The following is a 99,032-nucleotide window of genomic DNA, read 5'->3' on the forward strand; positions in this document are numbered from 1 at the left end:
CCAGTCGCCGCCGTTGAGCCTGATCCAGGGCTTGCCCTGATACATCACCACCACCGCACCGTCGTTTTCCGACACCACCGGCGTCTGCGGCAGCTTGTCGGTCAATACCGACATATTGACATTCGGCGCGTTAAATACCTGCCCATCCACCACCCGCGACACAATTTCTGAGATTGCCAGCAGGCTGGTCGGCGCATCAATATTGAGAGGCTGACCCTGATGCGGGGCTTTCATGCCGACAAATTTAATCCCCACCGGCACATGCGTAATGGCAGGGCTGGGAATATCCCGCAGGCCTGACATCTGCATCTTATCGCCCTGCAGTGCGGCACCATGCTCCGGCACTACCAGCACCATCACCCGGCGGCCCGACTTCTCCAGCTGAGTGAGGAAGGCGTCGATTTGATCAAACAGCAGCTGAGCGCGTGGCTTCCACGGGGCGGTCTGGGTGCTGCCCAGCTCACGGGTGCCGTCGTGCAGCGGGATCAGGTTGTAGAAGGTGGCGCTGCGGGCATCGCTGCTCTTGCTGCGATCGTCGAGCCAGCGCTGCATTAACTGAGCATCGTTAAGTACCGGCGAGCCGTCGAATGAGTTCAGCTCCGGGGCAATGCCCGCCTGCGACATCAGCGGTGCCTGAATATCGCCACCCTCGCGCAGTTCCTTGAGATAGTTACCGAACACGCCGCTGTGATCCATCATCAGCTGCTCTTTAAAGCCCAGCTTCGCCAGATTATCGAACAGGTAACAGCGTGAATCGGTGGGTTTGTAGAGTTCGCTGTGCGAAGTCTGACCGCAGCTGGCACGCAGCAGACGAATCCCCGCCGGTCCGCTGTAGCTGGTGGCGGAGTTATAGTTGGTCAGCATGATGTCGACGTGCTGCCACAGCGGATGATTACGCAGCTGGGCGGCATCCATGTCGGACCAGGCGAGTGAACAGATGTTGATCACCAGGATGTCGAAGGGCTGCGAATCGGCCGGCAGGCTGTCAGGGAAATGGGTGACGCGCTTGCGCTCACTCTCATAAAAACGGCTGAGCCAGGCGGTCAGGCTGGCGCTGGTGGGCGCGGCAGACTGATCGAGCCCATCCGGCACGGCAGCGGCCTGGCTGGCAGCAGCCGGTGTCTGATTCAGCACCACCTGCGGGGTCGTCGCGCGGGTCGGCAGCAGCGACATCGCCGGACCCGCAATGGTCAGCACGTTGAGCCAGATTAGCATCAGCGAAACCAGCACGGTGATGCGAACCCACTGCGAAATAAACAGATAGAGCACCAGCAGAACAAACAGAGCACCCACCATTTGCCAGTTGATAAAACGCTCAGCCAGATCGAGCAGGTAAGCACCCGAGAAGCCCGCCAGCTGATCGCCCTGGCTGAGAATGCTGCTGAGTCCCGGTAGCCAGGTGTCATGCCAGAACAGCGCGAAGCCAACAGGAATCGAGACCCAGTGGCGCAGGCGATGCAGGCGAACCGACGGCAGCGGGAAAAGCAGCCAGGCAAGAAACACTAAATTACTCAGGGCGTGAAAGTTGAGGTAGCCGTACCACAGCAGGGCGAATTTGACTAAAAAGTAGAAGTTCCAGCCGCCCAGTCCGCGCCAGCAGGACCACAAACGGGAAGAGTGGGCCGCAGCGGGTTGATCATTTTTCATTAATTTTTGCATCCGTTTTTGGAGATTGACGCTGCCAGTGGCCTTCAGACTTCAGCGCGCGAGCAGGCAAAAGACGATTCAGTAGGCCGTTCCAGCGACGCGGCAGCCACTGATGCCAGACCGGCTTTAAAATCAGCAAAATAACAACGACCAGCAGCGCAATCTGTACCCAATCCATCAGGTTCATCGGGATTCATTCTCCGGCAATAAAGTGATGGGCAGGGGGGCTGAGCGTTCCTGTGCTTCATGCCGGCGCTCAACGGCGACACGTATTGTCTCTGATACCGGCGTCAGATCCTGAACCGACATGGGCGTCAGTTTCTTAATATTGCTGACTTCCGCAAGGATCTGATTATCCTCGAACCAGACCATTCGATTTGCAAACAGCTCGTCGTGGGGCAATGAAAATATATATTTCAATGCCTTATCAAGATCGTTATAGCGGCAGGAGGAGAGAAACAGAATGACGCGATCTTCCAGAACCGTGACCAGGTCGCCAAAGCGGCGCGGCTTACAAAGTGTCAGGATCTGCTGCGGTTTAAGCTGTGGCACCGGCCGCAACGCCACCAGCAGACCCTTATCATTTTCCGGCAGTAAAGTATTACTGATCAACTGGCTGACTGACTGGCAGAAGGCGTCAAGCCGCAGGTAGCCTTTTTCATGCAGAGGCTGCAACGACGCGGTTAACGCCTCAAGACTGGCGGGAACACGGCGGTTGAACACCTGTCCCTGAACGCCTTCCAGCGTGGTCAGAAACCGCGACATTGGCGCGTTGGTCGGCACAATAACGTTTACCCCGCAGGCCAGCAGCAGACGTTCGTCGCTGTAACGCAGGCTGGCACCCATTTCGCGCACCACAATTTTCAGGCCGTTGCCGCGTCCGCGTCGCAGGCTGTGTACAAACTTCGCCAGTTCGTTGATAAGGTCGCTTCGGGTCAGGCTGAAAATAACCGTTGCGGCATTGGCCTGTTGAGCCCGTAACCAGACCTGCTCATTATCATCAAAGAGTTGCCACTGGCGTGAAAGTGGCGGTGCACCCTCAAGCACTCTTTTGTCTGCAAGATAATGCTGCTCGTCATTAAGGCTCAGCGGTTCCTGGTTTTCATTTAACGTTAAGAAACGATCCTCTTCACAGCCCAGGCGTATTGCGCGATCGGCCAGCAGGCGTTCAGCGGCATACCACCAGTTAATTCGATACTGCCAGCTATCCTGCTGAAAGCCCAAATGCGCCACGCCATCCAGCTGACGAAAATAACGCTGAAGATTATTACTCAGGTTTATTATGGTGGAGCCGGACGTCACGATTAACAGTGTGAGTTTTCTTTTATGCAGCGTGTGGCGCATACCCTTTATCCACCGCGTTAATTCGGCGTCATTGAGCTTATCCCATTGCGCTGCGCTGCTGTTAAATATCACCAGGCCATTTTTACTGCCGAGCGTGCGCAGAAAATCACTTTCAAGTTGCAACAGACTCCGTTTGCTTTTGGGAAGAGAAAACAGCGGGATACGGTCAGGACCGCCGACCGGGTCGGGCGTCAGTAAATCACGCGGCGGCTGATCAGCGCTGATCAGCGTGGCGGCCTGCTGATGTGAAATCACCTGTCGAATAAAAGTGCGGGCGTCATCCTGCCGTGCACAAGTGACCCAATAACAGCCAGGGGTTTGCAATGCCGTTAATTCAGGCTGAACATGCAACAGCCCTAGCGAAAAAGAATTTTTCATATTGAATTCGTTATTTTTCCAGTCCAGGCTAGCTTATTATAGACAGGCCAGGATGTAACCTGAGAAATTTAAACATTGCTGATGACAGGCTGGCTCACAATGTTCTGCAAATGCCGCGTTTCAGGGAATTTTTTCAACACCCTTTTTACGCGCACGCGTTCATTCTGAGTCTGACATTGTTTTATTTTTGGCGAAATGTAATGAAAAACCAGAATCTTTATACCCCTGTCGCCACTGCTGGCGATCGTCAGGATGATATTAGCGCTTTGCGTGACGCCTTTTCTTTGCACGCTTTTCGCTATGTCGACATTGCACGTGAAGAGCGCCTGAAAGAGATCGTGTCGCGCTGGCCGCTATTAGCGGAAACGCTCCCCAGCCAGCCTGAGCAACCGGACTGATGCCGCTGATAGCGCTTCAGGGCGTGCGGGGCGGCGTTGGCACAACCTCTCTTTGTGCCGGACTCGGCTGGGCACTCACGGCCCTCGGCGAGCGGGTGTTACTGATCGACGGCTCGCCGGTCAGTCAGCTCGGCGTGCATTTTAATCTGCCCGCTCAGCAGGAGAGTGGCTGGATGCAGGCGCTATGCGATGATGAGGCGTGGCAGCATGCCGCGCTTCGCTATCCCAATGGCCCTGATTTGCTTCCACATGGTGTGCTTTCTCATCAGCATGCGTTGACTATTGCCCACCAGAATGAGACGGTGGCCGCGCCGCTGCTCCAGGCATTGCCGGACCTGCAGGCGCGCTATCAGTGGATTATTTTCGATCTGCCCGCTGATCCCCTGCCATGGCACGACCTGCTCTATCCGGAACTGGACGGTGTACTGTGCGTCACTCAGCCAGACGCGAATTGTCATTTACGTCTGAACCAGCGCCATTTTCCGGCGCGTACACGCTTTATAATCAATCAGTTCAATGCCAACAGTCGTCTGCAGCAGGACCTCCATCAGCTCTGGATGGCTTCGCTGACAGAGCTGATACCGCTGCTGATCCACCGCGATGAGGCGCTGGCTGAATCGCTGATGATGAAGCAACCGGTTGGTGAATATCGGCCACATGCGTTAGTCAGCGAAGAGATCATCACGCTGGCAAATTGGTTGCTGCTCAATCTGGATGGGGTGAGGCCGTGAATCCGTTGCGCTGGCTGTTGACTGCCCCCGCCTGGCAATCGCTGCACAGCGGTTATACCACCGCACGTGGCAACGGCGCTTCCCGCTTCGCCAGTGCACTCCACCTGTTCTGGTCTGTTCTGGGGCTGATGTTGCTCCGTTTCGAAAGCCCGGCCTGGCAGCGTGTTATTCAGCAGCGTCGCCAACTTTATCCGCATATCTCACCAGAGCGTCCGCGTCCGCTGGATATTTTGCGTTATCTGATTCAGACGCTCTGGCTGATTGTGATCCGGCTACCGGTTGCGGGCGGGCGCGGCGGTGTTAATCGCCTGAGCGTGCTGACTGGCTGGCGGCACCATGGCTATCGCTGGCTGGATAATCTTGTCGCCCGCTCGCAAACCCAGCGCATTGATACGCGTCTTGAACAGCGGCTGAAGCGTCTGTCGCCACTGATGCGACGCAGCCTTTTCGTCGTCGTTGCCCTCTTTGCCACACTGCTGGCGCTGCTCTGTATCAGTCAGCCCTTTGGTCTGATGACCCAGTTTATATTTGTCGTACTGCTCTGGGGTCTGGCCATGCTGGTACGGCGCATACCGGGGCGTTTCCCCACGATGATGCTGATCGTGCTGTCGCTGACCGTGTCGTGCCGCTACCTCTGGTGGCGCTATACCTCGACGCTGAACTGGGACGATCCATTGAGCCTGATCTTTGGTCTGCTGCTGATTGCAGCAGAGACCTACGCCTGGGTGGTGCTGGTGCTGGGCTATTTCCAGACGCTCTGGCCGCTTAACCGCCAGCCGGTTTCTATGCCGGCTGACCGTACGCAGTGGCCATCGGTGGACCTGCTGGTGCCGACCTATAACGAACCGCTCAGCGTTGTCAGACCAACGCTCTATGCTGCGCTGGGCATCGACTGGCCGAAAGATCGCCTGACTATCTATCTGCTCGACGACGGCAACCGACCGGAATTCCGCGAGTTTGCCACCAGCATTGGCATTAACTATGTGGTGCGTCCCTCTAACGAACATGCCAAGGCGGGCAACATCAACCACGCGCTGAAAAAGTACTGCCGCAGCGACTTCGTCTCGATCTTTGACTGCGACCATGTGCCAACTCGCTCATTTTTACAGATGGCCATGGGCTGGTTTATCAAGGATCCCCGGCTGGCGATGCTGCAGACGCCGCATCACTTTTTTTCGCCCGATCCGTTTGAACGCAATCTCGGGCGGTTTCGCCGTACGCCGAATGAGGGCTCGCTGTTTTACGGGCTGGTGCAGGACGGTAATGATACCTGGGACGCCACCTTCTTCTGCGGCTCCTGCGCCATTCTGCGCCGTACCGCGCTGGAAGAGATTGGCGGTATTGCCGTAGAAACCGTGACTGAAGATGCTCATACCTCGCTGCGTCTGCATCGGCGTGGCTACACCTCAGCCTACATCCGCATTCCTCAGGCGGCCGGACTGGCCACCGAAAGCCTGTCAGCGCATATCGGACAGCGTATACGCTGGGCACGCGGCATGGTGCAGATTTTCCGCCTGGATAATCCGCTGTTTGGCAAAGGGCTGAAGTGGGTGCAGCGGCTCTGTTATGCCAACGCCATGCTGCACTTTCTGTCCGGCATTCCACGGCTGGTCTTCCTGCTGGCACCGCTGGCATTTTTACTCTGCCATGCCTACATCATCTACGCGCCTGCGCTGGCGATCGCGATTTACGTTTTACCTCACATGCTGCATACCAGCCTCACCAACTCGCGTATCCAGGGGCGCTGGCGTCACTCTTTCTGGAGCGAAGTCTACGAGACGGTGCTGGCCTGGTATATCGCCCGCCCGACCACTGTAGCGCTGTTCAATCCCCACAAAGGCAAGTTTAACGTTACCGCCAAAGGCGGACTGGTCGAGGAGCAGCACCTGGACTGGGTGATCACCAAGCCCTATATGCTGCTGGTGCTGCTCAATCTGGCGGGTGTGCTGATGGCGTTCTGGCGCATACAGCATGGTCCGGCAAACGAGATACTGACGGTATGCGTAAGCCTGATTTGGGTGATCTACAACATGATTATTCTCGGTGGCGCGGTAGCGGTGTCGGTTGAAGCACGACAGATCCGCGAGGCGCATCGGGTAGAGATTGCCATGCCCGCTGCCATCGCACGCGAGGATGGTCATATGCTGCCCTGTACGCTGCGTGACTACTCCGACGGCGGTGTAGGTCTGGAGATGCGCGAACCGGATGCACTGCGGGAAAATGAAAAAGTCTGGCTGCTGCTGCGTCGTGGACAGCAGGAGTTCAGTTTTCCGTGCCAGGTCCAGCGTGTTTTTGGCCGTCGGGCGGGTGTCCGTCTGCATCAGCTGACCACCCAGCAACATATTGATTTTATCCAGTGTACCTTCGCCCGTGCCGATACCTGGGCACTGTGGCAGGACGGTTTTCCGGAGGATAAGCCGGTGCAGAGTCTGGCCGACATCATGATCCTCGGCTTCAAAGGTTATCTGCGCCTGGCGGAATATGGCCCGCCGCAGTTACGTCGGTTGTTTAACCTGCTTACCGCTGGGGTAAGCTGGCTGGCTTCGCTGTTGCCGCAAGGCATTGGACGCGTGCCCGCTTCAAAAAATCTGCATTGAGTTGATGATATGACAACAACAGGAATAAACAGGTGGGTCGCTGCACTGCTGCTGGGCTCGGCAACGCTAAGCTGCGCTGTGGCGCAGGAGAGTGCGCCGATCATGGCCACTGGAGAAACGGCGGTGCAATCGTTGCCCCAGCAGCCTGCCGCGCCGCTGCGTAGCAGTCAGCTGAGCTTCGTTAAGCTGGCACCGCCGCCGGGCAGCATGACGCTGAGCGGAACCCGCCCCAGCGGGCAGATCGAGTTCGGGGTGCGCAGTGATGAGGTGGTGACACGTGCGCTGCTTAATCTCAGCTACCGGCCTTCGCCTGCGCTGCTGCCCACGCTGTCGCAGCTGAAAGTCTATCTCAACGATGAGCTGGTGAGCCTGATCACCCTGACGCCGGAACAGCCTGGCAAACAGAATCAGATGCAGCTGGCAATCGATCCCCGTTTTATCACCGACTTCAACCGCGTGCGCTTTGAGCTGGTCGGACACTACGCCAACATCTGTGAAAATCCGGCCAACAGCACCATCTGGCTCGATATCGGCAAAGAGAGCGGTCTGGATCTGACGCTACAAAAACTGCCGCTGAAAAACGACCTGTCTCATTTCCCGGAGCCCTTTCTTGATACGCGCGACACGCGGCCGCTGACCCTGCCGATGGTGTTTGCTGCCCGGCCAGACGTTAACCAGCAGCGTGCCGCTGCGATCCTGGCCTCCTGGTTCGGCAGCAAAGCCGCCTGGCGCGGACAGCATTTTCCTGTGCTCTACAATCAGCTGCCGCAACAGCAGCATGCGGTAGTGTTTGCCACCAACGATGCACGCCCGGATTTCCTGAAAAATTTGCCGCCGGTGATGAAGCCGACCGTGACGATGGTAAGCCAGCCTGACAGCCCCTATGAAAAAATGCTGCTAATCCTGGGACGCAACGACGACGATCTGCTGACGGCGGTGCAGGGGATTGCGCAGGGCGAGCTGCTGTTACGCGGCGACAGCGCGACCATCGACCGCGTCACACTGCTGGCACCGCGTCAGCCCTATGATGCGCCAAACTGGGTGCGGACCGATCGCCGCACCACTTTTGCAGAGCTGACGCAGTATGAAAACCAGTTACAGTCTGACGGACTGCAGCCCAACCCGATCAGTCTGACGCTGAACCTGCCGCCCGATCTCTTCCTGGTGCGCGCGCGCGGTATCGATATGGATCTGAGCTATCGCTACACCTCGCCTGTTCACCCGGATGGCTCACGACTGGCCGTTAACCTGAATAATCAGTTTATTCAGGACTACCCGCTGGTGCCGAAAAACACTGCCGGGCAGCAACTGCTGCATATTCCGCTGATTCAGGGAATGATGGACAAGAATCATGAGCTGCTGATCCCGGCGCTGCGGCTGGGCGTGGTTAACCAGCTGCGCTTTGATTTTGACTATGCCAATACTTTTATGGGGGGCACCGCCGACGGGCGTTGTGAAACCGTGACGCCGGTAGGACATCATGTGGTGGTGGACGACAATTCCAGCATCGACTTCTCTGGCTATCGCCACTACATCGAAATGCCCTCATTGCAGAGCTGGGCGAATGCGGGCTTCCCGTTCAGTCGCTACGCCGATCTGGCCCAGACGCTGGTGCTGGTCCAGCCGAACCCTGATGCACAGCAGGTGAGTACACTGCTGAATGCGCTGGGCAATATGGGCGCGCAAACCGGCTATCCGGCGCTGCGCGTACAGCTTACCAATGACTGGGGTACGGCGAAAAAGCAGGATGCGGATCTGCTGATGATCGGCGATATTCCTAAAGATCTTCAGGATGACCGTCGGATCACGGCGCTGGTCGACGCCACCGCCAGCTGGCTGAAAACCCCGGCGCGCAAGGTTTCTCAGCCTGTTCAGCCGCTGAGTGAGGCTGAAAGAGCAGCGGAAAGTACCACAGCCATTGGTTCACGCGGCCCGCTGGCGACCGTGATCGGTTTCCAGTCGCCGTTTTACGATCAGCGCAGTGTAGTGGCACTGCTCGCCGATGGCAGTCCGCGTAGCTGGCAGTTGCTTGATGAGGCGCTGGCTGACAGCGGCAAACGCCAGGCGATCTCAGGCTCCACGGCGATTATCCGTGAGTCGGGCGTCAACAGCCTGCGCGTTGGAGAGACCTACTTTGTCGGCCATCTGCCGTGGTGGGAACGTCTCTGGTCACTGCTCTCTTCACATCCCTTCTGGCTGGCACTCTGTGCGTTCTTAGTGGTGGTGCTGTTCGCGCTGATGACATGGCGTCTGATGCGAATTATTACCCGTCGTCGTTTACTGGATGAAGATGAATAACGCTCAGTTATTGCGGACAGGCATGCTGCTCGGCGCGCTAAGTGCGCTGCCGGGAATGGCCGCGTCCGCTGACCGATCGGAAGTCTCGCCGGTCGACTGGCTGCTGACCCAGGTCCGTACCGGCGAGTCGACCAACACATACGATTTGGTACAGCAATCGCTTTATCGGCTGGAGAAAATCGATCCTGATAATCCCCAGGTGCTGGCGGCACGTCTGCGGCTGGCGCTGCATCAGGGCGATATCGCCAGCGCGCAATTGCTGCTGGATCAACTGAAAAAGGTTGCACCTGATTCGGCAGAAACGCGCGAATCCGCTGTCGGCCTGGCGCTGACCTCATCCGATGGACGACAGCAACTGCAGCAGGCACGTCTGCTTGCCACCTCGGGACGACTGACCGAGGCGAAAAGCGCTTATGATGCGCTGTTTAATGGCGTCTTCCCCGATCCCAATACCGCCCTGGAGTACTGGCGGCTGCTGGCGCGCCTTCCCGGTCAGGAGGGGATGGCTTATCAGCAGCTTCAGGCACTGGAACAGCGCTATCCGGGCAATATCGGGGTTGAGCTACAAATTGCGCGTATGGCGTTTAATCAGCAGCAGCCAGAAAAGGCGATAGCGCAGCTGAAAAAGCTGGCAAACAGCAATGGCGGGCGTGCCGCTGCTGCCGACCTCTGGCTGCAGCAGATCACCGATCAGCCGATCAGCGACAGCAGCGTGGCACAGCTTAAAGCTTATCTGGCCGTTTTCACTGAGGGCGATGCGCACCAGCAGGGCGCAGAGGCGCTCGCGAAGCAGCAGACGACGCTGGCCGATCCCGCTTATCGGGAACGGATGAGGGCGCTGGCGCTGGTTGACGCAGGCGACGTGAATAACGCGATGACGACCCTTAACCGGGCGCTGAAAGCGAATCCCGACGATGCCGAATTAATGGGCGCAATGGGACAAACTCAGGCCCGCGCAGGTCATCGTGATGCCGCCACTCTCTGGCTGGAACGCGCCATTAAAGCGGGTCAGCAGAGCACGCTGATCGGCAAATGGCAGTCACTATTGCAGAGCAATCGCTACTGGCTGGCGATTGAGCAGGGCGATAAAGCGCTGGCACAGCACGATATCGACGCTGCCGAAAAGCACTATCGCGCGGCGCAAACGTATGACAGCAGCGACAGCTATGCCCTGATTGGCCTGGGTGATGTGGCGATGGCGCGCAAAGAGACGGCGGCGGCTGAACAGTTCTGGCAGCGCGCGCGACGGCTGGATGGCACCAATATTACCGCAGTGCGTCGGCTGGCGGGGCTGTATCAGACGGTGTCGCCCGCTCGCGAAATGGAATTTATTAATACCTTGCCCGCTGCACAGCAGCGCGCACTGGCCGATACAATCCGGACGCTGCGCAGCGACAGCCTGCGTGCGGAAGCGGATGCCCTGGCGCAGCAGGCGCGCTGGTCGCAGGCCGCAGAGAAATATCGCCAGGCGCGCGAGCTGTCACCGGATGACGTCTGGCTCAGTTACCGGCTGGCGGGGGCACTGCGTAACAGCGGAACCGGACAGCAGGCGGATGCGGTAATGCGCGCACTGCCGCAGCAGCATCCTCAGGACGCCACCGCGCTGTATGCGACCGCACTCTGGTTCTCAGGCAATGATAACAACAGCGAGGCGATGGCCACGCTGCATCGGCTGCCCGACGCGCAGTGGAGCAGCGATATGCGCGAGCTGGCTGACCGCCTGAAGCAGGATCAGATCTTTGCCCAGGCTGAGGCGCTGCGCGCCGCCGGGCAGGAGCAGGCAGCGGTGACGCTGCTTCGGCAGCAGCCGGTTTCTACCCGGCGCGACCTGATGCTGGCCGACTGGGCGCTGGAACGCGGTGAAGCGCAGCAGGCGCTGGCGGATTATCAGCTTGTGCTGTCGCGCCAGCCGGATAACGGCGATGCGGCGCTGGGACGGATCGAAGCGCTGGTTGCCCTGCAGCGCACCCGCGAAGCTCGCCAGGCCCTGATGCTACAGCCGCCGGTGCAGGCCAGTGTCAATGCGGATCGCCGTGCTGCGCTGGCGTGGCAGGCGGTGGGTGAAACCACGCGGGCTGCCGCGCAGTTTACCGATCTGAAACAGCGCGCTGCCGTGCTGCCGCCTTCGCAGGACAAGGCGCTGGTGTTTCGTGATGCGGCACGGCTGGAGGGGGCGCAGCAGCAGCCTGAACAGGCGCTGGCAGACTATCGTCAGGCGATGACGGCCAGCGGTATCGATAGCCGTGGCAATATCAGCCGGGCAACCCGCAACAATCCCCAGGATGACTGGCTGAAGCGCAGCCTGCGCAGCGACACGGCCGATCTTTACCGTCAGCAGCAGACCACGCTGACGGTGCAGCAGGACTATTCACGCAACAGCGGTACTGGCGGAATCTCCGATTTTACGGCGCACACCACCATGCTGCAGGCGGAACATCCGTTTGCCGATGGCCGGGGCTTTGTCCGTCTTGATCGGGTGGATGTCTCCGCAGGCACCTTTTCCACCCAAAACGGCAGCATCGACGCCCTGTTTGGCAGCTGTGACGACGCCAGTTCGGGCGGCTGCAGTCGCCAGACCCGCCAGCGCGATGAGGGCACGGCGCTGGCCGCGGGCTGGCATAACGCGACCTGGTCGGCTGACCTCGGTACCACGCCGCTGGGTTTTGAAGTCACTAACTGGACCGGCGGCCTGAGCTGGAAAACCGATGTGAAACAGCTCGGCGTCACACTCACTGCCTCACGCAGGCCGATAGCCAGTTCGCTGCTCTCCTATGCCGGGACGCGCGATCCTGCAGCCAACGGGGGCAAAAGCTGGGGTGGCGTGGTGGCCACGGGCGGCAGCATCGGGCTGAGTTACGATCAGGGCGGCGCGCATGGCGTCTGGGGCGACATCAGCGCACATCAGATCACCGGTAAAAATGTCGCCGATAACAGCCGTGAACGACTGATGGGCGGCTATTACTATAAGCTCATCAACAGCGACAACCGCCGTGCGACCGTCGGGCTTAACAGCATGCTCTGGCACTATCAGAAGGATCTCAGCGATTACACCTTCGGCCAGGGCGGTTACTACAGTCCGCAGCAGTATCTCTCCTTTTCTGTGCCGGTGACCTGGCGGCAGCGGACAGAGAACTGGTCGTTTGATCTGGGCGGCTCCGTCTCCTGGTCACATTCGAAAACCAGTGCGCAGCAGCGCTATCCGGTTAATCCGGGCTATACCCTTGCCAGTAATCCGTCTTCTGCCAGCAGTTCCGGCGGCGGTACGGGCTATACGCTGCAGGCAGTGATTGAGCGACGGCTGACGTCGAGCTGGTTTATTGGGGCGGGTGTCGATATTCAGCAGGCGAAGGATTACACCCCGAGTCATGGTTTGCTCTATGTGCGCTATGCTGCCGGCGGCTGGGAAGGCGATCTCGATATGCCGCCACAGCCGCTGATCCCTTACGCAGATTTTAAATAACACGGAACGGGAAAAAGCAGGACTTTTCAGACGGTAAAAAAGTCAGTTTATGGGATATACTGGCGGGCATTGTCCTGTCTGCTATCTGGGCTTTTTTCATCGTCGGGAGAGAATTTTTTGCGCGTAAGCCGATCACTTACGATAAAGCAGATGGCGACAGTTTCGCTGGTTGCGGTTATCACCATCAGTATCTTTATCGTCATCCAACTGTTTCATTTTGTGCAGCAGCGCAGGATTGACTACGCCCAGCAGATGGAAAATATCGCGCACACCGTCCGCCAGCCGCTGTCGGAAGCAGTGCTGCGCGCCGATATTTCTCAGGCCGAACGCATTCTTCATTCACTGAAGCCTGCCGGTATTTTATCGCGCGCCGACGTGGTGCTGCCTAATGCGTTCCAGGCCCTGCACGCCGATTTCGAGACGGAAAAACCGGTGCCGCTTCTGGTGGCCCGTCTGTTTGAGCTGCCGGTGCAGATTACCCTGCCGCTCTATTCGGTCGAAAATACCGGGATGCCGAAGCCGCTGGCCTATCTGGTGTTGCAGGCTAACTCGACGCGCGTCTACCAGTTTATCCTCAGTACCCTCTCAACCATGATCATCACCTATCTGCTGCTGGCGCTGATCCTCTCCGTGGCGATCAGCTGGTGCATCAACCGGCTGGTGGTGCATCCGCTGCGCAATCTCTCACGCGAGCTGCAGGAGCTGCCACCGCAGTCGATTCTGACGCATAAACTGACCCTGCCGCAGAGCCACCGCGATGACGAAATCGGCATGCTGATCCGCAGCTATAACCGTAATCAGCAGGTGCTGGAGTCGATTCATGACGAGATGAGCCGGCTGACGACCCATTTTGCCGTCACCGATCTGCCTAACCGTACGCTGTTTCTGGCGCTGGTCGAACAGTTCATGTGCAACCCTGAACAGTCATTGGGTCTGATGGTGATCCGCATTGAAACGCTGCAGGAAGCCAATGGCGTCCTGAGCGATGAGCAGCGCGATACGCTGATGCTGACGCTGGTGGAGAAAATCCGGCATACGCTGGATGACCATACCCTGCTGGCGCAGACCGGTGTCAGCGACTTCGTGCTGTTAATGAAGCGTGCCAGTAATCCGTTCCGTGCGCTGCGCCTGGCGCGTAACCTGATGATTCGCCTGAATCAGCCGGTCAACCTGCATCAGCTGCAGCTGCGTCCTAACGTCAGTATCGGTCTGGCGCTGCGCGACGATAAGCCGCTGAACGCGAATGAGCTGCTTGACCGCGCGACCTCGGCGATGATGTCGGCTCGCCATCAGGGCAAAAACCAGATCCTGTTCTTTGACGCCGCGCTGACCGAGCGCGCCCAGAAGCGTCTGACACAGGAGCATGACATTCTGCAGGGGCTGCACGATGAGCAGTTCGCCCTCTACCTGCAACCCCAGGTGGATATGCGCACCGGTAGGTTAACGGGTGCAGAAGCGCTGCTGCGTATGCGCCAGCCTGATGGCAGTTACGGTCTGACCGAAGAGTTTATTGCCAGTGCCGAAGAGATTGGCGTGATTAGCGCGATTGGCCGCTGGGTGTTTGAAGAGGCGTGCCGCATTCTGGCTGGCTGGCAGCGACAGGGCATGATGCTGCCGCTGAGTGTGAATATTTCCGCTGTGCAACTGCGGGATACCGGCGTGGTTTCTCATCTGCAATCTTTGCTGGCGCGCCACCGCATTGCGCCAGGCACCCTGGTGCTGGAAGTGACAGAAACGGCTCAGCTTGACGATGCGGAACAGGCGATGTCGATGCTGCGACTGTTGCAGCAGACCGGCGTGGCGGTGGCGCTGGATGATTTCGGCATGGGCTATTCCAACCTGAACTATCTCCATCAGCTGAAAGCGTTGCCGGTTAACAAACTGAAGATGGATCGCAGCTTTGTGGCGGCACTGCCGCATGACGACACCATGGTCCGCATCGTGGCGGCCATCGCCGAGATTATCCATCTGGAGGTGATTGCCGAAGGGGTGGAAACGGCGGAGCAGCGCGACTGGCTGCTGGCACGCGGTATCGCTATCGGTCAGGGCTATCTCTATGCGGAAGCGCTGCCGGTGAGCCGCTTCAACCAGACCTGGATCGAAAACTCCTCACTGCCGCAATAATTGCCTGATTCATTGATTTTGCGAGAATTTTAGTTACAAAACCCCTTGCTGAAGCGTTTCAGTTCAGAATTACGATCCCAGGGTTTCCTGGGCGTTTGTCACCCTGTATTAATCACGTAAACAGAGTGTTATTTTCGGGTTACTGTCAGGCGTCACCTCTGTTGCCCGCCAGTCACAATAACGAATCCGACAACATCACCTCACGGCGTTAGTGGACACCTGTTTATGAAAACCTCACTTTTTAAAAGCCTTTATTTCCAGGTGCTGATGGCGATTGGCATCGGCGTTTTGTTAGGCCATTTTTACCCAGAAATAGGGACCCAGATGAAGCCGCTGGGAGATGGCTTTGTTAAGTTAATCAAGATGATTATCGCCCCGGTGATTTTTTGTACCGTGGTGACCGGCATTGCAGGCATGGAAAGCATGAAAGCGGTGGGACGGACCGGCGCAGTTGCCCTGCTCTATTTTGAAATTGTCAGCACCATCGCGCTGATTATCGGCCTGATCGTGGTGAACGTCGTGCAGCCAGGTGCCGGGATGAACGTTGATCCTGCCACGCTGGATGCTAAAGCCGTGGCGATGTACGCCCAGCAGGCAGAACAGCAGGGCATCGTTCCCTTCCTGCTGGATATTATTCCTAACAGCGTGATTGGCGCTTTTGCCAGCGGCAATATTCTGCAGGTATTGCTGTTCGCCATTCTGTTTGGTTTTGCTCTGCATCGTCTGGGTAACACCGGCACGCTGATTTTCAACGTGATTGAAAATTTCTCAAAAGTCATTTTCGGCATCATCAACATGATCATGCGTCTGGCACCGATAGGAGCATTTGGTGCAATGGCGTTCACTATCGGTAAATATGGCGTGGGATCACTGGTGCAGCTCGGCCAGTTGATCATCTGCTTCTACATCACCTGTATTCTGTTTGTGGTGATCGTGCTGGGGCTGATTGCGCGTCTGTTTGCCGGATTCAGCATCTTTAAGTTTATTGCCTACATCAAAGAAGAGCTGCTGATTGTGCTGGGTACATCCTCTTCCGAGTCTGCACTGCCACGCATGCTGGATAAGATGGAGAAACTGGGCTGTAAGAAATCAGTGGTCGGGCTGGTGATCCCCACCGGTTACTCCTTTAACCTCGACGGCACCTCGATTTACCTGACCATGGCGGCGGTGTTTATCGCTCAGGCGACCAATGCGCACATGGATATCGTCCATCAGATTACGCTGCTGGTGGTGCTGCTGCTCTCCTCGAAAGGCGCAGCGGGGGTAACCGGAAGCGGATTTATCGTACTGGCGGCGACGCTCTCTGCGGTAGGCCATCTGCCAGTGGCAGGTCTGGCGCTGATACTCGGTATTGACCGCTTTATGTCCGAAGCGCGTGCGCTGACTAACCTGATCGGTAACGGTGTGGCGACCGTGGTGGTGGCGAAGTGGGTCGATCAGCTGGATCGTAAGCAGTTGAACGACACGCTGGCAGGCCGTAATAAGGAGAATAAAGCGTCTGAATCTTCAATTTAATCATTGAATTTCACTTAAATCCCCACAAATGCCCGCTGTCGCTTGCCCTGACAGCGGGCATTTGCATAATGAACCCCACTTGTTTTTTTTGACGTTTTTCACTTCGTTGCGCGACATCCTGAGCTTCCTGTGGTCAAACACTCTGTTGTTGGATAACAGCGCGATTCGGCGTCAGCCGATTCGTTAATAACAGCGGCAATATGCGCCAGTGATAACGATATTTGAATTATTTGAGTAGGGGTTCACATGCAGGGCACCAGAATTCGGCTTTTGGTTGGTGGATTAGTGCTGGCAGGCAGCTTTGGTCTCCAGGCCGAAACGCTGCAACCGGATCCGGCCTGGCAGGAAGGCAAGCTGGATAATGGATTTAACTGGCAGTTACTGGCCACACCGCAGCGCCCCAGTGACCGCATTGAACTGCGGCTGGTGGTGAACACCGGTTCGCTGGTGGAAAGTGCGCAACAGACCGGCTTCAGCCATCTGTTGTCGCGTCTGGCGATGGTGCACAACACGGCGCTCGATACGCAGCAGCAGCGCGCGCTATGGCAACAGGCGATGGATCCTCAGCATCCGCTACCGCCCGTTATCGCCTCCTATAACACCACCCAATATAATCTGAGTCTGCCGAATAACCGCCCCGAGCTGCTGAAAGAAGCGATGAACTGGCTGGCGGCCACGGCGGGCAATATGGCGATCACTGAAGAAGTGGTTAACACCGCGCTGGCCGCCTCCGATCCGGTGGCGACCTGGCCGAAAGATCCGCAGGATGTCTGGTGGCGCTACCGTCTGAAAGGCTCCGCGTTACTGGCGCACGATCCCGCTGCACAACCCCGTGCACCGGTGGATTTAACCCAGCTCAGCGATTTTTATCATCAGTGGTACACCCCGGACGCGATGACGCTCTACGTGGTAGGCAACGTCGACAGCCGTAACCTCTCTGAACAGATCAACAAAACCTTCTCGGCGTTAACCGGCAAACGTGAAACCCCTGCGCCACTGCCGACGCTGTCGCCGCTGCCACATGAGCCGGTGAATCTGGTCAGCAGCAACATGACTCAGGATCGTCTGTCGCTGGTGTGGGATACGCCATGGCAACCGATTCGTGACTCCCAGAATCTGCAGCGTTACTGGCAAAGCGATCTGGCCCGTGAAGCACTGTTCTGGCACGTTCAGCGTGCACTCAGTGACAGTAAGGCGCAGGGCATCCAGGTCGGATTCGACTGCCGGGTGCTCTATCAGCGTGCGCAGTGCTCCATCAACATGGATGGACGTAATGAAAATCTGGCGCAGAATATGAATCTGGTGGCACGTGAGCTGGCGAACGTGCGTGACAAAGGTATACCGCAGGAGGAGTTTGATGCGCTGATGGCGCAGAAGCTGCTGGAGCTGAACAAGCTGTTTACCACTTATGCCCGCACCGACACCGATGTTCTGATGAGCCAGCGCCTGCGCTCGCAGCAGAACGCCGTGGTCGATATCGCGCCGGAGCAGTACCAGAAGCTGCGTCAGACTTTCCTGGCCGGCCTGACGCGCGAACAGCTGAATCAGGAGCTGCGCCAGCAGCTGACGCAGGAGCTGATGATGGTTCTGATTCAGCCGGAAGGCGAAGCAGAAACCAACGTAAAAAGCCTGCAAAACAGCTGGGACAAAGTGATGTCACCATCAGCGGCACCGGCGACCAGCAATGAAGCCAGTCCGCCGGATAGCAACGTCAAAGACGTTCCGCCCGCCGCGTAATGTCAGGTTTTTGCCCTGAGCCACTCGGTCACTAACATCGGCCAGCTGGCGAGGGGCAAATCTGCCACGCCACGGATACCAAATCCGTGTCCGCCTTTCTGATAGAAATGCACTTCTGCCGGAACTTTATGCTCACGCAGCGCGCCGAAAAACGCCATGCTGTGATTCACGGAGACATCATCATCGTCGGCGGCGTGGATTAGCAGCGTCGGCGGCACCAGCGGATGAACCCGGGTTTCCATTGAGTAGGCTTCAATCGTTTTCTGATCGGGCCACGCACCCAGCAGGCGGGTTCTGGCACCTTCATGAGCGATGCCGTCACGCATGCTGATCAGCGGATAAACTAATACCATTGCATCCGGACGCGGCGAGAAGTTCTCTGCGCCATCCTGCACCGGATAGAGTTTCTCTGCGAAACGCGTTCCCAGGCTGGCCGCCACGTGGCCACCCGCCGAAAAGCCCATCATCACAATGTATTTACCGTTCAGGCCACGCTGTGCCCGATCACGCAGGACGCGAACCGCACGCTGCGCATCGGCCAGCGGTGCGTCGGGACCTTCGTGATGCCCGTCATAGGGCAGGCGATAGGTCATGACCGCCAGGGTGTAGCCCATGGAAGTAAAGAAGGTGGCCAGCGCGCTGCCTTCACGATCGATCATTACACGCTGATAGCCACCGCCCGGTGCGACCAGCAGGGTAATGCCGTTGGATTCGACCGGATGCCAGATCGCCATCTCCGGGCAACGCACGCCGGTAGCAGCGCGATCGTAAGGTTCATACTCTTTTGCCATATCGACAATCTGCGGCTCGGCGCGCGAGTCGCTGGCGCCTGGTGCATCGCCGTGTGGCCAGATATTAATAATTTCTGTGTGCATAAATAGATCCTGATGCGGGGAATATTTTAATTGTTTTGTTCGCGGCCGGAGAGAACAGCATCCTGCTGTCTTTTGATTAAAAGATGGTCTTTTTTCAGGCGGTCGTCCATCCGAAAAGGGCGAATCTGACCAGATTCGGACTATGCCTGGAGAGCGATCTGTTTGTGTAACTGTTTAATATTAATCAATAAATTATAAGAGGAATTAAAGAGCGTTGCCGCAGCGTGTCTGTTATTAACCGCTAATTTTTAGCTTAAGGTAAATAGCTGGCACGGGCCGCTTTATTAGCCGCAATTTACCGGATATCACGCTGTTTGCTGTTAAGGTGACATAATGCTTTTAGTACCAGAGTTTTCTCTGCCTCTATGGTGAAATTAATGTGCCAGTCTCATCTGGGAATGGCCAGCATCCTTTACCACGCGGCAGTTTCCGGTTGGTTGACGCGGTTTAACATAACATCATCCGTCTGTTCACAACGGTAAGATGCATGTCATGTTTGATACCAATCTCTCTACCAGACAAACCTTTGGTCGCCTGTGGCCGATGATTTCTCCCTTCAGGCTGGGGCTATTGGTCGCGGGTGTTGCCCTGATCGTCAACGCCGCCATAGACCCGTTTATGCTGACGTTACTGAAGACGCTGCTCGACGATGTCATTGGCCAGAAAAATCCCGGTATTCTGGTCTGGATGCCGCTGGTGATTATCGGGCTGATTCTTATCCGCGGTGTCAGCGGCTATATCTCCAGCTACTGTATCTCCTGGGTATCAGGCAAAGTGGTGATGGCCCTGCGTTGTCGGCTGTTCAGTCACATGATGGGCATGCCGGTATCGTTCTTTGATCAGCAATCAACCGGCACGCTGCTCTCCCGTATCAGCTACGACTGCGAACAGGTCGCGTCTTCCTCTTCCGGGTCGCTGGTGACGGTGGTGCGTGAAGGGGCCTCGATTCTTGGTCTGTTTGTCATGATGTTTTATTACAGCTGGCAGCTTTCCCTGATCCTGCTGGTGCTGGCTCCCATTGTGTCGCTGGCGATCCGCATCGTCTCCCGGCGCTTCCGCCGTATCAGCAAAAATATGCAGAACACCATGGGGCAGGTGACCTCTCATGCCGAGCAGATGCTGAAAGGGCATAAAGAGGTGCTGATGTTCGGCGGTCAGCAGGTTGAGACCGACCGCTTCAACCAGGTCAGTAACCAAATGCGTCGCCAGGGAATGAAAATGGTCTCGGCGACCTCACTCTCCGATCCGATTATTCAGCTTCTTGCCTCGTCAGCACTCGCCTTTGTGCTCTATGCGGCCAGTTTTCCCTCAGTGATGGCCACGCTGACCGCAGGCTCAATCAGTGCGGTGTTCTCCGCCATGCTGATGCTGATGCGTCCGTTAAAGTCGCTGACCAACGTCAATGCCCAGTTTCAGCGCGGCATGGCGGCCTGTCAGACGCTGTTTGCGATTCTGGATATGGAACAGGAGAAGGACGAAGGTACACGCGTGGTTAAGCGCGCCACCGGCAACATTGAGTTTCGCGACGTCACCTTTACCTATCCGGGGGCGGAAACACCGGCGCTGCAGCATATCAATCTGACCCTTCCCGCCGGTAAAACCGTGGCGCTGGTCGGCCGTTCCGGTTCGGGGAAATCGACCCTCGCCAGCCTGCTGACGCGCTTTTACGACGTCAACAGCGGCGAAATTTTGCTGGATGGACATGATCTGCGTGATTACACACTGGCCTCGCTGCGCGAGCAGATGGCGCTGGTCTCTCAGCATGTTCACCTGTTCAACGACACGGTGGCCAACAACATTGCCTATGCCCGTACCGATGTCTTCAGCCGCGAGGAAATTGAAAAGGCGGCAGAGATGGCTCATGCCATGGAATTCATTAATAAAATGGATAACGGACTGGATACGATGATTGGCGAAAATGGGGTACTGCTGTCGGGCGGACAACGGCAGCGCATTGCGATTGCCCGCGCCCTGTTGCGCGACAGCCCGATTCTGATCCTCGACGAAGCGACCTCGGCCCTGGACACCGAGTCTGAACGCGCGATTCAGTCTGCGCTGGAGACGCTGCAGCAGAACCGGACCACGCTGATCATCGCTCACCGGCTCTCGACCATTGAAAAGGCTGATGAAATTCTGCTGGTAGAAGAGGGAATGATTGTTGAGCGCGGCTCGCATCAGCAGTTGCTGCAACAGAACGGCGCGTATGCGCGGCTCTATCCGATGCAGTTCAGTCAGCCGCTTTGTGCGTAAGAGGCACGAATGCCAAAAGCTAAAGCTAAAGCAGAGTGAACCCAACCGCAATAACAAGGCTCAACGCGCAGGAAACCGGTCAGAAGAGGAAAGCGTCCCGTAGCCGGGCCGAGCAGTCAGGCACTGCCTTAGCATCTTTCCGAACTGACCCGTTTCCCTGTGCAGGCGCGCGCTCACAGCGACTCAGCCAGACATAATCAACAGCCAAAAAATGCGCCTCTGGGCGTATTTTTCGTTATCTACATTTGCAGACCGATCTTTACGACACCAGCTGCTACAGCATCAGTCAGGCATCACCGCTGCCGGAATAATCGCGCCGCGATGCTGAATCACAGTGCTGGCCGTCAGGTGTCCGCGCTGCGCGGCGGCCTCTGCAGAAGCGCCCGTCAGACGGCGCGCCAGATATCCGGCACTGAATGAATCGCCAGCGGCCGTCGTATCGATCACTTTCTCTTTCGCCAGACGTACCGCAGGCACCTCAATCAGCGGCGCATCGCCGATAGCGACCAGACAGGAGTCTGCACCCCGCTTAATGACGATTTCGCTGGCACCAGCCTGACGGGTACGCGCGATAACGTCATCGAGCGGCTGCTCGCCCCACAGTAGATGTTCATCATCCAGCGTCAGGAAAGCGATATCGGTACAGTTCAGCATGGCGCGATACGCAGCCTGCGCGCTGACGCGATCGGCCCATAAACGCGGGCGGTAGTTGTTATCAAAAATCACCCTGCCGCCATTCGCCCGGCAGCGGGCCAGCAGCGTCATCAGCTTCTCACGGCTTGACGTCGGCAGAATCGCCAGACTGATACCGCTGAGGTAGAGATAATCGTAGTGCGACAGCTGTTCGGCTATCTCTGTGGATTGCGGGCTGTCGAGCCAGTAACGCGCGGCAGCATCGCTGCGCCAGTACCAGAAGGTACGCTCGCCGTCGGCATCGGTTTCAATCACATACAGGCCCGGCATCTTATTATCGAGGCGCTGAATCAGGTCAGTATTCACCTTCTCCTGCTGCCAGGCTGCGATCATCTGATCGCTGAACGAATCCGTCCCCAGCGCGGTAACGTAATCGACCCGTAACTGCGGCTCATCAACCTGGCGGGCAAGATACACGGCCGTGTTAAGGGTATCGCCGCCAAAGCCCCGCTTAATGTTGTCACCCTTTTCGGACAGCTCAATCATGCATTCGCCGATGATGGCGATTTTCTTCTGCGTCATGGTTTCAGACCTGTAGTGAAATATCGCCTTAGTCTCGCGTCTGGTATGGCAGACGTCAATGGTTTTAAAACGGTGTTTTAATTTAACTTAAGGTGCTGAAAGGCCCCGATCCGGGCAATAAGAGCGGCTAATTTTGGCCTGTTTTACCGATTATGCTAACGAAGCGGCTGGTAAACTCTCCGTTTTCATACGGCCGCCCCATTCATCTCATTTTCACAGGCATTTACGATAATCGCTTCAGTCTCCCGTTTTGGGGACGTGTTACCAACCAGGAAAATAGCATGGTGATGGAGAGTATTAGCCAATGGCTGCCGTCTTCAACCGACCTTAATCTCCACACGGAAACGCCGCTCTTCTGGCAACAATGTCATCGACGCTATCGGTTTCAGCCGATTTATCGGGTAACCGGTCGGTTACTGGCCATTGAACTGCTGACCGCCGTTTATCATCCCATGGCACCGGAGCGGAATCTCTCGCCTGAAGCCTGGTTTGCCGGACTCGACATCGCTCAGCGCCTGAACGTCGTGTATGAGCAGCTTGAACTTCTTGCCGAATGGACTGCATTTTTCGAGCACAATGATGTGGTCGCTTCGGTCAACATCGACGGTCCCTCACTGCTCGCCATTCAGCACCGACCCGCTATTCGTCGTCTCATTGCCGGCCTGCCATGGATACGCTTTGAACTCACCGAGCACCAGGCGCTGCCGCAGGAGGAGAAAGTAGCGAAAATACCTGAACTGGGGCCGCTGTGGCTGGATGACTTCGGTTCCGGTATGGCGAATTTCTCGGCGCTGACTGAACTGAAATATGATTACATCAAGCTGTCGCGCGACCTTTTTAATATGCTGGGCACCACCAATGAAGGGCGCAGCCTGTTTTCGATGCTGCTGGCACTGATCAATCGTTACTGCAACGGCGTCATTGTTGAAGGGGTGGAGACGGAAGCGCAGTGGCAGCAGGTTAAAGCATCCCCCGCTATCGCGGCCCAGGGCTACTACTTTTCGCGGCCTGTCCCATTTTCTGAACTGAATCATCTCACTATCCAGCTTCCCTGATGCCGTTGCTCGCCGTCTCGACTATCTTTAACGCAGACCGTGAATGTGCAAGGAGAAAGCGTAATGTCGCGTACCGGTAAAATAGTCAGCTGGGTAGCAGGAATTCTGGTGTTATTCATCGTGGTGATTATCGTCGTCATCGCCACCTTTGACTGGAATCGCCTGAAACCCACCATCAATCAGAAAGTCTCTACCGAATTAAACCGTCCCTTTGCGATACGGGGAGATTTGGGTATCGACTGGGCAAGAAATCGCGACGAGGCAGGCTGGCGGCGCTGGGTGCCGTGGCCGCAGGTGCACGCGGAAGATATTATGCTGGGCAATCCGCCAGACATTTCTGACGTCACCATGGTGCATCTGCAACGTGTGGATGCCACGCTGTCACCGCTGTCGTTGCTGCATAAAGAGCTGTTCATCCCATGGATTAAGTTGCAGCGGCCCGATGCGCGCCTGATTCAGACGGCGGATAAAAAGAATAACTGGACGTTTGATCTCGCCGGTAGTGACAAGGATGACAGGAACAGCGCGCCCTCGGCTTGGTCCTTCCGGCTGGATAATATCCTGTTTGATCAGGGGCAAATCCGCTATCGCGATGCGGTTAACCGCGCCGATGTCACGGTACAGGTCAATCCGCTGGGCAAACCGGTGCCCTATGCGCAGATTGCCGGCGGTGACGATCAGCAGAAGGGCGCGGGAGACTTCGTCTTTGGCTGGCAGGCCAGTGGCACCTACAACAATGAAAAGCTCAGCGGTGAAGGCAAGATTGGCGGCATGCTCTCGCTGCGCAGCCAGAACACCCCTTTCCCGGTGCAGGCCGATGTGCGAAACGGCACCACGCGGGTTCAGGTAACGGGGGGCGTGCAGGATCCGATGAACCTCGGCGGGCTGAATGTGCGACTGCGCTTCTCGGGCGATACGCTGGCGAATCTCTACGGGCTGACCGGCGTCCTGCTGCCTGACACACCCCCTTATGAAACTGACGGCCATCTGATTGCGAAATTCAATGGCGAAAAAGGTGCGGTCTACCGCTATGAGAAATTCAACGGACACATTGGCGACAGCGATATTCATGGCTCCCTGATTTACACGCAGGGCAAACCCCGTCCGACGCTGACCGGCGAACTGACCTCAGAGCAACTGCGTATGGCCGATCTGGGGCCGCTGATTGGTGTGGATTCCGGCAAAGGCAGTGAAAAAACCGCGCAGGCCAAAGCCCGTCGCGGTGAGAAATCGAATCAGCCCGCCGACCGCGTGCTGCCGCACGATAAATTTGAGACCAAAAACTGGGACGTGATGGATGCCGATGTGAAGTTCAGCGGCAAACGAATCGAACACAGTAATTCCCTGCCGTTAAGCGATCTCTACACCCATTTACAGCTGAAAAGCGGCGATCTGCTGCTGGATCCGCTGCGTTTTGGTGTGGCAGGCGGCAATCTCAACAGCACCATCCGGCTGGAGGGCGATCGCTCGCCGATGCGTGGCCGGGTTGACCTTCATGTACGTAAGCTGCAGCTGCGTCAGCTCTTTCCGACGGTGGACGCAATGAAGAACAGCCGTGGTCAGCTCAATGGCGATGCCAGTTTTACCGGCACCGGTAACTCCGTGGCCGATCTGCTGGCGACCAGCAACGGTCAGCTTAAGCTGCTGATGAATGATGGGCTGATCAGTCGCAGCCTGATGGAGATTGCCGGACTCAACGTCGGTAACTACGTGGTGGGCAAGCTGTTTGGCGATGACCAGGTGCGTATCAACTGCGCTGCGACCGATCTCAGACTGCAGAATGGTGTGGCGACCCCTAACCTGTTTGTGTTTGATACCGAGAACGCGATTATCAATGTGTCAGGTAACGCCAACTTCGCCAGTGAGCGGCTGGATCTGTCGGTAAACCCGGAAAGTAAGGGCATTCGCATCGTGACGCTGCGCTCCCCGCTCTACGTGCGCGGCACCTTTAAAAATCCTGATGCAGGCGTGAAAGCAGGGCCACTGCTGGCCCGCGGTGCTGCTGCTGTGGCACTGGGTGCGGTCGTCGGCCCGGCAGCGGCGCTGCTGGCCATGATCTCGCCAAGTGATAACGAAGACAACCAGTGCAGCACCGTCCTGCAGCAGATGAAACAGAAGAAGTGATTAGTTGCGGTAGAGCACTTTGATAATGTGATAACCAAAGCCGGTCTTTACCGGCCCGTAAGGCGTCAGCAGCGGGCAGGTAAAGACCGCTTTATCAAAGGCCGGCACCATCTGTCCCTGCCGGAACTCGCCCAGATCGCCCCCCTTCCGGCCGGAAGGACAGGTAGAGTGCTTCTTTGCCAGCTCCTGAAAATTGCCGCCTTTCGCCAGTTTCGCCAGAATCTCTTTTGCCAGCGCTTCCTCTTTGACCAGGATGTGTAAAGCCGCCGCGGTTTTCGCCATGTTGGTATCTCGGTTGTGTATAATTGCCGCCCAGTATAAACCCCTTTCTTTTGATTCAATCAGGCGATTTCTTTTATGCGTTTAAACCCCAGCCAACAACGTGCCGTCGAATTTGTTACCGGTCCCTGTCTGGTGCTGGCGGGCGCGGGATCGGGCAAAACCCGCGTGATTACCAATAAAATCGCCCATCTGATTCGTGAATGCGGCTATCAGGCGCGCCACATCGCCGCAGTAACCTTTACCAATAAAGCCTCGCGCGAAATGAAAGAGCGTGTGGCGCAGACGCTGGGCCGCAAAGAGGCGCGCGGTCTGCTGATCTCGACTTTCCATACGCTGGGACTGGAGATCATCAAGCGCGAGACGGCGGCACTGGGCATGAAGTCCAACTTCTCACTGTTCGACGATCAGGATCAGCTCGCCCTGCTGAAAGAGCTGACCAGAGAGTGGCTGGAAGAGGATAAGACGCTGTTACAGCAGCTCATCTCCACCATTTCGAACTGGAAAAATGATCTGATCGATCCGCAGGGTGCCGCCGCGCTGGCGCGCTCGCAGCAGGATAATATCTTTGCCCACTGCTATGCCCTCTACAGCCAGCATCTTAAGGCGTGCAACGTACTGGATTTTGATGACCTGATCCTGCTGCCGACGCTGCTGCTACAGCGTAATCAGGAAGTGCGCGAGCGCTGGCAGCAGCGTATCCGCTATCTGCTGGTGGATGAGTATCAGGACACCAACACCAGCCAGTATGAGCTGGTTAAGCTGCTGGTTGGCGCGCGCGCGCGTTTCACGGTGGTCGGCGACGATGACCAGTCGATCTACTCGTGGCGTGGCGCACGGCCGCAGAATCTGGTGTTGCTGAATCAGGATTTTCCGGCGCTGGAAGTAGTAAAGCTGGAGCAGAACTACCGCTCTTCGCAGCGCATACTTAAGGCGGCGAATATCCTGATTGCCAATAATCCGCACGTCTTTGAAAAGCGGCTGTTTTCAGAGCTGGGGCAGGGCAGCGAACTCAAAGTGGTGACCGCCAACAGCGAAGAGCATGAGGCAGAGCGGGTCACAGGCGAACTGATCGCGCATCACTTTATTAACCGCACGCAATACAAAGATTACGCGATTCTCTATCGCGGCAACCATCAGTCACGGACCTTTGAAAAGTTTCTGATGCAGAACCGCATTCCTTATCGCATCTCTGGCGGCACCTCCTTCTTCTCACGCCCTGAGATTAAAGATCTGCTCGCCTATCTGCGTGTGCTGACCAATCCTGAGGATGACAGCGCATTTCTGCGCATCGTCAATACGCCGCGCCGCGAGATTGGCCCGGCCACGCTGCAGAAGCTCGGTGAATGGGCCAACCTGCGTAGCAAAAGTCTGTTTAACGCCAGTTTTGATGTCGGGCTGGGGCAGACGCTGAGCGGCCGTGGTCTGGAGCATCTGCAGCGCTTCACCCACTGGCTGAATGAGATTATCCAGCTGAGCGAACGTGAGCCGGTGAACGCCGTCCGCGATTTGATTCGCGGCATCGACTATGAAAGCTGGCTGTTTGAAACCTCCGGCAGCCCGAAAGCTGCCGAAATGCGGATGAAAAACGTCAATACGCTGTTTCAGTGGATGACTGAAATGCTGGAAGGCAGCGATATCGATGTGCCGATGACGCTGGCGCAGGTGGTGACGCGCTTTACTCTGCGCGACATGATGGAGCGCGGTGAAAGCGATGAAGAGCTGGATCAGGTGCAATTGATGACGCTGCACGCTTCTAAAGGTCTGGAGTTCCCCTATGTATTCCTGGTGGGCATGGAAGAGGGATTGCTGCCGCATCAGAGCAGTATCGATGAGAACAACATCGAAGAGGAGCGTCGCCTGGCTTACGTGGGGATCACAAGGGCGCAGAAAGAACTGACTTTCACCCTGTGTCGCGAACGCCGGCAGTATGGCGAGTTAATCCGGCCTGAACCGAGTCGTTTCCTGCTGGAGTTGCCCCAGGACGATCTGCAATGGGAGACCGAGCGCAAAGTGGTCAGTGCGGAAGAGCGGATGAAAACCGGGCAGAGTCGGGTCGCCGGGTTGAGAGCGATGCTGGATAAGGCGAAGAAGAGTTAAACCTCGCAGGAGGCGAAGGAGATTCGCCTCACGCGGGTGCCATTACGACAGGGTTAACAACCAGTGGACGTAAGACTGATAGTGGCTTTCCTGCTCCAGCAGTTCGCTGCGCAGCGGATGCGCCTCCAGCCAGCCTGCGGGCAGGGTCAGATGCAGGGCATCATCGTCTGCCAGTAGCCGCACTGCAGGCAGGGTGTCATCGCGACGGCGGGTGGAGAAAATAATCGCCAGCCGCAGCAGACGGCACATCCGTTCCGCCAGGCGCGGCGGCAGCGCGTTTTGCTGAGTCAGCAATGCCAGATCGATGCTGCCGCTCTGATTTTGCAGTAAACAGGCCAGCAGCTTCTTCTGCGCCGGTGTGAAGCCAGGCAGATCGAGGTGACGCACCAGATATGCCGCGTGTTGCGGCGCATGACGGAAGTCGACGCTCAGGCCAATTTCGTGGATCGCGCAGGCGCTGAGCAGCAGCTCACGACAGCGCTGATCCAGCTTCCACGGCGTGTAAACCTGACGGAAAAAACTTTCTGCCAGCTGACGCACGCGGTCTGCCTGTTCGACATCGATGCTGAAACGGCGCTGGACGTTGTGCAGCGTGCGGGTACGGATATCGCGGTCAACCGGCAGGTGCAGCATCCCGTAAACCAGCCCTTCCCGCAGTGCGCCGCCCGCCAGCGTCATGCTATCGATGCTGAGCGCCTGGAAGATAGCGATCAGGATCGACAGGCCGCTGGGGAACACCAGTGCCCGTTCCAGCGTCAGTCCTTCAATTTCCAGCTCTTCCAGTTTGCCGCACTGAATGGCACGCTGCTTCAGTTGCTGCAGTTTATTCAGCGTGATGCGCTCATCCATACCCTGCGCCACCATGATCTCCTGCAGCGCCTGAACCGTGCCGGATGCACCGACACAGGCCTCCCAGCCTTGCGCACGCAGCTGCGCGGCAATCGGCTGGATCATCTCACGGGCCGCCTGTTCAGCCTGGTCGAAGTTCTCTTTTGCCAGATGACGATCGCTGAAGAAGCGCTCCAGCCACGTCACACAGCCCATCGACAGGCTGAACAACACTGATGCGTGTGAGCCGTCGCCGGTAGCCAGTTCGGTACTGCCGCCGCCGATATCGACCACTAAACGCTTGTCGGAACCGCCGGTGGTGTGGGCCACACCCTGATAAATCAGACGCGCCTCTTCTTCACCGCTGATGACATTAATGGTACAGCCGAGGATCTGCTGGGCGGTGTCGAGGAAGGTCTGCGCATTGGCAGCCAGACGCAGCGTGGCGGTCGCCACCACACGAATCTGATCGGGGGGAATATCCTGCAATTGTTCAGAGAAGAGTCTGAGGCATTGCCAGCCACGCGACATCGCATCGGCTGACAACAGGTTATTTTTATCCAGACCGGCAGCAAGGCGAACCTTGCGCTTAATTTTTGCGACGGTCTGAATACTGCCAGAGACTTCGCGCACCACCAACATATGAAAGCTGTTAGACCCTAAATCGATCGCTGCATAAAGTGACGACGCGCTGAGCATGGTGGCCTAACCTGAACGTTTGCGGTTGTTGTTGCGTGGAGCACCGCGACGATTGGCGTTATTCCCTCCGCGACGCTGACCATTGCCGGTACGGCTGCGTTGCAGACGCTTTGGCGGCGGTAAATCGGTCAACAACGCCTCGCTGCTGTACTTGCTGACCGGAATGCTGTGGCCAATGTACTCTTCAATTGAAGGCAGGTTCAGCGCGTACTCTTCACAGGCCAGACTGATAGAGTGTCCGCTGGCACCGGCACGACCGGTACGGCCAATGCGGTGAACGTAATCTTCACAGTCATCTGGCAGATCGTAGTTAAAGACGTGCGTTACAGCCGGAATGTGCAGACCGCGAGCGGCCACATCGGTGGCGACCAGAATATCCACATCACCTTTAGTGAAGTCATCCAGAATGCGCAGGCGCTTCTTCTGAGCCACGTCGCCGGTCAGCAGACCAACACGGTGTCCATCGGCAGCCAGGTGGCCCCAGATATCTTCACAGCGGTGCTTGGTGTTGGCGAAGATAATGGCGCGATCGGGCCACTCTTCTTCCAGCAGGGTCTGCAGCAGGCGCATTTTCTCTTCGTTTGACGGATAGAAAAGCTCTTCCTGAATGCGATGACCGGTTTTTTGTTCCGGTTCCACTTCTACATATTCAGCACTGTTCATGTGCTCAAACGCCAGTTCACGGACGCGGTAAGAGAGCGTCGCCGAAAACAGCATGCTCAGACGCTGCGTAGCAGGCGGCATGCGACGGAACAGCCAGCGGATATCTTTAATAAAGCCGAGATCGAACATGCGATCGGCTTCGTCCAGTACCATGACCTGAATGGCACCGAGGTTGACATGATTCTGCTTCGCGTAATCGATCAGACGGCCGGTGGTTGCCACCAGAATATCAACGCCCTGCTCCAGCACTTTCAGCTGTTTGTCATAACCGTCTCCGCCATAGGCGAGACCCAGTTTCAGGCCGGTTGAGGCGGTAAGGGGTTCGGCATCCGCATGAATCTGCACAGCAAGTTCACGCGTCGGCGCAAGAATTAAAGCCCGTGGCTGGTTAACCTGACGACCTTCCGCCGCAGGATGAGAGAGAAGATGATGAAACGTTGACGTCAGAAACGCCATCGTTTTGCCGGTACCGGTTTGCGCCTGGCCTGCAACATCACGCCCTGAAAGCGTAAAAGGCAGAGCTAACGCCTGAATCGGCGTGCAGTATTGAAAGCCTTTACTATCAAGGGCTTCCACCACTTTTGGGTGCAGGGCGAAGTCGGAAAACTTCTGTTCAGTTAAGTGTGTTTTGCTCATAGTGTGGTAGAATATCAGCTTACTATCGCTTTACGAAAGCGTATCCGATGAAATAAAGTCAACCAACATTGGTATATATTACGCCAATTCGCCAGGCATAATCTTGTGGAGTAAAACATGAGCAGCGATAAAATCGTTCATCTGACTGATGACAGTTTCGACACCGACGTGCTGAAAGCCGACGGCGTTACACTGGTAGATTTCTGGGCTGAATGGTGTGGTCCTTGCAAAATGATCGCGCCCATCCTTGATGAAGTTGCAGAAGAGTATGATGGCAAGCTAACCATCGCTAAGCTGAATATTGATGATAACCCAGGCACGGCACCGAAATACGGCATTCGTGGTATCCCGACGCTGCTGCTGTTTAAAAATGGCGAAGTCGCCGCGACCAAAGTGGGCGCGCTGTCTAAAGGCCAATTGAAAGAGTTCCTGAACGCCAACCTGGCGTAATTCAGGGCTGAACGTCTGGCAGTGGTGAATTTATCTCCTGCTGCTGGACGTTCGCTTTCGGGCGTGCTAAGTTACTCATACTGCATTACGAACTTACCTTGTAGTTTGCATCTAAAAGTTTTCCCTTGGTGAACCCTGTCGCCCTGTACCTTATAAAGATAGAACGGTTCAGCAATCTTACGGTTAGCTCCAACTCTGGCATCACATTCGGACATCTGCCTGCATACCGATCGCCATTTCATACGATGATCGTCGGGAAGAGCCGAAAAGAGCCATTAACGGCATGGATTAATTGCCATACCACTCACGACAAACATTCCGAGTATTACCCCGAGTTTAAGAACCCATCACTATGAATCTTACCGAATTAAAGAATACGCCGGTTGCTGAGCTGATTACTCTCGGCGAAAATATGGGGCTGGAAAATCAGGCTCGCATGCGTAAGCAGGACATTATCTTTTCAATCCTGAAGCAGCACGCGAAAAGCGGCGAAGACATCTTTGGTGATGGCGTGCTGGAGATTCTTCAGGATGGATTTGGATTCCTCCGTTCCGGAGACAGCTCCTACCTCGCCGGCCCTGATGATATCTACGTTTCCCCCAGCCAAATCCGCCGCTTTAACCTCCGCACTGGTGACACTATCTCTGGCAAAATCCGTCCACCAAAAGAAGGTGAACGTTATTTTGCGCTGCTGAAAGTTAACGAAGTTAACTACGACAAGCCGGAAAACGCGCGTAATAAGATTCTGTTCGAAAACCTCACGCCGCTGCACGCAAATAAACGTCTGCGTATGGAGCGGGGTAATGGCTCAACGGAAGATTTAACCGCTCGCGTACTCGATCTGGCATCGCCGATCGGTCGTGGTCAGCGTGGTCTGATCGTGGCACCGCCGAAAGCCGGTAAAACCATGCTGCTGCAAAACATTGCGCAAAGCCTGGCGTACAACTACCCGGATTGCGTGCTAATGGTGCTGCTGATTGACGAGCGCCCGGAAGAAGTGACCGAGATGCAGCGTCTGGTTAAAGGTGAAGTTATTGCCTCAACCTTCGATGAGCCCGCATCGCGCCACGTTCAGGTTGCGGAAATGGTGATCGAGAAAGCCAAGCGCCTGGTTGAGCATAAAAAAGATGTCATCATCCTGCTCGACTCCATCACACGTCTGGCACGTGCCTACAACACCGTGGTACCTGCTTCAGGTAAGGTCCTGACGGGTGGTGTGGATGCCAACGCCCTGCATCGTCCAAAGCGTTTCTTTGGTGCTGCACGTAACGTGGAAGAGGGCGGAAGCCTGACCATCATCGCGACCGCGCTGGTTGATACCGGTTCGAAGATGGATGAAGTCATTTACGAAGAGTTTAAAGGTACCGGTAACATGGAACTGCATCTCGCCCGTAAAATTGCTGAAAAACGCGTCTTCCCGGCGATTGATTACAACCGTTCTGGTACGCGTAAAGAAGAGCTGCTCACCTCTCAGGAAGAGCTGCAGAAGATGTGGATCCTGCGTAAAATTATTCACCCAATGGGCGAAATCGACGCAATGGAATTCCTCATCAATAAGCTGGCGATGACCAAAACCAATGATGAATTCTTCGATATGATGAAGCGTTCTTAATCCGATACTGCCAGGCCGGACCACAGATTCGGCTTTTTTAGTTCAAATGCGCAGAAAATCGACCTTACGCCACGTCCCGACGTGGCGTTTTTCATTTGTGAGCTATAGGATTGAACACTGGCAGGAGCATTTATAATGACTGTGGTAGTGATGGCGAATTTATGACCGTTCGTCTGTCTCTTTATGCAGAATTCGGAATCCGACACAGCACCAGGCGCGCTTTTTCGCGTATTGTGGTGCGGGATGTTAGCTGAGAGCGTTTAACGTGAATTTACTCACTATGAGTACTGAGCTTGGTTTAATTTTTCTCTTTTCCCTGGCTTTCCTCTTTTTTGCTCGAAAAGCAGCTAAAAAAATTGGTTTGGTTGATAAGCCTAACTCACGTAAACGCCATCATGGCGCGATTCCGTTGGTGGGCGGCATCTCCGTGTTTGCAGGTATCTGCTTTACGTTTGCCATTACTAACTACTATCTGCCACATGCGCTGCTCTATCTCGGCTGCGCCGGTGTGCTGGTGCTGGTCGGGGCGCTCGACGATCGCTTTGATATCAGCGTTAAAATCCGCGCGGTGGTGCAGGCGCTGGTAGCTGTTGTCATGATGGTGGGGGCAAAACTCTATCTGCTGAGTCTGGGCTTTATCGTCGGTCCGTTCGAGCTGATCGTGGGGCCCTTTGGCTATGTGCTGACGCTGTTCGCCGTCTGGGCCGCGATTAACGCCTTTAATATGGTGGATGGCATTGACGGTCTGCTGGGCGGCCTCTCCTCAGTGACCTTTGCCGCCATGGGCATCATCCTCTATTTCGACGGCCAGACCAGCCTGGCGATGTGGTGCTTTGCGATGATTGCCGCCACGCTGCCCTATATTCTGCTTAACCTCGGCTTCCTCGGGCGTCGGTTTAAAGTCTTTATGGGTGACGCCGGCAGCACCATGATCGGCTTCACCATCATCTGGATTCTGCTGGAAACGACGCAGGGTCTGAGCCATCCCATCACGCCAGTGACCGCCCTCTGGCTCATCGCCATTCCCCTGATGGATATGGTGGCGATTATGTATCGTCGCCTGCGCAAAGGCATGAGCCCGTTCTCGGCTGATCGTCAGCACATCCACCATCTGATTATGCGTGCCGGTTTTACCTCGCGTCAGGCCTTTGTCCTGATTACCGTTGCGGCGGCCATCCTCGCCGGTATCGGTGTTCTGGGTGAATATCTGGCATTTATCCCGGAGTGGGTGATGCTGCTGCTGTTCCTGGGCGCGTTTATGGTTTATGGCTACTGCCTGAAACATGCGTGGCGTGTGGCGCGACGCTTACGGCGTATCAAGCGTCGTCTGAGCCATCATCGAGAAGCAAAAAATAAATGAACCCGATGCTGAAAAAGGATACCTCTGCCATGCCTGCTGACGTTGTGGATAACGAACTGGATATTCGCGGCCTGAGCTGCCGTTTATGGCGTGGTAAACGCTGGATTGTCGGGCTGGCACTGCTGTTTGCCCTGATCGCCTGGCTGGCTACGCTACTGCTAAAACAGGTCTGGAGCACCACAGCGATTACCGATCGCCCGACGGTGAACATGCTGGGCTCTTACTATGCACAGCAGCAGTTCCTGACCAATCTGGATGTCCGCAACAATGCCCTGACGCTGGCTGCCCCGTCACCGACGGTGATGGATCAGGTTTATCAGGAGTTCACCATGCAGCTTGCCTCCTGGGATACGCGTCGGGAGTTCTGGCAGCAAACGGATTACTACAAGAACCGTAAAACCGGCAATGCGCATAACGATGCCGCGCTGCTCGACGATTTGATCGCCAACATCCTGTTCACGCCCGCTGACGCGGCACATAATCTGCCCGATAACGTCAAACTTAAAGCGGAAACCGCGGGCGACGCCAACAATCTGCTGCGTCAGTACATCGCCTACGCCAGTGAACGCGCCGCGCGTCATCTGAATGATGAGTTAAAAGGGGCCTGGCGGGCGCGTACCGATCAGTTGCAGGCGCAGGTGAAACGTCAGGAAGATGTGGCAAACGCAGTCTTCCAGCGCCAGCAGCATCGGCTGGAGCAGGCGCTGAAAGTCGCCAGCCAGCAGGGAATCAACGAGAAACAGACGCGCGAAGCGGGTGAGAATCTGGCAGACAGCGATCTGTTCCTGCTGGGTCAGCCCGTTTTACAGGGACAGCTCGATACCCTGCGTGCCACCGGTCCGGGGTTTGATATCAGCTATGATCAGAACAGAGCAATGCTGACCACGCTGCAGACCGGGCCAAAACTGAACAGCCAGTTCCAGACCTACCGTTATCTGCGCACGCCGGAAGAGCCGGTATCACGTGACAGTCCGCGACGTCTGTTCATGATGATTATGTGGGGTGCCGTTGGGGCATTAACCGGCGCGGGTGTGGCGCTGGCACGTCGTCCGCGTCTGATGTCAGACACGCATGATTGAGAGAAACAGTGTGAAAGTTCTGACCGTATTTGGTACTCGCCCCGAAGCGATAAAAATGGCCCCGCTGGTTCAGGCGCTGGCGCAGGATCCCGCGTTTGAATCACGGCTGTGCGTCACCGCACAGCACCGCGAAATGCTCGATCAGGTGCTGCGTCTGTTCAGGCTGCAGCCGGACTACGATCTCAACATCATGCGGCCTGAGCAGGGGCTGACGGAGATCACCTGCCGCATCTTAGAGGGCATGAAAACCGTTCTGCTCGACTTCCGGCCCGACATCGTGCTGGTGCACGGCGACACGACGACCACGCTGGCGGCGAGTCTGGCCGCCTTTTATCATCAGATTCCGGTTGGCCATGTGGAAGCCGGGCTGCGCACTGGCGATCTCGCTTCGCCGTGGCCGGAAGAGGGCAACCGTAAGCTGACCGGCCATCTCGCCCGCCTGCATTTCACCCCAACCTCGCGCTCACGACAGAATCTGCTGAAGGAAAATCTCCCCGACTCACGCATTATCGTGACCGGTAATACGGTTATTGATGCGCTGCTATGGGTGCGCGATCGGGTGCTGGACGACAGCAATCTGAACGCACAGCTGGCGGCGCGCTATCCGTTTCTTCACCCGGATAAGAAACTGGTGCTGGTCACCGGCCACCGACGTGAGAGCTTTGGTGGCGGTTTTGAACGTATCTGCAGCGCGCTGGCGCAGATTGCCCGCCAGCATCCCGAGGCGCAGATTGTCTATCCGGTCCATCTCAATCCCAATGTCAGCGAGCCGGTTAACCGGATACTCAGCGGCATTGAGAATATCATTCTGATTGAACCGCAGGAGTACCTGCCTTTTGTCTGGCTGATGAACCGTGCCTGGCTGATCCTTACCGATTCCGGCGGCATTCAGGAGGAAGCGCCTTCACTGGGCAAGCCGGTGCTGGTGATGCGCGACACCACCGAGCGCCCTGAAGCCGTTGATGCCGGAACCGTCAGACTGGTGGGAACCGATATCGCCAGAATCGTCGCCAGCGTCAGCGAATTGCTGAGTGACGACGATGCCTGGCAGGCGATGAGCCATGCCCATAATCCGTATGGTGACGGCAAAGCCTGTGGTCGTATTTTACAAGCCTTAAAAGATAACCGAGCCGAATTATGAGTTTTGAAACCATCTCCGTGATTGGACTGGGATACATTGGGCTGCCGACGGCAGCCGTTTTTGCCTCAAAGGGAAAAAAAGTGGTGGGCGTGGATATCAACGCGCGCGCTGTAGAAACCATCAATCGTGGCGCGATCCACATTGTGGAACCCGATTTAGATCATGTGGTGCATGCGGCTGTTGCGCGTGGCGACCTGCGCGCCACCACGCAGCCTGAAGCCGCTGACGCTTTTCTGATCGCCGTACCGACGCCATTCAAAGATGATCATCAGCCCGACCTGCGCTTTGTGAAAGCTGCGGCGGAGTCGATTGCGCCGGTTCTGAAAAAGGGCGATCTGGTCATTCTGGAGTCGACCTCACCGGTAGGCAGCACCGAACAGATGGCCGACTGGCTGGCTGCGGCACGTCCCGACCTGCGCTTTCCGCAGCACGGTGAGACGCCCGATATTTTTGTCGCCTACTGCCCGGAGCGCGTACTGCCGGGTCAGGTGATGGTTGAGCTGATTAACAACGACCGGGTGATTGGCGGCATGACCCCCGCCTGTTCTGCCCGCGCCAGTGAGCTTTATCGGCTATTTTTAAAAGGTGAATGCGTTGAAACTAACGCCCGTACCGCCGAAATGTGCAAGCTGACCGAAAACAGCTTCCGTGACGTGAATATCGCTTTTGCCAATGAGCTGTCGCTGATTTGCGCCGACCAGGGAATTAACGTCTGGGAGCTGATTGCGCTGGCGAATCGCCATCCGCGTGTCAACATTCTGCAGCCGGGTCCGGGCGTCGGCGGTCACTGTATCGCCGTCGATCCCTGGTTTATCGTGGCGCAGAATCCCGAATTAGCCCGCCTGATCCGCACCGCGCGCGAGGTGAACGACGCCAAGCCGGAGTGGGTGCTGGACCAGGTGAAAACCGCGCTGGCGGACTGCCTGACGCAGACCGGCAAGCGCGCCAGTGATATCACCATTGCCTGCTTTGGCCTGGCCTTTAAACCCAATATCGACGACCTGCGCGAAAGCCCGGCGATGGGCGTGGCACAGAAGATTGCCGAATGGCACAGCGGCACCACCTGGATAGTTGAACCGCACATTGAGCAGCTTGCTGGTTCTCTGGCTGACAAAGCAGAGCTGGTTTCCAGCGCGCAGGCGCTGGACCAGGCCGATATTCTGGTGATGCTGGTCGATCACCGCGCCTTTCGCGCCATTGATGCCGCCGACGTTCAGCAGAACTGGATTGTCGACACCAAAGGTGTCTGGCGATGAAGCGTTTTCTGATCACGGGCGGTGCCGGGTTTATCGGCTCAGCTCTGGTGCGCTTTATCCTTTAAACGGCTTATCTGTGTGGCCGCCTGGCGTAACGGCTGGCTGAGTGATGACCAGCTGCGGGCTGCCGGTGGAGCGCTGACAAAAACCGGCTACGGCCAATACCTGCTGGATTTATTACATGCCCGTCCACGTCAGTATTAATCCCCTTAGCTGGGAAAGTGCATTCTTCGGTGTTGAGACCGTGCGGCTGGAGCCGGAGGGTGACATTCCGCTGGAGCAAGCGCTGCGTCATCCCTGTGCGCTGATGCAGATGAAAGTGGCTGCCAGCGAGACGGCGCTGATTGATACGCTACAGCAGCATCAGTTCCAGCTGGCAGAAGGCGAAGCGGACCTGGCACTGGCGGTTAACGAGACGGAACGGCAGGCGGGGATTCGTATTGCGCGCGAAGCTCAGATTCCGCTACTGCGCGATGCGGCCTCTCAGCTCTTCAGCCAGAGTCGTTTTCGCGCGCCCTGGTATGCACCGGACGCCAGTGGCCGTTTTTATGCACAATGGATTGAGAACGCGGTGCGCGGGACGTTTGACGATCAGTGTCTGGTGGCCAGTGACGCCACAGGTCAGCTACAGGGATTTGTTTCGCTGCGCGCGGTGGATGGCGATGCCCGCATTGGCCTGCTGGGCGTAATGCCTGACGCGCAGGGTCAGGGGCTGGGTCAGCGACTGCTGCTGGCGGCGGCTGACTGGGCGCGGGTCAGGCAGCTCGCGCAGCTTCGGGTGGCGACTCAGCTCAGTAATCTCACGGCGATGCGCCTCTATTTACGCAGCGGTGCCCGACTCGACAGCACCGCCTACTGGTTTTACAGGAAAGGTCATGATTCCATTTAATGCGCCGCCCGTTGTGGGCACAGAAATTGAGTATATGCAGTCGGCGATGAACAGCGGCAAGCTGTGCGGCGATGGCGGCTTCACCCGTCGCTGTCAGCAGTGGATGGAACAGCGTTTTGGCAGCAAAAAAGTGCTGCTGACCCCCTCCTGCACCGCTTCGCTGGAGATGGCGGCGCTGTTAATCGATCTGCAGCCCGGCGATGAGGTGATCATGCCGAGCTATACCTTTGTCTCAACCGCCAACGCCTTTGTGCTGCGCGGTGCGCGCATCGTGTTTGTCGATGTGCGCCCGGACACCATGAATATTGATGAGACCCTCATCGAAGCCGCCATCACAGAAAAAACCCGCGCCATTGTGCCGGTGCACTACGCAGGCGTGGCCTGTGAAATGGACACCATCATGGCGCTGGCGGCTAAGCATAAGCTGTTTGTGATTGAAGATGCGGCGCAGGGCGTGATGTCTCGCTATAAAGGCCGTGCACTGGGTACCATCGGTCATATTGGCTGCTTTAGTTTCCACGAAACCAAGAATTACACCGCCGGTGGCGAAGGTGGCGCGACGCTGATCAACGACGCGAGCCTGGTCGAGCGCGCCGAAATCGTGCGGGAAAAGGGCACGAACCGCAGCCAGTTCTTCCGCGGTCAGGTCGATAAATACACCTGGCGCGATATGGGGTCGAGCTTCCTGATGGCCGATCTGCAGGCGGCCTATCTCTGGGCGCAGCTGGAAGCCGCTGAGCGCATTAACCAGCAGCGGTTACGCATCTGGCAGCGTTATTATGACGCACTCCAGCCGCTGGCCGCCCAGGGCCGCATCAGTCTGCCGGTGATCCCCGCCAGCTGCGAACACAATGCGCACATGTTCTACATCAAGCTGCGCGATCAGGATGACCGTCAGGCGCTGATTAACTGGATGAAAGAAGCCGAGATACTGACGGTGTTCCACTATATTCCGCTGCACAGTTCGCCCGCGGGTGAGCGTTTCTCGCAGTTTGTCGGGGAAGATCGTTTTACCACGGCGGAAAGCGAACGCCTGCTGCGCCTGCCGCTGTTTTATAACCTGTCGGATAATAATCAGAGCACGGTTATCAGCTCACTGCTGAGCTTCTTTTCCTGATGTCATTAGCCAGAGCTTCAGTGTGGACCGCGTCGTCCACGCTGGTAAAAATTGTGTCTGGTCTGCTGGTGGTGAAACTGCTGGCGGTCAGCTTCGGTCCTGAAGGTGTGGGGCAGGCGGGGAACTTTCGTCAGCTGATTACCGTGCTGGGTGTACTGGCCGGGGCGGGCATCTTCAACGGTGTCACCACCTATGTGGCGCAGTATCAGCAGCAGCCCGGCCAGCTACGGGCGCTGGTGGGCACGGCATCGGCCATGGTGCTGGGCTTTTCCGGCGCGCTGGCGCTGCTGTTTCTGCTGGCGGCGGCCCCGATCAGCACGGCGCTGTTTGGTCACGACCGCTATCAGGGCGTTATCCGCGTGGTCGCTTTCCTTCAGCTCGGCATCGCCTGGGCCAACTTTACGCTGGCGCTGCTGAAGGGGTATCGCGACGCGCGCGGCAATGCGCTGGCGCTGATCGCTGGCAGCCTGATTGGGGTTATTGGCTATCTGGTCTGCTGGTGGCTGGGTGGCTATCAGGGCGCACTGACCGGCCTGGCGCTGGTGCCGGCCCTGCTGCTGCTGCCGGCACTGGTGATGCTGAAACGCCGCGCGCCGCTGCCGCTGAGCTGGCTGCGTCCGCAATGGCATCCTGAGCTGGCGCGTAATCTGGCGAAATATACCCTGATGGCGCTGATCACGGCGGTGACCCTGCCGGTGGCCTGGGTATTGATGCGTAACCTGCTGGCAGAGCAGCAGGGCTGGGCGCAGGTCGGCTTGTGGCAGGGCGTGACCAGCATTTCCGATGCCTATCTGCAGTTTATTACCGCCACCTTCAGCGTCTGGCTGTTGCCGACGCTGGCGCGGCTCGATAACAAGCGCGACATCGCGCGGGAGATTGGCCGCGCACTGCGCTTTGTCCTGCCTGCCGTGGCGGTTGCCAGTTTTGCCGTCTGGGTACTGCGTGACTTTGCCATCAGCCTGCTGTTCTCTGAGGCTTTTCGCGGAATGCGCGATCTCTTTGTCTGGCAGCTGTGCGGCGATGTTTTTAAAGTCGGTGCCTATGTTTTCGGATATCTGGTTATCGCCAAAGCCTCGCTGCGCTTTTATGTTCTGACGGAGATCAGCCAGTTTCTGTTACTGACCCTGTTCTCACGCTGGCTGATCCCCTTACATGGCGCGACGGGTGCGGCGCAGGCCTATATGTTTACCTATATGGCTTATTTTGCCCTGTGTTGTGGCGCTTTTATTGTTTACTGCCGGAAAAAATGACTTTAATTCACGTTTTGGGGGCGGACATTCCCCACCACAATCTTACGGTGCTGCGCTTTTTCAACGACGTTCTCAGCGTTGAGCAGCCTGCGGCTTCGCCACGCCATTTTATGGTCGTGACGCAACAGCCAGAGAGCCTGTCTTTGTTCAGTGCGTTACAGATCGAGTGCTTCGCGAGCAAGAAAGCGCTGGCAGAGGCGCTGCTGCAGCGGGCAAGAAATCGTCAGCAGCGTTTTTTCTGTCATGGTCAGTTTAACCCATGGATCTGGCTGGCATTACTCAGCGGTAAGCTGCGCCGTTCCCAGCTGTTCTGGCATGTCTGGGGTGCCGATCTCTATGAAGATTCGCGCAGTCTGAAGTTCCGCCTGTTCTATCTGGTTCGACGAATAGCGCAGGGGCGTGTTGCACAGGTTTTTGCGACCCGTGGTGACCTGCATCACTATCAGCAGCGTCATCGCCGCGTTCCCGGTTCACTGCTCTATTTCCCGACCCGGATGCCAGATGCTGCCGTTGAGTCGGCTCCCGCGCAGTCGTTTACGCTGCTGCTGGGCAATTCGGGCGATCCGAGTAACCGACATATTGAAGGCTTAAAGGCGATTCACGCACAGTTTGGCGAGCAGGTGCGCATCGACGTCCCATTAGGTTATCCGCCGGACAATGAGGCGTATATCAGCCAGATTCAGGCCGTAGCAGAGAAACTATTTCCGAACGGGCAGGTGCATCTGCTGCGTGAAAAGCTGGCATTTGATGATTACTTAGCCCTGCTGGCGCGCTGTCATGTTGGCTATTTTATGTTTGAGCGTCAGCAGGGAGTGGGGACACTTTGCCTGCTGATCCAGGCCAACGTGCCGTTTGTTTTGACCCGCAAAAATCCATTCTGGCGTGATGTGGCAGAGCAGCAGCTTCCGGTACTGTTCAGCGAAGATACGCTGTCGCCTGCAGTGATCGCCGAGGCACGCCGACAGCTGATGCGCTGTGATAAGCAGGCTATCGCCTTTTTTGCGCCAGGTTATCTGACAGGCTGGCGGGCAGCGTTACAGCGCAGCGAAGGGGAGTTGTCATGAGTCTTATGCAGTTTGGCGGCCTGCTGGTAGTCTATCTGCTGTCGCTGGTTTTTATTCTGACGCTGACATGGCGGGAGTTTAAGCGCGTCCGTTTTAACTTCCATCTGTTCTTTACGCTGCTATTCCTGCTGACCTTTTACTTCGGCTTCCCGCTGACCTCGGTGCTGGTGTTTCGCTTTAACGTGGACGTGATGCCGGTTGAGAATCTGCTGGAGGCGCTGCTGTCGGCCACGGCGTTTTACGCCATTTATTACGTCAGCTATAAAGTGCGGCTGAAACCGGCCAGTGTGCCTCCGGCTAAGCCCTGGCTGCAGATGAATCGGGTTGAAACCCATCTGACCTGTGTGATCCTGGCGCTGGTCGCGCTGGGTACCGTGACGGTGTTCTTCGTTCACAACGGTTTTCTGCTGTTCCGCCTGACCGCGTATAACCAGATTTTCTCCAGCGAAGTATCGGGCGTGGCGCTTAAACGCTTCTTCTATTTCTTTATTCCGGCGATGCTGATCCCCTACTTTTTACGGCCGACCCGGCGCAACTGGCTGCTGTTTTTGGTCGTGACGGTGGCCTTTGGTTTACTGACGTATGCACTGGTGGGCGGAACCCGCGCCAATATCATTATTGCGTTTGCCCTGTTCCTGTTTATCGGGATTACCCGTGGCTGGATCACCCTATGGATGCTGGCAACGGCGGGTGTGATGGCGATTGGGGGGATGTTCTGGCTGGCGCTGCGCCGCTATAACCTCGACGTGATGGGCGATGAAGCGTTCTATACCTTCCTCTATCTGACGCGTGATACCTTCTCGCCGTGGGAGAATCTGGCCCGGCTGCTGGATAACTATGACAAAATTGAGTTTCAGGGGCTGGCACCTCTGTGGCGTGATTTCTACGTGTTTATTCCGACCTGGCTCTGGCCGGATCGGCCGCTGGCGGTATTAAACAGCGCCAACTACTTCACGTGGGAAGTACTGAACAACCATTCGGGCCTGGCGATTTCCCCCACGCTGATCGGCTCCCTGGTAGTGATGGGCGGCGTCTGGGCCATTCCAGTTGGTGCTGTCGCGGTAGGGATGATTATTAAAGCCTTTGATGCGATCTACCAGCGTGGCTGCCTTGAGACCAACCGGTACACCGGTGCCATCCTGCAAAGCTTCTGTTTTGGCGCGGTGTTTAACATGATTGTGCTGGCCCGCGAAGGTCTCGATGCGTTCGGCTCTCGCGTGGTATTTTTCTGCCTCATTTTTGCTGCCTGCCTGGGCATGGCTAAATTACTTTTCTGGTTACTGGATCGCGCAGGTTTAATTCGCGACCGCAGCAGGCGGGTGTTGCACAGCCCGCTCTGATTAACCTCTGGGATTGACGGAAGATATGACAACCTTAACTGAGACGCCGCAGTACCGTATTCGCGGCGTTGATTTGTATGGCTTCGAAAACATGTCGTCGGCGGTAAATTTTCTGATGCCGCCGCAGAGCGTTCGCAGCGGTATTTTAGTGGCGATCAATGCGGAGAAGATCCTGACCGCTGAGCGGGATGAGGGATTGCGCACGCTGTTAGCGCAGGCGGAATATGCGTATGCCGATGGCATCAGCATTGTGCGTTCGATTCGTAAAAAGTATCCGCAGGCGTCGGTGCAGCGCATTGCGGGGGCAGATTTATGGGAAGCGCTGATGGAACGCGCCGGGCGGCAAGGGACGCCGGTGTTTCTTATCGGCGGTCGCCAGCAGGTGCTGGATGAAACCTGTAATAAGTTACGTCGTCAGTGGAACGTGAATATTGTCGGGGCGCAGGATGGCTATTTTGCGCCAGCCGACCAGGATGCGCTGTTTGCCCGGATTGCGGCCAGCGGGGCGAAGCTGGTGACCGTGGCGCTGGGCTCGCCGCGTCAGGAACTGCTGATGCTGGCGTGCCGTGCGTACTGGCCTGATGCCCTCTATATGGGTGTTGGCGGAACCTACGATGTTTTCACCGGTCATGTGAAGCGCGCGCCCAAAATCTGGCAGCGGCTGGGGCTGGAGTGGCTCTATCGTCTGATTCGGCAGCCGAGCCGCCTGCGCAGGCAATTAAAACTGCTTAAATATTTGCGCTATCACTGGCGCGGCGATCTCTGATATTGCTGATAAATGCCGCATTTTCAGGCATTGCGAGAGTGGAAATGTACTATTTGTCGACGAAATGCACAAAGCGTAATCAAACGCGTCTTTTTATTTAAAAAGCACTAGACACGATGGGCGCTTATCTCTAGTATGCACATCCGCAACGGCGCTACGCGCCCGTAGCTCAGCTGGATAGAGCGCTGCCCTCCGGAGGCAGAGGTCTCAGGTTCGAATCCTGTCGGGCGCGCCATATCGTTTGTGCGCATGAGCTTCGGTGGTTGATTTACCGCGGTTGGCAGTAGAGATTTACATGCTGCAGGTTTTAAACCTGTAACATTAAGAATAGTGGTGGCTATAGCTCAGTTGGTAGAGCCCTGGATTGTGATTCCAGTTGTCGTGGGTTCGAGTCCCATTAGCCACCCCAGATTTTGCTGGGAAACGCGAAGGTGGCGGAATTGGTAGACGCGCTAGCTTCAGGTGTTAGTGTCCTAACGGACGTGAGGGTTCAAGTCCCTCTCTTCGCACCAGGCAAAACAGTTAAAAAAATCGGCGAGTAGCGCAGCTTGGTAGCGCAACTGGTTTGGGACCAGTGGGTCGGAGGTTCGAATCCTCTCTCGCCGACCATTTTTAGAAACCTGTCTGAAAAGACAGGTTTTTTTTCGTCTGTAAAAAAGAGGATGAGAACCAACAGAGGAGGTTTGAGCCGAGCGTAGCGAGACAACGTTGCGTCAGCAACGGCCCGCAGGGCGCTGCTCGCAGAGCAGTGTAATCCTCTCTCGCCGACCATTTTAGAAACCTGTCTGAAAAGACAGGTTTTTTTTTCGTCTGTGGAAAAGTGGATTTGAATGTCTGCGGGAGATATGGGCCGGGTTGGGTGCGGTGTAACAATGTTGCTGTGAGTTCGAGCCTGCGAAGGGAGCACGGTCAGATCGGAAAGTCGCTTAAGCCATCCATGGCCGCTCGGCCCACGCGATTACGCACCTCATCCATGAGGTGCGCCCGTAAACGGGCCAACGCGTTGCGTTGTTCAAAAACGCTCCCGGCGTTTTTGTCCCTGTCGCGGGACGCTTTCCTCTTCTGACCGTGTTCCCTGCGCGTTGAGCTTATGCGCTGTGGTTAGATGCATCCGGGTTTAGATCTGTCATTAGCCCGAAGCTTCCTTGTAAGTATCTGATGCGTCTGCCATACGCGAAGCGAAAGGCGTATGCTCCCTGAAGCCCGCATAGCAGTGTGAGCGGGCGTGCGGTTGAGCTTATTTGTTGCAACCAAAGTTACTCTGCTTTGATTTGGCTAACAGCCTGAGCAGCGTCGGGAATCGCAGACAAATAAGCCATTGTTATTATTACGTTAAAAGAGAGATTGACCTTGTTGTCTCCATTCAGAGACAGAGAAAAGGTCAGCTGTCGCCTGATAACGACACTTCCTGCAGTACCTGGCTAAGGACAGACTTAGCAAGCTGTTTAACTTATTGATTTATAAATGCTTTAAAAATAAAGCTCAACCTGGCACGGCTTGTGCAATACTTCTGCTGTAGATGCTCATTCCACCTCTTATGTCTGCTGATGCTACATAAACCTGGGAATGATGCAGAGCCAATTTTAGGTACCTGTTGTCTGCCTGCCTGTATCGCGTAAGCCTTACAGGGTTAACAGACACCACGTTGAGTCAGGTACCTCCCGGTTGTCTTACCGACCTGATCTTGCACCTGCCACTGGCGGGTGTTTTTTTTTGCCTGTGCAATGCGGCTGGCAGATTGCAGGCACAAAAAAGCCGGGCGAGCCCGGCTTTATCCTGTCTGACCACTGCATCAGGCGTTGGGATTATTCTTCAGCGTCAGCAACAATCCTTCACGACGCATTTTCGCGGCCTCTTCCGGACGATGCAGACGATCATAGACATCTGCCAGCCACGCATAATCAAACGCATCCGGACGTTGTGCCAGCGCCTGCTGCAGCGCGTCTGCTGCCTGCTGCCATTCGCCATGACGCATCAGCAACTGTCCCAGCGTACTGTGCAGCAATGGCGTTGCGCCATGCTGTTTGATCTGCTGGCGTAATGCCTTCTCCAGCGCTTCCGGATTGCCGCTTTTGATGCGCGGCATCAGCAGCACCAGACGATCGTCATAATGACGCTTGAGGCCTTCCAGCACGATCGACTGTGCGGTGTCGTGATCGTTGCATTCAATCAGATGATCCGCCATTGCCACCTGCAGGGTCGTATCCTGACGGGTTTTGCGGCTCAGTGTGCCCCACCAGCGTTTTAGCCCATCGCTACCCTGATCGGCCATTGCCTGATTCATCAGACCCAGCCAGGCCTGCTGCTGTAACGCATCACGATGCAGCTCGTCACCGACCTGCGCCTTCTGCATAGCAGGCAGAATATCCAGCAATGCACTCCACGCACCCGTACGGACGTACGCCTGTTCGGCCAGGCGCAGCACTTCAGGGTGTCGCGGTGCCACTTCCAGCAGACGGTCAATGCTGTGACGCGCCGCATGATCTTCGTTACGGGCCAGCTGAATACGAGCGCGGGCGATTTCTACCGGGATGGTGTTGCTTTCGGACAGCTCAGCAGCACGTTCAAGATGCTGATTGGCACGAATTTCATCGCCACGCTGCTGGGCGGCTTCGGCGGCCAGCAGATAGTTGGCTACCGGCACATCGGCGTGATCGGCATCTTTAGACAGCAGTTTCTCCACCTGACGGTGATCGCCTTCCGCCAGCTTCATCAGCGCAGACTGGGTATGACGCTGCGCGCGACGGCGTTTGCGTCCGGTAAACCAGCCGCGGGTACGCGCCCCGGTGTGCAGCACACGACGCAGCAGCCATTCCACCGCCAGAATCACCAGCAGGCTGATGATCAGGATAATCACCAGGCCGGTGACGCTGGTTTCGATATTCCAGTTATCGGTCTGAATCAGCACGTAGCCCTGATGACCGGCAATCATCGGTCCCAGCACCACGCCCGCAATCAGCAGGATAAAGAGGATAAATACCTTAAGCATGCTTAGCCTCCCTGCTGATTAGCAGCGGCAGACGGTTGCGCCAACAGATTCCGCACGCGGGTCTGCATCAGCTGTTCCAGCAATGGCTGACTTTCCAGGTTATCCGGCAGATCCATATTGATGTTCTGCTGGCTCAGCTCATCCAACTGGGCAAGGAAGGCTTTGGTGGCGGCATCATTGGTGTCATACCAGGCGCGAACCCAGGCAGACACAGTATCGATTGATTGTTTATAAATCTCATCCTGATGACGCGGTACGGCCTGCGCAGCAATCAGCAGACGCGAGCGGATATTCTCACGCAGGTAAACATCCTGATTCGGAGCCAGCAGCGGTTGTGCGGTGTTATCGCGGCGGCGGATGGTAATAAAGTCATCCATGAAGTTATGCCAGCTTTTCACCAGATTCTGACGCCATTCACGTACCGAACCTGAGAGTTCGCCGCCGTCACTGTCCATCGGTGCATCATCGCTGTCGTTGTCGGCCAGACGCAGATTATCAACATTGTTCGACAGCTGATTCAGCTTGAGGATCACGCCGTCGTAGTCGACCTGCGTAACGGAAGAGAGGGTACTGATATCCTGTGTCAGCGCACGACGCACATTCATCACGCTGGGATCGTTCATGTCAGCCAGGCTGGCATCGGCGCTTTTCAGTAGTGCCGCGGCGGTGGTGACGTCCTGATCGCTCCAGAGTTTGCGGCCAGCCAGTTTCACCAGATAGTCCGCCTGTGCCAGCAGCCAGCTACGCACGTCGTTGCCAGAAATCACAGCCACTTTTTCACGCAGCGTTTCCAGCTCTTTTGCTGACGCAGTCTGCTGTTGCTGTGCCGTTTGCAGGGCAGTTTCAGTACCACTCAGTTGCTGTGTCAGCTGCTGTTTATCGCTGCTGGCCTGCTGCTGCAACGCGCTTAACTGGTCGCTCAGCTTCTGATTGGTTTGTGCCTGTAAATCAGCCTGATGTTTCCCGTTAAGGTATAAACCCGCACCCATCGCCAGCGCGATGACAATCGCCACTGCACCCAACACCATGCCACCCTTTTTCGCATGACGCGGAGGTGTGCTGTTGCTGGAAGGAGAGCGGTCGACCGCTGGGGTGGTTTCTTCAACCATGGCGGAGGAGTCTTTTTGTTCCGTCATATGTGGCACATCCCATTGTTAAAGTTCAGCGTAACGCGCGCAGCAGCGCATCGTTATCGGCACCATCGGCTACCTGAATATCCTGCCAACCCAATCCTGCGGCCAGGGTAGCCAAACGTTCACTGACGACGATCAGTCGGCAGTTGAGCAGCCATTCCTCGCGATCAACCGCGGGGAACAGCGAAAAAAGCTGTTGTAACATTTCACCGCTGGTCACTACCAGCACAGAGACGCCGCGATCGCGCCAGCGGCGGCCTTCAACCGGCCCGTCATAATGCTTCTGGCAGCGCTGATAGCAGGCAGCGAACGTTACCTCAGCACCTCGACGGGTTAATGTCTCCGCCAGCAGTTCGCGTCCGGGATCGCCACGCAGGATCAGCGCACGTTTACCGGCAACCTGCTGAAGCGTGTTTATCTGGATCAATTCCTCACTGGTTTCATGCGCATGAGGCCAGGTCACCTGCTGTCCGCTGACGGTGTGAAACGCCAGCGCGGTGCTGCGACCAATTGCATAATAGTCCAGCTCAGTAGGCCATGCTTTGATCGCGTGCTGTGCGTAGTGAATAACCTGCTGAGAAAGAATAAAGACGAGATCGCCGGCACGAAGTCCGGCGAGCCTGTGAGGCAGGGAATCGAGGTCAGCGCCCGGTGCAAATTCAATCAGCGGCAGGCTCCACGCCTGTTTGCCAAGGGCATGCAGGCGTGACACCAGCTCTGCCGCTGCGGGTTCCGGGCGCGTCACCAGGATGGTCATGCCGGCGGCTGCCCCTGATAGACCTCTTTCAGGATTTCACGCGCGCCGCCGTTCAGCAGTTCATCGGCCAGTGAGATGCCCATCTCTTCAGCCTGCGCGCGGGGGCCGCGGCGTTCGCCTCGGACCATAACCCGGCCATCGGGCGCACCGACCATGCCGCGCAGCCAGAGCTCATCGCCTTCCAGCACCGCGAAGCTGCCGATGGGCACCTGACAGCCACCCTCTAAGCGGGTATTCATAGCGCGTTCTGCTCTGACACAGATTTCGGTGTCATCGTGATTCAGCGCCTGTAACAGGCTGATTAAGGTGGTGTCGTCCAGACGGCATTCAATGCCGACCGCGCCCTGACCCACGGCGGGCAGGGAAACGTCAGCAGGCAGCGCCTGGCGAATGCGATCTTCCAGCCCCAGACGCTTCAGCCCGGCGACGGCAAGAATAATCGCGTCATATTCGCCGGCATCAAGTTTGCCGAGGCGGGTGCCGACATTGCCACGCAGCGAGCGGATCACCAGATCCGGTCGACGCGCGCTAATCTGGCACTGGCGACGCAGGCTGGAGGTGCCGACAACGGCACCCTGTGGCAGCGCATCAATGGAGTCATAATGATGAGAAACGAACGCATCACGCGGATCGTCGCGCTCGCAGATGGTTACCAGGCCCAGACCTTCAGGGAAACTGACCGGCACATCTTTCATAGAGTGCACTGCCATATCGGCACGGCCATCCTGCATTGCCAGCTCAAGCTCTTTGACAAACAGCCCTTTGCCACCGACTTTTGCCAGCGGCGTATCAAGGATAATGTCACCTTTGGTGACCATAGGCACCAGCTCAACGCGCAGTCCCGGATGGGCACTCATGAGTCGTTGCTGTACATAATGTGCCTGCCATAATGCGAGCGGGCTTTGTCTTGTAGCAATTCTGAAAATTTTGTCTAACATGCTGTTAACCATTTTTATCGTTCACTGAATATCCTATCATCTCTGGGTGAATACTGTCAGTTTCAACGGATTGAAAACGGCCTGTGCGCGGTTTCAGGCCCGGTTTATCAAGCCATAGCGTGGCAACCAGTGCCGAAAAGGCGGGAAGCTGGTAAGAACGTGCTAAACTGTTAAGTAGCGCAACTTTCTTTACGGTCAATCTGTCGAGTGATAGATTGATCACGTTTCCAGCAATTATCTGCCCACTTTTTTACTTTAATAAGCGGCAGAGCGTGGAAACAGGGTGCTTAAACACTGGGACAATCAGGCGAAACGTCTTGTACCTCTACATTGAGACACTGAAACAGAGACTGGATGCAATTAACCAGCTGCGCGTTGATCGTGCGCTGGCTGCCATGGGGCCCGCTTTTCAGCGCGTCTACAGTCTGCTGCCAACCTTATTACATTATCAACATCCTCAGATGCCGGGTTACCTTGAAGGTAGCGTTCCACATGGCATCAGCTTCTTCACGCCTGATGAAAATCAACGCCAGCTGCTGGCAGACCTCACTGGCGACAGCGATCTGCGCCATGCCGATGCGCCGAAAGGCGAAATGCCGATCACGGCGATCTACTCTATGGGCAGTACCTCTTCTGTCGGCCAGAACAGCATCTCGGATCTCGATATCTGGGTCTGCCATCAATCCTGGCTCGATAATGAAGAGCGCCTGAATCTGCAGCGCAAATGCACGCTGTTGCAAAAATGGTGCGTCTCGATGGGCGTGGAAGTCAGTTTCTTCCTGATTGACGAGAACCGCTTCCGCCACAACGAAAGCGGCAGCCTGGGCGGTGAAGACTGCGGTTCAACCCAGCACATTTTACTGCTGGATGAGTTTTACCGTACCGCGGTTCGTATGGCAGGTAAACGCCTCCTGTGGAATATGGTGCCAGGCGAAGAAGAGCATCACTACGACGACTACGTGATGTCGCTCTACGCCAAAGGTGTACTGACCCCTAATGAGTGGCTCGATCTGGGTGGCCTCGGCACGCTGTCTGCAGAAGAGTATTTCGGTGCCAGCCTGTGGCAGCTCTATAAAAGTATCGACTCACCTTATAAAGCCGTACTGAAAACGCTGCTGCTGGAAGCCTACAGCTGGGAATACCCGAACACACAACTGCTGGCGATGGATATCAAACAACGCCTGCACGACGGCGAAATCATCTGCTTCGGCCTCGATCCTTATTGCATGATGCTTGAGCGCGTCACGCACTATCTGACCAGCGTGGACGATCAGCCGCGCCTTGATCTGGTGCGTCGCTGCTTCTACCTCAAAGTATGTGAAAAGCTCAGCACCGACGATCATCAGCATCGCACCGGCTGGCGTCGCGAGATTTTATCGCAGCTGGTTAAAGAGTGGGGCTGGAACGAAGAGAAGATCGCCATTCTGGACAACCGTGCCGGGTGGAAAATTGAGCGGGTGCGCGAAGCCCATAACGAATTACTGGATGCGATGATGCAGAGTTATCGCAACCTGATCCGCTTTGCCCGTCGCAACAACTTAAGCGTCAGCGCCAGTCCGCAGGATATCGGTGTGTTGACCCGTAAACTGTATGCCGCGTTTGAAGCGCTGCCGGGCAAAGTGACGCTGGTGAATCCACAGATTTCGCCCGATCTCTCTGAACCGAATCTGACCTTTATTCATGTGCCGCCTGGCCGTGCCAACCGTTCCGGCTGGTATCTCTATAACCAGGCACCGGACATGGATTCGATCATCAGCCATCAGCCGCTGGAATATAACCGCTACCTGAACAAGCTGGTGGCGTGGGCGTGGTTCAATGGTCTGCTGACCCGTAAAACCCGGCTGCATATTAAAGGCAATGAGATTTGCGACCTGGCGCGCCTGCAGGAGCTGGTTAACGATGTTTCCAGCCACTTCCCACTGCGTCTGCCTTCGCCGACGCCAAAAGCGCTCTACAGCCCGTGCGAAATCCGGCACCTTGCGATTATTGTGAACCTTGAGCACGATCCAACGGCGGCCTTCCGCAATCAGGTGGTGCACTTCGACTTCCGCAAGCTGGATGTCTTTAGCTTTGGTCAGCAGCAGCAGTGCCTGATTGGCAGCATCGATCTGCTCTATCGCAACTCCTGGAATGAAGTGCGTACGCTGCACTTCAGCGGCGAACAGGCGATGATCGAAGGGCTGAAAACCATTCTCGGCAAGATGCATCAGGATGCCGCACCGCCGGATACGGTAGAAGTGTTCTGCTACAGCCAGCATCTGCGCGGTCTGATTCGCACGCGCGTGCAGCAACTGGTCTCTGAATGCATTGAGCTGCGCCTCTCCAGCACACGTCAGGAGCCGGGCCGCTTCAAAGCGCTGCGCATGGCAGGCGAGACCTGGGGACTGTTCTTTGAACGCATGAGTGTCTCGGTGCAGAAGCTGGAAAACGCCGTGGAATTTTATGGCGCGATCTCCAACAACAAGCTGCATGGGTTGTCGATCAAAGTCGAAACGAATCAGACGCCGCTGCCACCGGTAGTGAACGGCTATGCCAGCGAAGGCATCATTCAGTTCTTCTTTGAAAACACCACGGATGAGCGCGGCTTCAACATTTATATCCTTGATGAGACCAATCGGGTTGAGGTCTATCATCACTGTGAAGGCAGCAAAGAGGAGCTGGTGCGTGACGTCAGTCGTTTCTACTCCTCATCGCACGATCGCTTCACTTATGGGTCGAGCTTTATCAACTTCAACCTGCCGCAGTTCTACCAGATTGTGAACACCGGTGATCGATTCCAGGTGATTCCATTCCGGAATCAGACGCTGACGCAGCTCTGTACGACGCAGCCTGACAACGACAACAGCGACTATCAACCGCGCTATCAGGTGCATTGATGCTGACGGGCTGCCTGCGCTCTGCAGGTGGCCGCTATCTTCCTGGCCTGTCACCCGGTTCACGCTATTTACGGGGATTTCCTGTTGCTTTTCCACCTTCAACTGCGATGATAAGCATCCAGGTAAAGGACATTAAGAGCATAAAGAATGAAGAAAGTAATAAGCCTGTTGGCCATGACACTGGCAGTAATCAGCCTTGCAGGTTGTGGTCTGAAAGGACCGCTCTACTTCCCGCCGAAGGATCAGCCGAAGAAACAACAAGCCCCAACCGAACGCCAGAAAGCGGATGCCTCTAAAGCCGATGTCGGTGGGCTGGTGACCGGTAATTCAGGCGTAAAAGCGAACTAATCTGATGGCTTATCCGGCGGAGCAAAAAATGCAGTTCTCCAAAATGCACGGTCTCGGCAACGATTTTATGGTTGTGGATGCGGTGACACAAAACGTCTTCTTCTCGCCGGAATTGATCCGCCGGCTGGCCGATCGTCATCTGGGGATCGGTTTTGATCAGCTGCTGATTGTTGAACCGCCTTACGATCCCGATCTCGATTTTCACTATCGCATTTTCAACGCTGACGGCAGTGAAGTGGCCCAGTGCGGCAACGGTGCGCGCTGTTTTGCCCGCTTTGTTCAGCTCAAAGGGCTGACCAATAAAAGCGACATCCGGGTCAGTACCCAGAATGGCCGCATGGTGTTGACCGTGACGCCTGACGATCACGTGCGCGTGAACATGGGTGAACCCAACTTTGAGCCTCAGCAGGTGCCGTTCCGCGCCAATAAAGCCGAGAATCTCTATCTGCTGCGCGTGGCCGAACAGACGGTGATGCTGGGTGCAGTCTCGATGGGGAATCCCCACTGCGTCATTCAGGTGGAAAGCGTTAAAACCGCGCAGGTTGAACTGCTTGGCCCGATTCTGGAGAGCCACGAGCGCTTCCCGGATCGCGTCAATGTCGGTTTTATGGAGATTATTAATCCGGAACATATCCGGCTGCGCGTCTACGAACGCGGAGCGGGTGAAACGCAGGCGTGCGGCAGTGGTGCCTGCGCTGCCGTTGCCTGCGGCATTCAGCAGGGCATTCTGGCACCGAAAGTGCGTGTCGATCTGCCTGGCGGGACGCTGCATATCTCCTGGAAAGGTGCCGGTCAGCCGCTCTATATGACCGGGCCTGCGACACACGTCTACGATGGGTTTATTCATCTATGAAAAATATCGAAGAGCAGGCTGACAGTTCGGTTCTGCTGGACGATCAGGCCGTCAGTGATTATCTGCGGCAGAATCCCGATTTCTTCATCCGCAATGCCCGCGAAGTTGAACAGATGGCGGTACCGCATCCGGTGCGTGGCAGCGTGTCACTGGTCGAGTGGCATATGGCGCGGCAACGCAACCATATCCAGCGGCTGGAAGAAGAGATCACACTGCTGATGGAGCAGGCCAGCGCTAACCATGAGCTGTTTGACCGTCTGCTGTCGCTGGAAAGTCATCTGGCCGCGGCTGATTCGCTGCAGGATATGCTCAACCGTCTGCATCGCTGGGCGCGTGAGCTGGGCCTGGCGGGTGCCAATGTGCGGCTGTTCAGTGACAAATGGCTGCTGGGTGCCCCCTCCGATTTCTTTCAGCTGAGCCTGTCGCGTCAGGCGTTTGAGCCGCTGCGTATTCAGCGCTTCGGCAACCAGCATCACTATCTCGGTAATATCAATGGGCCTGAACTGCTGCTGCTGCTGCCGCAGGCCAAAGCAATTGGCTCGGTTGCGATGTCGCTGATGGGCGAAGCGGGCGATCTCGGCGTGCTGGTGTTCAGCAGCCGTGACAGCCAGCACTATCAGTCGGGCATGGGAACGCTGCTGTTACAGCATCTTTCACAGATGATGCCTGGCCTGCTTTCCCGCTGGGTAGAGCGCGCATGAGCAGCGCGCTGCTGGAGGCCGTCGATGGATTTCTGCGCTACCTGAAAGTGGAGCGCCAGCTGAGTCCGTTAACCCAGAGCAGCTATGCGCGCCAGCTGGCCGCGCTGGTGGCAATTGCTGATGAGATGAAGCTTGGCAGCTGGGCACTGCTGGAACCCGCGCAGGTGCGCAGCATGGCGGCGCGCAGCCGTCGCGCCGGACTCTCTGCCAGCAGCCTCGCGCTGCGTCTCTCCGCACTGCGCAGTTTTCTCGACTGGCAGGTGAGCCAGGGGTTGCTCTCTGCTAATCCGGCCAAAGGGGTGATGACGCCGCGTAAAGCGCGCCATCTGCCTAAGAATATCGATGTGGATGAAGTGAATCAGCTGCTGGAGATCGACCTTAACGATCCGCTGGCGGTGCGCGACCGCGCAATGCTGGAAGTGATGTATGGTGGCGGGCTGCGTCTCTCCGAGCTGGTGAATATGGATTGCCGCCACGTCGACCTCGATTCCGGCGAAGTGTGGGTCGTGGGTAAGGGCAGCAAAGAGCGCCGGGTGCCGATTGGCCGCACGGCGGTCACCTGGATCCAGCACTGGCTGCCACTACGTGAAACCTTTGGCGGTCAGGATGATGCGCTGTTTCTGTCGACACGCGGCAACCGCATCTCGCCCCGTAACGTGCAGAAGCGCTTTGCCGAATGGGGCATCAGACAGGGCGTGGCGAGTCATATCCATCCGCATAAGCTGCGACACTCTTTTGCTACGCATCTGCTGGAGTCCAGCGGCGACCTGCGTGCCGTGCAGGAGTTACTGGGTCATGCAAACCTCTCGACGACCCAGATCTACACCCATCTCGACTTCCAGCATCTGGCTTCGGTGTATGACGCTGCGCATCCCCGCGCCAAACGAGGAAAGAACGAATGAAGTTTTATCGTCCGCTGTCGGCCATTAAAGCCATGACCTTCGATCTTGATGACACGCTCTACGATAACTACCCGGTGATCCGTCGCACCACGCTGGAGTCTCACGCCGCATTGCAGGCTTTTCATCCGGCGCTGCGTGACTTCACGCCGCAGGATTATCAGCAGCTGCGCGATGAACTGCTGCAGCGCGAGCCTGAGATCTATCATGACGTTTCGGAGTGGCGACGCCGTTCGGTAGAGCTGGCGATGCTGAATATCGGCCTCTCTGCTGCGGAAGCGACCGCGGGCGCGGCAGAGGTCATGGCGGTGTTCCATCAGTGGCGGAGTCAGGTCGAAATGCCGGATGAGACGCATCAGACGCTGAAGGCGCTGGCGGAAAAAATCCCGCTGGTGGCGGTCACTAACGGCAACGCCAGCCCGGAAAAAATGGGTATCGCTGAATACTTTCGCTTTACGCTGCGGGCCGGACCTGACGGGCGCGCCAAGCCGTGGCAGGATATGTATCAGCTTGCCGCGCAACGCCTTGATATCGCGCCACACCACATTCTGCATGTGGGAGACGACCTGACTACCGATGTCGCCGGCTCACTGCGTTGCGGCATGCAGGCCTGCTGGATTAACCTGCGGCAGGGCAACCTGATGCATATCCCGGACGCGCGGCTGTTGCCGCATGTCGAAATTTCGCGGTTGGCATCACTCACCTCACTGCTATAATGGCTGTAAATTTATCCAGTCGTCTCCCTTTTTTCTGCCAGGCCGCTGTGCGTTATCCGGCGTCCGTGGCGCTGCCTGACTGGCCGCGACACTGCCTTACGGCAGGCGCAGTAAACAGCGCGGCGACGGCGTTTTTCTCTGGTAAACGGTGCTTATGGACGTTTCTGAACTGCTCGACGGTTTGAATGACAATCAGCGCGCGGCCGTTGCGGCTCCGCGCAGTAACCTGCTGGTGCTGGCAGGCGCGGGCAGTGGTAAAACGCGGGTGCTGGTGCATCGCATTGCCTGGCTGATGTCAGTAGAGAACTGCTCACCCTATTCGATTATGGCGGTGACCTTTACCAACAAAGCGGCAGCAGAGATGCGTCACCGTATCGAACATCTGATCGGCACCAGCCAGGGCGGGATGTGGATCGGCACCTTCCACGGCCTGGCGCACCGCTTACTGCGTGCCCACCATCTTGACGCCGGTCTGCCGCAGGATTTTCAGATCCTCGACAGCGAAGACCAGCTGCGTCTGCTCAAGCGCCTGATCAAATCAATGAACCTTGATGACAAGCAGTGGCCTGCGCGCCAGGGCATGTGGTACATCAACGGCAAAAAAGATGAAGGCCTGCGGCCAAAGCACATTGAAAGCTACGGCAATCCGATTGAGCAGACCTGGCTACGCATTTATCAGGCCTATCAGGAAGCCTGTGACCGTGCGGGTTTAGTCGACTTCGCCGAGCTGCTGCTGCGCGCCCATGAACTCTGGCTCAACAAGCCGCACATCCTCAATCACTACCGCGAACGCTTTACCAACGTGCTGGTGGATGAGTTTCAGGATACTAACAACATTCAGTACGCCTGGATTCGGATGCTGGCGGGTGACAGCGGCCGTGTCATCATCGTGGGCGATGATGACCAGTCGATCTACGGCTGGCGCGGCGCACAGGTCGAAAACATTCAGCGCTTCCTGCAGGATTTCCCGGGTGCAGAAACGATCCGTCTGGAGCAGAACTACCGCTCAACCAATAACATTCTGAAAGCGGCTAACGCCCTGATCGCCAATAACAATGGCCGTCTGGGTAAAGAGCTCTGGACCGAAGGCAGCGATGGCGAACCGATCTCTATCTACTGCGCCTTTAATGAGCTGGATGAAGCGCGCTTTGTGGTGAACCGCATCAAGGTCTGGATGGAGAACGGCGGTGCACTCAACGACTGTGCCATTCTCTATCGCAGCAACGCCCAGTCGCGCGTGCTGGAAGAGGCGCTGCTGCAGAGCAGCATGCCGTACCGTATTTATGGCGGCATGCGCTTCTTTGAACGCCAGGAGATTAAAGATGCGCTCTCCTATCTGCGTCTGATGGCGAACCGCAATGACGACGCCGCCTTTGAGCGCGTGGTGAATACCCCGACGCGCGGCGTGGGCGATCGCACGCTCGACGTGGTGCGTCAGACGGCGCGTGAACGTCAGATGACGCTGTGGCAGGCGACGCGCGAACTGCTGCAAAGTCGCGCACTGGCGGGCCGCGCCGCGTCTGCACTGCAACGCTTCTGTGAGCTGGTCGATTCACTGGCTACCGAAACCGCCGAATTACCGCTGCATGTTCAGACCGACCGGGTTATCAAAGACTCCGGCCTGTGGCTGATGTATGAGCAGGAAAAAGGCGAGAAGGGCCAGGCGCGTATCGAAAACCTTGAGGAGCTGGTGACGGCAACCCGTCAGTTCAGCTATCAGGACGAAGATGAAGATCTGATGCCGCTTCAGGCCTTCTTATCCCATGCCGCCCTTGAAGCGGGCGAAGGTCAGGCAGACAAATGGCAGGATGCGGTTCAGCTGATGACGCTGCACTCGGCCAAAGGGCTGGAATTCAGTCAGGTCTTTATCGTCGGTATGGAAGAGGGGATGTTCCCAAGCCAGATGTCGCTGGATGAAGGCGGGCGGCTGGAGGAGGAGCGTCGTCTGGCGTATGTCGGTGTGACCCGCGCGATGCGCAAGCTGACGCTGACCTACGCTGAAACCCGCCGACTCTATGGTAAGGAAGTGTATCACCGGCCTTCCCGTTTTATCGGTGAGCTGCCCGAAACGTGCATCGAAGAAGTGCGTCTGCGCGCCAGCGTCAGCCGTCCGGTCAACCATCAGCGGATGGGTGCCCCGGTGACCAAAAATGACAGCGGATTCGCGCTGGGCCAGCGTGTTCATCACGCAAAATTTGGCGAAGGCACCATCATTAATCTGGAAGGCAGCGGTGAGCACAGCCGTTTGCAGGTGGCGTTTCAGGGGCAGGGAATCAAGTGGCTGGTAGCGGCTTACGCGAAGCTGGAAACGCTTTAGCGCGCGGTTGACGGCTTTTTCGTCTCAGCGTAACATGCGCCCACTATTATCATGAGAGGACAATGCCTTGGACACGCCCAGTCGATGCTGGCTCAATGACCTGGATATCAGGCATAACATCTAAGGCTACCTCTTTACGCGGGTAGCCTTAGCGGTTATCAGCGACCCCCCTTTTTGATTCCGTCGCGCGAGTCAGCACTGATTTATCTTTGAAACTCTGTTTCCGTGTTCAGGCTGCCTGTTCCTTTAAAGGAACGGCGGACCGCTTTGTCCCATTTAGTCTGCAATGGGGAGTATTGCTATGCTGAGCGCATTTAAACTCGATCAAAGCCGCCTGACGCGACTGGAGCTGGAAGACGAAACCGACAAACTGACCAACTCTGTCTGGGTCGATCTGATCGAGCCGGAAGAGGGCGAACGTGACCGGGTGCAAACGGAGCTGGGCCAGAGCCTGGCAACACGGCCAGAGCTGGAAGATATCGAGGCCTCGGCACGCTTCTTCGAAGATGAAGATGGTCTGCATATCCACTCCTTCTTCTTCTATGAAGATGCTGACGATCACGCCGGTAACTCCACCGTGGCATTCACCATTCGTGAAGGCCGCCTCTACACGCTGCGCGAACGTGAACTGCCCGCTTTCCGCCTCTATCGTATGCGTGCCCGTAATCAGACCCTGATCGATGGCAACGCCTTTGAGCTGCTGCTCGACCTGTTTGAAACCAAAATCGAACAGCTGGCAGACGAAATCGAGAACATCTATAGCGCGCTGGAGAAACTCAGCCGGGTGATCATGGAAGGTCAGCAGGGCGAAGAGTACGATCAGGCGCTGTCACGCTTAGCAGAACTGGAAGATATCGGCTGGAAAGTGCGTCTCTGTCTGATGGATACACAGCGCGCCCTGAATTTCCTGGTGCGTAAAGCGCGTCTGCCGGGTAATCAGCTGGAGCAGGCGCGGGAAATCCTGCGCGATATCGAGTCGCTGCTGCCGCACAACGAATCGCTGTTCCAGAAGGTCAACTTCCTGATGCAGGCCGCAATGGGCTTTATCAACATCGAGCAGAACCGCATCATCAAGATCTTCTCAGTAGTCTCCGTGGTGTTTCTGCCACCCACGCTGGTGGCATCCAGCTACGGGATGAACTTCGAATTTATGCCGGAACTGAAGTGGAGCTTTGGTTATCCTGCGGCTATCGGTCTGATGATTCTGGCCGGCCTGGCACCTTATCTCTACTTTAAGCGTAAAAACTGGCTTTAAAAAAGCCACGGGCCATCTGAGATGGCCCGTTCTGCTGGCTCCCGTCGCCATTTCTGCGTACTCTGACCCTCCTGTTTTTACAAATAATTAACTTCTTATGGACGCTTTTTCGTTACGCACGCAGTGGACGCTGCTGCTGCTAATCTCGGTACTACTGGGCGCGGTGCTGCACTACTTTCATGTACCCGCCGCGCTGCTACTGGGACCGATGATTGTGGGTGTGGTGATGGGGCTGTCAGGTGCCACACTGCGGATTGATAAACGATTCTTCCTGCTTGCCCAGGCGGTACTGGGTTGCATGATTGCGCAGAGCCTGTCTCCTTCCATTCTGACACCGCTGATTCAGGAGTGGCCGATCGTGCTGGCGGTGCTGCTGTTGACGCTGGCGGCCAGCGGCCTGTCGGGTTTTCTGCTGGTGCGTTTCAGTCATCTGCCTGGCCCGACCGGCGCATGGGGCTCGTCACCGGGTGGTGCTTCGGCAATGGTAGCAATGGCGGGGGACTTTGGTGCTGATGTGCGGCTGGTGGCGTTCATGCAGTATTTGCGGGTGCTGTTTGTCGCCTCGGCGGCCGCGCTGGTCGCGCGCATCGGGCTGGGCGATGAAGCGCACAGCGTTTCGCTACTCTGGTTTCCCGCGCTGAGTTATGGCTTTGCAATGACGCTGGTGGTGGTGCTGGCGGGCGCGTGGCTGGGTACTCGACTGCGCATTCCTTCTGGCGCATTACTGCTGCCCGCGCTGGCGGGTGCGGTACTGAACAGCAGTGAAATCGCAGTGTTACAGGTGCCGGAATGGCTGCTGGCCGTGGCCTATGCGCTGATTGGCTGGAGCGTGGGATTACGTTTTACCCGTCCGATTTTCTTGCTGGCACTGCGCACGCTGCCGCAGATGCTGGCCTCAATTTTCGGGCTGATGCTGTTGTGTGGCGGGCTGGCGTGGATACTGACACGCATGCTGGATATCGATCTGATGACGGCCTATCTCGCCACCAGTCCAGGCGGGCTGGATACGGTGGCGATTATTGCTGCGGGAACCCAGGTCAACATGGCATTTGTGATGGCGATGCAGACGTTGCGTCTCTTTACCATCCTGCTGACCGGCCCGGCTTTAGCGCGCTTTATTTCACGCTATGCGCGGACGGGAACGGAATGAAAATGCCACCGCATCGCAGACAAACACCAGCAACGCCAGCCAGATAAAGCCGAAGGTTACCATCTTGTCTGGCGTGATGGTTTCATCGTAAAACACCACCGCCAGCACAAACATCAGCGTCGGGCCGAGATACTGAAAGAAACCGACTGTGGAGAGGCGCAGCCGGCTACAGGCCGCTGCAAACAGCATCAGTGGAATGGTTGTCACAATGCCCGCTGCAATCAGTTTCAGGTTGAGACTCAGCGGGTTCGCCGATAAATGACTGGTGGCGCTGTCGGCAAAGCCAAACAGATAAATGGCTGCCAGCGGAAACAGCCACAGGGTCTCAATGAGCATGCCGCTCTGTGCATCGACCTGGATTTTTTTGCGCATCAGACCATAAACGGCAAAGCTCAGGGCCAGGCCGAGTGCGATAACCGGCAACGATCCAAACTGCCACAGCTGCACCAGCACGCCGACGGTTGCCAGCAGCACCGCCAGCCATTGCAGACGGCGGAAACGCTCACGCAAAAACAGCATGCCGAACACCACGTTGATCAGCGGATTAATAAAGTAACCCAGGCTGGCTTCCAGCATATGCTGGTTGTTGACTGCCCAGATAAACAGCAGCCAGTTGCCGCCAATAGTCAGCGCCGTGATCGCCAGCAACAGCACTTTTTTGGGCTGGCGCAATACGCTGCGAACGCCGGGCCAGCTGCGGCTCAGGGTAATCAGCAACAGCATAAAGAGTGCCGACCAGATCACCCGGTGCGTCATGATTTCTGTGGCGGGAACCTGTTTGACCAGCTTGAAATAGGCGGGCGCAATGCCCCAGATAAAGTAGGCGCCCAGTGCAAAGCCAACGCCCTGGCGGGTTTGTTGCGTATCCATATGCGATCCATTCAATGGCGGGGTTAGCCGATAAGATAGGTGGCGGTTGCCGTGGCGATATAGTCGCCCTGTTGATTGTGCAGCTCCACGCGCGCCACGGCGACTTTGTTACCGGCCCGCAGCAGGCTGCTGGTGGCGGTGAAGCGCTCACCGCGTCCGGGACGCAGATAGTCAACGCGCATATCGATAGTGCCCATACGTGACAAACGCTGGCGCAGATCCGCTTCGCTGATGCTCTCCTGACGGGTTAACGCATTGCTGACGCAGACCATGCCCGCGGCCACATCAAGGACTGACGCGATAACACCACCGTGCAGAATCTGTTGCGCCTGGTTGCCCACCAGCATGGTTTTATTATTGAAGCTGATTTCAGCGTAGTCTGCGTCGAGACGCATCAGCTCCAGGCCTAACGCCTGATTAAACGGCATGTGATAAACAAAAATTTCGCCAACCAGCTGGCGAGCGTCCTGCGGTGTCAGCACGGGTGATGACATGATGATGTGTCCTGAAAAAATCGGGCCAGGGGGCGCGCAACATTAACGAGTTGTGTATTCTATGCCGCCTGCGAGGGGGTTTCCAGTTTAAGAAATCAGCACTCTTGCTCACTGCCATTTGCGTGTAGAATGGCCTGCTTTTTACAACACCCTTTTCAGTTATTCTGATACGCAGCTGCTCACCGGAGAATTTTATGCGTAAGCATCGCGCCTTGCTGGCGGCAATGTTGATAATTCCTGCGCTGGCGCAGGCAGATGAAGCTCAGATCAAAGAGGTTCATGACGCGCCACAGGTTCAGGGCAGCATCATTGCTAACCTGCTGGAGAAGCATGATAATCCGTTTGTTCTCTATCCTTACGAGAACAATTATCTGCTCTACACCTACACCAGCGACCTGAACAAAGAGGCGATCTCCTCCTATAACTGGGGAGAAAATGCCCGCAAAGATGAAGTGAAATTCCAGCTCAGCCTGGCGTTTCCGCTGTGGCGCGGTATTCTGGGTGATAACTCGGTACTTGCAGCCTCTTACACACAGCGCTCCTGGTGGCAGCTGTCGAATCGCGGTGAATCCTCGCCCTTCCGTGAGACCAATTATGAGCCGCAGATTTTCCTTGGCTGGGCCACGGATTATTCGCTGGGTGGCTGGACACTGCGGGATGTCGAACTGGGTCTGAATCATGAGTCTAACGGGCGCAGCGATCCCACCTCGCGCAGCTGGAACCGCGTTTATGCGCGGCTGATGGCGGAGAACGGGAACTTCCTGGCGGAGATCAAACCCTGGTATCGCATCCCGGACGGGGCGAGTAATGACGACAACCCCGATATCACCAAATATATGGGTTACTACCGCACCCGGCTCGGCTATAAGCTTGGCGACAGTATCTTCAGCGTAGAGGGCAACTATAACTGGAACAGCGGTTATGGCGGCGCGACGATGGCCTGGAGCTACCCGATCAGTGAACACGTCCGCTTCTATACGCAGGTGTTCAGCGGCTACGGTGAATCACTAATCGACTACAACCATCGCCAGACACGTCTGGGCGTGGGTGTAACGCTTAACGACTTGTTCTAATCCCTAACGTAAGACAGGAATCGCGTGGCAACCTCGGCAGTTCTTAATCAGGAAGCGCTGGCGCAGCAGGTATTGCAGGATACCTTCGGCTACCAGCAGTTTCGTCCCGGTCAGCAGACGATCATTAATCAGGCGCTGAGCGGGCGCGACTGTCTGGTGGTGATGCCCACTGGCGGCGGTAAATCGCTCTGTTATCAGATCCCGGCGCTGGTGCGCGAAGGGCTGACACTGGTGGTGTCGCCGCTGATCTCACTGATGAAAGATCAGGTCGATCAGCTGCTGGCGAACGGCGTGGCGGCAGCCTGTCTCAACTCCACTATGACGCGCGATCAGCAGCAGACGGTGATGGCTGACTGCCGTACCGGCCGGGTTAAGCTGCTCTATATCGCCCCTGAACGCCTGATGATGGATAACTTCCTGGACAGTCTGGCGCACTGGCAACCGGCGATGCTGGCGGTGGATGAGGCGCACTGTATTTCACAGTGGGGCCACGATTTCCGTCCGGAATATGGTGCACTCGGGAAGATGCGTCAGCGCTTCCCGGAATTACCGGTCATGGCATTGACGGCGACTGCGGACGAAACCACCCGCAACGACATCGTTAATCTGCTGCACATGCAGGATCCGCTGATTCAGATCAGCAGCTTTGACCGCCCCAATATTCGCTACACGCTGGTGGAAAAATTCAAACCCACCGATCAGCTGCTGCGTTACGTTCAGGATCAGCGCGGCAAGTGCGGCATTATCTACTGCAACAGCCGGGCGAAGGTGGAAGACACCGCCGCGCGACTGCAAAGCCGTGGATTCAGCGTCGGGGCGTATCATGCCGGCATCGACAGCGAACAGCGTGCCCGCGTGCAGGAAGCGTTCCAGCGTGACGATCTGCAAATCGTAGTGGCAACCGTGGCTTTTGGTATGGGCATCAACAAGCCCAACGTCCGTTTTGTGGTCCACTTCGATATTCCGCGCAACATCGAATCCTATTATCAGGAAACCGGACGAGCCGGACGTGATGGTCTGCCCGCCGAAGCGATGATGCTCTACGATCCAGCCGATATGGCCTGGCTGCGTAAATGCCTGGAAGAGAAAGTGCCGGGACCCTTGCAGGATATTGAGCGCCACAAGCTCAACGCCATGGGCGCGTTTGCTGAAGCCCAGACATGCCGCCGCCTGGTGCTGCTGAATTACTTTGGTGAAGGTCGCCAGCAGCCGTGCGACAACTGCGATATCTGCCTTGATCCGCCAAAACGGTATGACGGCCTGGTTGAAGCGCAAAAAGCGCTTTCCGGTATCTATCGCGTGGGCCAGCGGTTCGGCATGGGCTATATCGTTGAGGTGCTGCGCGGGTCCAACAACCAGCGTATCCGTGAGCAGGGCCATGACAAGCTGCCGGTCTATGGACTGGGCAAAGATCAGAGCCACGAACACTGGGTCAGCGTGTTACGTCAGTTAATCCATCTGGGACTGGTGACGCAGAACATCGCTATGCACTCGGCTTTGCAACTGACCGAAGCAGCGCGACCGGTGCTGCGCGGTGAAGTGCCACTGATGCTGGCCGTGCCGCGTTTAATTACCGCGAAAACAAAGAGCAGCGGTCCGGCGAAGTTTCACGGTGGTAACTACGATCGCAAACTGTTCGCCAAACTGCGTAAGCTGCGAAAAGCGATCGCCGATGAAGAGAATATTCCGCCTTACGTGGTGTTCAATGACGCCACACTAATAGAGATGGCAGAACAGATGCCGGTCAGCGCGTCCGAGATGCTTAGCGTCAACGGCGTGGGTCACCGCAAACTGGAGCGCTTTGGCAAACCCTTCCTGGTGATGATCAAAGAGCATCTTGATGATGAAGAGTAAAGGACACTAATCATGCTGATGTTATTCGCAACCGTGGCGCTGGTACATCTGGTGGCGCTGATGAGCCCCGGCCCCGACTTCTTTTTTGTATCACAGACCGCCGCCAGCCGATCACGCAAGGAGGCGATGATGGGGGTGCTGGGCATTACCCTGGGAATTGTGGTCTGGGCAGGCGTGGCGCTGATGGGCCTGCATCTGATCCTGGAAAAAATGGCGTGGCTGCATCAGATCATCATGGTTGGCGGTGGCCTCTATCTGCTCTGGATGGGCTGGCAGCTGATGCGCTCGGCGCGTCAGCGTCATAGGCAGCCGCAGCAGGATGAGCCGGTGGTAGAGCTGCCGAAACGCGGCATGAGCTTTCTCAAGGGCCTGCTGACCAACCTGTCGAATCCTAAAGCGATTATCTACTTCGGCAGCGTCTTCTCGCTCTTTGTGGGTGACGATGTTGGCTCAGCAGAGCGCTGGGGTCTGTTCCTGCTGATTGTCGGTGAAACCTTTGCCTGGTTTACGCTGGTGGCGGCTATCTTTGCGCTGCCGTGGATCCGCGCGAAGTATCAGCGACTGGCGAAGTGGGTGGATGGTATGGCTGGCGTGCTGTTCGCCGGTTTTGGTATCCACCTGATAATTTCGCGTTAAGCCCTTATGCCGGAGAGCGCGCTGCGCATCCGGCAGTCATTTCACCTCCTGTTACTTCCTCTGAACTTCATCTGCGTGACGACTGTCACAATCTGTACCCGACGATGCCCCTCTGCTGCAACCGCAGATAAATAGTCACCATTCGTTAATTAATGAAACCATCACCTCCGGTATGGTCGTGTCGACGGACTATTTTTTCATGGAGAGGATGATGCGAGTAAAACCCCTTTTACTATTGTTTATCGCGGCCTGTATCAGCGCCTGCGCTTCCCCTGATGCTGCCCAAAATCGCGTTTCTGAAACGGCAGAAGTAGATAGTGTTCCGGCTATCCTTGCGCAGACATTTCCGGCGTCAGAGCAGCCACAGGGCGAGAGGATTAGCCAGATTTCCGCCGCGTTTCTCGGTACGCCCTACCAGGCGGATACGCTGATCGGCTCGCCTGATACGCCGGAAGCGCTGGTGATCAATTTCAATGGGGTGGATTGTTTCACGCTGCTTGATTACGTCCAGGCGCTGAGCCGCAGCCACGACCGCGCCAGCTTTGAGGCGAACCTGATTCGGACCCGCTACGCTGACGGTGAGGTCAGCTACCTGAAACGCCGACACTTTTTCACCGACTGGTTCGCTGAGAACCCGCGCAATGCCGATGACATAACAAGCACACTCACCCCGGATGCGATGACGGTAGTGAAGCAACTGAACCGTCAGGCCAGCGGAAAAGAAAGGCTGCCCGGTCTGGGTGTGATTCCTCGCCGCATTACCTACATTCCGGCCCGGGCGATCACACCAAAGGTGCTGAAGCAGATTCAGACTGGCGATTACATCGGAGTTTATACGCCCGCTCAGGGGCTGGATGTCTCGCATGCCGGGATTGCCGTCCGGCATGATGGGCAATTGTGGTTCAGGAACGCCTCATCACTGGCCGTTAATCGCAGGGTTGTCGATACGCCGTTGAGTGAATATATGCAGTCTAAACCGGGTATCATTGTGTTACGTGCGGTGCCGCTGACTGCGCCTTAATGGTGCCCGGCAAGAAGGGATTAAACAGGGAGTGTTCGCGCCGACCTCAGTGTGTCGGCGCGTAAAGTCTTAAGCGATTTTTCTGGCGCTGGCCAGCAGTGCGCCCACCGCCATAAACAGACCACCGAAAATACGGTTCATTAACTTCATCTGCTTTGGCCCTTTAATCCAGCCAGCAATGCGCGTTGCCAGCGTGGCGTAGCCAATCATCACGATGATATCGACCACCACGGTCGTCACGCCCAGCACCAGATACTGCATAAACAGCGGCTGATGTGGCTGGATAAACTGCGGGAAAAGCGCCGCCAGAAAAACGATACTTTTCGGATTGGTCAGATTAACCAGCACGGCACGTTTGAACAGGCGACGGCGCGGCATCGCTTTAGCGACCGCATCCAGATCGATGCCACCCGCCGAGCGCCACTGCTGAATACCCAGCCAGACCAGATAGGCCGCACCGGCCCATTTCAGAATTTCAAACGCCAGCAGCGACTGCGAAAACAGTGCGCCCAGCCCGATACCGACCAGCACAATGTGCAATGCCAGGCCGACCTGCAGGCCAGAGATAGAAGCCACCGTGCCGCGATAGCCGTGGCTGATACCGGTACTCATGGTATTGATTGCGCCGGAACCCGGCGACAGGCTGAGAATTGTGGTGGTAAGCAGGTAGGTCAGCCACCATTCGATGGTCATGGGTCAGGCTCTCTTTAGTCGCGAATTTGTGACACAATACGCCAGAAATAAGCGCGGCGCTACGGCCCGCGCAGGGCGTTCAGGACTCTGTATCCGGTCATCAGGAGGGCGAATGAATCAACACAAAGCCAGCTGGCTGCGACGGGAAAAAGCCTTTGCTGCCTTCGCCACCGGGCCGCTGCTCGATTTCTGGCACAGTCGTGAGGAGCTTGAGTTTACCGGCGTCGGCAATCTGACGCTGCGTTATGTTCGCTTCACATCGCCGCAACACAAGCGTGTGATCCTGATTGTGCCGGGACGCATCGAGAGTTACATAAAATATCCTGAGCTGGCGTACGATCTGTTTCACTGCGGATTTGATGTGGTGATCCTGGATCATCGCGGTCAGGGGCGCTCCGATCGCCTGCTGGAAGATTCACACCGCGGTCACGTGGCGGAATTTACGCATTACGTGGACGATCTTGAAACGCTCTACCTGAAAGAGATCGTCAGCGGTCATTATCAGCAGCGCTATGCGCTGGCTCACTCAATGGGTGGCGCAATCTTAACGCTGTTTCTGGCGCGTCAGCCGCAGGCGTTTCATGCCGTCGCGCTGGTGGCACCGATGTTTGGCATCGCCTTACCGTTGCCCTCTTTTCTGGCTCATCGTATCCTGGACTGGGCGGAGAAGCGTCCAGCCTTACGCGATGGCTATGCGCTCGGCACCGGACGCTGGCGCGCGCATCCGTTTGGCATTAACCGGCTGACCCATAGCACCGAGCGTTACCGGCGTAACCTGCGCTTTTATGCGGACGATCCTGCGATTCGTGTGGGCGGACCGACCTACCATTGGGTACGCGAAGGCATCCATGCGGGGCGCAACATCATCAGTCAGGTGGATAAGATCACTACGCCGCTGCTGCTGCTACAGGCGAGCGACGATCGGGTGGTCGACAACCGTTCGCAGGATCTGTTTTGTGCTGCGATGGCTGCGGCGGGTCATCCGTGTGAAGGTAATAAGCCACGGGTGATCGACGGCGCGCGTCACGAGATTCTGTTTGAAAAAGATGAGATGCGTGCCGAAGCACTCAATGCAGTGGTCGACTTTTTTTCATCGCACCACTGACGTTATTTATCCGACCGGTAAAAACCGGCAGAACCAGATACCCGAGGTTTTCATGTATCACATCGTTGCATCCGATCTGGATGGCACGCTGCTTTCTCCCGAACATCGCCTGACCCCTTTTGCACGTGAAACGCTGCAGCAGCTGGTCGCTAAGGATATTCACTTTGTCTTCGCCACCGGCCGTCATCATATCGATGTCGGACAGATGCGCGACAGCCTGGCGATTCCGGCCTATATGATCACCTCGAACGGTGCGCGCGTACACAACGCAGAGGGCGAACTGGTGTTCAGTCATAATCTGGATGAGGATATCGCCAGCGACCTGTTTGGCCTGCAGTATCATCACAGCGATATTCTGACGCACGTTTACCGCGATGATGAGTGGTTTGTCAGCCGTTCAAGCCCGGCTGAGCAGGACTATTTTCGTGAGTCAGTCTTCAACTATCAGGTCTACGAGCCAGGTCTGCTACCAACCAGCAACATCAGCAAGGTCTTCTTCACCTGCGAAAACCCCGAGCATCTGATCCCGATGGAGCAGGCGATTGAAGCGCGCTGGGGCGATCGGGTTAACGTCAGTTTCTCGCTGCCAACCTGTCTGGAGGTCATGGCGGGCGGCGTGTCGAAAGGACATGCACTGGAAGCGGTCGCGAAAACGCTGGGTCACTCGCTGGAGAGCTGCATTGCCTTTGGCGACGGTATGAATGATGTGGAGATGCTGAGCATGGCGGGCAAGGGCTATATCATGCAGAACGCCCATCAGCGCTTAAAAGATACGCTGCCGGAGCTGGATGTGATTGGTTCGAATGCCGATGATGCGGTGCCGCAGACGCTGCGCACGCTCTATCTGGCTTAAGCCGTCAGCGTAAACAAGGGCCGGATAGCCGGCCCTTGTTTACTACCGTCAGGCGAGAGTCTTTTTGTGTTTGTGTTCGCTGACCATGGTCAGTAACAGCAGAATAACCGCCAGCACACAGCCCGCAATCATCACCATAAAGCCGCCGTCCCAGCCGAAGTAATCGACGGTGTAACCGACAATGGCGCTGGCCGCGACCGAGCCACCCAGGTAACCGAACAGGCCGGTAAAGCCCGCCGCTGTCCCCGCTGCTTTTTTCGGTGCCAGCTCCAGCGCATGCAGACCAATCAGCATCACCGGACCGTAGATCAGGAAGCCAATCACGATCATGCAAGCCATGTCGACGCCAGGATTGCCCGCCGGGTTGAGCCAGTAGATCACGGTTGCGATGGTCACCAGCGTCATAAAGAACACGCCGGTCGCACCACGATTACCCCGGAACACTTTGTCCGACATCCAGCCACACAGCAGCGTCCCCGGAATCCCCGCATATTCATACAGGAAGTAGGCCCAGGACGACTTATCCAGCGTGAAGTGTTTGACTTCACGCAGATAGGTTGGTGACCAGTCGAGGATGCCGTAGCGCAGCAGATAGACAAAAACGTTGGCCAGCGCGATGTACCACAGCAGCTTGTTCGGCAACACATACTTCATGAAGATCTGTTTTGCCGTCAGCTCCTCTTCGTGGCTGGCATCGTAGTCGGGCGGATAGTCGTTTTTGTACTCTTCAATCGGTGGCAGGCCACAGGATTGCGGGGTATCGCGCATCAGCGCAAAGGCCAGAATCGCGATGGCAATCGCGCCAAAGGCGGGCATGTAGAGCGCCGCTTTCCAGTCGTTGAACCACGCCATACCCAGCAGGAAGAGCAGCGGCGGAATACCGCCGCCCACGTTATGCGCACAGTTCCAGACCGAAACGATCCTTCCGCGCTCCTTCTGCGACCACCAGTGAACCATGGTTCGTCCACAGGGTGGCCAGCCCATGCCCTGAAACCAGCCACAGATAAACAGCAGCACAAACATCACCATGATGCTGGAGGTCGCCCAGGGGACGAATCCCATAATCAGCATCACTGCTGCGGCCAGAATCAGGCCTGCCGGTAAGAAGACGCGCGGGTTTGATCGGTCAGAGACCGAGCCCATGATGAATTTTGAAAAGCCGTAGGCAATGGAGATGCCGGACAGGGCAAAGCCGAGATCGCCACGTGAAAAACCCTGCTCCACCAGATAGGGCATGGCGAGTGCGAAGTTTTTTCTGACCAGATAATAGGCCGCATAACCAAAAAAGATCCCGATGAAAATTTGCCAGCGCAGACGACGGTAGAGCGGATCAACGTGATCCTCCGCTACCTGCGGCTGACGTGGTGCAGGTTTAAAAATGCTCAGCATCAGTGAGGCCCTCCAGGGCACATTATGGTTTTTCATTCCCGGCAGGTTGGAGCAGGAAAGTGCAGAACAAAATGGATGCAGAATGTTCCATTTCGCGCAAAGAATAGTGTTAGTTGCGCAACGTTACTGTGATGAATGACACATTTGTTACAGTTTTATTACAGTCAGGAGCGGAAGTGATCATCTGATGGATCATTTCGCGCATTTTATGTGGCTGAAAACCTATTCTGTCGATTGATATGTCAGGAAGTGTAAGCAGGGTATCCGGTCGGCTTTTTAATCGCCTGGTTTATAATCAGATGTCAACCAGATTTCACAGCCTGACGGCGGCACATTGTTTACACTGTCGGCCTGTTAATTTCGGGGTCGTTGCCGTGTTTTTATTGATTATTACCACCATTCTGTGGGCCTTTTCCTTCAGCCTGATTGGCGAATATCTCGCTGGTCAGGTGGATAGCTGGTTCTCTGTGCTGATGCGTCTGGCGCTGGCTGCGCTGGTGTTTTTGCCTTTCCTGCGCTGGCGAGGTTACCGCCCTTCAACGCTACTGCTGTATATGCTGGTGGGGATGCTGCAACTGGGCGTAATGTATCTGCTGAGCTTCGAAGCCTATCTCTACCTTAGCGTGTCAGAATTCCTGCTGTTTACGGTAATGACACCGCTCTATGTGACGCTGATTTACGATCTGATCAGCCGTCGTCCATTGCGCATCGGCTATATCTTCAGTGCGTTACTGGCGGTGGCGGGTGCGGCGATTATTCGTTATGACAAAGTCAGCGATCATTTCTGGTTTGGTCTGCTGTTAGTGCAACTGGCAAACATCTGCTTCGCGGCAGGCATGGTGGGTTATAAGCGTCTGCAGGAGACCCGTCCCATGCCGCAGCATACGGCCTTCTCATGGTTCTATCTGGGGGCGGTGTTGATTGCGGTGATTGCCTGGTGTGCCTGGGGCAATCCACAGAAGTTGCCGACCACCTCATTGCAGTGGAGCATTCTGGTGTGGCTGGGCGTTGCGGCTTCTGGTCTTGGCTATTTTATGTGGAACTACGGGGCGACGCAGGTCGATGCCGGTACGCTGGGCATTATGAATAACATGCACGTTCCCGCCGGGCTGCTGGTGAATCTGGCTATCTGGCAGGAGAAACCGCACTGGCCGAGCTTTATTGCGGGCGCGCTGGTGATCATTGCCTCGCTGTGGGTGCATAAGCGCTGGGTGGTGGGGCGCGGTCAGAAGTGACTTTGCGGGTTGTCGGGTGTGTTTTGCCTGAAGAAAGGGTTTGTCATTTAAAGACGGCGTAAAGTGTGAGTTGCTTCTCTGCGATGGACACTCGACGCCGTGATCCGACTCCAGCCTTTAATGAGCTGGACGATCATTATCACTTACTCACTCTGTCTGGTTATTTCAGATAAGGTATCTTCATGCCAAATAATCCATTAAGTACCCGGAATATTTTATTAACCAGCAGACTGTTTTTATTAACGGAGCTTAACTGCACAACGTCCGTACTGGCACTTTCTGTTCCTGCACCGCTGGCCTGGCTTGTTTCAAAATGAGTTAATTCACGCATATTTCTTCCTGATTGAATGATTGAAAGTTAACCCGGCAGGGTGCGAATCAGGCTTTGATTGCGCCCCGCCAGAATCAATCATGCATCAGGAAATATTGAGAAATAAATAGTAATATTTTTAAAGGCCGCATTATGGGATCTCTGATCTTTCAGAAAATAATCGCTGCCGTAAGGCCTCTATTTATCGCGCGGGGCTTGTGACGGACGCTGAATCATCGCCATGCCTTTCAGAAAGTTGCGCAGAATCTGATCGCCACACTCGCGGTAGTTTTTATGATCAGGCTTGCGGAAAATCGCGCCGACTTCAGCCTGCGAAACGGTAAAGTTTACGCGTTTGAGCACGTCAGGGATATCGGTGGTTTTCAAATCGAAAGCGATGCGCAGTTTTTTCATGAAGATATTGTTAGTCATCTTGCGCTCAATCGACGGGGCGGGCGCGTCTTCACTCTTGCCGCGACGGTAAAAGATCAGGCCATTCAGGAAATAACCCATCAGCACATCGGGGCAGGGACGGAACGCTGCATCGTCATCTTTTTTCAGCCACGCCTGAATATCCGCCAGCGGCACGTCACATTCTGCCAGCGCAAAAATCTCCACCATTTTGGCATCGCTCAGGTTGAGCATGTAGCGCACGCTGCGCAGAATATCATTGTTAGTCATGGTGAGATCTTCTCATGGTCAGTCGACAGGCTGCGCATTATAGGGGATTTTGCCCGCGTTCGCGCAGGTTTGTGCCCGCCAGATTACCGCTGTAACACCGTACCGGCCAGCGCGGCGTCGCGCACAAATGGCAGATGCTCACAGGCGTGCTGTCGGGCAAAGCGGATAAAGGCTTCCAGCACCGGCTGACGCTGTTCCCCTTCGCGTACGGCTGCATAAAGACGGCTCCAGAGCCCATCACCCAGTGTGCGCGTCACGACCAGACCTTGCTTCTCAAAACTCTCCACCACCCAGTGCGGCAGTGCGGCAATCCCCATTCGTGCCGACACCATCTGAATCATCAGCAGGGTGTTATCCACACTTTTCAGGGCCGGACTGACGCCAGCGGGCTGCAGGAAGTGACGCCAGATATCCAGACGCTGACGCTGTACCGGATAGATCATCAACACTTCATCGGCTAAATCTTCCGGCGAAATCTGCTCAACCTGCGCCAGCGGGTGATCCGTCGCCAGCACCAGCCGTACTTCATAATCAAACATCGGCGAGTAGAACAGGCCAGAGCGCGCCAGAATGTCGGAGGTCAGCACTACATCCAACTCACCCTGTTGCAGAGCAGGCTGCGGATCAAAGGTTACGCCTGATTTGAAATCCATCACGACCTGCGGCCAGCTCTGACGGAATTTATCCAGCGCGGGCGTCAGCCACTGAATGCAACTGTGACACTCAATCGCCACCCGCAGCGTGGTCTGATGCGGCTCATGGCAGGCCTGCAACGCCTGCTGAATCTGCGGCAGCACCTGCTCTGCCAGTTGCAGCAGAATATCGCCCTGCGGCGTAAAGCGCAGTGGCTGACTTTTACGGACGAACAGGCGGAATCCCAGCCGCTGCTCCAGATCGCTGAACTGGTGAGACAACGCCGATTGCGTCTGATGAAGCTGGGCTGCTGCTGCCGCCAGCGATCCCGTATTGCGCAGAGCCTGAAGCGTCCGCAGGTGCTTGAGTTCGATCATGAGAGTCCTTCACATCGAAAATGAACATATTGCGCTTGAGCAACATACAGTACCCGCAGAGTATAGCAGTGTAAACATCTGGACGGCTAAACATCTTTGGCTGCCCATTTAAGCCAAAGTGAAAGATTATCTGGAGAACAGCATATGACTATCCTGAACCATACCCTCGGCTTTCCCCGTATTGGTCTGCGTCGTGAACTGAAAAAAGCCCTGGAGCGTTACTGGGCGGGCGACAGCACGAAGCAGGCGCTACTGGCGACGGGCCGCGAGCTGCGTGCGCGACACTGGCAACAACAGAAAGAGGCGGGCGTCGATCTGCTGCCGGTCGGCGATTTTGCCTGGTATGATCATGTGCTGACTACCAGCCTGCTGCTGGGCAACGTGCCCGCGCGTCATCAGAACAAAGAAGGGACCGTTGATCTCGACACGCTGTTTCGTGTGGGGCGCGGTCGTGCGCCGACTGGCGAGCCTGCGGCGGCGGCAGAAATGACGAAATGGTTTAACACCAACTATCACTACATGGTGCCGGAATTTACTCAGGGCCAGACCTTTAAACTGACCTGGACTCAGCTACTGGATGAGGTGGATGAGGCGCTGGCGCTGGGCCACAACATCAAACCGGTACTGCTGGGACCCGTGACGTATCTGTGGCTGGGTAAAGTTAAAGGTGAGCCTTTTGAACGTCTGTCGCTGCTGGAAAGGATTCTGCCGGTTTACCAGCAGGTGCTGGCAGAATTGGCGAAGCGCGGCATCGATTGGGTTCAAATCGATGAACCCGCCCTGGCGCTTGAGCTGCCGCAGACGTGGCGCGACGCTTTTAAACCGGCGTATGACGCCTTGCAGGGGCAGAGCAGGCTGCTGCTGACCACCTATTTTGACAGTATCGGCCAGAACATTGATGTCATTCGTGAGCTCCCGGTACAGGGTCTGCATGTCGATCTGGTCCATGGCTGCGATGATATTGAGCAATTGAATCAGCAACTGCCCGCCAGCTGGTTGCTGTCGCTGGGGGTGATCAATGGGCGTAATGTCTGGCGCGCCGATCTGAGCCGCTGGTTCAGCCGTCTGCAACCGCTCATCACCCAGCGTCAACAGCTGTGGATCGGCTCTTCCTGCTCGTTGCTGCACAGCCCAATCGACCTCAGCGTCGAGACCCGTCTGGATGATGAGGTCAAAAGCTGGTTCGCCTTTGCGCTGCAGAAATGTACGGAGCTCTCGCTGCTGAGTCAGGCACTGAATAACAATGATGCGACGCTGCTGGACGCCTGGAGCGCACCGGTGCACGCCCGCGCTCACTCCCGCCGCGTGCATAACGCGGCGGTGGGCCAGCGGCTGCAGGCCATTGCGCCGCAGCACAGTGAGCGCCAGAACGCCTACCCGGTGCGGGCAGTGCTGCAGCGTCAGCGTTTCAATCTCCCCGCCTGGCCCACTACCACCATCGGCTCATTTCCGCAGACCACTGAAATTCGCGGCCTGCGCCTCGACTTCAGGCAGGGCCGTCTCGACAACAACCATTACCGCACCGGCATCGCGGAGCACATAAAACAGGCGATTACCGAACAGGAGCGGCTGGGACTGGATGTGCTGGTGCATGGTGAAGCGGAACGCAACGACATGGTTGAATACTTCGGCGAGCATCTGGAGGGATTTGTCTTTACCCAGAATGGCTGGGTACAGAGCTACGGCTCCCGCTGTGTGAAACCGCCTGTGATCATCGGCGATGTCAGTCGTCCAGAGGCGATCACCGTTGAGTGGGCGAAGTATGCGCAGTCGCTGACCGACAAGCCGGTAAAAGGAATGCTGACCGGCCCGGTGACGATTCTGTGCTGGTCATTCCCGCGTGAAGATGTGCCACGGGAAATCATCGCGAAGCAGATCGCGCTGGCGCTGCGTGACGAAGTGGAAGACCTGGAGAAAGCAGGCATTGGTATTATTCAGATCGATGAGCCTGCACTGCGTGAAGGTCTGCCACTGCATCAGTCTGAGTGGGCGGACTATCTGAACTGGGCTGTGGAGGCGTTCCGACTGAATGCGGCGGTGGCGCGGGATGAAACCCAGATTCACACGCATATGTGTTACTGCGAGTTCAACGACATCATGGATGCCATTGCGGCGCTGGATGCGGATGTGATCACGATTGAAACCTCACGATCTGATATGGACTTACTGGAGTCGTTTGAAGACTTTGAGTATCCGAATGAAATCGGCCCCGGCGTCTATGACATTCACTCGCCCAATGTTCCCAGCGTGGCGTGGATAGAGGCGCTGTTGCTGAAGGCAGCGAAACGGATTCCGGAAGCGCGTCTGTGGGTAAACCCGGACTGCGGTCTGAAAACGCGTGGCTGGACGGAAACACGTCAGGCGCTGGCCAATATGGTGAAGGCGGCGAAGAAACTGCGTGGTGAGACGGCGTAGGAAATCTGGTCTAAGTGGCAAAAACAGGGGCGCAGAAGCGCCCCTTGTTCATTTATTTTGATGCCACGCCATACTGCCTGAACCAGGCCAGCATCCGCTGCCAGCCATCATTGGCTGATTCAGCATGGTAACTCGGACGGTAGTCAGCATTAAACGCGTGCCCCGCCTCGGGATAGACGATGATCTCGGCGGTCGCATTGGCGGCATGCAGCGCCTGACGCATCTGCTCGACGCTCTCCAGTGGAATGCCGTCATCCTGACCACCATACAAACCCAACACCGGCGCACTTAGATCGACCGCAACATCAATTGGATGCTTCTGCTGCTTCAGCGTGCGCTCGCCGATTAATCGTCCATACCAGGCAACCGCGGCGCGTAGCTGTGGGTTATGCGCGGCGTAGAGCCAGGTGATGCGGCCACCCCAGCAAAAACCGGTGATGCCCATGCGACGGATATCACCGCCGTTACGTGCTGCCCAGTTAGCGGCATGATCGAGATCGGCCAGTACCTGCGTATCCGGCACTTTGCTGACCAGTTCGCTGAACAGCGTCGGGATATCGTTATACTCAGTCGGGTCGCCTTCGCGGAAATAGAGCTCAGGAGCAATCGCCAGATAGCCTTCCAGTGCCAGACGGCGGCAGATGTCCCGGATGTGCTCATGGACACCAAAGATCTCCTGCACCACCAGCACCACAGGCAACGGGCCTTCCGCTGAGTGCGGTTTTGCAAAAAATGCCGGCATGTTTTCGCCCTGGCTGGGCACTGAGGTTTCACCTGAGTGAATGGCCGGGCTTTGGGTAATAATGGTAGTAGAGGCGGTGGGCTGCACGGCAGGGGCAAAGCCGCCCGTCGCCGGTTTTTGTGCCATATTGTCACTGGGTTTCATTATTCTCTCCGTGCAAGCATTTGCGCAATCACGTAACTATAGCCTGGCCGTAAAGCGTATGCGTCCAGGTGTCAGGTAACAGAATCAGCAGCGAATAAAATCATCCACCTCTTTAACATTGCGCCGGCCCTGACACAGCCTCGCTAAAGGCTATCCGGACGAATAAGACATAATTTTGTGACTAAAATCACATTTTATCTTCCATGAAATGTAACTTTCATTTTCTTAAGTGAATGCTGTCACATATTTATCGGGCGTGCTGGCGTAGAGTGGCGTGCTACCTTCCCTTAACAGGAGTCTGAAAATGACACAGTCTGACGTTTTCCATCTTGGCCTGACAAAAGCCGATCTGCAGGGCGCGACCCTGGCGATTGTGCCGGGCGACCCGGAACGTGTGAAGAAAATTGCCGGACTGATGGAAGATGCCACGCATCTCGCCTCACACCGTGAATTTACCTCCTGGCTGGCAAAACTTGATGGCAAGCCGGTCATTGTCTGCTCAACGGGCATCGGCGGTCCTTCTACATCGATTGCGGTCGAAGAACTGGCGCAGCTTGGCGTGCGTACCTTCCTGCGTGTCGGTACCACAGGTGCTATCCAGCCACACATTAACGTCGGCGATGTGCTGGTGACCACTGCGTCCGTTCGCCTGGACGGAGCAAGCCTGCATTTTGCCCCGATGGAATTCCCGGCTGTCGCTGACTTCGCCTGCACCACCGCACTGGTTGCCGCCGCTGAAGCCTGTGGCGCGAAAACCCACATTGGCATCACCGCCTCTTCTGACACTTTCTATCCGGGCCAGGAGCGCTACGACACTGTTTCAGGCCGCGTCGTCAGTCGTTTCAAAGGATCGATGAAAGAGTGGCAGGAGATGGGCGTTCTCAACTATGAGATGGAATCTGCAACGCTGTTAACCATGTGCGCCAGCCAGGGTCTGCGGGCCGGCATGGTCGCGGGCGTGATTGTGAACCGTACTCAGAAAGAGATCCCGGATGCGGCCTCCATGAAGCAGACAGAAAGTGACGCAGTGAAGATTGTGGTCGAAGCGGCGCGTCGTTTATTATAACGACCGCGTCTGGCAGCAGGTTTTTTGTCCAGACTCAAAACCTGTTGCCGGTAGTTAACGGCGCGTAACATCAGTGAAACCTGAGAGTGTTTATGCGCAATACGATTCCTGTCCGACGTCCTGTCCCTGGCGCTACCCCTGCGGCAATCAATGCCCGTCTGGAACGCAGCGCCGAACGTTTTCGCGCCGCCATGCAGCAGGGTGACCATGCGCTGGCTGCCCGATGCTGCGAAGAAGTCTTGCGCTCCATGCCCAATCAGATGCAGGTGCTGAGCGACTACGCGCTCTGCCTGCTGCGTCTGGGTCAGTACAATAAATCGTACAAAATCTACCAGAAGATTTATCAGTCACCGCCCGCTGTGCAGGCGACAGCTTCTGAAACCTGGCTGGACGGCTTAACCGAAGTGTGCGGCTGGCTGGATAAAAAGGAAGAGGTGGCACGTTTTGGTCTGGCGTCACTGATGCGCTCTGATGCGCGTTTCAGTCAGGGACAGCGTGCCGCGTTTCCTGCTCCGCAACCTGAGCCTGCCGATCTCAGCCAGCCGCATCAGAATGTCATCGCCTTCTGCCTGTATGGCGATCAGCCACGCTATTGCGAAACGCTGATTAAAAACGTTGAGATGGCGCCTGAGTTCTATCCCGGCTGGGTTTGTCGCATCTACCTTGATGACAGCGTGCCGCAGCATGTCTGGCAGCGCCTGGACCAGCCACATGTCCAGCTGGTCGATATGTCTCACGAGAAAACGCTGTTTCCGACCCTGTGGCGTTTTCTGGTGCTCGACGATCCGGCGGTGAAGCGGTTTATCGTGCGCGATGCTGACTCGCTGCTTTCAGAGCGCGAAGCGGCGGCGGTTAACGCCTGGCTGGCATCGCCTTACTGGTTCCACCATATGCGTGATTACTTTTCCCATACCGAACTGCTGCTGGCAGGGATGTGGGGCGGCTGTCACGGCGTCTTCCTGAATGTGGAACAGGCGATGCGTGATTTCATTGCACAGTATCAGGGCAGCCAGCGCTTCACCGATCAATATTTCCTCAAAGTGGTGTTATGGCCGACAGTGCGTGAAAGTCTCCTGAGCCATGATGAGCTGTTCAATTTTCATCAGGCCCAGGCGTGGCCTGATCATGCGCCGGTGCGCTGGCAGACGCCGCATTTCCACGTTGGCAGCAATGCCGGCTTTGCCAGTATGACCGGTAAATCCAGCGCCCCTGAAGGGAGCAGACAGCGCGTCGCGATCACCTCCGGCGAGAAAACCTGGCACTATCTGGCGCAGGTTAAAAACGGCGAGTGGCTATTGCCGATGCCATTCTTCCTGATTGATGAGTGGCAGGCTGGAAAGCTGACGGTAGCGGCCCTGTAAGACGCTGAATGTCGGCAAATTTATCTGGACATTCATACAGTGCGACTCTACCTTTTTCCTCAGCAGCCTGAGTCGCGGGGAAATCATGGATCAGCACATCATTATCAGCGCCTGTCTGGCGCTTGCCGGGTTGGGGATTGGCTTTATGCTGGCACAGTTACGTGCCAGCCATCAGGTCGCCAGTTTTCAGACCGAGCGCCGTCTGCAGGAAGAGGCGCAACAGCGCCAGCAGCAGCAGATCGAACAGCTTCAGCAGCAGACGCAACAGCGTGAGCAGGAGCTGCGTCAGCTTCATGGCGCGCTGAGCGGGGCCAATGAGCGCCTGCAACAGCTCGATTACTGGCGCAATGAAAGCGAACAGCTTAATCGTGAACTGCGCAATCAGCTGGAGGTTAACAGCGCGCAGGAAGCAGAGCTGCGCGAAGTGACCATCCGCCTTGAAGAGACCCGTTTTGCCGCTGAAGAGAAACAGCGCCTGCTGACCAACAGCGAGCAACGCCTCAGCGCCCAGTTTGAAAACCTCGCTAACCGTATTTTCGAAAACAGCGGCCGTCGCGTCGATGAACAGAACCGCCAGAGTCTGGACGGGCTGATTGGTCCGCTGCGTGAACAGCTGGATGGCTTTCGCCGTCAGGTGCATGAAAGCTTTGGTGCAGAAGCGCGTGAACGGCACACCCTGACGCATGAAATCCGGCAGTTACAGCAGCTGAATGCGCAGATGGCACAGGAGGCGCTTAACCTGACCAAAGCGCTCAAGGGCGACAATAAAATTCAGGGTAACTGGGGTGAAGTCGTGCTGAGCCGGGTACTGGAGGCTTCCGGGCTGCGTGAAGGCTACGAATATGACACCCAGGTCAGCATCCAGTCAGAACAGCAGGGCCGGATGCAACCGGATGTCATTGTGCGTCTGCCGCAGGGCAAAGATGTCGTGGTGGACGCCAAAATGACGCTGGTGGCCTATGAACGCTACTTCAATGCGGATGATGAGATTGAACGTGAGCAGGCGATCCAGGAGCATGTCAGCGCCATGCGGGCGCACATTCGCCTGTTGGGACGAAAAGATTATCAACAATTGCCCGGTTTACGGTCGCTGGATTATGTGTTGATGTTCATTCCGGTCGAGCCGGCCTTTTTGCTGGCGATTGACCGCCAGCCTGAGTTGATTGGCGAGGCGCTGCAGCAGAACATTATGCTGGTCAGTCCCACCACGCTGCTGGTGGCGCTGCGTACCATTAACAATCTCTGGCGCTATGAGCATCAGAGCCGCAATGCGCAGCGTATTGCTGACCGGGCCACGCGCCTCTATGACAAAATGCGACTGTTTGTGGATGACATGAGCGGCATTGGCCACAGCCTGGATAAGGCGCAGAACAGCTATCGTGAGGCGATGAAAAAGCTGGCAGAAGGGCGCGGCAACCTGATTGCGCAGACGGAAGGATTTCGTGCGCTGGGCGTGGAGATCAAACGACCCATCAATCCTCAGCTGGCTGAACGGGCCATGCCGGAAAGCCGGGCCGCTGACGACGCAGATGACGACAGGGATGCGGATGAGAGTGAGAGGCGTGTGAGGCGTCTCCACGAATAGTATGGGCGCAGCGTGCCTGACTTCCGTGACTCTGATACACTTCGGGAAGTATTGTTTGTGGAGCAGGTAAAACCGATGGCAGATGAATCACAGCAGGAAACTACCCATTTTGGCTTTCAGACGGTCGCCAAAAGCGAAAAAGCTGACAAAGTCGCGGATGTGTTTCACTCCGTAGCAGCAAAATATGACCTGATGAACGATTTGATGTCGTTTGGCGTCCATCGTATCTGGAAGCGTTTTACCATTGACAGCAGCGGCGTGCGTCGCGGTCAGCGCGTGTTAGATCTGGCGGGTGGTACCGGCGATCTCACCGCCAAATTCTCTCGCCTGGTGGGTGAAACCGGTCAGGTTGTACTGGCGGATATCAACAGCTCCATGCTGAAGATGGGCCGCGAGAAACTGCGCAATCAGGGCGTGGTGGGCAACGTCAGTTATGTCCAGGCCAACGCAGAAGCGCTGCCTTTCCCTGATAACTATTTCGACTGCATCACTATCTCCTTTGGTCTGCGCAACGTCACGGAAAAAGAGAAGGCGCTGGCCTCTATGTTCCGCGTCCTTAAGCCGGGCGGACGCCTGCTGGTGCTGGAGTTCTCTAAGCCCGTTCTGGATCCGCTGAGCAAAGCGTATGACGCCTACTCTTTCCACATTCTGCCGCGCATCGGACAACTGGTGGCGCAGGATGCAGACAGCTATCGCTATCTGGCCGAATCGATCCGCATGCATCCCGATCAGGAGACCCTGAAAGCGATGATGAACGATGTCGGTTTTGAAAATACCACTTACTCCAATATGACCGGCGGCATTGTTGCGCTGCATCGTGGATTTAAGTTCTGAGTGAGATGGTAATGAACCTGACGCCCTTGATTACCGCGGGTCTGGAAACGGCGCTGAACCGTATTCTCTATCGCGATCGTGGCCTGAAAGCAGCGCGGCAACGCCTGAATGGCAAAGTGCTGACGCTGCGCCTGAGTGAGTTTTCGCATCCGCTGGTGCTGGTTTTCAGTGAGCAGCAGCTGGACGTATTAGCGGACTGGCAGGATCGCAGTGACTGCATGGTGATTACTTCGCTGAAAACGCTGCCAAAGCTGCGCGATCGCCAGCAGCTGACGCCGCTGATCCGCAGCGGTGAGCTGCAGGTTGAAGGTGACCTGCAGGTGGTGCAGCAGTTCTCCGCGCTGATGGATCTGGCTGAGCTGGATCCGGCGGAATATCTGGCTCCCTGGATCGGCGATATCGCCGCTCAGGGTATCAGTCAGCGCTCACAACAGGCATTCCGCTTCTTAAAAGGTGAAGTGCAGCGTCGTCAGGATTATCTCGGACAGGCCATTACCGAAGAGTGGCGTGTTGCGCCTGGCTCGCTGGAGTTAGCCTGGTTTTCTGAGGAGGTCGACGCGATGGAACGTTCGCTTGAGGCGCTTGATGCGCGTCTGGCGCAGCTGGAGGCAAAATGAGTTTTGGAGAGATCCGCCGTTTATATCTGATCATGAAGGTTTTTCTGACCTATGGCCTTGATGAACTGATTCCTCAGACACGCCTCACTTTCCTGTTTCGCCTGTGGCGTCGCTCGGTTTTCTGGATACCGAATCTGCATCAGCAGGAACTGATCGGTGCACGTATGCGCATGGCGATGGAGCAACTTGGGCCGGTCTGGATCAAGTTTGGCCAGATGCTGTCGACGCGTCGCGATCTTTTCCCGCCGCTGATCGCCGATCAACTGGCGATCCTGCAGGACCGCGTTGCACCGTTCGATGGCGTCAAAGCCAAAGCGCAGATTGAAGCCTCAATGGGCGCACCGATTGAAACCTGGTTTGATGATTTTGATATCAAGCCACTGGCGTCGGCATCCATTGCGCAGGTGCACACTGCCACGCTGAAATCGACCGGTAAGAAAGTAGTCATCAAAGTGATTCGCCCCGATATTCTGCCGGTGATCCGAGCGGACATGAAGCTTATCTATCGGCTGGCACGCTGGGTTCCGCGTCTGCTGCCGGATGGCCGTCGTCTGCGTCCGGTCGAGGTAGTGCGCGATTATGAGAAAACCCTGCTTGATGAACTGAATCTGTTACGCGAAGCCGCCAACGCCATTCAGCTGCGCCGGAACTTTGAAGATAGCCGCATGCTCTATGTGCCGGAAGTCTATTCAGATTACTGCAGCGAAACCATGATGGTGATGGAGCGTATCTACGGCATTCCGATTTCAGACGTAGCGACACTGGAGCGTCACGGTGTGAACATGAAGCTGCTGGCGGAACGTGGCGTGCAGGTCTTCTTCACCCAGGTCTTCCGCGACAGCTTCTTCCATGCGGATATGCATCCGGGCAACATTTTTGTCAGCTACGAGCATCCGGAAGACCCGCAATATATCGGTATCGACTGCGGTATCGTGGGTTCGCTGAACAAAGAAGATAAGCGTTATCTGGCCGAAAACTTCATCGCCTTCTTTAACCGTGACTACCGTAAGGTCGCGGAGTTGCACGTTGACTCAGGCTGGGTGCCGCCTGATACCAACGTTGAAGATTTCGAGTTTGCGATCCGTACGGTCTGTGAGCCAATTTTTGAAAAACCGCTGGCTGAGATCTCCTTCGGGCATGTGCTGCTGAATCTGTTTAACACTGCACGTCGCTTTAATATGGAAGTGCAGCCGCAACTGGTATTACTGCAAAAAACCCTGCTCTATGTAGAAGGTATTGGCCGTCAGCTCTATCCGCAGCTCGACCTGTGGAAGACAGCTAAGCCATTCCTGGAAGAGTGGATTAAGGATCAGGTCGGTTTGCCCGCTATTATTCGTGCGGTCAAAGAGAAAGCGCCATTCTGGGCTGAAAAGTTACCGGAGTTGCCAGAACTCTTTTACGACAGCATGCGCCAGCACAAACTCTTACGGCACAGCGTTGATAAGTTAGTGGGCGACATGAATGCGCAACGCGTCCGTCACCATCAGGCGCGATACCTGTTTGGCGTCGGTGCAACGTTGCTGTTAAGTGGAACGGCGGTGCTGCTCACCCGACCGGACTGGGACTTCTTCCCGGCGGTGCTGATGGCAGCGGGAATCGTCTCCTGGTTAATCGGCTGGCGTAAGACAAACTGATTGTCACGTCTGTTTAAAAAAAGGTAATGTCGCTGGCTAAAGCCCGGTTAAAAAGGGCACTCTGTCCTGCATTACCTTATCGTTTTCACAGAATATTAGAGGCTATCTCATGGGCGGTATCAGTATCTGGCAATTGTTAATCATTGCCGTGATTGTTGTTCTTCTGTTCGGTACCAACAAATTACGTAATCTGGGTTCAGATTTAGGTTCTTCGATTCGTGGCTTCAAAAAAGCCATGAGTGACGAGGATGACAAAAAAGATCAACCGAAAGAGCAGGACGCTGACTTCGCGGCTAAAACACTGGCGGACAAACAGCAAACTTCGGCTAACAAAGAAGACGCCAAGAACGACAAGCAGGTGTAAACCGTGTTCGATATTGGTTTTAGTGAACTGGTATTGGTGTTCGTTATCGGGCTGATTGTTCTCGGCCCGCAACGTTTACCGGTCGCGGTGAAAACCGTGGTCGGCTGGATCAGGGCGATTCGCTCGCTGGCAGCCAATGTACAACATGAACTGGCGCAGGAGCTCAAGCTGCAGGAGTTGCAGGAGAGCCTGAAAAAGGTGGAAGAAGCGGGCCGTGGCACGCTCTCCCCTGAGCTGAAAGAGTCGATGGAAGAGCTGCGTAAAACGGCGGATTCAATGAAGCGCTCGGTCAGCCAGAGCATCGACATTGAAAAAGAGGAAGACGAGGCGAACACCATCCACTCGGCTCAGCACAGGCCTGTGCCTCATGCGGCTTCTGATGCAGTGCAGGCATCTGAGCCTGCTGTCGCTGAGCCTTCGGTGACGCCAGCTTCAGCAGCGCATCAGGCCAGTGCCGCGGCACAGAGTCCGTCTTCAGCATCAGGCTCTGCGGTGCAACCTTCCGCGGCACCTGCTGCAGTCGCCACGTCTCCGGCACAGGCTCCGTCAGCAGTTTCATCAGCTCCGGCTGTGCAATCCTCTGCCGCGCCTGCCACTGCGGCGAGTGCACCGGCACAGGCTCCCGCAGGTGATGCCGCGCGTCATTCCGCACCCTCCTCTTCTGCAAGTGATGAACGATAATGGCCGTTGAAGATACCCAACCGCTCATCAGCCATCTGATTGAGCTGCGTAAGCGCCTGCTGAACTGCATCATTGCCGTACTGGTCATTTTCCTGGTACTGGTCTATTTCGCCAACGACATCTATCAGCTGGTCGCCGCACCGCTGATCAGTCAGATGCCGGTCGGATCCAGTATGATCGCGACCGATGTGGCCTCACCGTTTTTCACCCCGATTAAGCTGACCATTATTGTGTCGGTGTTTCTTGCGGTGCCGGTGATCCTCTATCAGGTCTGGGCCTTTGTCGCCCCGGCGCTCTACCGGCATGAGCGCAGGCTGGTAATGCCGCTGCTCTTTTCCAGCACCTTCCTGTTCTACTTCGGTGTGGCCTTTGCCTACTTCGTGGTCTTCCCCCTGGCATTTGGTTTTTTCACCAAGACCGCACCAATTGGTGTCACCGTCGCAACGGATATCTCTAAGTACCTCGATTTTGTCATGACGCTATTTATGGCATTTGGCGTGGCGTTTGAAGTGCCGGTAGCGATTGTGTTGCTGTGCTGGACCGGGATCACCAGTCCGGAAGAGTTGAAGAAGAAGCGCCCCTATATTCTGGTGGGGGCTTTCGTGGTCGGGATGTTGCTCACACCGCCGGATGTTTTTTCACAAACTTTGCTCGCTATTCCGATGTACTGCCTGTTTGAAGTCGGCGTATTCTTTTCCCGGTACTACGTGGGTAAAGGCCGACGCTTACAGGATGAGGAAGAGAACACCGACGCCTGACGCTGACAGCCTTACCCGCACTGGCGGGAAGCGTTCACTCCAAACCGCCCTGATGGGCGGTTTTTGTTTATAACCAGTGGGAAATATTATGTTTGATATCGGTGTAAACCTGACCAGCACGCAATTCGCCTCCGACCGGCAAAAGGTGGTTAAACGCGCGCGTGATGCGGGCGTCACCGGCATGCTTATTACCGGCACCAACGCGCTGGAGAGCCAGCAGGCTCAGCGACTGGCTGAAGCTCAACCCGGCTTCTGCTGGTCTACTGCGGGCGTTCACCCTCATCATGCCAGCGAATGGTCGCTGGAGATCGCCAGCACCCTGCGCCGGTTGGCGGAAAAACCGGAAGTGGTCGCTATCGGTGAGTGCGGGCTCGATTTCAACCGCAACCTGTCGGCGCATGAGCAGCAGGAGTATGCGTTTGACGCACAGCTTGCGCTGGCGGCCGAACTCAACATGCCGGTGTTCCTGCACTGCCGTGAAGCCCATGCCCGTTTCGCTGCGGTGCTTGAACCCTGGCTGCCAAAACTGCCGGGTGCGGTGATCCACTGCTTTACCGGCACGCGCGACGAACTGGAAGCCTGTCTGGCGATGGGGTTATCCGTGGGCATTACGGGCTGGGTCTGCGATGAGCGTCGGGGTCTGGAACTGCGCGAGCTGCTGCCGCTGATTCCGGCCGAACGCCTGCTGCTGGAAACCGATGCTCCCTACCTGTTGCCGCGCGACATGCGTCCGCGTCCGCCTTCGCGCCGCAACGAACCCTGCTTTTTACCGCATATTGTTAATCAGGTGGCGACATGGCGGGACGAGGGTGCTGAGGAACTGGCGACCCGCATCGATCAGAATGCACGGACGTTGTTCAGACTGGCTTAAAGCTTACGGAACTGCTTATTATCCACGCTGCGCATTACCTGCTTGTTCAACAGATTCAGCAACAGAATCGAGCGCGTCTCACCATCCGGTTCGGCAAAGATGGCGCGCAGCCCTTCAAACGTCCCTTCGGTGATGACAACTTCATCGCCGCTTTGAGGGGTTTCAGGATCCAGCAGGATTTGCGGAACGTCAGTTTCCAGCGCTTCGATCACCGCAGACGGCACGGTTGCGGGCGTGGTGCCGAAGCGTACAAAGTGACTGACACCGCGTGTGCTGCTAATCGTCGTGGTGTGAATCGCTTCCGGATCGAATTCGATAAACAGATAATTTGGAAACAGTGGCTCACTCACCGTGGTGCGTTTACCGCGCACGATCTTTTCCAGAGCGATCATTGGACTGAGGCAATGCACTTCCTGCCGCTCCAGATGCTCCTTCGCGCGCAATAGCTGTCCACGTTTGCAATAGAGTAAGTACCAGGCTTCCATAACGGCTCCCATTGAATGGACGCTAAGAATAGCAAACCTGCTGCCAGAGTTATAGCGCAGGGGCAGGGTAAAGCGCCCCGCAGCGAAAATAAACTGAGACTTTTCCTAACATGCCGGATGGCGGTAAAAGCATAGATGGGTAATTGACGTCGGCTATTGCTCTGTATCAGACTCGATGACCATCACATCTGCACAAGGATCCTCTGATGGAACTCTTTCTGTTGAGCAATGGCAGGCTGGCGGATGATGCGCCGCTGCTGGGCTATGCGCAGCCACAGCTGCACGCCATGATCGCCCGACGCGCTATCCGGTCGGCGGTACTGATCCCCTACGCAATTATTCGTGGCGACCAGCAGCAACGTGCTGCCGAGCTCAGTGCTTCTCTCGGAATTCAGGTGGCGCGCGTTCAGGCATTCGCTTCGCCAGCTGACGCGATTGTCCGGGCAGAGCTGATTTTAGTCAGCGGTGGCAACACCTGGTTTCTGAATCAGATGCTGCATGAACAGGGCCTGATCGGGGCGATTCAGCGTGCGGTGCGGGAGCGGCAGATACCCTATGTCGGCTGGAGCGCAGGCTGCAATGTGGCAACGCCCTCAATCCGTACCACTAACGATATGCCGGTGCGCAGCAGCGTGGTATTACCTGCGCTGGATCTCTTTCCGGTGCAGATTAATCCCCACTATCTGGATGCCAGTGTCAGCGGCCATATGGGCGAAACCCGCGATGAACGCCTGGCGGAGTTCTGTGCAGTTAACCCGACGGAGTCGGTCATTGCACTGCGTGAAGGCAGTTTTCTGCACCTGCATGACAACCAGCTGCGTTATCACAGCGTGCGTAACGAAGATTTTAAACTGTTTCGCCACGGCGAGCCGATTCAGGGTCATCACGATGCCCGTGCGTTACAACCGCTGGTTCCCTTTCAGTGCATTTAAGGTGGCCGTATAAACCTCAGCAACTCCGCGTAATCAGACCTATAATGGCCGACTCACTCTGGCCGGAAAGCTAAAGCCGCATGAAATATCACGATTTAAGAGACTTTCTCGCGCTGCTCGAACAGCGCGGTGAGCTAAAGCGCATTACCCAGTCGATCGATCCTGAACTGGAAATGACCGAAATTGCCGACCGCACTCTGCGTGCCGGTGGCCCCGCTCTGCTGTTTGAAAACCCAAAAGGGTACGACATGCCGGTGCTGTGCAACCTGTTCGGCACGCCAAAGCGCGTGGCCATGGGCATGGGCCAGGAAGAAGTCAGCGCACTGCGTGAAGTGGGTAAACTGCTGGCCTTCCTGAAAGAGCCGGAGCCGCCAAAAGGCTTCCGCGATCTGTTCGATAAGATGCCGCAGTTTAAGCAGGTCCTGAACATGCCGACCAAACGCCTGCGCAATGCACCCTGTCAGGAAGAGGTGTTCAGCGGCGATGAAGTCGATCTGACGCGTATTCCGGTCATGAAGTGCTGGCCTGGCGATGCTGCACCGCTGATTACCTGGGGACTGACCGTCACGCGCGGCCCGCATAAAGAGCGGCAGAATCTCGGTATCTACCGGCAGCAGGTGATCGGCAAAAACCGTCTGATTATGCGCTGGCTGTCGCACCGTGGCGGCGCGCTTGATTATCTGGAGTGGACGAAAGCGCATCCGGGTGAGCGTTTTCCGGTCTCGGTGGCATTGGGTGCCGATCCCGCCACCATTCTCGGTGCCGTCACGCCGGTGCCTGACACGCTGTCAGAATATGCGTTTGCCGGGTTGCTGCGCGGCAATAAAACCGAAGTGGTGAAGTGCCTGTCGAACGATCTGGAAGTGCCAGCCAGTGCTGAAATCGTGCTGGAAGGGTATATCGAAGCGGGCGATATGGCGCCAGAAGGACCTTACGGCGATCACACCGGCTACTACAATGAAGTAGATAGCTTCCCGGTGTTTACCGTGACACATATTACGCAGCGCCATAAGCCTATCTATCACTCTACCTACACCGGCCGGCCGCCGGATGAGCCTGCGGTGTTGGGTGTGGCGCTGAATGAAGTGCTGGTGCCAATTCTGGTGAAGCAGTTTCCGGAGATTGTGGACTTCTATCTGCCACCGGAAGGGTGCTCATACCGGCTGGCGGTCGTAACGATTAAAAAGCAGTACGCCGGGCATGCCAAACGTGTCATGTTTGGCGTCTGGTCGTTTTTACGGCAGTTCATGTACACCAAATTTGTTATTGTGTGTGACGATGATGTTAATGCGCGTGACTGGAACGACGTGATCTGGGCCATAACCACGCGTATGGATCCGGCCCGCGATACGGTATTAGTGGAAAATACCCCGATCGATTATCTCGATTTCGCCTCGCCCGTTTCCGGGCTGGGGTCAAAGATGGGGATGGATGCAACTAATAAGTGGCCAGGTGAAACGCAGCGCGAATGGGGCACACCCATCGTTAAAGATCCGGCGGTCACCGCGCGCATTGATGCTATCTGGGATGAGCTAGGTATTTTTGATCAGCCGCCACAGCGTTGATGGCGAGCACAACCATAAAGACGACCCGACAGAGGGAACGCATGACAACGTTAAGCTGTAAAGTAACTTCGGTTGAGGCGATTACCGACACGGTCTATCGCGTTCGCCTGATCCCTGAAGCGGAATTCAGTTTTCGCGCAGGACAGTATCTGATGGTAGTGATGGATGAGCGCGACAAGCGTCCGTTCTCACTGGCCTCAACGCCGATGGAAAAAGACATCATCGAGCTGCATATCGGCGCGTCCGATCTGAACCTCTATGCCATGGCCGTTATGGATCGCATCCGTAACGATCGCCAGATCACGGTTGATATGCCGCACGGCGATGCCTGGCTGCGCGAAGAGAGCACTAAACCGCTGATCCTGATTGCAGGCGGTACCGGTTTCTCCTATGCCCGTTCAATTCTGCTCACCGCGCTGGCGGAACAGCCAGAGCGCGACATCGCCATTTACTGGGGCGGACGTGAGCTTAAGCATCTCTACGATATGGATGAGCTGGATGCGCTGGCCGTGAAGCACCCGAACCTGAAGGTGATCCCGGTCGTCGAGCAGCCTGAAGCAGGCTGGCAGGGCCGTTCTGGTACGGTACTGACCGCAGTGATGCAGGACTTCAGCACGCTGAGTGAGCATGAGATCTACATCGCCGGACGTTTTGAGATGGCGAAGATTGCCCGCGATCGTTTCTGTGCCGAGCGTGGCGCAGTGGAATCACAGATGTATGGCGATGCGTTTGCCTTTATCTGATTCCCGGTAGCAGAAAGAAAAAACCCGCCGGTTAACGGCGGGTAAATCTGACAAAGTAAAACTCAACGTATTACAGACGCTCGAATACGGTTGCGATCCCCTGTCCCAGTCCGATGCACATGGTGGCAAGGCCAAAACGGGCATCGCGACGTTCCATAATGTTCAGCAGCGTAGTGCTGATGCGTGCGCCGGAACAGCCCAGCGGATGGCCCAATGCAATCGCACCGCCATTCAGATTAACTTTCTCATCCATCAACTCCAGCAATCCTAAATCTTTGATGCACGGCAGTGTCTGCGCAGCAAAGGCTTCGTTCAGCTCAAAGACGTCGATATCGCTGACGCTCAGTCCCGCCCGTTTTAACGCCAGCTTACTGGCCGGAACCGGCCCATATCCCATGATCGAAGGATCGCAGCCCACCACGGCCATGCTGCGAATGCGGGCACGCGGCGTCAGTCCCAGCTCGCGGGCGCGTGATTCACTCATGATCAGCATGGCGGCCGCGCCATCTGACAGGGCCGACGACGTACCCGCCGTGACGGTGCCATTCACCGGATCAAAAGCCGGTTTCAGCGCCGCCAGGCCTTCGGCGCTGGTCTCTTCACGGATCACTTCATCAAAATCATAGCGCTTAAGGATGCCGTCGCTGTCGTGACCCCAGGTGGCGACAATCTCTGTCGCAAAGTCGCCGCGCCGGGTTGCCTGCCACGCACGCTGGTGCGAACGCAGGGCAAATGCATCCTGCTGCTCACGACTGATATGATGCATACGTGCCAGCATTTCGGCAGTTAAGCCCATCATGCCTGCGGCTTTGGCAACGGTGCGGCCCAGGCCAGGATGAAAGTCCACGCCGTGATTCATCGGCACGTGTCCCATATGCTCCACACCGCCAATCAGGCAGCACTGGGCATCGCCGACCATAATAGCGCGGGCCGCATCGTGCAGCGCCTGCATTGACGAACCACACAGCCGGTTAACGGTCGTGGCCGGCACGGAGTGCGGGATTTCAGCCAGCAGCGCAGCGTTACGCGCGATATTAAATCCCTGTTCCAGCGTCTGCTGTACGCAGCCCCAGACAATGTCGTCGAGAGATGCCGGATTCACCGCCGGATTGCGGCTCAGGATTTCGCGCATCAGGTGCGCAGAGAGATCTTCAGCGCGCACGTTCCGAAAGGCTCCGCCTTTTGATCGTCCCATTGGCGTGCGCACCGCATCAACAATCACTACATTTTCCATCTTTTTGCCCTCAGGCGCTTTTCAGCGCGGCTTCATCAATCGGTTTGGCGGCGGGATACCAGCTTTCATGCTGATGGGCTTTCTGCACCAGCAGCGCAGGCAGGGCATACAGGCCACCAAGCGCGCTGTAGCGCCGGGCCTGATCGACCACATTGCTGTTGCCCAGGGTATCGAGATAGCGGAAAGCACCACCACGGAACGGCGGGAAGCCGAGGCCATAGACCAGCGCCATGTCCGCTTCAGCGGGCGAGGCGATAATCTTCTCTTCCAGGCAGCGTACTACCTCATTCAGCATCGGCAGCATCATACGGTTCAGGATCTCTTCATCACTGAAGACCCGCGCGGGCTGACAGACCTGTTGCAGCAGCGTATCCACCTCCGCATCCGGCACTTTCTTCAGCTTGCCCTTTTTATCCTCTTCCCAGCGCCAGAAGCCTTTGCCATTTTTCTGACCAAAACGACCGGCATCAAACAGAAGGTCGATCGCATCGCGATAGTCATGCTTCATACGATCCGGGAAACCATCGGCCATAACGCTTTGCGCGTGGTGCGCGGTATCGATGCCCACCACATCCAGCAGCCATGAAGGCCCCATCGGCCAGCCGAACTGTTTTTCCATCACTTTATCAATCTGACGGAAATCAGCGCCGTCGCGCAGCAGCAGGCTGAAAGCAGCGAAGTAGGGGAACAGCACCCGGTTCACAAAGAAGCCGGGGCAGTCATTCACCACGATAGGCGTTTTGCCCATTTTGCTGGCCCATGCCACCACTTTACTCAGTGTCGCTTCACTGGTTTTCTCGCCACGAACGACTTCAACCAGCGGCATACGCGGCACCGGATTGAAGAAGTGCATGCCACAGAAATTTTCCGGGCGCTGCAGCGTCTGCGCCAGCTGGCTGACAGGAATGGTTGAGGTATTGGAGGCCAGAATCGCATCCTGACGCAGGTGCTGTTCCGTTTCCGCCAGCACTTTGGCCTTGATCAGCGGGTTCTCGACCACGGCTTCCACTACCACATCGGCCTGGTCAAAACCGGCGTAATCCAGGGTGGGCTGAATAGTAGCGATCACACTGGCGAGTTTACTGCCGTCGATTTTGCCGCGCTCCAGCAGCTTATTGAGCAGCTTACTGGCTTCATTCATCCCCAGCGTCAACGCTTTGGGGTTGATATCTTTCATTCTGACCGGTACGCCTTTCCAGGCAGACTGGTAGCTGATGCCGCCACCCATAATGCCCGCGCCCAGTACTGCCGCCTGAGCGGGTGCGCTGCTTTCGCTGCCACGCTTTTTCGCCAGGCTTTTCACGTACTGATCGTTGAGGAAGATGCCGACCAGGGCGCGGGCTTCATCAGACTGCGCCAGCGGCACAAACGCCGCCGTTTCAAGTTTCAGCGCATCATCACGACCCAGGCTGGCCGCCGCTTCAATTGTTTTTACGGCCATCAGCGGAGCGGGATAGTGTTTACCTGCGGTCTGCAGCACCATTGCTTTCGCAATCGTGAAGCTCATCGCCGCTTCAATCGGGCTGAGTTTCAGCGGTGCCAGTTTCGGTGCACGGCGTGCGCGCCAGCTACCATCAGTGGCAGCGGCCTTAAGCATGGTGATCCCCGCCTCGCGCAGTTTCTCACGCGGCACGACCGCATCGACCAGACCGAGTTTCAGGGCGGCATTGCCATCGACATCTTTGCCCGCCGCAATAATTTCCAGCGCGCTGTCCGCACCCAACAGGCGCGGCAATCGCACGCTGCCGCCAAAGCCGGGCATGATGCCGAGTTTTGTTTCCGGCAGGCCAATACGGGCGTCCGCAGTGGCGATACGCAGATCGGTTGCCAGGACGCATTCGCATCCGCCGCCCAGCGCATAGCCGTCAATGGCGGCCAGGGTTGGCACAGGTAAATCTTCCAGACGGTTGAAGATGCTGTTGGCGTAGCTCAGCCACTGGCTCAGCTTTTCGGTGGGTGCATCAAACAGAGAAAGGAACTCGGTGATATCCGCGCCCACGATAAAGGCGGGTTTAGCGGAGCTCAGCAGCAGGCCGCGCAGTTCTGGCTGCTGTTCCAGCACCGCAATCGCCTCGCCCAGACTGGCGACCGTTTGCGTATCGAGCTTGTTGACCGAGCCTGTAGCATCAAAAACCAGCTCGGCGATGCCATCGTCCAGCCAGTGAAGAGTAAGGTTAGCGCCTTGGTAGAGCATGTGCGTCTCCTGAAACCGCGAAAGGTGATCTGGTCATACCAGATGATCGTGAGTGTGGGAGCGATGTTAATTATTTGCAAACGGCTCTGTGCTTATTTGCTAACAAGATCACAGCTGCGCCGGCTTCGGCATCTGGACAAGGGGTATGCTAAACTTGCGGCCATTTCGCGACACTGGAGAGACGTCAATGGATTCACTGAAGACCTTGTATCACGCGCATATCGCCACGTTGCAACAACGGGCGCAGCAGGTGCTGGCACGCAACAAACTGGATGCGATGTTGATCCATTCCGGTGAGTTGTTGACGGTGTTTCTGGATGATCACACCTATCCGTTCAAGGTGAATCCACAGTTCAAGGCCTGGGTGCCGGTAACCCAGGTACCTAACTGCTGGCTGTGGATTGACGGGGTGAACAAACCGAAACTGTGGTTCTACTCTCCGGTGGATTACTGGCATAACGTCGAACCGCTGCCGGACAGCTTCTGGACCGCGGATGTTGAGGTCATCGGCCTGAAAAATGCCGACGAGATTGCGCAACTGCTACCTGCACAGCGCGATAACGTCGCCTATATCGGCCCGGTCAACGCGCGTGCGGCTCAGCTCGGTATCGCCTCCGGCAATATCAATCCGAAAGCGGTGATCGACTTCCTGCATTTCCATCGCAGCATCAAAACAGATTATGAACTCGCCTGCCTGCGCCAGGCGCAGAAGCTGGCGGTTGCGGGTCATCGCGCGGCCAAAGAGGCGTTCTCGGCGGGCCTGAGCGAGTTCGATATCAATCAGGCTTACCTGACCGCGACCGGCCATCGTGATACTGATGTGCCTTACGGCAATATCATCGCGCTGAACGAACACGCTGCGGTGCTGCACTATACCCGGCTGGATCATCAGCCACCGGCGAAACGCCACAGCTTTTTGATTGATGCCGGTGCTGAGTATCTTGGCTATGCCGCCGATTTGACCCGCAGCTATGCGGCGCAGAGCAGTTCGCTCTATGCCAGAATGGTTGAGGCGATGAACGCGGAAGAGCTGGCGCTGATTGCTACGCTGAAAGCGGGGGTGCGCTACACCGATTATCATCTTCAGATGCACCAGCGTATTGCGAAGATGTTGCTGAAGTTTGAGCTGGTGCAGGGGATCAGCGAAGAAGCGCTGGTGGCTGAAGATCTGACGGGTCCGTTTATGCCCCATGGTCTGGGGCATCCGCTGGGTCTGCAGGTGCATGACGTGGCTGGCTTTATGCAGGATGATCAGGGCACGCATCTGGCCGCGCCTGCGCAATATCCTTATCTTCGCTGCACCCGTGTACTGCAACCGGGCATGGTCTTAACCATCGAGCCGGGCTTCTATATTATTGACTCGTTACTGGCACCGCTGCGCGCAGGCCGTTTCAGTCAGCACTTTAACTGGCAGGCCATCGATGCGCTCAGGCCTTACGGCGGGATTCGCATCGAGGATAACGTGGTGATCCATGCGCATCGCGTTGAAAATATGACCCGCGATCTGCACCTGGCCTGATGGAGGCCTTTGATATTCCCGCTGTGCCCGTGAGCAGCAGTGAGGAGACGATCAAAAAGAGTCGCTTCATTACGCTGCTGGCGCACACTGAGGGGGCAGAGGCGGCGCGCGCCTTTGTCCAGCAGGTCAAAAGCGAGCATCCCGCTGCCCGACATCACTGCTGGGCGTGGGTCGCGGGCGCGCCGAATGATTCACAACAGCTCGGCTTCTCTGATGATGGTGAACCTTCGGGTACGGCAGGGAAACCGATGCTGGCGCAGCTGATGGGTGCGGATATTGGCGAGATTACCGCTGTAGTGGTGCGTTATTACGGCGGCATCATGCTGGGAACCGGCGGCTTAGTGAAAGCCTATGGCGGTGGCGTTCAGCAGGGGCTTAAGCTGCTGCCACGGCAGCGCAAAGTGCCGATGAAGCTGTTCACCTTGCAATGTGACTATCCACAGCTCAGTGATATTGAGCGGCTGGTTCAGCGTTTCGACGGTAAGGTGACCGACAGTCAGTTTCAGGATCGCATTGCATTGACGCTGGCTGTCCCTTACGGACAGATCGACGGATTCAAAAAAAATCTGTCAGACTTTAGTCGGGGCGCGTTATCGCTGATCCCGCTCACACCCTGATGTTCATCTCTATTATTTAAAGGAACGGCTGAATGCACTTTCGCGCCATTACCCGCATAGTCGGTCTGCTGGTAATCCTCTTTTCAGTGACAATGATTTTGCCCGGCCTGGTCGCATTGATTTATCGCGATGGCGCGGGGCGAGCATTTAGCCAGACCTTTATGATGGCGCTGGTGATCGGCTCGCTGCTGTGGTGGCCGAATCGCAAAAAGAAAACCGAACTCAAACCGCGGGAAGGGTTTCTGATTGTCGTCCTGTTCTGGACGGTGCTGGGCAGCGTAGGGGCGATGCCCTTTATCTTTGCGGAGCAGCCGCATCTTTCGGTGACGGATGCGTTTTTTGAATCTTTCTCGGGCCTGACAACGACTGGTGCCACCACGCTGGTGGGGCTGGACTCGCTGCCTAAGGCGATCCTCTTCTATCGGCAGATGCTGCAGTGGCTGGGCGGTATGGGGATCATCGTATTAGCGGTGGCGATACTGCCGATTCTGGGCGTCGGGGGTATGCAGCTCTATCGTGCTGAAATGCCGGGTCCGCTAAAAGATAACAAGATGCGACCGCGTATTGCCGAGACGGCCAAGACACTCTGGCTGATCTACGTTCTGCTGACGGTGGCCTGTGCGCTGGCATTGTGGCTGGCGGGCATGCCGGCCTTTGATGCTATCGGCCACAGCTTTTCAACCATCGCCATTGGCGGCTTCTCAACCCATGATGCCAGCATCGGCTATTTCCACAGTGGTACCATCAATACCATCGTGGCAGTGTTTCTGCTGATCTCAGGCTGTAACTATGGCCTGCACTTTGCCATGTTAAGCGGACGTAATCTGCGCGTGTACTGGCGCGACCCGGAATTCCGCATGTTCATTGGCGTTCAACTGACGCTGGTATTGATCTGCACGCTGGTGCTCTGGTTCCACAATGTTTATGCCAGTGGCTGGCAGACGCTGAATCAGGCCTTCTTCCAGGTCGTTTCCATGGCGACGACGGCGGGATTCACGACCGACAGCATCGCACGCTGGCCATTGTTCCTGCCGGTACTGCTGTTGTGCTCCGCCTTTATTGGCGGCTGTGCCGGTTCAACCGGCGGTGGCCTGAAGGTGATTCGCATCCTGCTGTTGTGCAAGCAGGGTAACCGTGAGCTTAAACGTCTGGTTCACCCCAATGCGGTCTATACCATCAAGCTGGGTAATCGGGCGCTACCGGAACGTATCCTTGAAGCCGTCTGGGGATTCTTCTCGGCATATGCACTGGTGTTCCTGGTCAGCATGCTGGCGATTATCGCCACCGGCGTCGATGACTTCTCGGCTTTTGCTGCCGTCGCCGCGACGCTCAACAACCTCGGGCCGGGCCTGGGGGTAGTAGCTGATAACTTCACTTCAATGAATGACGTGGCGAAATGGATTCTTATTTCTACCATGTTATTCGGGCGTCTCGAGGTATTTACCTTGCTGGTGCTGTTCACGCCTACTTTCTGGCGTGAATAATTAATAAGGATGCTGACATGAAAGCACTGATTCTCTATTCCACTCGCGACGGACAAACAAAGAAGATTGCCTCTTCTATTGCTGAGGTGATCCTTCAGCAGCAGCCATGTGATGTGCTGGATATCCAGGATGCTACTCTGCCCGACTGGACGCAGTATGATCGCGTGCTGATTGGTGCCTCGATCCGTTACGGCCATTTCCAGCCGGTCGTCGATAAGTTCGTTAAGCAACACCTCAAGGAACTGCAACAGCGTACCAGCGGTTTCTTTTCGGTGAACCTGACGGCGCGGAAACCGGAGAAGCGTTCGCCTGAAACCAACGCCTATACACAGAAGTTCCTGGCTAACTCTCCGTGGCAACCCGATTGCTGTGCCGTGTTCGCGGGCGCACTTTATTATCCGCGCTATCGCTGGTTCGATCGCGTCATGATTCAGCTGATTATGCGTATGACCAGTGGTGAAACAGATTCAACGAAAGAAGTTGAATACACGGACTGGCAGCAGGTACGCACTTTTGCCAATGATTTTGCACAGTTACCAGGCAAATTGTAGCGAAATAGCGCAATTTGATGAAAATTACTGCGAACGATAATCTTTTCGTAATAAACACTTGTCAGCCCGCGCGAACTCCCTATAATGCGCCTCCATCGACACGGCACACCGGCAACGGGAAACGGGTTGAAGGTTCAGGAGACTGACCCGCCGGAGAAAAACTTCTGAAATAGAGGTTGACTCTGCAGGAGGAAAGCGTAATA

The 99,032-nt window shown here is 56.4% G+C and carries 82 protein-coding genes, 4 tRNA genes, 1 other RNA gene and 1 pseudogene (1 of these 88 only partly in view); 65 read left to right on the plus strand and 23 right to left on the minus strand.

Annotation, left to right across the window (positions count from 1 at the left end; genetic code table 11):
* The 3 genes in view from bcsG to bcsE are tightly spaced (each overlapping or abutting the next) and all read right to left on the minus strand, a layout consistent with a single transcriptional unit that may run on beyond the window.
* Window positions 1-1,647, minus strand: partial view of a cellulose biosynthesis protein BcsG gene (gene bcsG, locus F3I44_RS16350; protein WP_150013321.1) — the 5' portion only. 18 nt of this gene lie to the left of the window's left edge; 1,647 of the gene's 1,665 nt are visible here — the first part of the coding sequence; its start codon is at window positions 1,645-1,647; the stop codon falls past the left edge of the window.
* Entirely contained in the window at window positions 1,637-1,834 is a 198-nt protein-coding gene (bcsF, locus tag F3I44_RS16355; RefSeq protein WP_098051885.1) for a cellulose biosynthesis protein BcsF, read from the minus strand. The genes bcsG and bcsF overlap by 11 nt, the downstream gene beginning before the upstream one ends.
* A complete protein-coding gene (gene bcsE / locus F3I44_RS16360) occupies window positions 1,831-3,369 on the minus strand; it encodes a cellulose biosynthesis protein BcsE (RefSeq protein WP_150013319.1) in 1,539 nt (512 codons plus the stop codon). Before bcsE ends, bcsF begins: the two co-directional genes overlap by 4 nt.
* Window positions 3,370-3,569: 200 nt before the next feature.
* On the opposite strand from bcsE, the gene bcsR reads away from it, so the two are divergent.
* From bcsR to F3I44_RS16405, 8 genes are all read left to right on the plus strand, one after another.
* On the plus strand, window positions 3,570-3,767 hold the full coding sequence (gene bcsR / locus F3I44_RS16365) for a cellulose biosynthesis protein BcsR (protein ID WP_150013317.1): 198 nt from the start codon (window positions 3,570-3,572) through the stop codon (window positions 3,765-3,767).
* Window positions 3,767-4,498, plus strand: a complete 732-nt coding sequence (bcsQ, locus tag F3I44_RS16370) for a cellulose biosynthesis protein BcsQ (RefSeq protein ID WP_150013315.1) — start codon at window positions 3,767-3,769, stop codon at window positions 4,496-4,498. The genes bcsR and bcsQ overlap by 1 nt, the downstream gene beginning before the upstream one ends.
* Window positions 4,495-7,095, plus strand: coding sequence for a UDP-forming cellulose synthase catalytic subunit (bcsA, locus tag F3I44_RS16375; protein WP_150013313.1), 2,601 nt, complete (start codon window positions 4,495-4,497; stop codon window positions 7,093-7,095). Before bcsQ ends, bcsA begins: the two co-directional genes overlap by 4 nt.
* Before the next feature lie 9 nt (window positions 7,096-7,104).
* Complete coding sequence (gene bcsB / locus F3I44_RS16380; RefSeq protein ID WP_150013311.1) at window positions 7,105-9,393, plus strand: cellulose biosynthesis cyclic di-GMP-binding regulatory protein BcsB; 2,289 nt, start codon at window positions 7,105-7,107, stop codon at window positions 9,391-9,393.
* Window positions 9,386-12,853: a cellulose synthase complex outer membrane protein BcsC gene (gene bcsC / locus F3I44_RS16385; protein WP_150013309.1), complete on the plus strand. Its 3,468-nt coding sequence runs from the start codon at window positions 9,386-9,388 to the stop codon at window positions 12,851-12,853. Before bcsB ends, bcsC begins: the two co-directional genes overlap by 8 nt.
* Before the next feature lie 117 nt (window positions 12,854-12,970).
* Entirely contained in the window at window positions 12,971-14,977 is a 2,007-nt protein-coding gene (hmsP, locus tag F3I44_RS16390; RefSeq protein WP_150013307.1) for a biofilm formation regulator HmsP, read from the plus strand.
* 225 nt (window positions 14,978-15,202) lie between these two features.
* The gene (locus tag F3I44_RS16395) at window positions 15,203-16,492 is read left to right on the plus strand and encodes a dicarboxylate/amino acid:cation symporter (RefSeq protein ID WP_150013305.1); all 1,290 of its coding nucleotides are present in this window, start codon (window positions 15,203-15,205) and stop codon (window positions 16,490-16,492) included.
* Between the two features lie 246 nt (window positions 16,493-16,738).
* The gene (locus F3I44_RS16405; protein WP_150013303.1) at window positions 16,739-18,229 is read left to right on the plus strand and encodes a pitrilysin family protein; all 1,491 of its coding nucleotides are present in this window, start codon (window positions 16,739-16,741) and stop codon (window positions 18,227-18,229) included.
* Window positions 18,230-18,231: 2 nt separating this feature from the next.
* On the opposite strand, the gene F3I44_RS16410 is transcribed toward F3I44_RS16405, so the two are convergent.
* Window positions 18,232-19,104, minus strand: coding sequence for an alpha/beta hydrolase (locus tag F3I44_RS16410; RefSeq protein WP_013359660.1), 873 nt, complete (start codon window positions 19,102-19,104; stop codon window positions 18,232-18,234).
* A 492-nt stretch (window positions 19,105-19,596) separates the two neighbouring features.
* On the opposite strand from F3I44_RS16410, the gene msbA reads away from it, so the two are divergent.
* Window positions 19,597-21,354: a lipid A ABC transporter ATP-binding protein/permease MsbA gene (msbA, locus tag F3I44_RS16415; RefSeq protein ID WP_370461293.1), complete on the plus strand. Its 1,758-nt coding sequence runs from the start codon at window positions 19,597-19,599 to the stop codon at window positions 21,352-21,354.
* A 282-nt stretch (window positions 21,355-21,636) separates the two neighbouring features.
* Here msbA and F3I44_RS16420 read toward each other — a convergent pair whose 3' ends face one another.
* Window positions 21,637-22,569, minus strand: coding sequence for a sugar kinase (locus F3I44_RS16420; RefSeq protein WP_150013299.1), 933 nt, complete (start codon window positions 22,567-22,569; stop codon window positions 21,637-21,639).
* 281 nt (window positions 22,570-22,850) lie between these two features.
* Between F3I44_RS16420 and pdeH the strand changes: the two genes are divergently transcribed.
* On the plus strand, window positions 22,851-23,624 hold the full coding sequence (pdeH, locus tag F3I44_RS16425; protein WP_150013297.1) for a cyclic-guanylate-specific phosphodiesterase: 774 nt from the start codon (window positions 22,851-22,853) through the stop codon (window positions 23,622-23,624).
* Between the two features lie 63 nt (window positions 23,625-23,687).
* Window positions 23,688-25,748, plus strand: coding sequence for an AsmA family protein (locus F3I44_RS16430; protein ID WP_150013295.1), 2,061 nt, complete (start codon window positions 23,688-23,690; stop codon window positions 25,746-25,748).
* On the opposite strand, the gene ppiC is transcribed toward F3I44_RS16430, so the two are convergent.
* A complete protein-coding gene (ppiC, locus tag F3I44_RS16435; RefSeq protein ID WP_008926423.1) occupies window positions 25,749-26,030 on the minus strand; it encodes a peptidylprolyl isomerase PpiC in 282 nt (93 codons plus the stop codon).
* 75 nt (window positions 26,031-26,105) lie between these two features.
* Here ppiC and rep point away from each other — a divergent pair, with 75 nt between their 5' ends.
* A complete protein-coding gene (gene rep / locus F3I44_RS16440) occupies window positions 26,106-28,127 on the plus strand; it encodes a DNA helicase Rep (protein WP_150013293.1) in 2,022 nt (673 codons plus the stop codon).
* 42 nt (window positions 28,128-28,169) lie between these two features.
* On the opposite strand, the gene gppA is transcribed toward rep, so the two are convergent.
* Window positions 28,170-29,654 (minus strand): guanosine-5'-triphosphate,3'-diphosphate diphosphatase, encoded by a 1,485-nt coding sequence (gppA, locus tag F3I44_RS16445; protein ID WP_150013291.1) that lies wholly within the window; start codon window positions 29,652-29,654, stop codon window positions 28,170-28,172.
* Between the two features lie 6 nt (window positions 29,655-29,660).
* Window positions 29,661-30,953, minus strand: coding sequence for an ATP-dependent RNA helicase RhlB (gene rhlB, locus F3I44_RS16450; RefSeq protein ID WP_150013289.1), 1,293 nt, complete (start codon window positions 30,951-30,953; stop codon window positions 29,661-29,663).
* A 117-nt stretch (window positions 30,954-31,070) separates the two neighbouring features.
* On the opposite strand from rhlB, the gene trxA reads away from it, so the two are divergent.
* From trxA to F3I44_RS16540, 18 genes and pseudogenes are all read left to right on the plus strand, one after another.
* On the plus strand, window positions 31,071-31,403 hold the full coding sequence (gene trxA / locus F3I44_RS16455) for a thioredoxin TrxA (protein ID WP_003851963.1): 333 nt from the start codon (window positions 31,071-31,073) through the stop codon (window positions 31,401-31,403).
* 352 nt (window positions 31,404-31,755) lie between these two features.
* Entirely contained in the window at window positions 31,756-33,015 is a 1,260-nt protein-coding gene (gene rho, locus F3I44_RS16460) for a transcription termination factor Rho (RefSeq protein WP_003851960.1), read from the plus strand.
* Window positions 33,016-33,295: 280 nt separating this feature from the next.
* Entirely contained in the window at window positions 33,296-34,375 is a 1,080-nt protein-coding gene (wecA, locus tag F3I44_RS16465; protein WP_150013287.1) for a UDP-N-acetylglucosamine--undecaprenyl-phosphate N-acetylglucosaminephosphotransferase, read from the plus strand.
* Between the two features lie 5 nt (window positions 34,376-34,380).
* The gene (wzzE, locus tag F3I44_RS16470) at window positions 34,381-35,454 is read left to right on the plus strand and encodes an ECA polysaccharide chain length modulation protein (RefSeq protein WP_255467308.1); all 1,074 of its coding nucleotides are present in this window, start codon (window positions 34,381-34,383) and stop codon (window positions 35,452-35,454) included.
* Between the two features lie 10 nt (window positions 35,455-35,464).
* A complete protein-coding gene (wecB, locus tag F3I44_RS16475) occupies window positions 35,465-36,595 on the plus strand; it encodes a non-hydrolyzing UDP-N-acetylglucosamine 2-epimerase (RefSeq protein ID WP_150013285.1) in 1,131 nt (376 codons plus the stop codon).
* The gene (gene wecC, locus F3I44_RS16480; RefSeq protein ID WP_150013283.1) at window positions 36,592-37,851 is read left to right on the plus strand and encodes a UDP-N-acetyl-D-mannosamine dehydrogenase; all 1,260 of its coding nucleotides are present in this window, start codon (window positions 36,592-36,594) and stop codon (window positions 37,849-37,851) included. Before wecB ends, wecC begins: the two co-directional genes overlap by 4 nt.
* Before the next feature lie 84 nt (window positions 37,852-37,935).
* Window positions 37,936-38,055: pseudogene (locus tag F3I44_RS16485) on the plus strand (glucose-1-phosphate thymidylyltransferase 2 RmlA2); the annotation flags it as partial.
* On the plus strand, window positions 38,033-38,740 hold the full coding sequence (gene rffC, locus F3I44_RS16490) for a dTDP-4-amino-4,6-dideoxy-D-galactose acyltransferase (protein ID WP_150013275.1): 708 nt from the start codon (window positions 38,033-38,035) through the stop codon (window positions 38,738-38,740). The pseudogene F3I44_RS16485 and the gene rffC, both read left to right, overlap by 23 nt.
* Entirely contained in the window at window positions 38,727-39,857 is a 1,131-nt protein-coding gene (rffA, locus tag F3I44_RS16495; RefSeq protein WP_150013273.1) for a dTDP-4-amino-4,6-dideoxygalactose transaminase, read from the plus strand. Before rffC ends, rffA begins: the two co-directional genes overlap by 14 nt.
* Window positions 39,857-41,107, plus strand: coding sequence for a lipid III flippase WzxE (wzxE, locus tag F3I44_RS16500; RefSeq protein WP_150013271.1), 1,251 nt, complete (start codon window positions 39,857-39,859; stop codon window positions 41,105-41,107). The genes rffA and wzxE overlap by 1 nt, the downstream gene beginning before the upstream one ends.
* Complete coding sequence (locus F3I44_RS16505) at window positions 41,104-42,171, plus strand: TDP-N-acetylfucosamine:lipid II N-acetylfucosaminyltransferase (protein ID WP_150013269.1); 1,068 nt, start codon at window positions 41,104-41,106, stop codon at window positions 42,169-42,171. Before wzxE ends, F3I44_RS16505 begins: the two co-directional genes overlap by 4 nt.
* A complete protein-coding gene (wzyE, locus tag F3I44_RS16510; protein WP_150013267.1) occupies window positions 42,168-43,511 on the plus strand; it encodes an ECA oligosaccharide polymerase in 1,344 nt (447 codons plus the stop codon). The genes F3I44_RS16505 and wzyE overlap by 4 nt, the downstream gene beginning before the upstream one ends.
* Window positions 43,512-43,536: 25 nt before the next feature.
* Window positions 43,537-44,277 carry a lipopolysaccharide N-acetylmannosaminouronosyltransferase gene (gene wecG, locus F3I44_RS16515; RefSeq protein ID WP_150013265.1) on the plus strand — a complete coding sequence of 247 codons (741 nt, stop codon included), beginning with the start codon at window positions 43,537-43,539 and terminating at the stop codon, window positions 44,275-44,277.
* Between the two features lie 158 nt (window positions 44,278-44,435).
* Window positions 44,436-44,512: transfer RNA gene (locus tag F3I44_RS16520), tRNA-Arg, on the plus strand.
* Between the two features lie 98 nt (window positions 44,513-44,610).
* Window positions 44,611-44,686: transfer RNA gene (locus F3I44_RS16525), tRNA-His, on the plus strand.
* A gap of 16 nt (window positions 44,687-44,702) precedes the next feature.
* Window positions 44,703-44,789, plus strand: a tRNA-Leu gene (locus tag F3I44_RS16530).
* Window positions 44,790-44,809: 20 nt separating this feature from the next.
* A tRNA-Pro gene (locus tag F3I44_RS16535) sits at window positions 44,810-44,886 on the plus strand.
* Between the two features lie 32 nt (window positions 44,887-44,918).
* A non-coding RNA gene (locus F3I44_RS16540) (RtT sRNA) lies at window positions 44,919-45,048 on the plus strand.
* A 1,021-nt stretch (window positions 45,049-46,069) separates the two neighbouring features.
* On the opposite strand, the gene hemY is transcribed toward F3I44_RS16540, so the two are convergent.
* The 4 genes from hemY to hemC are packed head-to-tail and all read right to left on the minus strand — an operon-like array spanning window position 46,070 to window position 50,094.
* On the minus strand, window positions 46,070-47,266 hold the full coding sequence (gene hemY, locus F3I44_RS16550) for a protoheme IX biogenesis protein HemY (RefSeq protein WP_150013263.1): 1,197 nt from the start codon (window positions 47,264-47,266) through the stop codon (window positions 46,070-46,072).
* Between the two features lie 2 nt (window positions 47,267-47,268).
* Entirely contained in the window at window positions 47,269-48,402 is a 1,134-nt protein-coding gene (gene hemX, locus F3I44_RS16555; RefSeq protein ID WP_150013261.1) for a uroporphyrinogen-III C-methyltransferase, read from the minus strand.
* 25 nt (window positions 48,403-48,427) lie between these two features.
* Entirely contained in the window at window positions 48,428-49,156 is a 729-nt protein-coding gene (gene hemD, locus F3I44_RS16560) for a uroporphyrinogen-III synthase (protein WP_150013259.1), read from the minus strand.
* Window positions 49,153-50,094, minus strand: a complete 942-nt coding sequence (gene hemC, locus F3I44_RS16565; RefSeq protein ID WP_150013257.1) for a hydroxymethylbilane synthase — start codon at window positions 50,092-50,094, stop codon at window positions 49,153-49,155. The genes hemD and hemC overlap by 4 nt, the downstream gene beginning before the upstream one ends.
* Window positions 50,095-50,411: 317 nt before the next feature.
* On the opposite strand from hemC, the gene F3I44_RS16570 reads away from it, so the two are divergent.
* The 10 genes from F3I44_RS16570 (at window position 50,412) to F3I44_RS16610 (ending at window position 61,209) form a co-directional block, all read left to right on the plus strand.
* Window positions 50,412-52,970 (plus strand): class I adenylate cyclase, encoded by a 2,559-nt coding sequence (locus F3I44_RS16570; protein WP_150013255.1) that lies wholly within the window; start codon window positions 50,412-50,414, stop codon window positions 52,968-52,970.
* 147 nt (window positions 52,971-53,117) lie between these two features.
* The gene (locus F3I44_RS16575) at window positions 53,118-53,318 is read left to right on the plus strand and encodes a lipoprotein (RefSeq protein WP_150013253.1); all 201 of its coding nucleotides are present in this window, start codon (window positions 53,118-53,120) and stop codon (window positions 53,316-53,318) included.
* A 28-nt stretch (window positions 53,319-53,346) separates the two neighbouring features.
* Complete coding sequence (gene dapF / locus F3I44_RS16580; protein WP_033734938.1) at window positions 53,347-54,171, plus strand: diaminopimelate epimerase; 825 nt, start codon at window positions 53,347-53,349, stop codon at window positions 54,169-54,171.
* Window positions 54,168-54,872 (plus strand): DUF484 domain-containing protein, encoded by a 705-nt coding sequence (locus tag F3I44_RS16585; protein ID WP_150013251.1) that lies wholly within the window; start codon window positions 54,168-54,170, stop codon window positions 54,870-54,872. Before dapF ends, F3I44_RS16585 begins: the two co-directional genes overlap by 4 nt.
* Entirely contained in the window at window positions 54,869-55,774 is a 906-nt protein-coding gene (xerC, locus tag F3I44_RS16590; protein WP_150013249.1) for a tyrosine recombinase XerC, read from the plus strand. Before F3I44_RS16585 ends, xerC begins: the two co-directional genes overlap by 4 nt.
* Entirely contained in the window at window positions 55,771-56,487 is a 717-nt protein-coding gene (gene yigB, locus F3I44_RS16595) for a 5-amino-6-(5-phospho-D-ribitylamino)uracil phosphatase YigB (protein ID WP_150013247.1), read from the plus strand. Before xerC ends, yigB begins: the two co-directional genes overlap by 4 nt.
* Window positions 56,488-56,641: 154 nt before the next feature.
* On the plus strand, window positions 56,642-58,804 hold the full coding sequence (uvrD, locus tag F3I44_RS16600; protein WP_150013245.1) for a DNA helicase II: 2,163 nt from the start codon (window positions 56,642-56,644) through the stop codon (window positions 58,802-58,804).
* 67 nt (window positions 58,805-58,871) lie between these two features.
* On the plus strand, window positions 58,872-58,928 hold the full coding sequence (gene ysgD / locus F3I44_RS24295; protein WP_352230973.1) for a YsgD/CorL family protein: 57 nt from the start codon (window positions 58,872-58,874) through the stop codon (window positions 58,926-58,928).
* Between the two features lie 177 nt (window positions 58,929-59,105).
* A complete protein-coding gene (corA, locus tag F3I44_RS16605; RefSeq protein ID WP_150013243.1) occupies window positions 59,106-60,059 on the plus strand; it encodes a magnesium/cobalt transporter CorA in 954 nt (317 codons plus the stop codon).
* 97 nt (window positions 60,060-60,156) lie between these two features.
* Window positions 60,157-61,209: an AbrB family transcriptional regulator gene (locus F3I44_RS16610; protein ID WP_150013241.1), complete on the plus strand. Its 1,053-nt coding sequence runs from the start codon at window positions 60,157-60,159 to the stop codon at window positions 61,207-61,209.
* Here F3I44_RS16610 and rarD read toward each other — a convergent pair.
* Window positions 61,180-62,079 carry an EamA family transporter RarD gene (gene rarD / locus F3I44_RS16615; protein WP_150013239.1) on the minus strand — a complete coding sequence of 300 codons (900 nt, stop codon included), beginning with the start codon at window positions 62,077-62,079 and terminating at the stop codon, window positions 61,180-61,182. The two genes, F3I44_RS16610 and rarD, sit on opposite strands and share 30 nt — an antisense overlap.
* Window positions 62,080-62,102: 23 nt before the next feature.
* A complete protein-coding gene (locus tag F3I44_RS16620; RefSeq protein WP_013359695.1) occupies window positions 62,103-62,573 on the minus strand; it encodes a thioesterase family protein in 471 nt (156 codons plus the stop codon).
* 194 nt (window positions 62,574-62,767) lie between these two features.
* Between F3I44_RS16620 and pldA the strand changes: the two genes are divergently transcribed.
* The 4 genes from pldA (at window position 62,768) to F3I44_RS16640 (ending at window position 67,157) form a co-directional block, all read left to right on the plus strand.
* Window positions 62,768-63,646, plus strand: a complete 879-nt coding sequence (pldA, locus tag F3I44_RS16625) for a phospholipase A (RefSeq protein WP_046100957.1) — start codon at window positions 62,768-62,770, stop codon at window positions 63,644-63,646.
* Between the two features lie 24 nt (window positions 63,647-63,670).
* Window positions 63,671-65,500 carry an ATP-dependent DNA helicase RecQ gene (gene recQ, locus F3I44_RS16630; protein ID WP_150013237.1) on the plus strand — a complete coding sequence of 610 codons (1,830 nt, stop codon included), beginning with the start codon at window positions 63,671-63,673 and terminating at the stop codon, window positions 65,498-65,500.
* Between the two features lie 12 nt (window positions 65,501-65,512).
* Entirely contained in the window at window positions 65,513-66,136 is a 624-nt protein-coding gene (gene rhtC, locus F3I44_RS16635) for a threonine export protein RhtC (protein WP_150013235.1), read from the plus strand.
* A 211-nt stretch (window positions 66,137-66,347) separates the two neighbouring features.
* Window positions 66,348-67,157 (plus strand): DUF1460 domain-containing protein, encoded by an 810-nt coding sequence (locus F3I44_RS16640; protein ID WP_150013401.1) that lies wholly within the window; start codon window positions 66,348-66,350, stop codon window positions 67,155-67,157.
* A 69-nt stretch (window positions 67,158-67,226) separates the two neighbouring features.
* Here the strand turns inward: F3I44_RS16640 and rhtB are convergent, their stop codons facing one another.
* On the minus strand, window positions 67,227-67,850 hold the full coding sequence (gene rhtB / locus F3I44_RS16645) for a homoserine/homoserine lactone efflux protein (RefSeq protein ID WP_003854387.1): 624 nt from the start codon (window positions 67,848-67,850) through the stop codon (window positions 67,227-67,229).
* A gap of 112 nt (window positions 67,851-67,962) precedes the next feature.
* On the opposite strand from rhtB, the gene pldB reads away from it, so the two are divergent.
* Together pldB and yigL are read left to right on the plus strand one after the other, a co-directional pair.
* A complete protein-coding gene (gene pldB, locus F3I44_RS16650; RefSeq protein WP_150013233.1) occupies window positions 67,963-68,955 on the plus strand; it encodes a lysophospholipase L2 in 993 nt (330 codons plus the stop codon).
* Between the two features lie 52 nt (window positions 68,956-69,007).
* Window positions 69,008-69,808, plus strand: a complete 801-nt coding sequence (gene yigL, locus F3I44_RS16655; RefSeq protein ID WP_033784698.1) for a sugar/pyridoxal phosphate phosphatase YigL — start codon at window positions 69,008-69,010, stop codon at window positions 69,806-69,808.
* A 48-nt stretch (window positions 69,809-69,856) separates the two neighbouring features.
* Here the strand turns inward: yigL and glpT are convergent, their stop codons facing one another.
* Window positions 69,857-71,197, minus strand: coding sequence for a glycerol-3-phosphate transporter (gene glpT / locus F3I44_RS16660; protein WP_150013231.1), 1,341 nt, complete (start codon window positions 71,195-71,197; stop codon window positions 69,857-69,859).
* Window positions 71,198-71,571: 374 nt separating this feature from the next.
* On the opposite strand from glpT, the gene F3I44_RS16665 reads away from it, so the two are divergent.
* Window positions 71,572-72,432 carry a carboxylate/amino acid/amine transporter gene (locus F3I44_RS16665; RefSeq protein ID WP_150013229.1) on the plus strand — a complete coding sequence of 287 codons (861 nt, stop codon included), beginning with the start codon at window positions 71,572-71,574 and terminating at the stop codon, window positions 72,430-72,432.
* 160 nt (window positions 72,433-72,592) lie between these two features.
* Here the strand turns inward: F3I44_RS16665 and F3I44_RS23765 are convergent, their stop codons facing one another.
* The 3 genes from F3I44_RS23765 to metR form a co-directional block, all read right to left on the minus strand.
* The gene (locus F3I44_RS23765; protein ID WP_156085417.1) at window positions 72,593-72,763 is read right to left on the minus strand and encodes a hypothetical protein; all 171 of its coding nucleotides are present in this window, start codon (window positions 72,761-72,763) and stop codon (window positions 72,593-72,595) included.
* A 177-nt stretch (window positions 72,764-72,940) separates the two neighbouring features.
* Entirely contained in the window at window positions 72,941-73,423 is a 483-nt protein-coding gene (locus F3I44_RS16670; RefSeq protein ID WP_150013227.1) for a DUF1456 family protein, read from the minus strand.
* A gap of 83 nt (window positions 73,424-73,506) precedes the next feature.
* A complete protein-coding gene (metR, locus tag F3I44_RS16675; RefSeq protein WP_150013225.1) occupies window positions 73,507-74,433 on the minus strand; it encodes an HTH-type transcriptional regulator MetR in 927 nt (308 codons plus the stop codon).
* Window positions 74,434-74,577: 144 nt separating this feature from the next.
* Here metR and metE point away from each other — a divergent pair, with 144 nt between their 5' ends.
* The gene (metE, locus tag F3I44_RS16680; RefSeq protein ID WP_150013223.1) at window positions 74,578-76,848 is read left to right on the plus strand and encodes a 5-methyltetrahydropteroyltriglutamate--homocysteine S-methyltransferase; all 2,271 of its coding nucleotides are present in this window, start codon (window positions 74,578-74,580) and stop codon (window positions 76,846-76,848) included.
* 52 nt (window positions 76,849-76,900) lie between these two features.
* Here the strand turns inward: metE and F3I44_RS16685 are convergent, their stop codons facing one another.
* Window positions 76,901-77,734, minus strand: coding sequence for a dienelactone hydrolase family protein (locus F3I44_RS16685; protein WP_150013221.1), 834 nt, complete (start codon window positions 77,732-77,734; stop codon window positions 76,901-76,903).
* A gap of 304 nt (window positions 77,735-78,038) precedes the next feature.
* Between F3I44_RS16685 and udp the strand changes: the two genes are divergently transcribed.
* The 10 genes from udp to tatD all read left to right on the plus strand — a co-directional run bounded on the left by udp (window position 78,039) and on the right by tatD (window position 87,505).
* Window positions 78,039-78,800, plus strand: coding sequence for a uridine phosphorylase (gene udp, locus F3I44_RS16690; protein ID WP_150013219.1), 762 nt, complete (start codon window positions 78,039-78,041; stop codon window positions 78,798-78,800).
* Between the two features lie 92 nt (window positions 78,801-78,892).
* Window positions 78,893-80,161: a tetratricopeptide repeat protein gene (locus tag F3I44_RS16695; RefSeq protein WP_150013217.1), complete on the plus strand. Its 1,269-nt coding sequence runs from the start codon at window positions 78,893-78,895 to the stop codon at window positions 80,159-80,161.
* Between the two features lie 85 nt (window positions 80,162-80,246).
* Window positions 80,247-81,746, plus strand: a complete 1,500-nt coding sequence (gene rmuC / locus F3I44_RS16700; RefSeq protein WP_150013215.1) for a DNA recombination protein RmuC — start codon at window positions 80,247-80,249, stop codon at window positions 81,744-81,746.
* A gap of 75 nt (window positions 81,747-81,821) precedes the next feature.
* A complete protein-coding gene (ubiE, locus tag F3I44_RS16705; protein WP_150013214.1) occupies window positions 81,822-82,580 on the plus strand; it encodes a bifunctional demethylmenaquinone methyltransferase/2-methoxy-6-polyprenyl-1,4-benzoquinol methylase UbiE in 759 nt (252 codons plus the stop codon).
* 11 nt (window positions 82,581-82,591) lie between these two features.
* Entirely contained in the window at window positions 82,592-83,197 is a 606-nt protein-coding gene (locus tag F3I44_RS16710) for an SCP2 domain-containing protein (RefSeq protein ID WP_150013212.1), read from the plus strand.
* Window positions 83,194-84,831 carry a ubiquinone biosynthesis regulatory protein kinase UbiB gene (gene ubiB / locus F3I44_RS16715; RefSeq protein ID WP_150013210.1) on the plus strand — a complete coding sequence of 546 codons (1,638 nt, stop codon included), beginning with the start codon at window positions 83,194-83,196 and terminating at the stop codon, window positions 84,829-84,831. Before F3I44_RS16710 ends, ubiB begins: the two co-directional genes overlap by 4 nt.
* A gap of 109 nt (window positions 84,832-84,940) precedes the next feature.
* Window positions 84,941-85,195 carry a Sec-independent protein translocase subunit TatA gene (tatA, locus tag F3I44_RS16720; protein ID WP_150013208.1) on the plus strand — a complete coding sequence of 85 codons (255 nt, stop codon included), beginning with the start codon at window positions 84,941-84,943 and terminating at the stop codon, window positions 85,193-85,195.
* Window positions 85,196-85,198: 3 nt separating this feature from the next.
* A complete protein-coding gene (tatB, locus tag F3I44_RS16725) occupies window positions 85,199-85,876 on the plus strand; it encodes a Sec-independent protein translocase protein TatB (RefSeq protein WP_150013206.1) in 678 nt (225 codons plus the stop codon).
* Complete coding sequence (gene tatC, locus F3I44_RS16730) at window positions 85,876-86,634, plus strand: Sec-independent protein translocase subunit TatC (protein ID WP_150013204.1); 759 nt, start codon at window positions 85,876-85,878, stop codon at window positions 86,632-86,634. The genes tatB and tatC overlap by 1 nt, the downstream gene beginning before the upstream one ends.
* An 88-nt stretch (window positions 86,635-86,722) precedes the next feature.
* Window positions 86,723-87,505 (plus strand): 3'-5' ssDNA/RNA exonuclease TatD, encoded by a 783-nt coding sequence (gene tatD, locus F3I44_RS16735; RefSeq protein WP_150013202.1) that lies wholly within the window; start codon window positions 86,723-86,725, stop codon window positions 87,503-87,505.
* On the opposite strand, the gene rfaH is transcribed toward tatD, so the two are convergent.
* Complete coding sequence (gene rfaH, locus F3I44_RS16740) at window positions 87,502-87,990, minus strand: transcription/translation regulatory transformer protein RfaH (protein ID WP_150013200.1); 489 nt, start codon at window positions 87,988-87,990, stop codon at window positions 87,502-87,504. The genes tatD and rfaH overlap by 4 nt on opposite strands.
* A gap of 206 nt (window positions 87,991-88,196) precedes the next feature.
* Here rfaH and pepE point away from each other — a divergent pair, with 206 nt between their 5' ends.
* The 3 genes from pepE to fre all read left to right on the plus strand — a co-directional run bounded on the left by pepE (window position 88,197) and on the right by fre (window position 91,230).
* Entirely contained in the window at window positions 88,197-88,922 is a 726-nt protein-coding gene (pepE, locus tag F3I44_RS16745; RefSeq protein WP_150013199.1) for a dipeptidase PepE, read from the plus strand.
* Between the two features lie 80 nt (window positions 88,923-89,002).
* On the plus strand, window positions 89,003-90,487 hold the full coding sequence (ubiD, locus tag F3I44_RS16750) for a 4-hydroxy-3-polyprenylbenzoate decarboxylase (protein WP_010257222.1): 1,485 nt from the start codon (window positions 89,003-89,005) through the stop codon (window positions 90,485-90,487).
* 41 nt (window positions 90,488-90,528) lie between these two features.
* Complete coding sequence (gene fre, locus F3I44_RS16755) at window positions 90,529-91,230, plus strand: NAD(P)H-flavin reductase (protein WP_008926461.1); 702 nt, start codon at window positions 90,529-90,531, stop codon at window positions 91,228-91,230.
* A gap of 70 nt (window positions 91,231-91,300) precedes the next feature.
* Here fre and fadA read toward each other — a convergent pair whose 3' ends face one another.
* Window positions 91,301-92,464: an acetyl-CoA C-acyltransferase FadA gene (gene fadA / locus F3I44_RS16760; RefSeq protein ID WP_150013197.1), complete on the minus strand. Its 1,164-nt coding sequence runs from the start codon at window positions 92,462-92,464 to the stop codon at window positions 91,301-91,303.
* Between the two features lie 10 nt (window positions 92,465-92,474).
* A complete protein-coding gene (fadB, locus tag F3I44_RS16765) occupies window positions 92,475-94,658 on the minus strand; it encodes a fatty acid oxidation complex subunit alpha FadB (RefSeq protein WP_150013195.1) in 2,184 nt (727 codons plus the stop codon).
* Between the two features lie 187 nt (window positions 94,659-94,845).
* On the opposite strand from fadB, the gene pepQ reads away from it, so the two are divergent.
* The 4 genes from pepQ to hemG are packed head-to-tail and all read left to right on the plus strand — an operon-like array spanning window position 94,846 to window position 98,829.
* The gene (pepQ, locus tag F3I44_RS16770; RefSeq protein ID WP_150013193.1) at window positions 94,846-96,177 is read left to right on the plus strand and encodes a Xaa-Pro dipeptidase; all 1,332 of its coding nucleotides are present in this window, start codon (window positions 94,846-94,848) and stop codon (window positions 96,175-96,177) included.
* The gene (locus tag F3I44_RS16775) at window positions 96,177-96,794 is read left to right on the plus strand and encodes an IMPACT family protein (RefSeq protein WP_150013191.1); all 618 of its coding nucleotides are present in this window, start codon (window positions 96,177-96,179) and stop codon (window positions 96,792-96,794) included. Before pepQ ends, F3I44_RS16775 begins: the two co-directional genes overlap by 1 nt.
* 32 nt (window positions 96,795-96,826) lie before the next feature.
* A complete protein-coding gene (trkH, locus tag F3I44_RS16780) occupies window positions 96,827-98,278 on the plus strand; it encodes a Trk system potassium transporter TrkH (RefSeq protein ID WP_013359724.1) in 1,452 nt (483 codons plus the stop codon).
* 17 nt (window positions 98,279-98,295) lie between these two features.
* A complete protein-coding gene (hemG, locus tag F3I44_RS16785) occupies window positions 98,296-98,829 on the plus strand; it encodes a menaquinone-dependent protoporphyrinogen IX dehydrogenase (protein ID WP_150013189.1) in 534 nt (177 codons plus the stop codon).
* The last annotated feature ends 203 nt before the right edge of the window (window positions 98,830-99,032 follow it).

The sequence above is a fragment of the Pantoea sp. F_5 genome (assembly GCF_008631595.1).
In the GTDB taxonomy this organism is placed as follows: Bacteria; Pseudomonadota; Gammaproteobacteria; order Enterobacterales; family Enterobacteriaceae; genus Pantoea; species Pantoea gossypiicola.

Bases quoted from the DNA above. Each gene is read 5' to 3' on its own strand.
- bcsF (WP_098051885.1), bottom strand. From the start codon at position 1,834: ATGAACCTGATGGATTGGGTACAGATTGCGCTGCTGGTCGTTGTTATT.
- bcsE (WP_150013319.1), bottom strand. From the start codon at position 3,369: ATGAAAAATTCTTTTTCGCTAGGGCTGTTGCATGTTCAGCCTGAATTA.
- bcsR (WP_150013317.1), top strand. From the start codon at position 3,570: ATGAAAAACCAGAATCTTTATACCCCTGTCGCCACTGCTGGCGATCGT.
- bcsQ (WP_150013315.1), top strand. From the start codon at position 3,767: ATGCCGCTGATAGCGCTTCAGGGCGTGCGGGGCGGCGTTGGCACAACC.
- bcsB (WP_150013311.1), top strand. From the start codon at position 7,105: ATGACAACAACAGGAATAAACAGGTGGGTCGCTGCACTGCTGCTGGGC.
- bcsC (WP_150013309.1), top strand. From the start codon at position 9,386: ATGAATAACGCTCAGTTATTGCGGACAGGCATGCTGCTCGGCGCGCTA.
- F3I44_RS16395 (WP_150013305.1), top strand. From the start codon at position 15,203: ATGAAAACCTCACTTTTTAAAAGCCTTTATTTCCAGGTGCTGATGGCG.
- F3I44_RS16405 (WP_150013303.1), top strand. From the start codon at position 16,739: ATGCAGGGCACCAGAATTCGGCTTTTGGTTGGTGGATTAGTGCTGGCA.
- F3I44_RS16410 (WP_013359660.1), bottom strand. From the start codon at position 19,104: ATGCACACAGAAATTATTAATATCTGGCCACACGGCGATGCACCAGGC.
- msbA (WP_370461293.1), top strand. From the start codon at position 19,597: ATGTTTGATACCAATCTCTCTACCAGACAAACCTTTGGTCGCCTGTGG.
- F3I44_RS16420 (WP_150013299.1), bottom strand. From the start codon at position 22,569: ATGACGCAGAAGAAAATCGCCATCATCGGCGAATGCATGATTGAGCTG.
- pdeH (WP_150013297.1), top strand. From the start codon at position 22,851: ATGGTGATGGAGAGTATTAGCCAATGGCTGCCGTCTTCAACCGACCTT.
- F3I44_RS16430 (WP_150013295.1), top strand. From the start codon at position 23,688: ATGTCGCGTACCGGTAAAATAGTCAGCTGGGTAGCAGGAATTCTGGTG.
- ppiC (WP_008926423.1), bottom strand. From the start codon at position 26,030: ATGGCGAAAACCGCGGCGGCTTTACACATCCTGGTCAAAGAGGAAGCG.
- rep (WP_150013293.1), top strand. From the start codon at position 26,106: ATGCGTTTAAACCCCAGCCAACAACGTGCCGTCGAATTTGTTACCGGT.
- gppA (WP_150013291.1), bottom strand. From the start codon at position 29,654: ATGCTCAGCGCGTCGTCACTTTATGCAGCGATCGATTTAGGGTCTAAC.
- rhlB (WP_150013289.1), bottom strand. From the start codon at position 30,953: ATGAGCAAAACACACTTAACTGAACAGAAGTTTTCCGACTTCGCCCTG.
- trxA (WP_003851963.1), top strand. From the start codon at position 31,071: ATGAGCAGCGATAAAATCGTTCATCTGACTGATGACAGTTTCGACACC.
- rho (WP_003851960.1), top strand. From the start codon at position 31,756: ATGAATCTTACCGAATTAAAGAATACGCCGGTTGCTGAGCTGATTACT.
- wecA (WP_150013287.1), top strand. From the start codon at position 33,296: ATGAGTACTGAGCTTGGTTTAATTTTTCTCTTTTCCCTGGCTTTCCTC.
- wzzE (WP_255467308.1), top strand. From the start codon at position 34,381: ATGCTGAAAAAGGATACCTCTGCCATGCCTGCTGACGTTGTGGATAAC.
- wecC (WP_150013283.1), top strand. From the start codon at position 36,592: ATGAGTTTTGAAACCATCTCCGTGATTGGACTGGGATACATTGGGCTG.
- rffC (WP_150013275.1), top strand. From the start codon at position 38,033: ATGCCCGTCCACGTCAGTATTAATCCCCTTAGCTGGGAAAGTGCATTC.
- rffA (WP_150013273.1), top strand. From the start codon at position 38,727: ATGATTCCATTTAATGCGCCGCCCGTTGTGGGCACAGAAATTGAGTAT.
- wzxE (WP_150013271.1), top strand. From the start codon at position 39,857: ATGTCATTAGCCAGAGCTTCAGTGTGGACCGCGTCGTCCACGCTGGTA.
- F3I44_RS16505 (WP_150013269.1), top strand. From the start codon at position 41,104: ATGACTTTAATTCACGTTTTGGGGGCGGACATTCCCCACCACAATCTT.
- wzyE (WP_150013267.1), top strand. From the start codon at position 42,168: ATGAGTCTTATGCAGTTTGGCGGCCTGCTGGTAGTCTATCTGCTGTCG.
- wecG (WP_150013265.1), top strand. From the start codon at position 43,537: ATGACAACCTTAACTGAGACGCCGCAGTACCGTATTCGCGGCGTTGAT.
- hemY (WP_150013263.1), bottom strand. From the start codon at position 47,266: ATGCTTAAGGTATTTATCCTCTTTATCCTGCTGATTGCGGGCGTGGTG.
- hemX (WP_150013261.1), bottom strand. From the start codon at position 48,402: ATGACGGAACAAAAAGACTCCTCCGCCATGGTTGAAGAAACCACCCCA.
- hemD (WP_150013259.1), bottom strand. From the start codon at position 49,156: ATGACCATCCTGGTGACGCGCCCGGAACCCGCAGCGGCAGAGCTGGTG.
- hemC (WP_150013257.1), bottom strand. From the start codon at position 50,094: ATGTTAGACAAAATTTTCAGAATTGCTACAAGACAAAGCCCGCTCGCA.
- F3I44_RS16575 (WP_150013253.1), top strand. From the start codon at position 53,118: ATGAAGAAAGTAATAAGCCTGTTGGCCATGACACTGGCAGTAATCAGC.
- dapF (WP_033734938.1), top strand. From the start codon at position 53,347: ATGCAGTTCTCCAAAATGCACGGTCTCGGCAACGATTTTATGGTTGTG.
- F3I44_RS16585 (WP_150013251.1), top strand. From the start codon at position 54,168: ATGAAAAATATCGAAGAGCAGGCTGACAGTTCGGTTCTGCTGGACGAT.
- xerC (WP_150013249.1), top strand. From the start codon at position 54,869: ATGAGCAGCGCGCTGCTGGAGGCCGTCGATGGATTTCTGCGCTACCTG.
- yigB (WP_150013247.1), top strand. From the start codon at position 55,771: ATGAAGTTTTATCGTCCGCTGTCGGCCATTAAAGCCATGACCTTCGAT.
- uvrD (WP_150013245.1), top strand. From the start codon at position 56,642: ATGGACGTTTCTGAACTGCTCGACGGTTTGAATGACAATCAGCGCGCG.
- corA (WP_150013243.1), top strand. From the start codon at position 59,106: ATGCTGAGCGCATTTAAACTCGATCAAAGCCGCCTGACGCGACTGGAG.
- F3I44_RS16610 (WP_150013241.1), top strand. From the start codon at position 60,157: ATGGACGCTTTTTCGTTACGCACGCAGTGGACGCTGCTGCTGCTAATC.
- rarD (WP_150013239.1), bottom strand. From the start codon at position 62,079: ATGGATACGCAACAAACCCGCCAGGGCGTTGGCTTTGCACTGGGCGCC.
- F3I44_RS16620 (WP_013359695.1), bottom strand. From the start codon at position 62,573: ATGTCATCACCCGTGCTGACACCGCAGGACGCTCGCCAGCTGGTTGGC.
- pldA (WP_046100957.1), top strand. From the start codon at position 62,768: ATGCGTAAGCATCGCGCCTTGCTGGCGGCAATGTTGATAATTCCTGCG.
- rhtC (WP_150013235.1), top strand. From the start codon at position 65,513: ATGCTGATGTTATTCGCAACCGTGGCGCTGGTACATCTGGTGGCGCTG.
- F3I44_RS16640 (WP_150013401.1), top strand. From the start codon at position 66,348: ATGCGAGTAAAACCCCTTTTACTATTGTTTATCGCGGCCTGTATCAGC.
- rhtB (WP_003854387.1), bottom strand. From the start codon at position 67,850: ATGACCATCGAATGGTGGCTGACCTACCTGCTTACCACCACAATTCTC.
- pldB (WP_150013233.1), top strand. From the start codon at position 67,963: ATGAATCAACACAAAGCCAGCTGGCTGCGACGGGAAAAAGCCTTTGCT.
- yigL (WP_033784698.1), top strand. From the start codon at position 69,008: ATGTATCACATCGTTGCATCCGATCTGGATGGCACGCTGCTTTCTCCC.
- glpT (WP_150013231.1), bottom strand. From the start codon at position 71,197: ATGCTGAGCATTTTTAAACCTGCACCACGTCAGCCGCAGGTAGCGGAG.
- F3I44_RS23765 (WP_156085417.1), bottom strand. From the start codon at position 72,763: ATGCGTGAATTAACTCATTTTGAAACAAGCCAGGCCAGCGGTGCAGGA.
- F3I44_RS16670 (WP_150013227.1), bottom strand. From the start codon at position 73,423: ATGACTAACAATGATATTCTGCGCAGCGTGCGCTACATGCTCAACCTG.
- metR (WP_150013225.1), bottom strand. From the start codon at position 74,433: ATGATCGAACTCAAGCACCTGCGGACGCTTCAGGCTCTGCGCAATACG.
- metE (WP_150013223.1), top strand. From the start codon at position 74,578: ATGACTATCCTGAACCATACCCTCGGCTTTCCCCGTATTGGTCTGCGT.
- F3I44_RS16685 (WP_150013221.1), bottom strand. From the start codon at position 77,734: ATGAAACCCAGTGACAATATGGCACAAAAACCGGCGACGGGCGGCTTT.
- udp (WP_150013219.1), top strand. From the start codon at position 78,039: ATGACACAGTCTGACGTTTTCCATCTTGGCCTGACAAAAGCCGATCTG.
- F3I44_RS16695 (WP_150013217.1), top strand. From the start codon at position 78,893: ATGCGCAATACGATTCCTGTCCGACGTCCTGTCCCTGGCGCTACCCCT.
- rmuC (WP_150013215.1), top strand. From the start codon at position 80,247: ATGGATCAGCACATCATTATCAGCGCCTGTCTGGCGCTTGCCGGGTTG.
- ubiE (WP_150013214.1), top strand. From the start codon at position 81,822: ATGGCAGATGAATCACAGCAGGAAACTACCCATTTTGGCTTTCAGACG.
- F3I44_RS16710 (WP_150013212.1), top strand. From the start codon at position 82,592: ATGAACCTGACGCCCTTGATTACCGCGGGTCTGGAAACGGCGCTGAAC.
- ubiB (WP_150013210.1), top strand. From the start codon at position 83,194: ATGAGTTTTGGAGAGATCCGCCGTTTATATCTGATCATGAAGGTTTTT.
- tatA (WP_150013208.1), top strand. From the start codon at position 84,941: ATGGGCGGTATCAGTATCTGGCAATTGTTAATCATTGCCGTGATTGTT.
- tatC (WP_150013204.1), top strand. From the start codon at position 85,876: ATGGCCGTTGAAGATACCCAACCGCTCATCAGCCATCTGATTGAGCTG.
- tatD (WP_150013202.1), top strand. From the start codon at position 86,723: ATGTTTGATATCGGTGTAAACCTGACCAGCACGCAATTCGCCTCCGAC.
- rfaH (WP_150013200.1), bottom strand. From the start codon at position 87,990: ATGGAAGCCTGGTACTTACTCTATTGCAAACGTGGACAGCTATTGCGC.
- pepE (WP_150013199.1), top strand. From the start codon at position 88,197: ATGGAACTCTTTCTGTTGAGCAATGGCAGGCTGGCGGATGATGCGCCG.
- ubiD (WP_010257222.1), top strand. From the start codon at position 89,003: ATGAAATATCACGATTTAAGAGACTTTCTCGCGCTGCTCGAACAGCGC.
- fre (WP_008926461.1), top strand. From the start codon at position 90,529: ATGACAACGTTAAGCTGTAAAGTAACTTCGGTTGAGGCGATTACCGAC.
- fadA (WP_150013197.1), bottom strand. From the start codon at position 92,464: ATGGAAAATGTAGTGATTGTTGATGCGGTGCGCACGCCAATGGGACGA.
- fadB (WP_150013195.1), bottom strand. From the start codon at position 94,658: ATGCTCTACCAAGGCGCTAACCTTACTCTTCACTGGCTGGACGATGGC.
- pepQ (WP_150013193.1), top strand. From the start codon at position 94,846: ATGGATTCACTGAAGACCTTGTATCACGCGCATATCGCCACGTTGCAA.
- F3I44_RS16775 (WP_150013191.1), top strand. From the start codon at position 96,177: ATGGAGGCCTTTGATATTCCCGCTGTGCCCGTGAGCAGCAGTGAGGAG.
- trkH (WP_013359724.1), top strand. From the start codon at position 96,827: ATGCACTTTCGCGCCATTACCCGCATAGTCGGTCTGCTGGTAATCCTC.
- hemG (WP_150013189.1), top strand. From the start codon at position 98,296: ATGAAAGCACTGATTCTCTATTCCACTCGCGACGGACAAACAAAGAAG.